We start from the raw sequence: 89,143 nt of genomic DNA on the forward strand, positions 1-89,143 counted from the left end.
TGTAAAATGAACAAAATGACTTTAACCTTTAGGAGGTTGCCAAATGAAAGCTCTGATTTCCATTGATTATACAAATGATTTTGTCGCCACAGACGGAAAACTAACCACTGGTGCCGCTGGACAAGCTATTGAAACGGCCCTTGTTCAACAAACAAAGCACTATTTTGACAATGGCGATTTTGTGGTTTTTGCCATTGATGGGCATGACCCCCTAGATCGCTATCATCCTGAAAATAAACTTTTCCCGCCCCACAATGTCTTAGGAACTGACGGGCGTAATCTGTTTGGCTCGCTAGCTGATTTTTATCAAGCTCACAAAAATGAGGCAACCGTTTATTGGATGGACAAACGGCACTATTCTGCTTTTAGTGGCACGGATTTGGACATTCGGTTACGAGAACGAGGAATTACAGAGCTTTGTTTAACTGGTGTTTGTACAGATATTTGCGTGTTGCATACGGCTGTTGATGCCTATAATTTAGGCTATCAATTAATGATTCCTGAACGCGCCGTTGCTAGTTTTGATGAACAAGGACACGAATGGGCGTTACGCCACTTTAAACAAACTTTAGGAGCAACCATTCTATAAAAAGACTGGTCAATCCTTCCATGCGCCCTATCTATACTCAAAAAATCCTGTAAACAACACAAAAGCCAACCTTACTATGGATAAGGTTGGCTTTTTTACACTCATTTTAACTCCGAGCCTGCGGATTAGTGATAACTAGCATTCACAGAATAAGCAGAGACTGCTAGCTGATAGAAATTAGCTACTCATAAAAAAGTGGGATTCCTCACTTTTTTATAGACCAATGACCGTTGCAAAGAAAGGAACTACTAAAACAGTAACTACGCCAACCACTACGACAGAAATACTAGCCATAGCAGCCTCTGTTTCACCCATTTCCATGCCAACTGCCACACCTAGGGCATGTCCGGCCGCACCTAAAGCTAAACCTTTGGCGATTGGATTGTTAATCTTAAACCATTTCAATGCAATTCGACCCAAGGCATAGGTTAGTACACCATTGAAGATTACGGTAAACGCCGTAATAGAAGCAATGCCGCCAACAGTTTGAGAAATAGGTACGGCAATCGCTGTTGTAGCAGCTTGTGGTAAGATTGAGGCCACTAAATGATTATCCATGCCAATCACTTTTCCTGCAAAATAAACAGCCACTAACGAACCAAAAGAACCAATTGTTAACGCCGTTAAAATTTCTAACCAATATTTTTTCAACACGTCTCTCTTTTTATATAAAGGAATCGCAAACGCTACTGTCGCAGGTTCTAGAAAGAAGCTGATATATTTGCCACCTTCATTGTATTGCTCGTAACTAATTCCTGTTACTTTTAAAACGACAACGCCTAAAATCATCGCAACGAATAATGGCGTAAATAAGAAGAAACCTTTGCTTTTTTTAAACAACCAAGTACCTATGCCAAATACAGCTAATGAAATAATAATGCCAACATACGGATTCATGCGCGAACCTCTCCTTTCGCTTTCTTCGTTGCTGCGGGTTCTTTTTCTTTTCGAGCATCTTTCATATGCAATAAAAAGGCGCCCGTCCAACCAGTCGTTGCTAGTAATGCTAATGTTGCTACTAAAATAACAAAAACAATTTGAACGCCAAATTGTTGCATAATCCCTAAAGAATTAACTAAGGAAATCCCTGAAGGAACAAATAAAAATGTAATAACCGTTGATAAGCTATTACCTAGCCCTTCCACTTGCTCCAATTTAACAACTTTTGTACATAAACCAATGAACAATAACACCATGCCAATTACTGAAGCAGGCATTGGTATTGGGGAAATGAACGCCAAGCCGTTGGCGATTAACATAATAATGGCAAAAACTGCTGCTTGTTGTAAAAATGAATATACTTTCTTTTCCATTCTTCTTCGCTCCCTTTTGTCTGTTTTCTATGGGTTAAGTATATAAAGAAAACGTTTTTTTAAGGGCTTTTTTTCATGAAATGCCAGAATTTCTTCACCAAATGCAAAAATCACCACTTGAAATGCATTCGACATTTCAAGTGGTGATTTTTTAACTTAAGCCAAGTTTTTCTTTAAATTCTTTGACGTATGAACGGCTAACAGGTACTTTTGAGCCGTTGGTTAAAATTACTTGCAACGTGTTATTAAACCACGGCTGGATTTCTTGAATTTTTGTTCGATTCAAGATGAAACTGCGGTGCGTTTTAATAAAGAGCGCGGCAGGTAATTTCTGTTCGATACTGTTGAGGGTCCCTGTCATCTTGTAGACCTGTTGATCTACAAAAATGCTCAGTTGCCGTTCTTCGACAGAAACGAGGTAAATATCTTCTGGCGCCACAAGATAAATGCGGTCTTCCCCTTGAATAGGTATTGCTTCAGATTTTGGTCCTTTTTCGGCAGTGTTTTCTGGGACAGCTTGGCCCATTTCTTTCGATGCTTTTTCAATGACTTGTGTTATTTTTTCTTCTTCAAAAGGTTTCAAAATATAATCTTTTGCATTCACTTGAAAGGCCTTTAACGCATATTGATCATAGGCGGTTGCAAAGACCAAGTAGGGCGCTTTTTTAAGATGGGTTAATTTTTCCGCTAAATCAAACCCGCTTTCATCGGTCAAATGAATATCTAAAAATAACAAATCTGGCTTTTGATCCATCATCTCTTCCATTGCCTCCGCCACAGAATCCGCTTCTGCAACGCTCGTCACTTGCGGATGTTGGGAAACAAGATAGCTCAATTCTTCTCGTGCTAAGGGCTCATCATCAACGATTAATACGTGCATCTAATTCCTCCTGTTCCATCGGGATTTCTAAATGAACATGGCTCCCGCCTGTCTCTAAATTTTCAATTAAAAAACAACCTTCTGATCCATAAAGGTTCGCCATTCTGCGGGACAAGTTTTCCAGTGCCGTGCCGGTGCCTTTTTCCGAAGTCACTGTTGTCTTTCCTAATAGCAAGCGGCGTTCTTCAGGAATCCCTTGCCCATTGTCATACACATCCACATGTAATTTGTGTTGTTTTGCTTTGACCACTACCCGAACTTGATTGTTCTCCTTCCGGCTGCCAAATGCATGCTTGATGGTATTTTCCACTAACACCTGAATCGCATACGGCGGTACTTTTTCTGAAGCAACCGCTTCTTCCACGTCAAATGTTACTTGATAACGATTCGGAAACCGTGCTTGTTCTAATGACAAATAGGCTTTTACTTGTTCTAGTTCTTGTGAAACTGGGATCGTAGTTTGCACGGCTCCCTGCAAGTTACCTCGAAAGTATTTGCTTAATTGGAGCAATAGTTTCCGCGCTTTTTCACTGTCTTTCCGCATTAATGCGGAAATAGTATTGATGGCATTAAAGAAGAAATGCGGGTTCACTTGCGCTTGCAAGGATTTAATTTCAGCTTCTTTAAGTAATTTTGATTGTACTTCCGCTTCCCCTAATTCAATTTGTGAAGAAAAAATTGTCCCAAGACCTTCTGCTAACTGTTCCTCGACATGTGTTAATTGCGCTGGATCCGTAAAGTACATTTTTAAGGTGCCAACAATTTGCTGATGGGAAAATAATGGAATCACAATCGCCGCTTGCAACGGACAATTAGGGTCCGAGCAACCAACTTCTTCTTTGGCATGTGCGATGGTCATTTGGCCCGTCCGTAACACTTCCCGAGAAAGCTCCGTGATGACTTCTAGCTCTGGAATATGATGGTCGCTTCCTGCGCCAACATGAGCTAAAATTTGATGACTGTTTGTCATGCTAATCGCACTGACTTTTGTATAATGCTTAATAATCTCCGCAACTTTTTTGCTGGAATTTTTATTGAGTCCTTCTCGAAAATATGGTAGTGTTTCCGCTGCTAATTCCAAAACATCGTGCGTCTGAACCGCTTTGGCCTGCTCTTCTTGTTTCAATGTCGTCGTTAGAATCGACATAAAAATGAACGTTCCTACGCTATTTAACAAAATCATCGGCAGCGCAATAAAACGAACCAACGTGGCCCCATCCGATAGATCACCGCTGAAAAAGAAAATAAAAATCATCTGAATCATTTCCATGCACGCTCCGACAATGGCAGAAAAGCCGGCAGACGGAAAAACGGTTTGCTTTGCCATGCGGCTCCCTAAAAAACCGGCAATTAAGCCAACAATTAAAGAAGCAGGCACATAAAAGAAACTATGCCCCCCGCCTTGAATAACCCGATGAAAGCCAGCAATTAAACCAACCGTACTGCCGACAATCGGACCACCCACTAATCCAGAAACGCCAATTACTAACGTACGCGTATTCGCAATGGAAGCATTGCTGCTTAAATAGGTTAGTAAATTATTGGGAACAATCTGATTCTTAGCGATTTCGATACCTGTAAAATTAGAAATAATAGCAAATAAACCAAAAATCAAAATCAATTGAACTTTTGAAGACATTTTTTCACGACTTAATAAAACACGCTTAAAATAAGGCACATTCACTAAAAGAAAGGCCAGTAAAATAATTAAGCCTACCCGTTCCATCATTAAAATAAATAATTCGACCACACCGGCACCTCCTTCCTATTAACTATACTATAAATCAAGGAAAAGAAAAAAATGAAGCTTCTCAAAAAAGAAGCTTCATTTTTTCTATTCATTAAAACGCAGGAATATTGGCACCTTTAGAATTTTTCTTGATGTATTCAGCAACTTCTTTTGTTGTCATCGCTTCTTTTAAAACCTTGATCTTTTCGCTATCTTTTTCGCCTTTACGTGTCACAACTTGCAATGCGTAATGTTTACTTGCTTCTTCATCTTCTAACAAAATCGCATCTTTCGTTGTTAAACCAGCAGGTTCTAAGTAGGCTGGGTAGCAGAACACCATAGCGATGTCTTTTTCATCATAGGCTTTAGCTAAATTCAGTAAATCAATGCTTTCAAAAGTAATGTTTTTAGGATTTTCCACGACATCTGCCACCGTGCCGTTAAAGCCGACACCTTCTTTTAATTTAATCACGCCGTTTGCATTTAAAATTGCTAAAGCACGACCTTCATTGGTTGGATCGCTAGGAATCCCCACTTTGGCATTTTCAGGTAAATCTTTCGCATCTTGGTATTCTTTTGAATAGAAACCACCAGCAAAATAATAAATCGGTTGAACAGCCACTAAATCAGCTTTTTTCTCTTTGTTAAACATTTCCATGAAGGGTTGATGTTGCGCAAAATTAGCATCCGCTTCGTCATGTTGCACGGCATCGTTGTAGGCAACATTGTCGCTCACTTCCATAATGTTAATTTTGTACCCTTTTTTCTCAGCTTCTTTCTTGGCAATCTCCAAGATATCTTTTGAAGATTCCAATTGCACGGCAACGGTAATCTCCTTGTCTTCTTTCTGGTCTGCTTGTTTATTTCCCCCACAGGCAGCTAAAATAACTGTTGCAATAACAGCGAATGTTGCTAAATAAAACTTCTTCATTCTTTTGTCCTCCTACTTTCTTTTGTCTAGTTTTTGGGCAATGAAGTTCCCAAGCATTTGTAAAATGAAGACCAGTGCAATCATAATCACAATGGCAACATACATAATACCGTATTCATACCGTTGATACCCGACACGAACTGCAAAATCGCCAATCCCGCCGCCACCAACAACACCCATCACCGTGGAATATGAAACCATACTCACTGTCGTGGTTGTGTAAGCAAGGACCAATCCGCTACGTGCTTCCACCAATAAAAAGTGCCAAATGTATTGGACTTTCGAGGTACCTAACGAATTAGCTAAAAAATAAATTTCTTCTGGAACATCCAACAGCACTTGTTCAACCAAGCGAGCAAAAATCGCGATTGCAACAATACTCAATGGCACAGATGAAGGAATTGGGCCAAACGCCTTTCCTAAAACAGAACGAGTAACTGGAATCAACGCAATCACAAATAATAAATAAGGAAACGAGCGAATAACAGTTACAATGAAATTTAAAACCCAGTACAGCCAAGGTTGATGCCCTTTGACTTTCGGATTAGCCAAAAATAGTCCTAAGCCTAAAGGCAAGCCAACAAGCAAACAGATAGCCATCGAAATCGACATCATAATCCCTGTTTCTTTTAAACCAATCAGCATAGATGGCCAATATTCGGCAAAGGTTTCTGAAAAAGTCATGGGCGCAAACTCCTTTCCACTTTTTCTAAATAGGAAAGCGGTTCTTCCTCATATTGCTGAGGATTATTCAGAAATTCGCCAATTAACTGACCTTTTTCCATCACTAAGATACGATTACATAAGCGCTTCACGGTTTCTAATTCGTGACTAACAAAGAAAATAGTCGGTCGGAATTCCTGATGCGTCTTATGTAATAGTCGAACGACACTTTCTGTATTTTCTTCATCTAATGAACTCGTTGCCTCGTCACATAATAACCATTTTGGATTACGGCTCAACGCTCGAGCAATAGAGACACGCTGTTTTTCCCCACCAGAAAGCTGAGCAGGATACGCTTCTGCCTTATGGGCCATATCAACAAACGTTAATAAACGCTCAATTTTTTCAGGCTGTTTCTCTTTTAAAAGTTTCAAAGGCAACGCAACATTATCATAAATTTTCAAATTTTCTAACAAATTGTAATGCTGAAACACCATCCCCATTTGTTGTTGCTGCTGGCGAACTTCTTTTTTAGAGAAGGTTTGAACATTTTTGCCATCAATACGAATCTCCCCTTCACTCGGTTGTTCCATTAAATTCAACAAACGTAACAACGTGGACTTGCCAGAGCCACTTTTCCCAACAATCCCAACGATTTCTCCTGGTTGGACAGAAAAGTGAATATTTTTTAACGCGTGTGTCTCTTGATAGACTTTCGACACATTCACTAACTCAATCATGATTACCTCCTAAAGGCCGACAAACAAACTATAACAACTAAAAAAACTGTATAACAATTAAAGTAATTCTGTGAAACGATTTAAAAAAACTATTACGAATTAAAAAATAACACACGTTTCGAAAAACAGCGTTATACCAGAGATGTAACTACTTACATCATCTACTAAAACAGAAAAAAAAGCAACCTTTTTATTTGTGAAAAAAACACTATCTGTTTTTTGTCTGTATTATTTTGTACAAATGAATTAAAAATTTCCTGTTTCTACAGCTATTTCCCCACGCTCCTACTAAAAAAAGACATTCTCAGAAACGAGGCATCCAAAAAGGGAAAAGCGCTCGTAACGATAATGTCTCTAATAGTTTACTTTTTAAATACAACTGTTTCTTCGACAGTAATTCTTTCAGCCAATGATTGAATCACTGGACAGTTTGGGGAGACAAGCTTCAAACACCGTGTCGCCCGTGCTTGAAAGGCTTCTGGAACAGTCACATAAAAGAGAATCGTTACCTGTTTTAATGGTTGTGCGCGTCTCTCTACTTCTCTTGAATACGTGACTTCTATTTTTTCAAACTCAAAGGGAATGTGCGAATTTTCCAAAACGGATTGATACACGTACCCCCCACAAGCGCCAATTGCCGAAACGAGCATTTGAACTGGCGAATATCCCTCTTCTTTTGCTAACACCCAGCGCGCTGTTTTCGTTTGTAATTCAAATTTTTCCACACCACGAATAATCGTCAAACGTTCTACCATTGCCATCTTCACTCCTTTTTACTCTTTCTTAAAAGATACTACAAAACAGCGCTAAAACAAACATTTCTAACTTCTCAACTTAGCAAGTCCTAAAAAAAACAAAATTCTCACTTGACAAACAACGCAACACCTGATAATATACTTCCGTTCAAATCGTAACCATTACGATTTAGATTTTATAAATCCAAAAAGAAAGGAAGTGCCTTATGGCTAAAAAATCAAAAATTGCTAAAGCAAAAAAACAACAAGCAATGATTGCAAAATATGCGCCTATTCGCCAAGCCTTAAAAGAAGCTGGCGATTATGAAGGTCTTAGCAAATTGCCAAAAGATGCTCATCCAAGTCGCTTAAAACTCCGCGATCAAACAGATGGGCGCCCACGTGGCTACATGCGTAAATTTGGCATGTCTCGGATTCGTTTCCGTGAATTGGCTCACCAAGGCTTGATTCCTGGCGTCAAAAAAGCAAGCTGGTAACTCATTATTTCGATAAAGACAACTAGCGAGGACAGTCGCATTTGGGCTGACCTCGCAGCCCCCTTTATCTTTTATACGCAATTAAAAAAATCAAATTGGAGGACGGTACTATGCGCCAAACCATTACGTTAGCTTGCGCTGAAACTGGCGAGCGCCTTTACTTAACAAGTAAAAACAAACGAAATACACCAGAAAAATTACAGCTGAAAAAATATTCACCAAAATTACGGCGCCGCGCACTTTTCACTGAAGTCAAATAACAGGAGGAAAACTTGATGGGCATTCCAATCACCATTGTTTCTGGCTTTTTAGGCGCAGGAAAAACAACCTTAATTAACCATGCGCTTGCGCAGTCACCGTTTCCTAAAGAAGAAATTATTATTATTGAAAATGAATTTGGTCAAACAGGCGTTGACCACGCATTACTTTTACAAACCACGGAACGAATTATTCAATTAAATAACGGTTGCATGTGCTGCAGCTTACGAGGAGATCTTCTTGCCTCTTTATCAGCAATCTTAGAAGTGTATCAAGAAGAACAACAACCCATTGCCCAAGTCATTTTAGAAACAACGGGCATTGCTGATCCGCAACCAATCATTCAAACAATTTTAACGACCCCGCACATCAAAAATCATTTCTATATAGACAGTCTCTTAACGGTCGTTGATGGGCATCATTGGCAACAACAGCTTCAAGAAGCCGAAGCCATCAAACAACTGGCCTTAGCAGATCGCCTCTTTTTTTCTGTCAAGGAACCAGCAGACAGCACTCAGCTACCAACGTTCCAAGAAACCCTTCGTACCATTAATCCTTTTGCTGATATTTTATCCTTTCAAGCCAACGAGCCTCTTTTGGCTAGTGACTTTTTTCAATTAAATAAGTTTACAGCAACACTTACAGAACACGAAATGACTCATTCCCCGCATGAGCACGCCCACGAGCATCATCACCATACCTTTCACTCCCTCACGCTAACGGCGTCCTCAGCCCTCAACGAACCTCTTTTCACTCGTTGGCTTGATTGGTTAATGTATACGCATCAGGAAAAGTTATACCGTTTCAAAGGGATTCTCGCCTTACAGGAGCATGACTTGGCCATTGCCATGCAAGGCGTCAACCAGCAAGTGGCCTTTCAAATGACGAATCAACCCCCTCAAGAAACGACAATTGTTCTGATTGGCAAAGAATTAGAGACAAAAAAAATTCAAGAAACCTTTCAAACCCTCAACAAAATAGCTACTCCGTAAATTAATTTTTTACGAAATGGAGGTCCTATATATAATGGAAAAAACTGACTTATCTAGCGCTTATCGTCGACTGAAAAGTCCCAACATCAAAACACGAAAACGCGCACTTAAAATCATTAAAGAACATAAGCGCAATAAACAAAAGAAAATTGCGTAATTCACTAAAGGAGCACACCTATGAAAAAATTTACTCTTCCCCTGTTAGCCGCATTATCGCTAATCCTTTTCGGGGCTTGCGGCAAAACAAACACCTCTGATAAAACCGCTGACGGTAAAGAAAAACTATCCATTGTCACGACTTTTTATCCTATGTACGATTTCACTAAAAATATTGTAGGCGATGAAGGAGACGTCAAATTGTTAATCCCTGCTGGTTCTGAACCACACGATTATGAACCATCCGCCAAAGATATGGCTACCATCCATGATGCGGATGTTTTCGTTTATCACAATGAAAATATGGAATCTTGGGTACCAAAAGCTGCTAAAGGCTGGAAAAAAGGAGCCCCGAACGTCATTAAAGGTACCGAAAACATGGTCTTACTTCCTGGCAGTGACGAAGACGGACACGACCATGACCACGAACATGGCGAAGAAGGCCACCACCATGAATTAGACCCGCATACTTGGGTTTCACCCCATCGTGCCATCCAAGAAGTTACAAACATCAAAGAACAATTAGTCAAACTTTACCCTAAAAAAGCCAAAACATTTGAAACAAACGCAGAAAAATACTTAACAAAATTAACAGCCTTAGACAAAGAGTTCCAAACAGCTTTGAAAGACGCTAAGCAAAAAAGTTTTGTTACCCAACATGCTGCATTTGGTTATCTTGCCTTAGATTACGGCTTAAAACAAGTGCCAATAGCTGGTTTAACACCTGAACAAGAGCCCACTGCAGGGCGTTTGGCAGAGTTGAAAAAATATGTCACAGACAATCAAATTCGCTATATTTATTTTGAAAAAAATGCCAACGATAAAATTGCTAAAACGTTAGCTGACGAAGCAAATGTTCAATTGGAGGTCCTAAACCCGCTAGAAAGTTTGACACAAAAACAAATGGACAATGGCGAAGATTATCTTTCTGTAATGAAAGAAAACTTAACTGCTTTGAAAAAAACAACAGATACAGCTGGGAAAGAGGTTCAGCCAGAAACCTCTGAAAAAACAGAAAAAACCGTGGCTAACGGCTATTTCAAAGACAGTGAGGTGGCTGAGAGAACACTGACAGATTACGCTGGAAATTGGCAATCCGTCTATCCTTTATTAAAAGATGGCACATTAGACCAAGTCTTCGATTACAAAGCGAAACTGAAAAAAGATAAAACACCAGCCGAATACAAAACCTACTATGATGCCGGCTATCAAACCGATGTCGACCATATCAACATCACTGATTCCACCATTGAATTTCTGGTCGATGGCAAACCACAAAAATTCACCTATAAAGCAGCCGGTTATAAAATTTTAAACTATGCAAAAGGCAACCGTGGCGTCCGTTTCCTTTTTGAAACAGACGATGCCAATGCTGGGCGGTTTAAATACGTCCAATTTAGCGACCACAACATCGCACCAACGAAAGCCGCTCATTTCCACATCTTCTTCGGCGGCGATAGCCAAGAAAGTCTGTTCAATGAAATGGACAACTGGCCAACGTATTATCCAAACGACTTAAGCAAACAAGAAATTGCCCAAGAAATGATTGCGCATTAAGCATTCAAAAGAGAGGAGGTCGGGACAGAAGTGTTTAACTCCGAGAAATAAGAAGAAATTTCCGAAAATTGTTCTTTAATTTTTGGAGAATTTCGGCTTATTTCCGAAGGAGTTGCTTCTGTTCCCGCCGTTTATCAGTTTTTGAGCGTGGAGCAAAAATCCAAAGTGATTTTTGTCCCACGCTCCTCTCTTTTTTTATTTAGTCAAGCACACCATGTTCTGCTTCAAACGTCGCTAACAACTGGCGCACTTCATCCGTTGATTTTGTATTCATTAATTGTGCTCTTAAATCACTGGCACCTGGAAAGCCTTTGACATAAATTTTGAAGAAGCGATGCAGCCCAACGATGGAGCGAGGCACCAATTCTGCATACTTGTCTTGCAAATCCAATTGTAAACGTAACAAGCCCAGCAATTCTTGTGGCGTATGTGTTTTGGGTTCTTTTTCAAAGGCATAAGGATTTTTAAAAATCCCCCGGCCAATCATAATGCCATCTACACCATATTGTTCTGCTAATTCTAGGCCCTTTTGACGATCGGGAATATCCCCATTAATCGTAATTGTCGTTTGCGGTGCGACACGGTCCCGAATAGCCATAATTTGCGGAATGACCTCCCAATGGGCATCCACTTTACTCATCTCTTTTCGTGTTCGCAAATGAATGGATAGATTCGCAATGTCTTGCTCTAATAAATGCGTGATCCACGCATCCATTTCCGCCATTTCAGTAAACCCAATGCGTGTTTTGACACTAACAGGTAAGCCACCTGCTTTGGCGGCGTCAATCAATTCAGCCGCGACTTCTGGGCGCAAAATTAGCCCGCTGCCTTTTCCACGCTCAGCCACGTTGGGCACAGGACAGCCCATATTTATGTCTAATCCTTGAAAGCCCATCTCCGCTACGCCGATACTCATTTCACGGAAAAATTCCGGTTTATCCCCCCAAATATGTGCCACCATCGGCTGTTCATCTTCTGTAAAAACGAGGCGCCCGCGCACACTGTCTTTCCCTTCAGGATGACAATAACTATCTGAATTAGTAAACTCTGTAAAAAACACATCTGGTGCCCCAGCTTCTTTCACGACATGACGAAAGACCACATCAGTGACGTCTTCCATCGGTGCTAAAACAAAAAAGGGCTTTGGCAATGTTGCCCAAAAATTCTTGCTCATCTTCATATACTCCGTTTCTGATTTTTTCTTTATTTTCAACGACAACTTGTCGACATATTCTGGTGCGAAACATTGCTATTATACAGGGAAATGCACGAAGAATCAAAAAAGGCATACTTAGAAACAAGAAAACTGTCTGAATCTGCTCGCTAGAATGAGTGATTCAGACAGTTTAATCTTTTTACGGCTTAACTACGTAAACCACGCCCTGTTTCTACAAGGTACCAGCAAATGCCATATAAAACGACAATAAATAAGATTAAAATGGTCATAGAAATACCAATTGGCACATCTTGAACCCCTAGGAAACCGTAGCGGAACCCAGAAATCATGTAAACAATCGGATTAACTTTTGAGACAGCTTGCCAAAATGGCGGCAACATGGAAATGGCATAGAAAACCCCACCCAAATAGGTTAAAGGCTGTAACACAAAGGTCGGCACAATCGATACATCATCATAGGATTGCGCAAAAATACCATTTAACAAACCAGCTAAAGAAAAAAGAATCGCTGTCATCAATAAAGTCATGATGACCATCAGCCAAGAAACAACGTGCAATGGCACAAAAAATAGAGAAATGATGGTGACTAACGAACCGACCAAAATACTACGACCAACGCCACCAATCACAAATCCCCAAATAATCACATGAGTTGGAACTGGCGCCACGAGAATTTCTTCGATATTTTTCTGGAATTTTTGTGAGAAAAAGGAAGATGAAACATTGGCGTACGAGCTTGTAATGGCTGACATCATAATTAAACCTGGCACGATAAATTCCATATAAGAAAAACCGCCCATGTCGCCAATTCGCCCGCCAATCATTTTCCCAAAAATCACAAAATATAAGGACGTCGTAATCACTGGCGGTACCAGTGTTTGGACCCAAATCCGTAAATAACGGTTGGTTTCCTTTACAGCTAAACTTTTTAAAGCAGTAAAATACAGACTAAACATGTTGATCCTCCCTTTGGTACGTATCCTCGGTAATCTTCAAGAAGAGCTCTTCCAAACGGTTGGACTTATTCCGCATTGACAATACTTTGATTCCTTGTTGACTTAGCTGTTCAAACAAGTGATTGACACCTTGGTTTCGTTCCACTTCCACCGCTAACGTTAACTCGTCCTCAAATACGCTTTGATAGCCTTCAATAACAGGCGCCTGCGTATAAGGTGCTAAATCAAAAATAAACGTTTCAAATTGTAATTTTGCTAACAAGTGCTTCATGCTGGTGTTTTCAATCAATTCACCAGACTGAATAATCCCAATGTTGCGACACAACATCTCTGCTTCTTCTAAGTAATGGGTTGTCAAAATAATCGTGGTTCCCTGCGCATTTAACTCTTGTAAAAAGGCCCACATTTCACGGCGCAATTCAATATCGACACCTGCAGTTGGTTCATCTAAAATCAATAACTTCGGCTCATGCATCAGCGCGCGAGCAATCATCAAGCGACGTTTCATTCCGCCAGAAAGCATTCGCGCCCGTTCGTTCCGTTTTTCCCATAAATTGGATTGTTTTAAATACTTTTCACTCCGTTTCATGGCTTCTTTACGAGACACCCCATAATAGCCCGCTTGATTGACCACAATCTGCTGGACCGTTTCAAACGGATTGAAGTTAAACTCCTGCGGCACTAACCCAATCTGTTGCTTCGCCCGCACCATCTCCGTATCTAAATCATACCCAAAAATTTTGACTTTCCCCGAAGTCTTATTAACTAACGAGGTCACAATCCCAATCGTCGTTGATTTTCCTGCGCCATTCGGTCCCAAAAGAGCATAAAAATCGCCTTCTTCGACTGTTAAATCAATCCCCCGCAACGCTTCAACACCTGAAGCGTACACTTTGCGTAAATCTTGTATCACAAGAGCATCAGTCATTCGTAACTCTCCTTAATGTATAAATATTCATGAATATTATTGTAACACTTCTCGATAAAAACGGGGGTTATTTTGATTAAATTTCACAGTTTTGCTTAGCTATTTTTCAACAACAAACTAGCCAACGATTAACGTGTTTATTTTGATTCAAAACTGTTTAAACAGTTTCAAGAGCGTCAAAACCCTTTCAAATCAAGGATTTAGAGTTCTCTTTTTTTGGCACAGAACTTGCTTTATATAAAAGTGAGGTGAAAAGAATGAAAAGAAAATTTTTAATTGCTAGTCACGGAAACTTAGCGAAAGGCTTCCAAAGTTCCTTGGATATTCTCGCAGACAAAGGAAAAGAGCTGGCGGTCATCAATGCCTATGTGACTCCTGAGGACTACACGCCAATTATTCAAACGTTTCTTCAGTCCCTTGGCGCAGAAGAACAAGCTATTATTTTAACAGATTTATATGGTGGTAGTGTCAATCAAAAAATTGTTCAAGAAGTCATGACGACAAAACCAGACAATGTTTTTATCATTTCCAATGCCAACTTAGCCATTGCCTTGTCGCTGATTTTCTTAAAAGAAGGCGAAAAGCTAACCAAAGAAGATATTCAAGCAGCAATTGCTGAAGCACAAATTCAATTCGTTGAATTAAACCCATCAAATGAAGAAGAAAACTTTTTTTAGGAGGAAATTAAAATGATTACACAAGTACGAGTAGACGACAGATTAATTCACGGCCAAGTAGCCGTAGTTTGGACCAAAGAATTGAATGCCCCCTTATTAGTTGTAGCGAATGATGAAGCAGCCAAAAACGAAGTAATGCAAATGACGTTAAAAATGGCTGTCCCTAATGGCATGAAACTATTAATTCGCTCAGTCGATGATGCGATTGATGTCTTTAATGATCCTCGTGGCAAAGACAAACGAATTTTTGTAATTGTGAACAGTGTAGCGGATGCTACTAAAATTGCGAAAAACGTGACAGATATTGAAAGTGTGAATGTTGCCAATGCTGGCCGCTTTGATAAATCAGATCCAGCCACCAAAACAATGGTTTTCCCAAGTGTCCAATTAAACCCTGAAGAGTTAGAAGCTGCCAAAGAATTAGCCAGTTTGACTCACGTGGAAAGCTATAACCAAGTCCTGCCAACCAACTCAAAATTAAGTCTAAAACAAGCCGTCAATTAAAAGGAGGAAATGAACAATGCTTATGCATGCAACAATGGCAGCCTTAGCTGTATTTATCTGTTTTGCTGGGAATTATTTAACTGGTCAAAGTATGATGGAACGTCCCTTAGTCGTTGGATTAGTCACAGGAATTTTAATGGGCGACATGAAAACAGGGGTCTTAATGGGGGCCTCTTTAGAAGCAATTTTCTTAGGAAATGTTAATATCGGTGGTGTTATCGCAGCGGAACCTGTAACTGCGACTACTTTAGCCACAACGTTTGCAATTATTTCAAATGTCGAACAAAAAGCCGCCATGACGTTAGCCGTACCAATTGGGATGTTAGCCGCTTTCGTGGTGATGTTTTTAAAAAATGTCTTTATGAATATCTTTGCTCCTTCTCTTGACAAAGCAGCACGTGAAGGCAACCAAAAAATGGTTGTGACACTGCATTACGGAACGTGGATTATTTATTATTTAATCATCGCTTCGATTTCATTTATCGGAATTTTAGCAGGAAGTGGGCCAGTAAATCTGTTTGTTGAAAGTATTCCACAAAATTTGATGAACGGCTTAAGCGCAGCTGGCGGACTTTTACCTGCCGTTGGGTTTGCTATGTTAATGAAACTGTTATGGGATAATAAATTAGCCGTCTTTTACATTTTAGGCTTTGTTTTAACCGCGTACCTACAATTACCAGCCGTTGCGGTAGCGGTTATCGGGACAGTAATTTGTGTCGTGAGTGCCCAACGGGATGTAGAATTTCGCGACATTCTAAAAAGAAAACCTGCGGCGTCTTCTGCGGTTGAAGGCAGCGCGAAAGAAATCGAAGAGGAGGACTTTTTCGCATGAAGTTAAAAGAGAATTTATCTAAAGAAGAGAAAAAAATGATGCGCTCTGTTTTCTGGCGTTCTTGGACGATGAACGCTAGCCGGACAGGAGCTACACAATACCACGCAGTGGGTGTCATGTACACTTTACTCCCAGTTATCAATCGTTTTTATAAAACCAAGGAAGAACGGGCCGAGGCATTGGTGCGTCACACCACTTGGTTCAATGCAACCATGCATATCAATAACTTCATCATGGGGCTCGTTGCTTCGATGGAAAAACAAAACAGTGAAGACGAAAATTTTGATGCTAGCTCTATTACAGCAGTTAAAGCCTCACTAATGGGGCCACTTTCAGGCATCGGTGATTCCTTCTTCTGGGGCATCTTACGTGTTATTGCTGCTGGGATTGGGATTTCATTAGCCAGCACTGGTTCGCCATTAGGGGCGATTGTCTTCTTACTTTTATACAACGTTCCTGCGTTCCTGATTCACTATTATGCGTTGTATAGCGGCTATTCAATCGGTGAAAGTTTTATCCAAAAAATGTACGAATCAGGCGGAATGAAGATACTCACAAAAGTATCAAGTATGCTAGGCTTAATGATGATGGGCAGTATGACTGCTTCAAATGTAAAATTCAAAACGATTCTTGAAGTTTCCGTTAAAGGAAGCAAAGACGTAGTTAAAATCCAAGACTATTTGGATCAACTATTCGTCGGTATCGTACCATTAGCCGTGACGTTACTTGCTTTCTGGCTATTACGCAAAAAAGTCAATGTTAACGTAGTGATGTTTGGCATCATGTTCTTAGGCATCTTGCTAGGATTACTAGGCATCTGTTAAAATTGAAACAATAAACATTTAATTATTAAACACTTAGAGCCTGAGACAAAAATCCAAAGTGATTTTTATCTCAGGCTTAAAAGCTGATAAACGGCGGGAACAGAAGCAACCCCTTTCCCGACCTCTCTTTTGGAAGGACGATGAATCATGCGCTTGGAGACCTACCAACACTTAGTTGATATTTTAGAAACCAGCAACACCCCGATGAGCACACAAGAAATTGCCACAAAAATTCAATTAAGCCGCTCGGTAACCAGCTTATACTTAAATAAATTATTGGAAAAAGGTGAAGTCCAACAAACGGGAAAAAAACCCGTTTATTGGCAATTAACCCGTGCAACAACCCCCACGACCGATGTGTTTCGACAATACATCGGTAGCCAAGGCAGCGCCAAAAAAGCCATCGAACAATGCAAAGCCGCTATGTTGTATCCCCCATTGGGTATGCCTTTATTAATCCATGGAGCCAGTGGCGTCGGCAAAAGCTTTTTGGCAAAACTGATTTATGAGTATCTGAAAAATGAACAAATCATTGGCCTGGAAAAATTCTACACCTTTAACTGTGCCGATTATGCCAACAATCCCGAATTGCTATCATCCATTCTCTTCGGCCATACCAAAGGCGCATTTACTGGAGCTGAATCAGAAAAGCAAGGACTCTTGGCCCAAGCTAATAATTCCGTACTCTTTTTAGATGAAGTACATCGATTATCCAACGAAAACCAAGAAAAACTCTTTCAGTTTATGGATACAGGGACCTTCCGCCCTATTGGTGAAGAAGGAAAAATGGTCCATTCCAAGGTCCGGCTACTATTTGCGACCACCGAAAACCCGAAAAAAGTCTTATTACCAACCTTTTATCGCCGAATTTCCGTAATCGTCTCACTTCCGAACTTCAAAGAGCGCCCCATTCGAGAACGGATTGCGATTTTAAAAAACTTATTCCACCGAGAAGCGAAACGAATGACCAAAGACATCAACGTGGACGAAGAAATCTTTACGGCATTATTAGAAAATGACGAACCTGGCAACGTGGGAAGTTTATCCAACAAAGTGCAGCTCCTTTGCGCGTCGCAATTACGAAAAACTTTGCCCAATCAACCCGTCGTCATTGGCGATGCGACTCAACCAATGATTACGATTCCTTTAGACAAAGAAGTGTTAGAAGAAGACACACTTTCTTCCGATATTTTCGCAACATTTGAAGCCTTATTTACAAAAGAAAAAACACTGGCCCACTTAAAAACTGAACTGACACAATTCATTAAATATTGTTTAGACGATGAAATAACCTTAGAAAATGATTATTTTTTACAAAACCTAGTCACGGAAGTCCAAACCAAAAACAAACTAATTATTAACCAACCTGAACAAACTGAAAAACCGATGAAAGATGTTGCCAAATTGCTGAAAATTTTACCGCCAACATTTAACGAAACAATGCTCCTTCCAGTCCAAGCACAGTTAAAAGAACACTATCCGCGAACGGTTTCCCTCGTGAAAAACTTAGTCAGTCCGCTGCCAGAAGAATACCGTTTCTTGACAGAGGTACTCTTATCTGTATTACTTAGCGGAGAAATTTCTGAAACGATTCCTTACCAAGCGCTCCTCGTGGCGCATGGTGAATCGACTGCCACAAGTATTCAAGCCGTTGCCAACAAATTATGTGGTACCTATATTTTTGATGCGATTAACATGCCCTTAACCTCTTCGGTCAGAGATATCGTCGCCGAAGTTAAAGAGTGGCTTTCTCAGCGGGACACATCACAAGGCGTCATTATGCTCGTCGATATGGGTTCCCTGACACAACTTTATAAAAGTTTGAAACCGCAAATTCTTGGAGAACTTTTGGTGATCAACAACCTGACCACTGCCTATGCGTTGGAAATTGGTCATCAATTAATGAACGAACAACTTTTCTATGGTATTGCTAAAACCGCTGAAAAAAAATTTAAAACCGATGTACAGTACTTTGAAGGCTTTTCAGTAGAAAAAAATATCATTGTCTCTAGTATTTCAGGTCTGGATATTGCCAAGCAAATCAAACAAATCTGTCAAAAATACTTGTATACTGATATTAAAGTCATTACCCTAAAATACAAAGATTTGGTGAACACGTTAGACATTGCCAACGCCGAAGAAAATTATTTAAAAGAAACCTCGCTCATTTTGACGACGTCCTACTTAGACAATCATACGAATGTTGCTAGCGTGAACCTCTTAGACATGTTAGACGAAGATGCAGGAACCCAGTTGATGGAACCTTTCCAAAACTTGATGCATCCCAATAACATTGATAGCATGATTAACGAATTTGTTCACTTCTTCTCGAAAGAAGGCTTGTCAGAAAAACTAGAATTTCTAAATCCTGACGTCATTATTAAACAAGTCGAAAACGTTACAAAAAACATTGAAAAACGCTTCGACCTCACACTCAGCGGCAAAATGAAATTTAACTTAATGATGCACAACGCGCTCATGGTAGAGCGGACAATGCTCGGCGTTGAAGACTATGAAATCCCTGCTAACCTCGAGGAACTAACCATTAACCAAAAACCATTTTTCCAAAATGCTAAAAACATTTTCTATACTCTAGAACAGTTTTATCGAATAGAAATTTCCAACTGGGAACTCTATGTGATTTATGAAATTTTGTCTTCTCGGTGAGGGTTATAGGGAGAGTCTCTTTTGTTCAGATGATTATCTTAAAATATAGCTAGTGGGCCATAAGTCATTTCGACTTATGGCCCACTTTTTTTATTTTGTGTTAAAACACTTTCTATCAACAGAAAGTGTTTCAATAAATATTTCGTTTAGGCAGCGCCATTTCCTGTAGTGTAAACAAACAGGACAGTGAACAGGATGGATACGCCAACCATTATTAATTTTTTCGTTTTGTTGGGATCCTCTTGAAGTAGCCATTTAATCAACAGACTGCCTCTAATCCGTTGACTTGCCTTCTCTTTTTCAGTCGCTGACTTTGTATAACGCCAACCATAAAAGTGCCAACGAAGTAAATTGGCGTACCAAGCTCGATAGTTTTTAGAAAGAAAACCACCACAGATAAACAATGCTCCTAATAAAATATCCAAATACAACCAAACAATAAATGTTAACGGAATATCGATTAATGAATAATTCTTCACTTCAATCACTTGATCTTTCAAGCCAAATTGATGAATAATCCGTTCTTGGTATTCAGAATCCGTCTCCGCTTCTTCTTTTCCCCCAACAACTTTTATGGCTGACTCGACGCCCATACCTTTTATAAAAGCTTGCTTGGAATGACAATACTTACATTCCACCACTTGATCAGCGGTATCGTACCATCTAAACGCATTCGCCCCACAACTTTGACAAACCACACTACTCATTTTCTGCCTCCGATATTCGTTATTTTTTATGGTTATGTTTCATTACTTAATGATACCATTTTTTGGAGAATTCGGCTTATTTCTGAAGAAGTTGCTTTTGTTCAGCTAATTATTTTAAGATATAGCTAGTAGGGCATAAGTCGAAACGACTTATGCCCTACTTTCTTTATATAACATTTTTATTGCCAATCAATTCACTTTTTTTCCGCCCAATCTGCTGAATATTGTTTTCCTGCGACTAGGTCATACTGAATCAATTCATAATCATGAAGCAACTCTTTTTGCTCCTTAGTAAGATCTTTTTCTTCTGTCGTTTTATTTTGATCACTAGCAAATACTTTTTTACCATTCTGAACGTTTTGACTACCAGAATTAGGGTCAATTGTTGTAGCTGGTAAATTATTTGTCACTGCTGTTAACAAGGCATAAAATGGTGTCACTTTAATATTAGCTTGCTCGAGCGCCAATGAAGAAAACATATACGGAGATACTAATGAATAATTTGGCAGTTTTCTTTGTTGTTGTGCATATTTATTGTTATATACGAAATAATCTGTTTCTCGATACAACAAAGGATACTTCGCTAAATCTTGTTCCTTATAGATACCTGGTAAATGATCTCCATACCAAACAATTGTAATTGGTTTTTCAATTTTATCAATTTCTTCAATAAATTTCTGCGTTGCTTGATCTGTATAATTTAAACCTTGAAGATAGGTCTTCATTTGATTTCTATTGCTTTCTGAGATACCAGCCCCCTCGAAATCAAATGTGTCTTCTTTGTAGTAATTGTTATATGGCATATGATTTTGCATTGTCGATAATTGGATAAACTGAGTCTTACCTTCCGTTGCATTTATCGCATCAACTGTTTCTTGATAGGCTGCTTCATCTGAAATATACGGATTCGCTTCAATCTTTTGTGTATAATTCAATCCATCTGGACTTCCAATATAATGAAACTTATCAAATCCAAACTTTTCAAATACATTTAAACGACTATAAGTATTTGCTGAAAATGGGTGAATTGCCACAGCTTCATCAAATAAATTTAAAAAAGTAGGCGTCTTTTTTTGCTTGTTCACTAACTGAGTGTAAGGCACAGGCAAGGTAGCCCCCAAGTTACTTAAATCCATCCCTGTCAACGATTGCCACTCCATGTTTGCTGTACCTCCACCATAACCTGAGGAAAGCATTAAACCCGATGTTGTTTCTTTAGATAACTGTGTAATAAACGGAAATGGATTATTGTTCAAAGTTATATCCTTCAATCGAGACGGATCACTGAAGCTTTCGCTAAGAGTAAAAATAACCGTTTGCTCTTTTTGCCAATCCTGACGCTCTGAATTTATTTTTTTAGCCTCTGCATCATACTTTGCCATAATTTTTTTAATGTTCTCTTGTGAGTATCCAGAGGGTTCCTCCATAATTTTCACATCAATATTACTTAAAAATTGGATGACTGGACCATTGATCTGTGTCCCACGTCTTTGATTATAAAATTGACTATCAATACGGAAAAGCTTAAACACCAAATTAGGCAGCGAGTTCTGATGGTTAATGAAAAAGACCCCTGAAAAAAACACTAAAATTGAGACAATTCCTAATACTCGTTTTTTTATGTTTATTTTTAGATGATAGGTTCTTTCCAAACGTTTTTGTAGAATCCAAGAATAAATTCCTACTAAAACTAAACCAATGACGCTAATAATAAGAATGACAGGATTTAGCATATCTAAAATTTCACTAATACTGTTTAAAAAAGCTAAATCCGCCGGTAAAATTGGTTCAAGCCTATATTTAATTTTCAAAACTGTCGCGATAGTTAAAACAAGATCTATCACTAAGGTAAACGCAAACGCATACCAAAATCTATTAATCAATAAAATAACTAACATTAAAAATGTCATGATTACGATTACGTTTAAGAAAACCGGCGCCTGTCTATTGATAACAACGGTAAAAATAGAACGAAGTGCTGCATCTTTTGATCCATAATCTGCAATTAATAACATTTGCATAATCGTGAATAAGTAGAAAAATAGCGCACTATAAAATAATCTGCGGTAAGCGCAGACCCAGTTCCATAGCTTACTTAATTTCAATTTTAGTTGTGAAAAATTTTCTACTCTTAAATTCTGCTCAATTTTACGATATAGCGGAATTTTTTGTAAAAGTAATACAACACAGCTAGAAAGAAGTGCTACTATCAAATAAGCAATAGTTAAATAGATAATTTGTTTTGCCCAAACAGTACCAGATTTCACCTCTGTTTGAACAAATTTCTCAGAAACTAGACGTGTAACAATTGGCCAGTTTAATAAGATTTGTACAACTAATAAACTTGTAGATAGCACATTAAAATTTAAACGCAATAAGGAAAATCGTTTATTTACATTTTCTAAAAATATAAATAAAGAAATCGAATAGTACACGGAAAAAAGAGACCAAGGAACATTGAATCGAGTAGCAGTACTTGTTCCTTTGTTTAAAAATAGAGAAATATGCGTCATTAGTAAGACTAAGCTTGCTAATATTACTATTCCAAAAGCCACCTGAATAAATTTCAAATGATAACGAGGAAGAAATTTAAACCGATAAATGGTGTAGCCAACTAAGTAAAAATAAATTAAAAGTAAAATGCTATTGCCGCTAGCCATTCCCCAAATATCTTTTCCAAAAAAAGTTGGTAAAGCGATTAAAAAGAATGTTAGTAGTGACATGGTCCATTTGATTTGTTCGTTCTTTAACCGATCTAAATACTCGTATAAATAAGGGCTTAATAAAAACAAAAGCAAGTAAGTCGTAGCAAATGGAAAAATATTTTGACTAATCGGAAAGAGTATCGTCCAATAATCACGTATATTTAATGAAAAAGAAGCCAAAGACAAATTTAAAACGAGTGTTCCAAAAACATATAATAAATAAAAATTTGCAAATTTAGCTAGCGGCTTGGTTCCTACTGCTTTTTTTCCGTGGTACCCCATATATAAAGCCAATAAATTCCCACCAACTGCAACTAATCCTAATGCTACTGAATAAAGATAAAAACGCGTACCATTTTGGTCATATTGTGGAATCGCTGTACCCGAAAATAATACATGTTGAACAATTATAAAAATACATGCCATAATTGGTGTAACTATTGGGTATTTTTTTGATTCTATCATATTTTCACCTATCTTTAATTTAAAAAAACCGTCCAAAATGGACGGTTTATAATTTTAGTTTCCTCATTTGGAAAGTGTCTTTCAAAATGATAATTGAGTGGCACTCGATTTCCAAGGAAATCTTCGTCCCAGATTGTTTGCGTAAGCGAACACGTTCGCAACGACTCCAAATAATTAACGTTTTGAGAACTGTGAAGCTTTACGAGCTTTTTTAAGACCTGGTTTTTTACGTTCAACCATACGTGCGTCACGAGTAAGTAACCCAGCGCGTTTTAAAGCAGAACGGAAGTCAGGATCTACTTGTAACAATGCACGAGCGATTCCGTGACGGATAGCTCCTGATTGTCCAGCATAGCCACCACCGTTTACGTTTACGATTACATCGTAAGCGCCTTTTGTTTCAGTTACGCCAAATGGTTGGTTGATAACTTCACGCAAGTCAGCATGTGGAATATATTCTTCTACGTCTTTTTTGTTTACAGTAATTTTACCAGTACCTGGTACTAAGCGTACGCGGGCAACTGCATTTTTACGACGGCCTGTGCCGCTATATTGTACTTGTGCCAATGAATTTCCCTCCTTAAATTAAGTTCGTGATATCTAATACTTCTGGTTGTTGTGCAGCATGTGGATGCTCAGCTCCACCGTATACGTTCAATTTAGTAAATTGTTTACGTCCTAAAGTGTTTTTAGGTAGCATACCTTTTACAGAAGTTTCGATAAGACGGCGAGAGTTTTTGTCGCGTAATTCACCAGCAGTCACTGATTTTAATCCTCCAGGATACATTGAGTGACGGTAGTAAATTTTGTCTGTAGCTTTTTTACCTGTTAATTTTACTTTATCAGCGTTAATTACGATTACGAAATCTCCAGTATCCACATGTGGTGTGAATGTTGGTTTATTTTTACCACGTAGTACAGAAGCAACAACTGCTGATAGACGTCCTAAAGGAACATCTGTTGCATCTACTACGTACCATTTACGTTCTACTTCGCCAGCTTTGGCCATATATGTTGTACGCACGTTTCTTTCCTCCAATTTTGTTTTCGATGTTTGACATACACTTGAGTTTCCGGGGCTCATTGTGGGGCAAACAATACCATTTAATATTTTACCTTCAATCACTGATAAAGTCAATGTTTTTCTGCGCTTTCAGAAAATAGATTTTCACTTATTTTTTTGTGCCTTTTAAACAGAAAAAAAGCCGCCAACGTCAACGTCAGCGGCTTTGGGAGTTGTTTTAAATTATGCGTCAATACCAGGCGCTTTGCCAAGTTTGGCTTGTAACATCCAAATATTTTTTTCGATGTCTGTTTTGTTTGCGATGAAAATGTCTTGTGTGCAGTCGTCGCCTTCTTCACCAGAAACTTCAATCCCTTTTGCGTAAAGGTCTGCTAAGTAACGGTAGCCTGCTACTAATTTTTCCATACGTTCTGGAATGGTGCGGTCCCAGTTACCAATTTCATCTTCAATTTTTGTATTTTCTGCGAATTCACGCAATGTTGAGAATGGAGAGCCGTCCAATGTGATTAAACGTTCTGAAACAACATCTAATTGCTCATTGATTTGATCCATGTATTCATCCATTTGTGGGTGAAGTGTTAAAAATTCAGGTCCACGCATATACCAATGTGTTTGATGAATTACCACGGAAAATTGGCTTAAATCTGCAACGAGTTGGTTCAAAATTTCTTTTGTTTTTTCAAATTTCATTCTTTGTCATCCTCCTAAATATTATTTCTACACTCTTAGTGTAATATGAATTGTGAAAAAAGTACACTGAAAACCTTTCTTTTTTAGAATTATTATCAAATTATAATAATTACAATTAAGAATCTAATTAATTTCCTGCAATCGCTGTTCTTTCATCCGCAGTGACGACTTTTTGTTCCGCTTGAGTGAGGATCGTGTCGAGCGCCTCTGTCAACTGGTCAGTATCTTCTTTTCCTGTGACGAAAGCTAAAAAAAACTGATTCAGTCTCAGTTGCTCCGCTGCCGGCAAGTACCATTGTCCTTCTACTTGCTTAACCGTTAATGGAAGTTCAACTGGCTCATGGCTGACATTGATTTGTTGGATTTCTTTTTTTAAAACGGCTAACGTGTGCTGCATGTCTAGCGCTTGTGTTGCCTGTTGCGTTTGCTGAAGAAGAGCAGTGGTTGTATCTTCAATCGCCGTCACAAAATCTAAGCCCTTAATCTGAAAAGTGATTGTCGCTTGCCCATTCAATTCTTTTGTGGCTACTAGTTGATATGACGCTTTTTTCTTCACTTGAGCCAGTAATTCTGTGCTAAGCTTCTGGGCTTCAGTCTCGGTGACTTCATCGTTCATTTCTTTTAAGCTATTGAAAAATTGCTTCTGGAACTGTTGACGGCTCGTCTGCAAATGCTCCGCCAAGACTTTCGGTTCACGAAAAGTTTGAGAGAATGTCGCTGTCTTTTCTTGATAAATAAAGTAATCTACCAACTGTTGCGCTGCTTTTTCGCCGGAACGAGACGGCGCACTGCAGCTTGCTAACGCCCCAATGAATAACAGAAATAGTGGTAATAGCTGCTTCTTCATTCCTCATCCTCATTTCCTCAAGTCTTCGTCTCTCTTCTAGTTAAGCAACTTCTCAGCCATTTGTCAAAGCTATTTACTATCAATTATTTTCGGAATTCTGCTAATTTTTGATAACTTTGTGCTAAAACTTGTTGGGTTTCTTGAAAAACAGGATACAGTTCTTGATAAACTAGCAATTGATCCGCTCGTGGCGTGACCGTTTCATGAATCAGCACCTGTTGCGCCGCTGCTTGTAAATTTGGTAACTGCCCTAAGCCTTGCCAACCTAGCAAAACAGCGCCTAATGCCGAAGCTTCGGTGCTATCAGTGAACGATAACGTTTCTCCCAGCACATCAGCCATGATTTGACGGAACACAGGGGAATCAGCAAAGCCGCCTGTCGCCCGAATCTCCTGAACGGGTCCACCGAGTTGTTTCAAATCCTCTAAAATAGTTTTTAAATTGAAACAGATGCCTTCCACCACCGCTCGAGCTAAATGTCCAGCATGGTGATTTTTGCGCAAGCCAATAAAACTTGCGCTCGCCTCTGCATTCCACAGCGGTGCTCGTTCACCAAGCAAATAAGGATGAAACAGTAAGCCATTTGCCCCAGCTGGCACGGTTGCAATTTGGGCCATAATTGGGTCATAGAGATTGGTCCCGTTTTGGATAGCTTGCTGACGTTCTTCTGCAAAAATCGTTTGGCTCGCCCAATCTAACGCAACTGCACCATTACTACTTGCGCCACCAATCACCCAGTGCTGTTCATCTAGAGCGAAACAAAACGTTTCACCTTGCGGATGCAAAAAAGGTTCTTCGACAATATACCGAAGTGCGCCGCTCGTACCAACGGTCAAAGTCGCTACACCCATTCCTAGCGCTCCCAAACCTAAATTAGACAACGGGCCATCCGCACCACCAAGAACTAAAACCGTTTCCTCCTCAACACCAAGCATCTCTTGCCAAGAAGGCGCTAACGCTGGAAAAATGAACGTTGACGGGGCAACTTTTGGCAACTGTTCCTCCTCAATAGATAAATACGCTAAAATCGACGTTTCCCATTGTCGCGTGTGAATATTAAATAAACCCATTCCTGAAGCACTACTATAATCTGTCCAGTATTCGCCAAAGAAACGGTAAAAAATGTAGTCCTTAATCCCAATAAACTTGGCCGCGCTCTGCGCAACGGCTGGCTGATTTTCCTGCAGCCAGCGAATCTTGTACAAAGGCGCCATTGGATGAACTGGCATGCCTGTCAATTGATAAAACAATTGGGCCGCTGGCGTTTCTTTTAACGCTTCCGCATAATCAGATGCTCGTGTGTCAGCCCAAGTAATCACTTGGGTCAATGGGCGTCCTTGCGCATCCATGGCAATTAAGCCATGCATCGCTGAAGCAAAAGAAATGAGCCCAATTGGTTGATTCTTCACTTGTTGTGTGACGGTTCGAATACAGTTCACCACAGCTTGGAACAGCGTTTCTGGGTCTTGCTCTGCCATTCCTTCAGTCTCTTGAATTAATGGATAACGCACATAGCTAGAAGCTACGACTGTGCCATTTGCTTGAAAAGCCACTGCTTTGGCTTGCGTAGTGCCAACGTCGACACCAATCGCTAATTTTTCCATTTGATTCCCTCATTTCTTGTTTCTTTTATTATTCCTAACAAAAAAAGATTTGTCTAGTCAAACGAAAAAGTTTAAAAAAAGCGTAGTTTATTTTTAAGGAGGTAACCTATGTTTTTCTTGAGTCTCTTTTTGATTGGTGCCTGTTTCGGTTCTTTTTTATGCTTAGTGGCGGAGCGCTTACCAGTAGGGCGTTCTTTGTGGTGGCCCCCTTCCCACTGTCAAGGTTGCCACCAGCCTCTACAACTCTATGAATTAATTCCAGTTGTTTCGATTTTGCTGCAGCGCTTTCGTTGTCGAAAGTGTCAACAGCCAGTAGCTAAGAGTTATCTTTTAGCAGAACTTGTCATGGGCAGCTTAACCGCAAGCTGTTTTTCAGCTGGCCTGACGATTGATACTTTGATTCTCTGGTGGTGGCTGACGAGCGCTTTCACATTATCCTTGATTGATTACTGGTATTTAGTGGTTGAACCGAAGATTCTTTATCCTAGTTTTTTTGTGCTTTGCTTGCTGAAAGTGGCGGGTCAGCATTCGTTTTACTTACTGACTGGTCTTTTTTGTTTTTGTTTTTTCCAAGCCGTCTTACATTATTTTCCGGAAGCCATGGGGCGAGGGGATCTTTTGTTACTGGGTTTGTGGGGCTGTTTTTTACAGGTACCTCAGTTGCTGATGCTACTATTTTTTGCCAGTAGTTATGGCCTAATCTATGGCTACAGCTGTAAATTTTTGGGGTATCCAGTTGAACAGAAACTTCCTTTTGTCCCCTTTTTAAGTTTGGGCTTACTCACAATCAGTTGCTTATAGCAAATAAAAAAAAGCCGCAAGGAGCATGCTCCTTACGGCTTTTTAGGGTTTATTTATTGATGTTTTTCATCGCATCTTCAGCAGCCATTTGTGCTTCAATGTCTGAAATACTATAAACGTTTTCGCTAGCTACGCCAACTTCTTTTGGTTCCATGTTACGGTAACGAGCCATACCAGTACCAGCTGGGATGATTTTACCAATGATAACATTTTCTTTCAATCCAAGTAATGGATCTTTTTTGCCACGGATAGCAGCATCTGTTAACACGCGTGTTGTTTCTTGGAAGGATGCAGCAGATAAGAAGCTGTTTGTTTCCAATGACGCTTTGGTAATACCAAGTAAGACTGGACGACTAGTAGCAGGGACGCCACCAGCAACTAATGTGTCGTAGTTACGGTCTTTAAATTCTGCGATGTCCATTAATGTTCCTGGAAGGATTTCAGTGTCACCTGGATCCATTACGCGGATTTTACGTAACATTTGACGAACCATTACTTCGATATGTTTGTCGCCGATTTCTACCCCTTGCATACGGTAAACACGTTGTACTTCACGTAATAGGTAGTTTTCAACAGATAAAACATCACGAACTTGTAATAATTGTTTTGGATCAATTGAACCTTCTGTCAACGGTGCACCACGGTGGATGATGTCGCCTTCAGCAACTTTCATACGTGCAGTGTAAGGGACAGTATAGGTACGTGTATCTGTTTTTCCTTTGATGGTTACTTCTTTTTGACGTGTGGCAGGATCTTCAGAAATATCGATAACTTCACCGGTTACTTCTGTAATCACTGCTTGCCCTTTCGGATTACGTGCTTCAAAGATTTCTTGGATACGAGGTAAACCTTGAGTGATATCGTCACCGGCAACCCCGCCGGTATGGAACGTACGCATGGTTAACTGTGTACCAGGTTCCCCGATAGATTGAGCGGCGATTGTACCAACTGCTTCTCCGACTTCAACGTCAGAACCAGTTGCCAAGTTACGTCCGTAACAGTGCTTACATACACCATGTTTTGTGTTACATGTAAAGACAGAACGGATGGTTACTTTTTCAATACCAGCGTCCACGATTTCTCTGGCAAGATCTTCAGTGATTAATTGATCCGCACCAATGATGATTGCACCAGTTTCTGGATGAACAACTGATTTACGTGTATAACGACCTAATAGACGTTCGTCTAATGGTTCGATAATTTCGTTACCTTCACGAATTGCTTCGATTTCAAGACCACGGTCAGTGCCACAGTCGTCTTCACGAATGATTACGTCTTGGGCAACGTCAACTAAACGACGTGTTAAGTAACCTGAATCGGCTGTCTTCAAGGCCGTATCGGTCATCCCTTTACGAGCCCCGTGAGTTGAGATAAACATTTCTAAGACAGAAAGTCCTTCACGGAAGTTTGAGATGATTGGTAATTCCATGATTCGTCCATTCGGAGCGGCCATCAAACCACGCATACCAGCTAACTGTGTAAAGTTGGAGATGTTACCACGGGCTCCAGAGTCAGACATCATGAAGATTGGGTTACGAGCTTCCATACTTTCGATCAGTTTTTGTTGGATTTCGTCTTTGGCACCGTTCCAAACGCCGATTACACGTTCATAACGTTCGTCATCAGTAATTAAACCACGACGGAATTGTTTAGTAATTGTTTCAACTTGTTTGTGGGCAGCATCAATGATTGCTTGTTTTTCATGAAGAACCATGATATCGGCAATCCCTACCGTCATCCCAGCATACGTTGAGTGTTTGTAACCTAAGTCTTTCATGCGGTCAAGCATTTTAGAGGTTTCCGTAATGTGGAATCTCTTGAAGACTTCAGCAATGATATTTCCAAGATTTTTCTTCTTGAATGGTAAAACTAATTCTTGCTCTTTAATGTGTGCAGGAATGTCTGTACCAGCTTCTACGAAGTATTTATCTGGTGTTTGAACAGTTAAGTTATAGTCTGTTGGTTCGTTCAAGTAAGGGAACTCAACAGGCATGATTTCGTTAAAGATGATCTTACCAACTGTGGTGATTAAGATTCGTTCTTTTTGCCAATCAGTAAATGGTTTGTCACCTAAAAGTGTTGTTTGAACCCCAATCCGTGAGTGTAAATGCACGTAGCCATTTTGCCATGCTAAAACAGCTTCGTTCATGTCGCGGAAGATCATGCCTTCCCCTTCACGGCCTTCTTCTTCCATTGTTAGGTAGTAGTTACCTAAGACCATATCTTGAGATGGTGTAACAACTGGTTTACCATCTTTCGGGTTCAAGATATTTTGGGCAGCAAGCATTAACATACGAGCTTCTGCTTGTGCTTCTTCATTTAGAGGCACGTGAACCGCCATTTGGTCTCCATCGAAATCGGCATTGTAGGCTTCACAAACTAATGGGTGAAGACGGATCGCACGACCTTCAACAAGAACAGGTTCGAAAGCTTGGATCCCTAATCTATGCAACGTAGGTGCCCGGTTAAGTAAAACTGGGTGTTCTTGGATAACTTCTTCTAAGATATCCCAAACTTCATCTTCGCCACGTTCGATTTTACGTTTCGCATTTTTAATGTTTGTCGCAATTTCACGTTGTACTAATTCACGCATTACGAATGGTTTGAATAATTCAATCGCCATTTCTTTTGGTAAACCACATTGGTACATTTTTAAGAACGGACCAACGACGATTACGGAACGACCAGAATAGTCAACACGTTTACCTAGTAAGTTTTGACGGAAACGACCTTGTTTCCCTTTCAACATGTGAGAAAGAGATTTCAATGGACGGTTACCTGGTCCAGTAACTGGACGGCCACGACGACCATTATCGATTAAAGCATCGACCGCTTCTTGTAACATCCGTTTTTCGTTTTGAACAATGATGCTTGGTGCATTTAAGTCTAATAAACGTTTTAGACGGTTGTTACGGTTGATAACACGGCGGTATAAGTCGTTTAAATCACTTGTTGCAAAACGACCACCTTCCAATTGAACCATCGGACGTAAATCTGGTGGAATAACTGGGATAACATCCATTACCATCCAGCTTGGTTGGTTACCTGAAGCACGGAAGGCTTCTAAGATGTCTAAACGACGGATGGCACGTGTCCGTTTTTGACCAGAAGCTGTTTTTAATTCTTCTTTTAATTGCGCAACTTCGCCATCTAAATCGACGTTATCTAATAATTGTTTCACGGCTTCGGCACCCATAGCAGCTTTGAAGGCTTGGCCATATTGTTCACGTTTTTCACGATATTCGCGTTCCGTTAACAATTGTTTTTTCTCTAATGTTGTGTCACCTGGTTCGATGACAACGTATGAAGCAAAATAAATGACTTCTTCCAATGCACGAGGGCTCATGTCTAAAACAAGACCCATCCGAGATGGAATTCCTTTAAAGTACCAGATATGTGAAACTGGTGCGGCTAATTCAATATGTCCCATACGTTCACGACGTACTTTTGAACGAGTGACTTCAACGCCACAACGGTCACAGACAATACCTTTATAACGGATACGTTTATATTTACCACAAGCACATTCCCAGTCTTTGGTTGGACCAAAAATGCGTTCACAGAATAACCCTTCACGTTCGGGTTTTAATGTACGGTAGTTAATTGTTTCGGGTTTTTTAACTTCCCCATAAGACCAGCTTCTGATCTTTTCTGGTGAAGCAAGCCCTATTTGCATACTTTCGAATTTATTTACATCGATCAAAAGGAATTCCCTCCATTTCCTTATTTAGAGAAGCTGAGTCAGCAACTTGTTAGCAAATGGCAAGCATCACTTGAAAGAAGGTCTGACGACACTTGGAACAAGTAATGGCTTGCGCAGTTGCAACAAAGTCGCAGTTGAATCAACTCATCAGAGTGGTAGCGACAAATTAGTCTCTGTCTTCGGCTGTTTCAATTTCTTGAACAACGTCTTGTGCTTCTTCTTTCACGACTGATTCTGCTTCTTTTTCCAGCTGTTTCGCTGATTGTTGTTCCGCAAATTTGGTTAGTGCGTCAACGGTGATTAAATCATCATCGTCATCGTCCATATCGCGTAACTCAATCTCAGCTTCCTCAATGTCCAAGACACGCATGTCTAAACCAAGTGATTGTAATTCTTTCACTAATACTCGGAATGATTCAGGCACACCTGGTTTTGGAATTGGTTCACCTTTAACGATGGCTTCGTATGTTTTCACACGTCCGACAACGTCATCAGATTTGTAAGTTAAGATTTCTTGTAATGTGTAAGCAGCACCGTAAGCTTCCAGTGCCCAAACTTCCATTTCCCCGAAACGTTGTCCACCGAATTGAGCTTTACCACCCAACGGTTGTTGCGTAACAAGAGAGTAAGGTCCGATTGAACGAGCATGCAATTTGTCATCAACCATGTGGGCTAATTTAATCATATACATGACACCAACGGAAATACGGTTATCAAATGGTTCACCTGTACGTCCATCGTAAAGAACTGTTTTAGCATCGCTAGCCATACCAGCTTCACGAACAGTTTCCCAAACGTCTTCATCGGTTGCCCCATCGAAAACAGGTGTTGCGACGTGAATACCTAATTGGCGAGCAGCCATACCTAAGTGTAATTCAAGTACTTGTCCGATATTCATACGAGAAGGTACCCCTAATGGGTTCAACATGATATCAACAGGTGTTCCGTCAGGTAAGAATGGCATATCTTCTTCCGGCATAATACGGGAAACAACCCCTTTATTTCCGTGACGTCCCGCCATTTTATCTCCTTCGTGAATTTTACGTTTTTGAACGATATAGACACGAACTAACATGTTGACACCTGGTGATAATTCATCGCCAGCTTCACGAGTAAAGATTTTCACATCATGAACGATACCGCCGCCACCGTGAGGTACACGGAGAGACGTATCACGAACTTCGCGGGCTTTCTCCCCGAAGATTGCGTGTAATAAACGTTCTTCTGCAGATAATTCTGTGACCCCTTTAGGTGTGACTTTCCCAACTAGTAAGTCGCCATCTTGAACTTCAGCACCAATGCGGATAATCCCCATTTCGTCTAAGTCTTTCAATGCGTCTTCCCCAACGTTTGGAATTTCACGGGTAATTTCTTCAGGTCCTAATTTTGTATCACGTGCTTCTGATTCATATTCTTCAATATGCACAGAAGTGTAGACATCGTCTTTAACTAAACGACGGCTCATGATAATGGCATCCTCGTAGTTGTAACCTTCCCATGTCATGAAGGCAACTAAGACGTTTTGCCCTAAAGCCATTTCGCCTTCTTCCATAGAAGGTCCATCCGCTAAAGTATCGCCTTTTTCGACTTTTTCACCTAAGTGAACAATTGGGCGTTGGTTGTAGCTTGTTCCTGAGTTAGAACGACGGAATTTTGTAACCATATATTTGTCTAATGCGCCATTGTCGCGACGAACGCGAATTTCTTTGGCATCGACGAATTCTACGACACCGTCATGTTTACATAGTAAAGCAGCACCTGAGTCATGGGCTGATTTATATTCCATACCTGTACCTACCCACGGAGAGCGTGGTTGAATTAACGGCACCGCTTGACGCTGCATGTTGGCACCCATCAAGGCACGGTTGGAGTCATCGTTTTCTAAGAAAGGAATACATGCTGTTGCGACTGCGACTACTTGTTTTGGTGAAACGTCCATGTAGTCAACTTTGTCTACGGCAACTTCTAAGTTTTCACTTTGTAGACGCGCCATAACAACATCATTGGCAAATGTGCCATCTTCATTTAAAAGTGAGTTCGCTTGCGCTACGATATAATGGTCTTCGATGTCTGCTGTTAAGTAATCTACTTGATCAGTAACACGGCCTGTCGCACGATCAACACGGCGATAAGGCGTTTCGATGAAACCAAATTTATTCACTTTCGCATAACTAGATAAGCTATTGATCAACCCGATATTTGGTCCCTCAGGCGTTTCAATTGGACACATACGACCATAGTGAGAGTAGTGAACGTCACGAACTTCATAACCGGCACGGTCACGAGTCAAACCACCAGGCCCTAAGGCTGATAGACGACGTTTATGGGTTAACTCACCTAATGGGTTTGTTTGGTCCATGAACTGTGATAACTGTGAAGAACCAAAGAATTCTTTGATACTTGCTACCACTGGACGGATGTTGATTAATTGTTGTGGTGTCAATGTTTCTGTGTCTTGAATAGACATTCTTTCACGAACCACACGTTCCATACGGGCTAAACCAATACGGAATTGGTTTTGTAATAATTCGCCTACTGAACGGATACGACGATTACCTAAGTGGTCGATGTCATCGACATTGCCGATATCTTCCATTAAGTTGAAGAAGTAGCTCATTGAAGCAACGATATCTGCTGGACGAACTGTTTTTACGCTGTCGTCTGGATAGCCGTTACCAATCACATTTACGATACGTTCAGGATCTTTTGGTGAAAGAACTTGAATCACTTGGATCGTCATTGGTTCAGTTACTACCGCATCTTCACTTGGATAGTAAGTTACGCTGTTTAAGCCGTTGTCAATGTATTCGCCTAATGTTTCCATGATTTGGTGTGTTAAAACTGTGCCTTTTTCGACAATGATTTCACCAGTTTCTGGATCAACTAGCGTTTCAGCTAAGGTTAAGTTTAATAGACGTGTTTTTAAGTCTAATTTTTTGTTAACTTTGTAGCGACCAACGTTTGCCAAATCATAACGTTTTGGATCAAAGAAACGTGCAGTTAACAAGCTACGTGAGCTATCTGCTGTTTTTGGTTCGCCTGGGCGAAGACGTTCATAAATGTCTTTCAAGCCTTCTTCTGTACGAGAATCACTTGCGTTTTTGTGTAAATCTTTTTCAATTGTGTTGCGTAAGCTTTCGCTGTCGCCGAAAATTTCGAAGATGGTATCATCTGAACCGAAACCTAAAGCACGAACTAACACAGTTAAAGGAATTTTACGTGTGCGGTCAATCCGAACATAAGAAATGTCTTTCGCATCTGTTTCCATTTCTAACCATGCACCACGGTTAGGAATGACTGTTGAGCCAAAACCTTCTTTGCCGTTTTTGTCCACTTTTCCATGGAAGTAAACACCTGGAGAACGAACTAATTGGGAAACGATAACACGTTCTGCCCCGTTGATGATGAAGGTACCCATTTCTGTCATTAATGGGAAATCGCCGAAGAATACTTCTTGGGATTTAATTTCACCTGTTTCACGGTTAGTTAAACGTAATGTTACATGTAATGGCGCAGAATAGTTGGCATCATGTGCGCGGGCTTCTTCTACTGTGTACTTTGGTTCTTTTAATTCATAGTCAACAAATTCTAAGGATAAGTTTCCTTGGAAATCATCAATTGGTAAAATGTCTTCAAACATTTCACGAAGTCCCTCATCTAAAAACCATTGATAAGAGTCTGTTTGGATTTCAATTAAATTTGGTAATTCCAATACTTCACTGATACGTGCGAAACTTCTACGTTCGCGATGCTTTCCGTATTTTACTACGTGTCCAGCCAAGCTCTTCACCCCTCTAGTTATAAGTCTATCAAAACACCGATCCGAAAAATTACATTTACGTTACATATATTAAATATATGTAACAAAAAGCATTTTTTGCAGTTTTTAAGCAAAAAAAAACCAAAAATAGAACATGCTTCCGAAAAATTTTCTGGCGTTTCTACTTTTGTTTTCCTATAAAAAACCGGAACGGACAATATTTCGCTCCTGCTTCGTCACTTTCAGATAGTTTTTGCTCTATAGATTCTACTACCTTTGTCTAGAAAAGTCAAGGGTTTCTTTAAGGTTTTCTTTTTCATAAAAAGGAGTTTTTTTGTAAAGGGTTTTAATGAAAAAATGCGTAATAAATAATTACGCATTTTGTCAACAACTAGAAAATATATTCAATTATTTGGTCAATTTTCGCCATATCTTTTAATGGCAAATGCTCAATTTGACTTAATTTTCTTTCAGTGAAGTCCAAAGATTTCAGTTGTGAGATCACTACTTGTCCTTGGGTTTCTATGTCATCGGGCAACGTATATCGAGTGGGAATATTTTTAATGGTGGAAGTAATCGGGCAAATCACAGCAAACATGGTTTTCCGATTAAATTCATATCTTGACACGACTAAACCAGGGCGTCTCTTCTGAATTTCTTTACCTGCAGCAGGATCAAAATCAATCCATACAATATCTCCTTTTTTGGGAATGTACTTCTTTTCAACGTTCATTAAAAAAGTTCTCTCCCCTCAGGTGCAAGATCATGCCACTCATCTTTTTCATAATACTCACCTTCTGGGCCTTCACTAAATGGATCCTGAATTTTAGGGACTAATGTAATTGTACCGTCGTCAGAATACATCACAATATATTCTTGGTCGACTTTTGGTTTTTTACCATTATCAGTGGGTAAAGTTAAAACGACCGAGCTTCCTTGTCTTCTTGATTTAGTTGTTAGCATGAAATCACTCCCTTCGCTTCATTATACTATGCCTTTGCAATGATGGAAAGAATTTTAAATCACACTTAATGTGACTGAGTTTACTATATAATGCGTGTGGGACAAAGATCACTTTGGATTTTTGCTCCACGCTCAAAAACTGATAAACGGCGGGAACAGAAGCAACACTAGGCGTTGCTCCGATCTCAACAACTTCTAAGGTGTTTTCTCGACATGCGTCTCGTCACAGTACAGCCTTCAAAAGAGCTACAGCTCTAAGAGTTGCGATGTTTCACTGTGAAGCATGAACAGATAAAATCATCGTACCTACTTGGTTCTCGGAGTTAAACGCTTCTGGCCCGACCTCCTTTTCCCCTATCTTCCTCTTCACACAAAAAAACGAATGCAAAGATGCATTCGTTTTTGACTAACCGCCACCTAATAAAAAGTCTAGGACATTCATGCCGCCGCTTGTTTGGCTGCGGTAAAGTTCGGTGTAGCCGCATTGGGTACAGCTAATTGTAATAAATTTTTTATTTTGAACATCAAAAATTTTCGCAAAGTTCCCACCTGTTGCTTGAAATTGGTCCGACACATAGTGCATGTTGCCACATTTCTCACAAACATATTGTTGCTTTTCCATTCCCCTCACTCCTTCTCAATAAAACAAGTATAGCAAACGCCTGCTTCATTTTCCTCCATCCTAAGATGGATTTTTTCACTAGTTGACCAAGCCTTTTCCTTTCCGCTACAATAAGCATAACGAATCGGAGGAAAAAATATGTCGACAAAAAGCCAAGTCCTAACTTTATTGATGAAACAAACGCCCGCATTCCTTTCGGGCGAAGAGATGGCACAACGTCTGTCCTTATCTCGCACAGCTATTTGGAAAGCAATTAATGAATTGAAAAAAGATGGCTATCAAATTACTAGCGTGCAAAATAAGGGGTATCGCCTTGAAAAATCAGATGTCCTTTCTGCAGAAGGCATTCAGTTGGCATTATGGCCACAAACACCGCCTTTAACAATTACCGTCCTAGAAACATCTGAATCTACCATGACCGATGCTAAGCGGGCGATTTTAGACCAGACGCCCGACAATACATTGATTGTTGCTGACATGCAAGAAATGCCGCGGGGCAGGTTCGGCCGACCATTTTTCGCTACGCCAGGTAAAGGGATTTACATGAGCATGGTGCTTCAACCGAACCAAAATTTTGAAGAAATCGCCCAATATACTGTGATTATGGCCGTAGCGGTCGCTCGAGCAATGGATGCTCTGGCAGGCGTTCACACAGAAATTAAATGGGTCAACGACCTTTATTTAAATGGCAAAAAAGTTTGCGGGATTTTGTCGGAAGCCATGAGCAATGTGGAAACAGGGCAGATTTCCAATGTCATCATCGGCATGGGGATTAATTTTTCAATTACAGAAACCGAATTTCCTGAGGACATTCGGCAGAAAGTGACTTCTCTTTTCCCAGATGGTGAACCGACGGCGACGCGAAATGAATTAGTCGCCAACATTTGGAATCATTTTTATCAAATTTTAGACGAACGTTCAACGAAAGACTTTTTAGAAGAATACCGACAACGCTCCTTTGTGATTGGCAAAGACGTCGCTTTTACCCAAAACGGGCAAGACTTCCGCGGCGTTGCGACAACCATTAATGGAAATGGAGAATTGATTGTCCAGTTGCCTGATGGCACGGCCAAAACGTTGTCTTCTGGGGAAATTAGTTTGGACCAGATTGGTGAATGGCGTCGAGGATAAGTGGGGAAGTTTAGAAAAAAGCAAGTGGGACATCAGTCGTTTTGACTGATGTCCCACTTTCTACTTCTGAAGATAATCAGCTGAACAAAAGCAGCCCCTTCGGAAATAAGTCGAAATTGACTTTCTCACACAAGTGTTCGGCATATCTTAATCCTTCCAAGTGTTAAGAATCACGAAGAACGTAGTGATTCGATGATGAACAGAACCTACTTGGTTCTTGGCGCTAAGCACTTTTGTCTCAGCCGCATTATCTTGATACCTGATTATTGAACATTAACATCTATCGCTTGATAAAATGAATTAATCGTGTCATTGATATCCCAAACGGCATAAATAACATGGTATCCTTTCCTATCAGCGGGAATCTTTATTCTGTGTGTTTCTGTATCATTGACCATAAATCCTTGACCAGGAGGTAAATCTTGACCGATTGGTTGCCCTACTATGCCAATCAATTCCATTTCGTCCATCGTTAATGGTGCATTAGGATTCCATCCAGGTTTCGTCATATAGTATCTAAAACGATTGGTCTTATGTTTTGCCGTCATCACCCATTTAAAATTATTCTCTCCTGTTGTTATATTACTTTTTACCCAACGAGTGGCTGTTTGTTCATCTAGTTTGGAATAGCTTGCTAAGCCAGCTGAAGGCAACCTTCCATTTAATTGACCCGTGTCTAATAATTTAGTTGGCGCTTCAATTCCTTGGGGTGTCGTGATAATTTCTGGCTGTGAGCTGTCTTGACCAGGTCCCCATCCAAATCCGTTTGCTTCCGCATTTTTGACTCGACTGACTGGGCTATCAACATAGCCGTGTGCATAACTCTGCTGTGCATCTCCTAAAGCAAAAACACTGATCATCGTTGCGCCTACTGCAATTATGAATAACATCATTTTTTTCATGTATATCGCTCCCTTATAAGCAAAACCCTTCAAAAAACATGTAATCTTAATCAACTGAAACATAAAATCTCCACAACATCATTTTTACTTTTTCGATAGCGACCATCAACTTTGTGCACAATTATTGTCGACATATTTATTTTAAATGAACTAGCAATTCAATAGCAACTGTCCGCCTTTTTTACTGAGAAAAACTTATAGCACTCTTATAAAAAATGTTTGTTTTTTAATTTATCATTATTGAACACCAACTATTTATAGCGGTTAACCGAGAACAGCCTTGTACACTTTTTTTTTAGAATGCTCAAGTACTGTTTTTTTAACTGCTTCACTTCCCCACACCTTTAAATTTATTTAAAAAACAATAAATTTTCTTAAACTTCATTGTGAGAACCGCTGCATAAATTCTATACTTCTAGCGTTAGATAAAATAACCTTGTTAGGTGAGGCTCCTATCCAAACATAGGCTATTGCGCAGAAATGTCGAAAGACACCAATGTGTAAAACAGGAATGGTCGAATTAAGGCTCTTCTAAAAATAGCTAAGAGAAATCTTTACGTTGGATAGTGCTAAAGCTCAGACGATGAGAACCGATTGGCTTGCTGTGTCCTGTTTAGTCGCAAGCGCTTATTTACGATCGATGCTGGCTTAGTCTACTCTTTCAAGGGAAAAAGAAAGGGATTCTCATGCAAACATCGAATAAAAAATTTCCACTTTATGCCCTAACAACGCTTGGTTTTACTTTCCTCACTTTGTTAGTGGCGGCTAGTCCAAATTGGTTTCAACAAATGGACGAAGCTATTTATCACATCAAATGGCAATTAAATGCCCCACTTTTAACAGCGGTCAATCTGTTAGCAAAAACAGCCACAATTGGACCAATGCTGCTATTCTTCTTATTATTGATGGTATACCTTTTACGCAAAAAAGAAAAAATCCTAGCCTTTTGGGCTGTCAGTAACCTATTAGCTGTCGGCTTTTTAGGGAGCGTTTTTAAACATGTGGTGGGTCGGGCTCGACCAAACCTAGGCGCTTTAGCTGACCGGAGCTCTGCTAGCTTTCCCAGCGGACATTCATTATTAGCAATGGCGCTAGTCTGTACGATTTTGATCATTTTGGCCTATCTTCATGTCGAAAAAACCAAAGGCATCAAAATTTTCTTACTCACTTATTTAGTTTTGATTGTGTTAGGTCGCTTAATCTTACGCGTTCATTATCCTAGTGATGTCATCGCTGGGATGCTCCTAAGTTATAGCTGGATCAACTTTTCATTTCAAATTGTTCAACGTTATTTGCCGGCACCTGAACCAGAGGAAGCAGAAGTACCGACACAACGCCGGCGCCGCCATTCTCGTAAAAGAAAAAGTTTATTCGTGGTCTTCAGTTTAACTCTTTTATTTTTAGGCACACTTTCTGTTTCGGCTTACGGCGTCAGCATGTATCGTAATTTGCAAAAAACGGCGAACACCATGTATAAACCAAGAAAATCTTCCACGAAGAGTCCCGATTTAGCCAAAGGTGAGCCGGTTAGTTTCTTAATTATGGGAATTGCGAATGACTCAAAACGCAAAACCGATTACCGCTCCAACGCCTTGATGGTGGTTACAGTGAATAATCAATTACAAAAAACTACCATCACTAGCATCCCGCGTGACTACTATGTGGAAATGGCTGGCACCAATGGCGAATACAATAAAATCAATGCGGCCCACGTTTTCGGTGGTGCCGATATGCAAATTAAAACGGTTGAAAATGTCTTACACATCCCAATCAATCATTACTTTTCAATTGATATGGATGCTATGAAGGACCTTGGCGATGCGGTGGGCGGCGTCACTGTTGACAATGCCTTTGCTTTTGACGCTGAAGGGATTCATTATCCGAAAGGCAAACAGCATTTAGGGGGCTGGGAAGCTTTACAATATGCGCGCATGCGTTACGAAGACCCCGAAGGCGACTATGGTCGTCAACGCCGCCAACGAGAAGTTTTAATCGAATTAACCAACAAGCTACTTTCTTTTAACAGCTTGCTAAAATATCAAGAAATTCTGGACGTAATCGGCGAGCATGGCGAAACCGACTTGTCCTTTGACCAAATGATGGCGATGCTAAAAAAATACACCCCCGCACTAAAAACGATTGAAACCGATCAATTAAAAGGCTACGATTACACTGGCGATGGCGTGACAGGGATTGAAGGTATTTCTTATCAACTTGTTGAAGAGAGTGAACGCCAACGTGTCGAAAATGCTATTAAAGAACAAATGAACCTCTCTACGAAAGACACTGAACAATCGCAATAACGACTAAAAAGCAGCGCCCCTTAATGAAAGGGGCGCTGCTTACTTTGGCTAGTTAGACGGTCATTTCAAAAATATTAATTTTTGTCACCGTTAGTAACGGCTCTACATCAGAGAGGTATGTTAGCGCATAGCTCTCTTTTCATTACCGTTATAGCACAATTACCTAAAAAAATATATTGGAAACTAATTATTTTTTTGTTTCACATGGTATAATCTAAGTGTAGAGAAGTTATGGCGGTGGCTATCCAATCTGAAAGAGAGGTGATGCGTATGCACGTATTTCCGAAATTTAGAGAAAGGAGAGGCCTTTTGTCAGCATATGAAACAATTCAGACAATTCTTGGGTTTGGTATGTTTACCATTGCTTTGATTGCGCTGATTGTGAAATTGCTTAAAAATGACAAGAAAAAATAACCGTCTACTTTGACTGAGTACGGTTATTTTTTGTAACTAAAAAGGTCACCGTCTTAAACGGCTCTACACTAGAGAGGTATGTTAGAGCATACCTCTCTTTTCGTCTCTATTGTAGCATATTTCTCTGAAAAATACGAATAAAAATATCGTTTACTGTACAACATATGAAACAATTCAGACGATCCTAGGGTTTGGTATGTTTACCATTGCTTTGATTGCGCTGATTGTGAAATTGCTTAAAAATGACAAGAAAAAATAACCGTCTACTTTGACCAGTACGGTTATTTTTAAATAATCAAAAAGGTCACCGTCTTAAACGGCTCTACATCAGAGAGGTATGTTGGCGCATATCTCTCTTTTCATTGCTGTTATAGCACAATTACCTAAAAAAACATGTTGGAAACTAATTATTTTTTAGCCCTACATGGTATAATAAAATTGTAGAGAAGTTATAGCGGCGGCTATCCAATCTGAAAGGTGGTGCTTATGAATGTAAGTACTAAAATCTATGAAAGGAGAGGCCTTTTGTCTATCGCAGAAGCTTTAGCTCTGATGATTAGTTTCGGTTCTTTTATCGCAACGTTAATCTTCGGAATCCTAGAGGCTGTTAAAGAAGACAATAAAAAATAACCGTCAACTTTAGCGAGCACGGTTATTTTTTATAAATCACTAAAAATCGCTACCGTCTGAAACGGCTCTACACTAGAGAGGTATGTTGTCGCATACCTCTCTTTTCATTACCATTATAGCACAACGACCCTCAAAAGACCATCAATAAAAATGCCCGAGCCTTAGAAAAATAAGAGGCTCGGGCATTTTTATTTTTATGGGCCAGTCACTAAATTCCAAGTGACGGCGGCTTGGTATTGTTGGCCAGACATGCCTTGATTGGCGGGCACTTCTAGTTTGATGTTAGCAAACGTGAAGTCCAACTGATAGACGTCACTACCTGTGAACTGTTGGTTCGCGACCACCGCTGTTGCGGTATTGTCGGCGGTTAAATTCACGGTGCCAGTCTTGCCAAGCGGCGTCTTGGTTTCTGTTGGTTGGTTGTAATCGGTAAAGCCGGCAGCAGCGGCCGCTCCTAGCAACAAGCGGGTCGTTGTCGGCAGGCTGTCTGTCGCTGATTTTGGTTGCGACAGTTGCGCCGTTAAGCTCCAGTTGTCTTGGCTAGTATTCAGGCGTAAATAGGGATTGCGTGTGCCGTTGTCGTAGTAATCAGCGGCTTTTTTCAAACCATATTGTTGCTTACTTCCTGAAATCGCTAATTTGCCAAAATCAAATGTTGGCGTACTAATGAAGCCGTCGCCGTCAGGATTAGTTATTTCTTGGTCTAGGTCTTTAATACGGACCGTATCTTTGGCGATTAAGCTGCCAAAGTTGCCCGTTACTTCAACTTCAGCGGTTAAAACTTGACCAGGATTTCCTGTAACGGCGGTTCCTAATAAGTTCATTTGTAACTGTCCGCCTGCTGGTAAGGGCGTATTTAATGGCAGAGAAAAACCTGCTGCCCACTGTTCTTTCGTAACTGGGTAGGCCTTAGCATTCTGCCCTGTACCTAACACAAAAATAGTATTGGGCGGGCTGATGCCAGCGGCCCATGTCGCCGTTGGTTTGATTTTAATGGTCGTCAACGGGGCTTCTCCCGTATTTTTTAACAGCACTTCCCAGTGATCCATTGTCGTGCCATTTTCGACTATGTCAGCGGAACCTTTTACCGTTAATTCTGCTGTAGGGACCGCTTCTTGATACACAGCGGTCATGTCGTCATTCTCATCAAATGTTGGAGTAAAGCTTGGTGTTGTTGTTGTTTTTAAAGGTGTTGTTGTTTCTTTCCCCTTGTACCAGCCTTTGAATACATAGGTTTTTTCTCCGACTTGGTAGGTTTTCGGCAACGCTTTTGCAGCGGTATATTTATACGTTTCACTGTTCATTACCAGCTGATTTCCTTGCGTAAATCCTGTCGGTGCTGTAATCTTCGTACCATTCTCATCTACAAAGTTTTCAGTGATGCGCCGATTTTCTAAATAGTAATTTACTGTCCCTGTTGCGTATATTTCTGTGTGGGCAGTCACCCCGCTCACTGTACTATTATAATCCATTTTATAAAGAGAAGAGAAGGTTGTTCGAGTGGTTTCCCCTTGCCACCCTACTTCAGGAAACCGGTAATCCGTTTGAGACCCCGCAATTGGTGTCACTTGTAAACGATTTTCAGTAAATTCTGCACTATTTTTCGTATTATGATACGCAATTATTCCCGTAACCCCAGAATAATTCGGACCATTATATTTACTCGACGGGGTTATAGTCGGCGTTTTATAATACTTAGGAATTGTCACGATGCTATTACGTGTTCCATAAAGCTCTTCATCCGACGTAAAACTTCCCACAATATTGACAGCTGGAATCTTTAACTGTAGAAAATCACCAGTTGGTAACGCGGTAATAGTTTGCAACTTGCTTTGTAAACCACCCACTACCTGAGACATATCTGTGCGGATATTGAAATTACTTGGTGCTACATAGTCACCCGTCTCATTGATAAAACCAAAATTAATCGTTTTGTCTTCCGTCTTAAATTCATCATATACTATAGTGATATCATCTTGGTCATCATAAGTCACTGGATAACTAATATTTCGATTTGTTCTGGTGATTTCATTTAGTTTGTCTGGTTTTTCTTTGCCTTTATACCAGCCTTTTAAGACATAAGGCCGATTATTGACTTTGTACATAAAAGGCAACGTACCTGCCTGAGTAAATGTAAAATTATCCTTATCAATGATTGTTTGTTTCCCTTGTGTGAACCCAGTTGGCGGCGTAATTTTCGTTCCAGATGCATCCACAAAATTTTCAGTTACACGGCGATTAACAAGATAGTAATATAACGTGCTTTCAGGAAACATTTCCACGCCAGCTAACGAATTATCATTTCTTATAAGTGTTGTTTTATATAAACTTGAGAAAAGGTTTTCAGGATTATCATCCCAGTATATTTCACGGAGTTTATAACGTTGGTTCTGACTCTTCGTTACTGTGAAATATACAGGATTTGCGCCTTCTGTATAAGGATTACCAGCAAAAGTCCTTTCTACTCGTCCTGCTAACGGATACTCTTGTCCTTGATACCCAGAAGGTTTTTGAAACGAAAGGTTCTTATAGTATTTAGGAATCTCAATAAACGAGTTCCTTGTACCATAAAAGTTCGAGCTATTCGTCAACGTGTACTGTTTTTGTGGAATTGTCATGGCTTTTAAGTTTCCTGTTTGATCCGTTGCCGAAATATTATCTAAAACCGTGCTAACGCCATCGATAATCTGAACTACCTCTGTGGTGACTTTAAAGTCAGCAGGATTGAGTAATTGCCCACTTTCTCCAACAAACCCAAACTGCACGGTATTGCCGCCATATTTAATTTCTTCATATATAATTGTTAAATCATCATTATCATCATAGGAGGCATCATATTCCGGCACTCGTGTGGTTTGTAAATTTTGAGGTTGTGTTTTCCCTTTATACCAGCCTTTAAAACGATAGGCTTTGTCATTCGCGTAGTAACTATAAGGTAATTCTTGCGCCAATTTAAAATGGTAGGTGTCGCTGTCAATGACTGTTTGCTTTCCCTGAGTAAATCCTGTCGGTGCTGTAATCTTCGTACCATTCTCATCTACAAAATTTTCAGTGATGCGCCGATTTTCTAAGAAATAATACATCGTATCATCGGTTGTATAGTAATTTGGCACACTTACTTCTGTATTTGTACTAGTCAAAATAGAATCAAATCTCGTTTTGGTCGTATCCTCTATCCAAGAAGTGTAGTACAGTCGATACTGATTGGCTGTCGTTGTAGGATATAAACTATAATATTTGCCATCTGTCTCCACCCGTATGTCAGCTATCGTACTGTCCACAAAACGCATTCTTTTTGTTGCAACAGGATAAGCCGTACTGGAGCCTGTATAATGAGGCCCAGATGTTACTGTTGGTGGCTTGTATTGTTTAGGGATTGTTAAGCGAAAATTAGTACTACCATAAAAGGCAGGATTTATCGTTTTCGTGTAGGTTAATTGTTGACTAGGAATGGTTAATTTTTTCAGATTCCCACTATTAACACCTGTTGCTGTTCCTACTTGTTTCGCTATTCCGTTCATGATCGATGTTAAATTAGTCTGCATCCCGAAATTCGCTGGCGCTATTAATGCGCCTTTTTCATCTACAAACCCAAAGCTATAAGTGATTTCCGGGATTGTCGTTGTCTTTTCTTCTAATTCCTCATAAAAAACATACACATTGTCTTTACCATCGTAAGTAACATCAAATTCTGGTGTCAATGTGGTTTCCAACTTAACGGCTTTAGGATCTGGTCGAGCGGATCCTTTATACCACCCTTTAAACTGGAAGTGACGATTCCCAGAAGAATAGGTTTTTGGAAATTCTTTTGGGGCTTTATAGTGAAAATTGTCTGACTCAACCACCGTTTTCGAAAGGGCTGCGTTATAGCCTGTCGGATAGGTTGGCAAAACTGTCGATGTCATGTCATTATAATAAATACTAACTCGTCTATTGGGTACATAATAATAAATCGTATCATCGGTTATTAAATAATTATTTTCACCTGCAGTCGTGGCCATATTGTAAGCAGCAGAAAATTGGACTTTTTGAGGATCAGGGACCCAAGAATATGTTCGCAAACTAAATTGCTTAGGCGTTGCCGTAGTAAACATATTAAAACGTTCCCCTGTTGTGTATGTACTATAATCCTTGCCAGTAGCTATAGTTACTTGACGGGAAACAGCCAAAGGAAAGGTTGTCGTGTCTGGTCCTTTATAAAAATTATTAGGCGTTGTCTTGGGGGCAGCATATTGCCCTGGCAACGTAATTTTGTGATTGGTTAGTCCCGAAAAACCGTAGTCCTCTGTGGCGTCATCATCAGGAAGTGTAACTTTCGGCACCGTCAACATCTTGAAATTCCCTAGATTACTAGTTGTAATGGTTCCCACCTTTGTCTGAGTACCTGATTTTCTTTCTACTTTCGTGACATCGGCTGTGAACGTCACTTTAGCAGGATCAATAAACAACCCATTTTCATCAATAAAGGCCATTTTATAAGTTTTCCCTGGAATATCAGCCGTTTTAACTGCACGATTTTCTCGCTTTGTCGGCTCCTCCTGAGTCGCTTCAACAGCCGCTGTCGTTGTATCGGCTGTTGCTTCAGTCTGGTCCTCTGCCGATGGTAGTTGCGGCTCTTCTATCATCTTTTGAGGTAATTCTGATGTCTCTGGTTCTGTGGTTGTTTCTGATGAAGCAACTGTGTTGGCTGTTTCATTTTCTTGACTAGCGTTTAACGATGAGTCGCTTGTAGCGGTATCCTCACTTGCCGTTGTTTCTCCCGTTTCAGTGGTTGTTTCATTTTCAACAACCATTGTTTCGGCGAGTACTGAGATGCCATTGAGTGAACTTATCAATAAGGAACAACACAAGGCGGTTGTAAGTAACTTTTGCCATTTTTGATTCATGCTATTCTCCTTTTTATGTATTGGTTTTATTGTTAATTGTTATATGTAAACCTTTTAATTTTCTCCATTATTCTATCAAAAAAAGGCGGCCTTGAAATTTTAAATTTTGCTACAGCTAAGTGACTTTTCCAATGATTCCTATTATACCAAGGCGGAAGAGCACTTTTTCACCGAAAAAGTGCTTGATAATCAAGAGAATCTGCCATTTTGCTACTGATTCTCAGCCAAATTCTTTAATTTTTATAAACAAAAGCTCAAAATATTAGTATCAAACACTAACATTTTGAGCTTTTCTCATGATATTTTTACTATTTATAAAAGGAGTCCGTCACATAATCCCGAAGGTTGTTAGGGACCAGTCACCAAATTCCACGTAACGGCGGCTTGGTATTGTTGGCCAACCATGCCTTGATTGGCGGGCACTTCTAGTTTGATGTTAGCAAACGTGAAGTCCAACTGATAAACGTCACTACCTGTGAACTGTTGGTTCGCGACCACCGCTGTTGCGGTATTGTCGGCGGTTAAATTCACGGTGCCAGTCTTGCCAAGCGGCGTCTTGGTTTCTGTTGGTTGGTTGTAATCGGTAAAGCTGGCAGCAGCGGCCGTTCCTAGCAACAAGCGGGTCGTTGTCGGCAAGCTGTCTGTCGCCGATTTCGGTTGCGACAGTTGCGCCGTTAAGCTCCAATTCGGTTGGGTTTTCTTGATCCGCAGATAGGGATTGCGTGTGCCGTTGCCATAATAATCAGCGGCTTTTTTCAAGCTGTGCTGTTGCGTGCTTCCCGCTACCCCAACTTGACCAAAATTGAAGGTTGGAACACTGATGAAGCCTTCCCCAGTCGGTTCTTTTGTTTCTTGATCTAAATCTTTAATCCGGACCGTATCTGAGGCAGTCAGTTTACTGAAGTTCCCTGTGACTTCCACAGCGGCTTTTAGCACTTGGTTTGGTTGTCCAGTAACTTTTGTTCCTAGGAGATTAATCGTTAGTTGGCCGCCAACAGGAAGACTACTATCTAAAGGAATCTCAAAACCTGCTTCCCACTGCTCTTTCGTGATTGGTCGAACTTTCGTATTTTGACCAGTACCTAAAATAAACAGTTCCGTGGGCGTACTAATTCCAGCCGCCCAGTCAGTGGTTGGTTTAATCTTAACTGAAGTTAAAGGTGCTTCTCCAGTATTTTTTAAGAGCACTTCCCAATATTCCATGGTTGCGCCATTGTCAATGACATCGACTGCACCACGCATCGTTAAGTTAGCGCTGATGTTTGCTTCTTTGTAGACTGCCGTCATATCGTCATTGCCATCAAAAGTTGTATTGTATGTTGGCGTAGTGCTTGTTGTTAAAGTATTAGGCTTCGTTTTACCTTTGTACCAGCCTTGGAAAATGTAAGTTTTACCACCTACTGAATAACTAGCTGGTAAAGCTCTTGTTGCTGTATACTTGAAAGTGTTGCTCGTCATGGGAATCTGGTTCCCTTGCGTAAAGCCTGTTGGCGGCGTGATTTTAGTGCCGTTGGTGTCCACGAAGTTTTCGGTGACTTGTTTACGGGTGACTGTGTAGACTAATTTGGATGCATTTACTGGATTTCCACTAAAAAGATTCATGGTAATTAGGGGCTTACCTCCGTCACTCGCATAACCCATCAATGTATTGAATACTCCACTACTTTCCTTGGAAAAATATCCCCCATCTGTATCAAAGCCTAATAAGGCGATATTTCCAGCACTCAGGTTATATTCTGTTGGCACTTGATTAGGATCTATAATTGTGGCGCTACCACTGGTATAGTTATATCCATACATTTTCATAACACTTTTCACCGTATCTAATTCAATACTATTGACATATTTTAATTGTTGATTGATCGCTAGTTTATCTAGAGAAAAATTAAGTCTGTTCGTACCATTAATTGGTTTGTCATTCCCATAAACTCGCAATAGCTCTGGTGATAATGGCATCGTACCATTGTTAAGACTTAGTGTGTATTGTCCGCTACCTTTGCTTTTGGATGTTAAATCGTACAAATCTATATAAAGCCTATCACTCGTTCTTTGCACACGATATTTGCCGCTAAAAGTTAACGCTGGCGTGAAGCCAACCCCTTTTTCGTCTACAAAGTTTACATCTAATGATGGATACAACGTTGTGACTGCCTCTTCCTCATACACCACCGTCAAATCGTCATTCCCATCATAGGTCACCGCATAGCTTGGCGCTTTGGTGGTGGTCAAGGTATTTGGCTTGGTTTTGCCTTTGTACCAACCTTTAAATTTGTAGGTTTTGCCGTTGCTTGCTTTGTAAGTGTCTGGTAAGGTGCCAGCTTGTTTGAAGGTGAAAGCATTGCTGGTCATTGGTGTTTTCTTGTTTTGGGTAAAACCTGTTGGCGGCGTGATAGCTACGCCGTTAGTATCTACGAACTTTTCGGTGACTTGTTTCCGAGTGACTACGTAATTAAGTGTTTCTCGGTACGTTGCAGTGCCATCAAATCCGTATAATACTGGTTCTACTGGAGTGCCAATGGGGGCGACACTCAGGATTCTTAAAAATTCATTACCATCCGTGTTTAGAGAGAAAACATTTTCACTGCTTTTAGAAAACACGCTATCTCTTGTGCGTAATACAAAAGGAGTCATATGATTTCCAAACTGCGGTAACTCAGTTGTTTGTTGTGCACTATATCTGGTCATCCTCAGTGTAGAATTGGGCACAGCAACAATACTGTCGACATACTTTAGCGTGTTATCAATCTTTAATTGTTCAACCGCGTATATATTCATCCTGTAATTTGCTGGTAAATTTGTGAAAAAATCGTATGGTAAAGGAACCGTTGCATTGACAGCTACTCGATATTGACCACTACCTGCATTAGAAGAAGTAATTGGATAATTAACCGCATATGGTCGCCATAAACTAGTTGCGTCTTCATATCCAAATTTAGTATACGTCCCTGATAACGTTAAGTTTTCATCAGCAAAGGCTTTTCCTGTTTCATCAGTAAAGCCAAAGATCATTCTCGGATAAATCACTTGATCATTCGGCACCCAACGTGGCGAAATACTCGTTTGTCGGTCATTTTCACTACTATTTTCTGGTACCGATTCTGTTGTTTCAGTTTTCACCTCTGGTATTTCTGCTTGTTTCGCTGTTTCCTGTGTTCCTTCTTCCCGACTCGTTTCAGTCGTTTCTTGACTGCTTTCCGTACTTTCTTGCATTGCGCTACTTGCTACTGTCGGACTACTTTCACTCGTGACTGTTTCCGCAACTGCGGTCACGCCAGAAAAGGCGTTAATCACTAAAGAACTACACAAGCCAATGGTTGCTAAGCGTTGCCAGTTAATTCTCTTCATGTCGTCCCTTCTTTCTATGTACCATTTTGATTCATGCTATTCTCTTTCTTTATGTATTGGTTTATGTACAGCTTTTAATTTTCTCCATTCTATCAAAAAAAGGTGACCTTGAAATTTCAAATTTTGCTACAGCTAAGTGACTTTTCCGACGATTCCTATTATACCAAGGTAGAAGAGTCCTTTTTCACTAGAAAAATGCGCGAAAAATCAAGAAAATCTGCCATTTTGCTACTGATTTTCAGCCAAATTCCTTAATTTACATAAACAAAAGCTCAAAATGTTAGTGTTTGATACTAACATTTTGAGCTTTCCTCATGATAACTTAACTATTTTAAGGACCTGTCACTAAGTTCCACGTAATTGCGGCTTGGTATTGTTGCCCCTTGACCCCTTGGTTGGCTGGCACTTCAAGTTTGACATTGTTGAAGGTGAAGTCCAACTGATAAATATTACTCCCAGTGAATTGCTGGTTGGCAATAATCCTAGTGGCCGTGTTGTTGGCATTCAAACTAATGGTACTCGTAGTACCGACCGCATTTTTCAACTCGGTAGGTTGGTTGTAATTTGAGAAACTCGAAACAGGAGCCGCCCCTAACAATAAGCGGGTCGCTGTAGGCAAGCTGTCTGTCGCTGATTTTGGTTGTGACAGCTGCGCCGTTAAACTCCAATTCGGTTGGGTTTTCTTGATCCGCAGATAGGGATTGCGTGTGCCGTTACCATAGTAATCAGCGGCTTTTTTCAAGCTGTGCTGTTGCGTGCTTCCCGCTACCCCAACCTGACCAAAATTGAAGGTTGGAACACTGATGAAGCCTTCCCCAGTCGGTTCCTTTGTTTCTTGATCTAAATCTTTAATCCGAACCGTATCTGAGGCAGTCAGTTTGTTGAAGTTCCCTGTGACTTCCACAGCGGCTTTTAGCACTTGGTTTGGTTGCCCAGTAACTTTTGTTCCTAGGAGATTAATCGTTAGTTGACCACCCACAGGAAGACTACTGTCTAAAGGAATCTCAAAACCTGCTTCCCACTGCTCTTTCGTGATTGGTCGAACTTTCGTATTTTGACCAGTACCTAAAATAAACAGTTCCGTGGGCGTACTAATTCCAGCCGCCCAGTCAGTGGTTGGTTTAATCTTAACTGAAGTTAAAGGTGCTTCTCCAGTATTTTTTAAGAGCACTTCCCAATATTCCATGGTTGCGCCATTGTCAATGACATCGACTGCACCACGCATCGTTAAGTTAGCGCTGATGTTTGCTTCTTTGTAGACTGCTGTCATATCATCATTGTCATCAAAGGTTGTGTTATACGCTGGCGTGGTGCTGGTTGTCAACGTATTCGGTTTTGTTTTGCCTTTGTACCAGCCTTGAAAGACGTAGGTTTTGCCACCTGCTGAATAACTAGCTGGTAAAGCTTTTGCGCTCGTATACTTGAAGGTGTTGCTAGTCATGGGAATCTGGTTCCCTTGCGTGAAGCCTGTTGGCGGCGTGATTTTAGCGCCACTTGTGTTCACAAAGTTTTCGGTGACTTTGCGGTTGGTTAAATGATAATAGACAGGTCCACTGATTGTTTGATATAGGGCAGTGATACTTCCAGAACTAGAATAAGAAACTGTTCTACGTAAGAAAGGTGGGTACCTAACACTAGAATCAATACCTGAATATATTTCTCTTGGTGTAAAACTCCCATCTGCTCGTTGTGTCAAGGTTAACTCAGCAATTACATTTGCTTCAGGTTGCACCGTATCATTGGATACCGAAGAAACAGTTGTCTTTACTGGTAGAGGATACTTAGGATCAATTTTTCCAGTTTTATCATAAAGATTCAACGATTTATAGTATTTAGGCAGCTTAATTGAGAAATTTGCGAATGCCTCACCATTCCAACCTACTACGGTAGGTTGTGCAATATTCTTTGCAGGTAACGTCACTTGCCGTAAATTACCAACTTTTACGCCACTCTGATTATTAGCAATTGTGCCAAATGATACCGTAGAGCCTGCTGCCCCAGTTCCTCTATACACAATACTCTTATAGTCATACGTAAGATTAATATCGTCAGGATTCACCAACTGTCCCGCTTCATTGACAAAACCGAATTGGTATGTTTCCTCTGGAAATTCTGTAGCTTCCTCATACACAACGTTCAAATCGTCATTATCATCATAGGTCACCGCATAGCTTGGCGCTTTGGTGGTGGTCAAGGTGTTTGGCTTGGTTTTGCCTTTGTACCAACCTTTGAACTTATAGGTTTTTGTGCCAGCTTTATAGGTGTCTGGCAAGGTGCCACTTTGTTTAAAGGTGTATGGATCACTGTTAATTACTGTTTGTTTCCCTTGCGTAAAGCCTGTTGGTGGCGTGATTTTGGTACCGTTGATGTCCACGAAGTTTTCGGTGACTTTGCGGTTGGTTAGATAGTAGTAAATTGGTTTATCTAACATATGATATAATCCTTTGTCAACTGAGTCAGCAGGATCATAAACGATTTCTCGTAAATTATAAGGCACCTGGACGTCTGCTGGTGCAGCTGCCGTTGTTTGGTTAAAGATAAAAGATTGATTATTACTTTTCTTTAATTGAAACAATTGAGGTCTGCTACTTAACGGAGTTGTAGAAGTATTAACTTTTATAGTCGGAAATGGATACGCTGTATCAAAGGTACCATTCTTATTATAAACACTTATATTTTCATAATACTTGGGTATTTTGAATGTTAAGTTAGCGGCACTATATTGTGAAATTCGTCCATTCATTATTTCTAAAGAATGGCTAGGATAAACAATCTCTTTCAAATTATTTTTTGTTAGTGCGACTTGCCCTTTTTCAATACTAGTTGTTTTCCAACCATCGACAGATGATAACAGTTCTCCATGCCAATTGTCATACGTCAAATCAATCGTTGAAGCATCTACTCGTTTGCCAGACTCGTCCACGAACCCGAATTGATAGGTCAGCGCTGGGAAATCAAAAGCTTCAATCTCCTCATACACCACATTCAAATCATCATTATCATCATAAGTCACCGCATAGCTTGGCGCTTTGGTGGTGGTCAAGGTGTTTGGCTTGGTTTTGCCTTTGTACCAACCTTTGAACTTATAGGTTTTGCCGTTGCTTGCTTTGTAAGTCTCTGGCAAGGTGCCAGCTTGTTTGAAGGTGAATGAATCACTATCAATCACAGTTTGTTTCCCTTGGGTAAAGCCTGTTGGTGCAGGAATGTCTGTACCTTCAGTGTTCTTAAAGGACTCAGTAACTCGGCGATTAGTTAAATAATAATAGATTGGACCATTAGTTCCTCTTCTTACATGGTTACTAGTTGATCCATAAATATCACCATACAAATAGCCTAATACATAACTTGCATTTGCACCATTTCCCCAATTAAAACCATTCACGGTCTTTGCTCTATATACTTGCGGATTAGCCGTATTTTGGTTGGTCAATTCCAAACCATTTTTTACATTTGACTCGCTTTGATTAGTCACAACTCCGCCTTTATTTATAAAACCTGTAGGAAGTGGATACTTTGTTGTACCACCTGTATAGATGGAACTAGGATCTATACTGATGTTCTCAAATCTTTTAGGAATAGTAATCATTACATCAGTAACTCCATATATTGTTCTAGGTTTTGAGTTAGTTGTTTCGTAACTATAAGTTGCTGAAGAAGGAACAGCTAGTACCTTACCCCCATTTTCATTTCTTACAGGTACTGCTTTTTTTAGAAGTCCTCCTGATATATTATCTGATAATGTTGATACATTAGCAGTAAGACTTATTGATTCAGGGTCAAACAATGATCCGTATTCATCTACAAAAAATATAGGTATATTTCTTCCAGATATAAATGTTTGTCCAACGGCTCTTTGTAAAATAGAAGACGATTCTGACTCTTTTTTTGCTCTCTCTGTTTCTTCTTTCACTACTTCTGGTTTCTCTGTTTCCTGTGTTACTTCTTCCCGACTCGTTTCAGTCGTTTCTTGACTGCTTTCCGTACTTTCTGGCGTTGCGCTACTTGCTGATGTTGCTTCCTTAGCGCTACTTGCTACTGTCGGACTACTTTCAATCGTGATTGTTTCCGCAACTGCGGTCACGCCAGAAAAGGCGTTAATCACTAAAGAACTACACAAGCCAATGGTTGCTAATCGTTGCCACTTAGTTTGCTTCATGTCGTCCCTTCTTTCTATGTACCATTCCCGCCAAGCCGATTAAGGCTAAGCCGAGAATGCTAAGATTTGCCTGACTCTTGCTCCCTGTACGAGGGAGCTGCGAGCCAGTTGTGGTGGTCTGTGTCGAACCACCACTTCGTTGATCTCCTTGCGGAGGACCAGCTGGTTCCTTGGGATCAGCAGCTGGCGCATCTGTTTTCGGTGGGGCATCTTTAGGAGCGGGTGTTCTCGGATTTTGGTAAAATTCAATCCCCACCGAACTAGAACCACCATCAGACGCTTCAACATTTATAAAAAAACTAGGAGAAGATAGTAGACACACAATCATTAAATAACGCTTTTTTTTCATTTAAAAACCTCCTTTAGATTCACTTGTATTCGTTGACCTTTTATACAAGGAATGTGTAACAACCTTTTTTCATACCTCTATAATAACAAAGAACCCCCCCTTAGGAATTGACGTTTTTTTCGCACCTCTTGCGAAAATTTTGAAAGTTCTTGTTATACTACGGTTTACAACGCCCGTTATTTAATAATCGTTACTAAAAAAAGGCGATTTTAGTCAATTTTTATCAAAAATCCCCGACAAAAGTTTAAGGTTTCTAGCCATTTAACGAGAAAAGCTCAAAAAGTTAGTAATTGATACTAACTTTTTGAGCTTTGTGTAACACTTTTGAAGAAGTCGCTTGAAAAAAAACAGTATTTTTTTCGTATTTTCTTCTACTTTTTTAAGAATCTAGCCAAGCAACGCACTAATTAATAGCCCTAAGGCATAGGTGCCATTGAAAACCATTAAGTTTTTAATGGAATGACGGAAACTTTTCGGCTGCGGCAATTCTTGTTTAAACGTTTGAATATTTTTCCAAATGACTGGCAGAGTGGCAAACGTGATTAACACAGGCCATTGATAAATACCACTAATGAAGCCGAATAAAATCACCAGATAACCAGCTAGCGCTAACACTTGAAACAGCACAATCCCTGCTGGGCGCCCGATATAATAGACTAATGTATAACGGTGGTTCTCAATATCCGTGTCTAAGTCCCGTAAATTGTTGGCGAGCATGATGTTAGCAATCGAACAGACCAAGGGCAAGGACGCCACGACAATCGCAAGCACCGCCCAGAGATTGCCGTCTAAGCGAAAGGCGCCGCTAGCAAAATCGACCGTTAAGTAAAACGGCGGATTGGTGACGACGTTCAAGTAAACGGTTAAGACGAAGATGCCTAAGCCCATCGTGAAGCCACTGAAAATTTCCCCCAAGGGCATGCGGGATAACGGAATCGGTCCATACGTGTAGAAAATACCGATGAAGCAGCAAATCCCGCCTAAAACAAGGAAGAGCCAGCCGGTTTGAACCGTTAAGTAAGCACCCACAACGGCAGTGAAGGCAATCATGGCGAAAATCATGTTGCGGACCAGTTGTGGTGAAACGCCTGATTGTCCGATAATATTTTCTTCATATTTATAGACGTCAGATTTGGCTTTTTTGAAGTCCATGTAATTATTAATGGCGGTGGTGGCCATATCAAAGACCACCATGCCAATGAAGAAAACCAGCGTGTTGCCCCACTGAACTTCCCCGAAATAGGTCATTGAAAACAAGACCCCGATAATGAAGGGAAAGAGACTGGCAAGCTTCGTCTGAATTTCCACTACTTTTAAAAACACATTTAAAGACATTTTTAGTCGCTCCTTATTTCAAATCGGCCCGATTCCCCATCGTATAGCCAGAGTCTTTGCCGATTTCAAAGTTGCCTTCGATATCTTTGCTGATGTAGACTTTGTCGTCTTTTGTGACGAAAATGGCATCGGTTCCTTTCAGACTTTCGACATATTCTAGTCCTTTTTTGACGCCCATTGAGAAGACGGCTGTTGAGAGACCATCACCATCGATGGATTTGTCGGTGATAATGGTGACACCCGCGATGTCGTTATCAAACGGATAGCCAGTTTCACGATCGAAGAGATGGTGGTATGTTTTGCCATCGACTTTTAAGTAGCGTTCATAAATTCCTGATGTGACTAAGGTTTTGTTGCTTTCTTTGACTTGACCTAAAACAGTGTTGCGGGCTTTATTCGGATCTTGAATCCCAACTGTCCAATCCATGTCTTTGCCACGTGGGCTGTGTCCTAAGACGTAAACATTCCCGCCTAAATCGACGATAGCGGTGGTGACACCGTTGTCTTTGAGGACTTTCACGACCTCGTCGGTGATGAAGCCTTTGGCAATTGCGCCTAAATCCAATTGCATGCCTTTTTCTTCAAGGTAAACGGTTTGCTCTTTGTCGTTGAATTTGACTTTCGTGTAATCAACGAGTTTCAAGGCTTGATCAATTTCGACTTGGCTTGGTTTGCGGGCATCATCGAAGCCAATGTGCCACATAGAAGTGATTGGGCCAATTGCCATGTCGAAGCCGCCGCGGGAGTCTTTGCTGTATTCATAGGCTTTTTTCAACAAAGGATACAGGTCATCTGAGACTTTGACTGGTTTTACGCCTGCTTCTTGGTTGATTTCATCAATTTCTGAACCTGGTTGGTTGACGGTGATTTTATCGCCTAGTTCTTTGACACGGGCAAAGGCTTTCGGTAAGACGTCTTCTTTGCCATCATCGTAGATGCGAATTTGAACGTAGGTACCAAGCATTGTTTGACGGTCAGAGTATGGTTCTGTATTAATTTTCGCTTCTGGTTTTGAGGAACAAGCAACTGCCACAAACAGCACTGCTAGAACACTCACCATGAGCAGAAGTTTCTTTTTCATAGGATTCCCTCTTCTTTCCTTCTTTAATTAAAAAATAAGTTCTCTTGCATAGTAGCCTTTTTTGGAAAAAATGAAAAGTCTTTCTCTTGGAAATTCACAAATTTCTGTGAAAAAATTTGTGAAATGATGGACAGAACTAGCGAAGAAAAAGGGGCGGGAAAGTCAGCCAACCGACTTTTTCCCAACCCCTCAATGGTGTCAAGTAATTGCTGAAAAGCGTTTCAGGAACTACTTCACGATTCATTTATTATTACTTATTTTGTTACGATGTTGTCAACAACGATTTCAGTTGTGTCGCCTTTTTCAGCAGCGTTCACTAATTGTTGTGCGTAGTTGATGAATGAATGTGTGCTGTGTGTTGCACCAGTTACCACTTCAACACCTGCAGGTGAGCCGTCTTCTTCGCCCATTGCTTTAACAAATTCTTTGTTTAATGTTTCGATATATTCTTTTGGTCCAACGCCAGCAACGTCTTTCATTTTGCTTTCGTATTCAGTGTCATCTTTTTTAGATTTGCCGTCAGCGTTCACGTTATCGTAGTTAGATTCAGTCACTTTACCATCTTTCACAGTCATTGAGAATGTTGTGTGGTAGCCGTTTGAGTCATTTTTTTCTTTCAATGAGTACGTACCATCTTTCAATGCTGCCCCATTGTCGATTTCGATTGTGTCTGTGTTACCAGCTTGTGCTGCTTGGATTAATTGTTGTGCGTAGTTTTGGAATGATTCAGATGAATGAGTCGCACCAGTTACTACTTCCACACCGCTTGCGCTTTGTGCTTTAACAAAAGAATCGTTTAATTGTTTGATGTATTCTTTTGGTCCAACACCAGATTTTGCTTTCATGCTTTCTTCATACTTAGTGTCTTCTGTTTTAGATTTGCCGTCAGCATTGATGTTGTCATATTTAGATTCAGTGATTTTGCCGTCTTTTACAGTCATTTCAAAGACTGCACGGTAACCATTTTTTTCATTTTTTTCTTCTAATTTATACGTACCATCTTTTAAATCGCCACCGGCAACTTTTTTCGCTGGTGCTGATGATTCAGTTGATTTTTTCGTTTCTGAAGATGCTGCGCTAGAAGAGTTCGTTGTGTTGTCTTTCTTGTCTGCACCACATGCTGCTAAGACTAAACTTGATAATGCAATTGCCGCAAAACCTTTAACAAATTTATTCACTTTCATTGATAGTCACCTTTTCTTTCATGATTTTCACAAACATAAAAAGTTTGTGATACATTACACATTATAATGGTTTTAAAAACGTTGTCAAGACCATCCCCTAAAAATATTTACATTTCGGTCTTTTTTTCATCAAAAACTCATCGTTGGAGTAAATTTGTTGACAATTAAAATTTATATTAGACAAATTCGTGAAATACTTATATAATGTTAGTCGATTGTGTACTTATTAATCATTATCACTATTTTACTACTTACAATATTAAGGAGCGGATTGTCAATGACAAAGCAAAATATTGTCGTTGTAGGTGCTGGGTATGCTGGCGTTTCAGCTACTAAATTTCTAGCAAAGAAATTTAAAAAAGATACGGACGTAACAATCACATTGATTGATCGCCATTCTTACCACACTATGATGACCGAATTGCATGAAGTAGCAGGCGGACGTGTTGAACCAGAAGCAATTCAATACGACTTACAACGTTTGTTCTCACGCAAGAAAAACGTAAAATTGGTAACAGATACTGTTACTGGGATCGACAAAGAAAACAAAGTTGTGAAAACTTTAGCAGGTTCTTATCCATTTGACCAGTTAATTCTGGGTATGGGTGGCGAACCAAACGACTTTGGAACACCAGGCGTGAAAGAAAATGGTTTCACCTTATGGTCATTTGATGATGCAGTGAAAATTCGTCATCACATTGAAGCAACCGTTGCTAAAGCAGCCATCGAACCAGATGCTGAAGTACGCAAAGCAATGTTAACATTCGTTGTCTGTGGTTCTGGTTTTACTGGGATCGAAATGGTCGGCGAATTAATCGATTGGAAAGATCGTTTAGCGAAAGATGCCAAAATTGATCCAGACGAAATTACATTAATGGTTGTTGAAGCAATGCCAACCATCTTAAACATGTTATCTCGTAACGATGCTGCCAAAGCAGAACGTTATCTAGAAAAGAAAAATGTTCAATTATTATTGAACTCACCAATCGTTGAAGTTGCAGCAGATCACATTAAATTAAAAGATGGTTCTGAAGTGCCAACGCATACGTTAATCTGGACAGCTGGTGTGAAAGCAACTTCTGATGCCGCTGACTTTGGTTTAGAAGCAGCACGTGGTAGTCGTTTAGTTGCGAATGAATACATGCAAGCTAAAGGCTACGAAGACAAAAACATTTATATCATTGGTGACTTGGTTTATTACGAAGAAACACCAAATACACCAACTCCTCAAATCGTTCAAGCGGCTGAACAAACAGGTCATACTGCGGCTGCCAACATCGTTGCAGATATTAAAGGTGGCGAAAAACACGCCTTTAAAGGAAACTACCAAGGATTCATGGTTTCCATCGGCGCGAAATGGGGCGTTGCCAACTTATTCGATAAAATTCATTTGAGTGGTTTCTTAGCCATCATTATGAAACATATCGTTAACTTGAAATACTTCTTTGATATTCGTTCTGGTTACTACATGTTCCAATACATTATGCACGAAATCTTCCATATTAAAGATGATCGTTCTGTTGCTCGCGGACATACGTCTCGTTACGGCAATGTCTTGTGGAGTGTTCCGCTACGTGTTTTCTATGGTATGGTTTGGTTAGTCGAATCAATGAAGAAAATTGTCGGCAACGGCGATTACTTGAAACCAAGCACTTGGTTTGGTGACGGTTCTTGGTTCACAGATAAAGTCGTTTTCCCATTCCCTTGGTTACAAGAACAAGTAACAACAGGTGCTTCTCAAGCAACTGAAACAGCAACAACTGCTGCAAGTGGTGCGGCGGATGCGGCGGCAAGCGGTGGTGCCGATGCGGCAACACAAGCAGCGCACTTTGGTTTAAGCTACGCTTACGGCGAAACACCAATGCAAGTGTTTGATCACATGCCTAAATGGTTCGAAAGCGTAATGAAATTTATGATGCCAAACCAAGAAGTTGCTTTGTTCATGCAAAAATTCATGACAATCGTTGAAGTATGTATTGCTTTAGCATTGATTGCTGGTTTATTCACTTGGTTATCAAGTGCTGCTACAATTGGTTTAACAATTGCCTTCTGTTTATCTGGCATGTTCTATTGGGTAAATATCTGGTTTATCTTTGTCGCTTTTGCTTTGATGAACGGTTCAGGCCGTGCTGTCGGTTTAGACCGCTGGGTAATTCCATGGATTCAACGCAAACTTGGTAAAGCGTGGTATGGTACCCCGAAAGCTAGATACGGCGGTAAGTAAGCAATCGATAATCGATTGACAACTACGAGCAAAAGCTGAGACACATGTCTCCAGCTGACTATCATAGGATTTAGTATGTGGGACAGCAGTCAAGCATGACTTTTGTCCCACATATTTTCTTTTATATAATATGGTGGCTCAACTGGAAAAGAATACTTCTTTTCCGTTCATTATGTTATGATAGACAAGAAAAAAACACCAAAGGAGAGAGAAGAAAATGACGATCAAAGAATTCATTAAGAAAAGTCGCTTGAAAACATGGGACGTTATTATTATTGCTATTTTAGTTCTTGGTTCTTTTCTGCCCCTTGTTGTTTTTGCCATGCAAAACCGTGGTCAAGAAGCGGCTACGTATCAAGCAGTCTTGAAAGTAGACAACAAAGTAATCAAAGTCTTTGACTTAAAAAAGGACGGCCCGCATTATACATATAAATACGAAGCAAAAGACGGTGATTACAACCTGATTGAAGTAGATGGTGATCGTATCCGCGTGAAGGAAGCCAACTGTGCTGACTTAGTGGATGTTCGACGAGGCTGGATTTCAAAACCTGGTGAAACCCCGATTGCCTGTCTACCCCACAATTTGTTTATCACCGTGGAAGCTTCTGATGGGAGTGAAGACGGTAGCTTAATTTATTAAGCACGACAACTATGAGCAAATTACACAAGAATATTTATATTGCTATGCTCGTTGCCCAAGGGGTCATTATTGGTTTAATCGAAAATATGATTCCTTACCCTTTCGCATTTGCTCCTGGGGCAAAGCTCGGTCTAGCAAATTTAATTACCATTATTGCGATTTTCACCATGCGTAAGCGTGATAGTTTTTTCCTAGTCTGTTTACGTTTGATTTTAACGACATTACTGGGCGGCACACTTTCGACCTTTTTCTATAGTGCCAGTGGTGCCTTATTAAGTTATTTCGGCATGTTGCTTGTCAAGCAGCTGGGGCCAAAACGGGTCAGCATTATCGGGATTAGTGCCGTTGGTGGTTTCTTACACAACGTTGGTCAGTTGCTAACGACCTCTTTCTTTGCTCATTCGTGGGCGCCGATGCTGTACTTACCATTTTTATCTCTGTTTGGGTTACTTTCGGGGATTGCCATTGGGATTGCCGCTAATTATTTACTACAACATGTCCAGACGTTACGAAAATTCCAACTGAATTATGAACAAACAACGAAACATAAGTGGAGTCAATTTTTCTAATTGAAAACCTGTCCGCCACAATTAAAGGAGTCATCTTATGAATATACATCCTATGTGGAATACCTATCCTACGTTATCAAAAGAATTAACAACTACTCTTCGCTTGATGGAACAAGCGGTTCAAATCGATAATCAAGAGATTCAAGCTGCTGTCCATGACATGATTCATTCTGGCGGCAAATTGCTACGTCCAGCCTACCAACTGTTGTTCTCTTATTTTGGTGAACAGCGGGACCCTAAAAAGGCGACAGCGTTAGCGGCTTCCATTGAATTACTGCATACCGCCACGTTAGTTCACGACGATATTGTCGACGAAGCCGATACGCGTCGTGGCTTGCCAACATTGCGTTCGCGCTTTGGAAATAGCACAGCCGTGTATACAGGCGATTATCTTTTTGTTTGCTGTTTCAAGCTCTTATCTGATTATTCTTCTTCATTAAAAAGCATTCAATTAAATTCGCGTAGTATGGAAAAAGTCCTGACTGGTGAGCTTGGTCAAATGGACAATCGCTATAATTTCGAGGTAACGATTGACCAATATTTAAAAAACATTTCTGGGAAAACAGCGGAATTGTTTGCGCTAAGTTGTTTTGTCGGTGCCTATGAAAGTGGCACCTCCCAACGTTTTGCCAAACGTTGTGGTGAAATCGGCGAAAATATCGGACTGGCTTTTCAAATTATTGATGATATTTTGGACTATACACAAACTGCCGATGCTATCGGCAAACCCGTCTTAGAAGACGTACGTCAAGGCGTGTATTCTTTGCCCTTGATTTATGCACTTGAAGCCAATCGTGAAGTCTTGTTGCCACTTTTAATGAAAAAAGAAGCCTTGACTGATGAAGAAACACAGGAAATTTATCGTCTTGTCCATGAACTAGGTGGCGTAGAAAAGGCCCAACAATTAGCCACTCATTACACAGAAAAAGCGCTGAAAGAAATCAGCAAACTTCCTGAAACAAAGGCCCAAGCGAAAGAACAATTGTATGAAATTACACAAACGATTTTGACAAGAGAAAATTAAAAAAGCCGCTGGATCCTATTGAGGATTTAGCGGCTAGCTTTTTAGGTGATATCTTGGTATAATAAACACGAAGAGAGCGTACTAGACATACGCTCTCGGGTAGACCGTTTAAGACGGTAGCTTTAATTGTGGATAAATAAACCCGTCAATCTTCGCTAAAGGTTATGACGGGTTTATTTTTTGTCGTTTTTATTACTGATTTTGACAATTAATGTTGTTACTTATACAACTTAACTACTTTTGATGCTTCATTCCATCTCTAATTTGTATTACCTAGTGAATACATGTTATACTAATTAAAAAATGGAGGTGTTAGATATGACATCAACAAAAACAAGAAAACAAGGAAACTCATTAGTTATAACAATTCCTGCTACTTTAGGAGTTAAAGAAGGAGAAGAATTTGTTATTCTTCGCAAAAATAATGGCTCCATCGCATTGATTCCAAAAGTAGAAGATTTTTTTGAAAATACTGCTGAAGGAGAGTTTTATCTTCCTGAATTAGCGATTGATTATTCACCTAGCGGAGGAGAAGTTGATGGGCTATAAACCAACTCAAAGAGATATTGTTATTATTGACTTTGCGCCTTCTAAAGGTTATGAAATCAGAAAACGACGACCTGCTCTCGTAATGAGCAAAGACAGTTACAATATTTCAACAAATTTAGTTATTGTCTGTCCAATAACCTCGTTGGATAAGGAACGTCCTTTTCTTGTCCCTATTTATAGCGAAAAACTTCATACCTCCGATAATGCAGTAAGTAAAGTGAATACGCTCCAAGTCTATTCACTCGACTATACAGAACAGGCACAACGCAGAATAAAATATGTAGATACGTTAGACGAAGAAACATTTTACGAAATTGCTCAAAAGTTTTTACAAAACTTTTCTTTTGCTGTTTAATTAGGCTTCAACTGAACACGCATATATGATTTACTATTCGACTTTTCCGTTTCAACTTGCTATAATAAACACGAAGAGAGCGTACTAGACATACGCTCTCGGGTAGACCGTTTAAGACGGTAGCTTTAATTTATTGGTTAATAAACCCGTCAATCTTCGCTAAAAGTTATGACGGGTTTATTTTTTGTCGTTTTTATTACTGATTTTGACAATTAATGTTGCGAAAGCAATCGCAAGCATCAATGCTTCAAAGACAGTCACTTCTATTCCTTTCTAGGGAAAGAGCAAACAAGCAAAAACATTGGCAGTCCCCCTTTTTTTGAGAAATTGCCACCGTCATAAACTTCCTACTTGTGTAGTATAACACATTTGTACCTTCCCAGAATACGCTTTCTTTTTTATTTACTATTCGACTTTTCCGTTTCAACTTGCTATAATAAACACGAAGAGAGCGTACTAGACATACGCTCTCGGGTAGACCGTTTAAGACGGTAGCTTTAATTTATTGGTTAATAAACCCGTCAATCTTCGCTAAAAGTTATGACGGGTTTATTTTTTGTCGTTTTTATTACTGATTTTGACAATTAATGTTGCGAAAGCAATCGCAAGCATCAATGCTTCAAAGACAGTCACTACTATTCCTTTCTAGGGAAAGAGCAAACAAGCAAAAACATTGGCAGTCCCCCTTTTTTTGAGAAATTGCCACCGTCATAAACTTCCTACTTGTGTAGTATAACACATTTGTACCTTCCCAGAATACGCTTACTTTCCTGATTATTCAACAGCCGCTTTCTTTTGTAATAAAAATCGCGCACCGTTTACTGGGATAAAACGATTCAGCCAACTAAAATTTTTTAGACTAACCAGACCGACCATCTTTTTTGATGGTCGGTCTGGTTAGTCTATTGCTCCGCCTTTACTCCTTCTCCGACAATGCTCGCCAGACATCAAATGTTTGTTTTAAGCCTTGGACATTATGAACACGTAAAATTTCTACGCCTTGTTGTGCTGCATACAAGGAAGCAGCGGCTGAGCCAAAATCACGGTTGGCTGGTTCTGGTTCGTTCGTTAAAGCGCCAATAGTTCGTTTGCGAGAAACGCCGTACAGTAACGGATAATCTTGGTAGCGAAAGGCGTTAGGATCTTTTAACAGTTGAAGGTTTTCTGCGACAGTTTTATGAAAGCCAATCCCTGGATCGAAACAAATTTTTTCTAAGGAAAGCCCATATTTTTGGCATTGTTCAATTTTTTCTGTATAAAATTGGTGCAACTCTTCTTTTAAAGAAAGCGATTGGCGTTTTCTAGAATGCATAATCACAACTTGGACTTCAGGATATTGTGCGAGGACTTCTGCCATCCCCGGAGTGTCTAATCCTTTGATGTCATTAATCATTGTGGCGCCAGCTTGGATCGCGGCTTCTGCTACTTCGGGATAGTAGGTATCCACAGAAATCGGCGCTAGAGAAGTCTCACGTATTTTTTTAATTAACGGTAATACTCGGTCTGCCTCAACTTGTGGAGAAACTTCTTCGTAGCCAGGACGTGTGGATTGGCCGCCAATGTCTAAAATATCGGCCCCCGCTTCTAGTAGATGAAGCGCATGTTGATAGGCCACGTCGACCGTTGTGTAGCTACCGCCATCAGAAAAAGAGTCGGGGGTCGTGTTGACAATCCCCATAATTTGGTAATTCTTTTTTAAATCAATCATTGTCACATTGCTCCTTTATCTGCTGAATCATCTTTCGTAAAGCCCGCATTCTAGGACTTATCTTCATTCGTTCACTCGTGGACAACTCCGCTAAGGTTTTGCCTCGGTCTGGTAAATAAATAATCGGATCAAAGCCATAACCGCCTGTACCGCGCGGTTCAACTAATTCACCAGTCAAAGTGGCTTCCGTTTGCAACAGTTTGTCGTCGTCGAGTACATAGACCAACGTGGCTGATAAGGTTAACTCTCGGGTCGACTGTTGCCCTTCAAATAAGTGCAACAGTTCGCGGTTCTGTTCTTCCGGATTGGCTGAATGGAAAAAGCGGCTTGTATGAATACCTAATAAATCAGGAAAAGCAGTTAACGTTAAGCCGCCATCATCACCTAACACTGGGCGGCCAATTAATTGTTGGAAAAAGCGAGCTTTTAGATAAGCATTTTCAGCATACGTAGTGCCAGTTTCTGCAGGTTGTTCTTGACTGGTTGTATACTTTCGATAAGAGACAAGTTGAATAGCGGGGTCCTTAAGTCCTGATTGCATTTCTTTTAACTTACCTTGGTTATTCGTGCCAACAATGATTTCCATTTTCTAACGTATCTCCATTAAAAATTGATTTTTCCACTCTTGTTCTTTAAATAGTCCGGTAAATTGAAATGTTTTGGTGCTACTTTGTGGTGTTTTCACGCCGCGCATCGTCATACACATATGTTCCGCTTCAATGGCTACTGCAATGCCTTTGACGGGAATATTTTCTTGGAGTTTGCGGGCAATTGTCACCGTTAAATCTTCTTGAACTGTGGGACGTTTGGCACAATGTTCTACTAATCTTGGTAACTTGCTTAGTCCCAATACTTTGCCACCTTCTGGCAGATAAGCGACATGTACTTTTCCATAAAATGGCAATAAATGGTGTTCACACATTGAATAAAAGGCAATATCTTTTACTAGAACCATTTCGCCTTCATTTAAGCTATCAAATAATTTATAATCGTCAAATTCAGGTTCGGTTAATCCACTAAAAACTTCTGCATACATTTTAGCTACACGTTTGGGTGTATCAATGAGTCCTGACCGTTGAGTATCTTCCCCCACTGCTTCTAAGATTGTGATAACTGCCTGCTCAATTTGCGCTTGTTTTTCCTGCTCCATCTCTACCATTCCTTTTCGCTTACTCGCACTTCTTCTTGATTGCCACTGCGCTGAATCCACGTAGCTATTGGCGTACCCAATAATTGTTCCTCTGCGTAAACATCACTTAAGGGAATCAAAACAAATGACCGTTTTGTTAATTCTTGATGAGGAACTTGTAAGTGGGGCAACGCGACTGACTGTTCCCCTAATAATAAAATATCAATATCAATAATCCGCGGACCCCAGTGAATTAATTTTTTACGTTTCATTACTTGCTCAATCCCTTGGGTAACAGCCAATAACTCTTCAGCGGTATAGCTAGTATCAATTTTCAATACGGCGTTCAAAAAATCATCTTGGTCTGTATAGCCGTAAGGATCCGTTTCATAAAGTTTTGAAGAAGCCACGACCTGAATCTGCGGGTCTTCGTTTAAATAATTGCGGGCTTTCACTAAATTTGCGTACGGATCGCCGACGTTACTACCTAATGCTACATAGCCAATCATCTATACTTCTCGCTCCATTTCAATTTCAATATTGTCAAAAAGGCCGGGCATCGGCACACTATATTTTCTAATTTTAATGATAATTTTGTTCAATTGTTCTTGATAATCTGCGGAAATATCATCTAAAATAGCACTCGCTAAACCTTCGATTAAATCGTACGAGTGATTGTTTACTCGTTGGGCAATCAATTCATTCACTTCGGCATAATTGACAGTTTGAGTGACATCATCTGTTCGCCCTGCCTCAGCTAACGACAACTGCATTTCAAGGTCGATTTCTACTTGCTGTCCTAGACGTTTTTCTTCTGCCAAAACACCATTTTTTGTGAAAAATTTCAAGTTGTTGATTCTAATTTTATCCATCCTCTAACTCCCTACCCTCTGTTTTGCTGATTTTTTTAATCATAGCATATTTCTTGGAAAAGTCAGTAGTTAAAAGATGTTATTGTTTATTTAATAGCAATTATTTGCTTATCAACCACTAATTGATTGAAACATATAGCGGAATAGACTACTCTAAAATCAAGGAGGTAACGAATAATGTTAATCCAAACTATTTTAAAAACACGGAGAATAAATAATCACTATACGCAAGAACAAATTGCCCAAAAATTACATGTCACTACACAAGCTGTTTCCAAATGGGAAACTGGACAATCCATCCCTTCAATTGATAATTTACTGATGCTTTCTGATTTATACAATGTTTCTATTGATGAGCTAATCCAAGGTAGTCCTTATTTTAAAAAGCCCCAAGTTGTTGGAAAAATTTATAATCTAAAAAAAGGAATTTTATTTTGTATTGTTTGGACTTGTTTCTCTTTGCTACTTACTGGTTTTGGTTATCAACCTTTTTGGTTGTTTAGTGCAATCATATTTATCGGTCTACTTTTAGTTTTTCCAATCATCTTTTCAGATTATTGGATAATTAACCAACAAGATATTATGGTCCATCAATTCTCCAGAAACCCGATTCTGAAAATCATTGAATGCATAAAAAACAGTTCTACACAAATAAAAATTCCTTATTCTGAAATTGAATCCATAGAAATCATTTATACCAAAAAGATAAGAGCGTCCGCTTTTGATAGTAGTCCCGACTATTTTTACTTACTAGTCACCTATAATAATCAAACCACAAAGTTATATTTAGATATCTATGCCAAAAGATTTTTACCACAATTTATTGCGTTTTTATCTCGACAAAGAATTACTATTATAGATAAATCTGAAATCATTGAATTACTCGTTTCTGATACTTCCTTATATCAACATTTTAATGAAAAAAATGTTGCAACTGATAATAGAAAATAGCTAATTTCATCACGTTTGTCAGCACCCAATTGGTTATAAATTGAATGAAATAACTCGTGTATTCAAAAAAGAGCGTTGCTGATGCAACGCTCTTTTTCGGGGTTTATTCGCCTTTTATCGCATTGTTACAAATTCTTCTGAGCCTGTTGGATGAATCGCAACAGTATTATCAAAATCAGCTTTGGTCGCGCCCATTTTAATAGCGACTGCAAAGCCTTGTAGCATTTCGTCAACACCGATGCCGATGCCATGCAAACCGACAATTTTTTCTTCTTTGCCGACACAAATTAATTTCATGTCGCATTTTTGACGGTATTCTCCTAAAGCAAAATACATTGGTGTAAAGCTAGAGCGATAGATTTTCACTTGGTCTTCACCATATTCTTCAAGCGCTGCTTTTTCCGTCAAGCCAATTGTCGCAACTGGTGGATGGGTAAAGACCACCGTTGGCACCAAGTTATAATCCAGATATAAATCGGTTTGTCCGTTAAATAAGCGTTCAGACAGGCGCCGACCAGCGGCAATCGCGACTGGCGTTAAGTCGATTTTCCCAATGACATCGCCGACTGCGTAGATGCCATTTTGCGTGGTATTTTGGAATTTATCTACTTTGACGTAGCCTTTTTCATCAAGGGCTACTTTCGTATTTTCTAAGCCTAATTGATCCGTGTTCGGCTGACGGCCTGTCCCGAAAATCACGGCATCTGTCGTGATTGATTCACCATTTTCAAATGTAATAACGTACTCATTCTGCGCCGTTTTTTCAATTTTAGCTGGTGTTGCATTCGGATGAATTTGCATGCCCATTTCTTGATAGCGTTCTACGACTTTTTCAGAAAGCATGTCATCAAAGCTTCGTAATGGTCGTTCATGACGGAAGGCCCAATGTGTTTCTGCGCCTAAGCCATGTAAAGTTCCTGCTAATTCGGCTGCGATGTAACCCGCACCGACAAAGACCACACGTTTTGGCATTTCTTCTAACGCAAAGAAGCCGTTTGAATCTAAGGCATATTCTTCTCCTGGAATACCTAGTTTTTTCGGACGACCACCTGTCGCAATTAGAATGTGCGGCGCCGTATATTCTGTCCCATTGACTTCAATTGTTTGCTCCCCAGTAAACGTAGCATAACCATGGATACGTTCAATGTTGTTACTGTCTAAACCACGATTATACGCACCATGTAAGAAGTCGATATATTTTTCACGATTTTCAACTAATTGTTTAAAGCTAAAATTTTTGATTTCAACATCAAACCCGTAGCCTGCTGTGTCTCTTTCCATCATTTCCATCATGCTGCTGGCTTGCCACATGACTTTTTTAGGCACACAACCAACGTTGACACAGGTCCCACCAATTTCGTTGCCCTCAATTAAAAGGACGTTGGCTCCGTGCATTCCTGCGCGGTTAGCAGAAGCAATCCCGCCACTACCGCCACCAATAACAATATAATCATAGGTTTTCATTTATTCTGGCTCCCTTTCAATTTGAACTTTCTCCTTTATTATCGCAAAAAATAGCAAAAAAAGACAGTCGTATTACTTACTTTTGTTTAGTTTTCTGCTGCTTCTGTTTCATGGATTCGTTCCGTAAAAGCACTGGGGGAAAGGAATTCAATCGTAGCATTGTCGAAGGAAATTCCTAAATCTTCTTTCGTTACGTTTGGATTCATTGTAATGACGTAAAGTGTTTTGCCTAAGGAAAGTGCAATCCCAATTTCTAAATAACTTAGTCGGTCAAAGTCACCATTAATAAAAACGTAGGTTGCTTCGTGAAGATACCGTTTTATCACTTCAATATCTGTAAACATTCCGGTTTGAACACAATCTGCTAACCCGAAGTCCACACCCCCCGCACAGCCATGCTCATCTTCAAACAGCTGAGGATCTACCAAAAGGTCCGTTTGAATACGAGGGTTTTGACCAATTTGGTAGGCGAATAATTTAGCCATAGTTATTCCTTCTTCTTTTTGATTACTTGTTAGAACGTAATAATTCAAGAACAATTTCTGTTTTGTCCTGCTCCGTTTGAATAGCTGTTCCTAATATCTTTTCTATTTCTTCTTTAGGTAATTTAAAAGCTTGATTTAGTTGACTTGCAGGAATGACTTGGTGCTCTAAAATCATGTGGTAAACTTTTTGGAAAACTTCTGGCTGTTCGATAGTCAGTTGTTCATCGTAAGGCTCTTTCGTTTTCCATTTATTTTTAGCAATTCTTTTATTTAAATAGAGACGTTGATCATCATTAATTAACGCTAATGTGTATGTTTTTTGAATCATTGATTGAAGAGAAACTTTCCAATACTTTTTCAAATCAATATAGTATTCTAACGAAATAGACAAGAGCGAATCAGAAAAAGCCGCTGAAGGAAGGAGAAAATGCGCAGCAAATAGATTTGCTTGATACTCAATAATGTTCTTTAATTCTGTTTGCGAATACTCATGAATACTTTCAACACCGTTGTGTAATAAAATATGTCCTAGTTCATGCGCCACGTTAAAACGACGACGGACAGCAGATTCATGATTATCTGTGAGCATAATAAACGGCCGACCAATCATCCAACGCGAGACCGCATCTAGTGTTGGATTGGACATGTTGGCTTCTGAAATAATCACACCATTTTGTTCAGCCAACTGAATGAGATTAGGGACTGGCGAAATCAAGTCTAAGCCCCAAATTTTCCGTAATTCCTCAGCCTTTTTCACAATTTCTTCTTCTGTGATTTCATAAATACTCTTTTCAATTAATTCTGGTAAACAAACTTTGGGAAAGTTCACATATGTTGCTAATACTTTATACACTTCTTGCACATATTTTAACCGCTCTTTTTGCATATCTCTTACTTTCTTCGTTGCCGCACTTCGGCTTCTAAAAAAAGTTGCGCCTGAATACAATTCAAATGTATCTGCTGAAAAGAAACTACGGGGAAATTGTAAAACAGAAATTAGTTTTAATATGCTATCTGCTTTAGGAATTGTTTTTCCCGATTCGTAATTCGAAATCATTTGCCTAGATAGCTCTGCTTTCTCGGCTAATTCTTTCATTGTTAATCCTCGTGCAATGCGAGCCGAAGTTAATTGCTTTGGATTAAAAATCAACCTCTCGTTCATTTTCTAGTCCTCTCCTTATCAGTTCGTCAGCGGTTGACGTAAAAGTCAAATGTAGGTCCTTACGAACTTCCTCTGGATTTTTTAAAAGAACTGGTGCCTGCGTAATATCAATTTGGTCAATCCAACGACCAACTCCAATATCTGGTAACCCTAATCGAACAAAACGTAATTGATGATTCGATCCGCCATAAGTTAGTAATAAGAATGGCGGTTGATTGGCATCATAATACTCATTTAAATCTTCTGGTTTGTCAAATAAATTATACTGCTTATTTAATAAGCTCCCACGATTTCTAAATAATGCCTTTTTAGGAACTGAAGCTTCTGATAAAACTTTCGCTGGCGTTAAAATTGCGCCTTTGGTTTCAATCATTAAGTACGTATGGCCATTGACATATCGACTACTAGCTTTGTCAGCTATTTCATGTGGGATTGCTGATGAAGTTAACACTTGTTTTAAACCAACATCAACCAATCCATGCCGAACGTGTCCCCAAACTTTTTTCATTTCTGCTCGTTGAAAAATAGATTCTCTTTCTGTTAGCTCCATTAAGTAGCGATATGCTTCTCTTATGCTTAACGATAAAACACCAACCATTCGTGCATCACAATTTCTTTTTAAATGTTCTTTTAAAATACTCATTATTTTCTCTCCTTTTTTCATAACACCCCAACAACATACCATGTTAACATTTTGCCTTTTCTAAAAAAATATGTCAACACAAAAAAAATGAACTTAGGAAGGTAAGTCATTTCGACTTACCTTCCTAACTCTGAATTTTAAAATAAACGGCGAGACAGATATAGCTTCTTCTGTACTCTTCAGGATAAAACTTCAATCGACAGCCCTAGCCCGACCTCATATTTCAAATAACTCTTCTTATAACTTTTGCTTTGCACTGGTCCTCAATACATGTTCCCAACCACTTTTACTCGTAAGCGGGTTGCATTTTCTGGGTGATAGGCGAGTGGTGTTTCTTCCACCTCGACTAACTCGATTGTGCCAGGGACTGCACCCGCAAGTTCGGCTTGTTGGACGGCTTTTTCTTGGGCATCGGCCAACGCCGCGTCCCGTTGGATTTTTGAATAGACATAAATTTGTTCGTATTGTCCGCTAATCTGAGCGATAGAGGCACCGATGGCATTCGCCACTGCTCCGTTTTCGTTGCGAATTAGCGCTTTAACGCCTGTCAATTCTTCGGGGATGATAATACTCCCACCACCAACTAAAACGACCGTCACGTCTGCGGAACTGGTTTTCATGCGATCAATCGCTTCACTGACCAATTCGCCAATTTTTTGGTACACTTTTTCCGCAAACGTTTGGTCTAAATGAGCCACTTTGCTAGGATCACCGACTTGGGCATGACCTAAGCGAACCGCAATATCAGTGGTCGTTAATTGTGTGCCGCCAAAAACAAGGGCCTCTTGTGTAATACGGTAGCCGACACTGTCGGGGCCAACTGTCACAGAACCATCTGGTTGTTCACGCACTAGACTGCCGCCGCCGACACCGATTGACACGATATCTGGCATTCTAAAATTGGTCCGTACTCCGCCAACATCAACGGCCAGTGAAGATTCTCTTGGAAAGCCATCCACTAACACGCCAATGTCTGACGTTGTGCCACCAACATCTAAAACAACCGCATCTTTCAAACCAGCTAAGTAAGAAGCGCCACGAATACTATTTGTTGGTCCACAAGCAATGGTTAAAATAGGAAACTGTTTGGCATACGTTAACGACATTAACGTACCATCATTTTGACATAAGTACACTTGGGCGTGATGAATTTTTTCTTGTTCTAAGGCTTGTTCAAAGCCTTCGCTGGTCACTTTAATTACTTTGTGCAACGCAGCATTCAAAATTGTCGCATTTTCCCGTTCAATTAAACCGACAGACCCAATCATTGAGGAGCAAGATACAGGAACATCTGCCCCTAACACTTCCTTCGCAAGTGCTTGGACAAACAATTCTTGGTCATTTTTTAAAGAAGAAAAAACGCCAATTACTGCGATTGCCTCTACTTCTCCTCGCCAAGAGGCCAAAATCCCACGTAATTCTTCTTCGTCCAGTGCAGTCAATGGTTGTCCATCATATTCGTAGCCGCCATGTGCTAAAGCATACGTTTCTGAAAGAGTGGCCACTAAATCCTTGGGCCAAGCTGTGTAAGGCAAGACCGAAGCGGTTGCTGGATAGCCCAAACGAAGGACCCCAACTTTTGCTAATTTTTTTCGCTCAACAATGGCATTTGTACATTGGGTCGTGCCCAACATTGCATGTGTGACTTTGGTTGGGTCCACTGCTGATTCTGCCAAGACTTTATTTAAGGCACCGGCAATCCCTGTTTGAATATCATCGGTTGTTGGAACTTTCACTGAATGAATCAAGTTTAATTGATGATCTAAAATAACAGCATCTGTATTTGTGCCGCCGACATCGATACCGATTTTATACATTTATTTGTCCTCCTTCGCTACTAAGTTTTCTAGTGGTTGATAATCCATTTCGTAGCCGAAATACCGAGGACCCACTGTTTCGATACCTTTTTTCGTTCGCCAAGCGGCATTCGCTTTCAAGCCCATTACTTGGACACGTTTGCCGTATTTCAAGCTTTCTGTTGTCACAGGCGTTAAAGTTTCTAAATCTACCATACAAATCAAATCAGGCGTCATCGCAATCACCTGACCATCTTTCTCGGCAATTAAATTTTCATTTTGAAAATGGACGACTGCTTCTGAACCAGCATCACTGTTTAAGCCACTCAATTTGACACGTCCAAAATTGAAGCCACCTTTTACTTCTCGTTCTACATCTAGAATTTTTCCTTGGAACAATTCAAAGCCATCCGTAACTTCTACTAATGCTTGGCGTTTTTCTTGTTCATCTGCATAGGTACCTCGAATCACTTTGCCAATTTCTTCTGATAATGTCATGATGTTGTGAATACCATAGTCTTGTAATTGTTTGCCTGTCGCGGGATAAATGCTCACTAAAGCACTGGCGCCCATTTCAACCGTTTGAACACGAGCAAGACGTTCTGTCCAAGTATTATCAATCGTTTCCATAATGCCAATATTTCCTTTTTCATCAGTAATTGCCATAGGGGTCGCTGACATCCCATTCAAATGGAACGTTACCATAGGCAATTCTGGAAAGGCCCGACCCATACCATCACAATCCACCAAGGGAATGCCTAGCTTCGCTGCAACAACAATTGGAATCATTGAATTGACGCCCCCAGCTTCCATTGGAAAGGTCCCCGCAATCGTTTCTTGGTCTAAATATTTTCCTAACTTCTCAAAGACACGGACGAATTCGTCGCCTTTGGGAAATTTTTCAATTGCGACAGATGGGGCACCCATCATTGCGGCGGGTAGGAAAAAATCCTCCGCGGCAATTTCTTCTGGAGAAACCAGTTTGACAGGTCCGTTTTCTTCGATGGCGGACAAAGCCATCATTTTACCAATGTAGGGATCACCGCCACCTCCTGTCCCTAAAAAAGCTGCTCCTGTGGCTATATTCTCAATTGCTTCTGCATCTAAATAACGCATTCTCCGACACTCCTCTTCTTCATTCCATTTCTAATGATTCGGTGTTCGTCTGTTGACGTTTTGCACCGAAATAATAAATAACAAACGATAAAACAATGCCAATTAGCGGTTGGTTAGGCAATTGAGGGGCATTGGGAAAGAAACTCATAATCACCGGAATGCCCCCCACTGCAGCACCAATTAGCCATGAAAAAACACCAAATTTATTCACGCCAGGCGTTGGCTGCCATTTGGTTCGATCGCCTTTGTTAATCAACCAATAGGCAGCAATCATTACACCAGCCACTGGTGGAACCATCGCAGAAAGGACAGACATAATCGGCGTAAAGTAATTTAAGATCCCCACAACTGCTAATAAGGTCCCAATGGCGCCGGCCGCACCGACAGCGACTTTTTCTTTTTCTTTTGGAATATCAAAGACATTAATCAAGGCCAGTCCGCCAGAAAAAGCATTCACGGCATTCGTGGTCCAAGTTGCTAAAATTAGCGCAATAATTCCTAAAACTGGAAAACCGAGATTCATAAAAACTTCCGTGATATCTGCGGTGTTCGAAGCAATGGTCAAGACCGCACCAACGCCAATCATCAACAAGCCTGTCGGTAAAATCCCTAATGTGGCCGCTTTAACCACATCTTTACGAGAAGAAACATATTGAGAGTAATCTCCAGCAATTACTGCGCCTAATGCAAAAGAACCGACAGTCATTGAAAGACCTGACATAAAGCTTCCTGCTGTTTGAGGTGTATATTGACTAACAGCTTCCCAACCGTTGTTTCTTAACGAAGCCACCAAGCCATAAAGACAAACCAGAACTAACACAGGAACCGCAAAATAATTCAGAATTTTCAATATTTTTATGCCATAAAGAGCCGAAATAAGCATGATAATTCCCCAGATTAAGGAAGAAAGCGACACAGGTAAATCAATGCCGTAAATTTTTAAAAAGTTCGTGAAGGCGCCGCCGCTGACATTGGCTTGCAAACCAAACCAACCTAAGCAAGCAATCGCTAGAATAATGGAAATAATCTTTTGCGAACCTTGAATGCCAAACACTTGAGAAGCGACTTTGACAGAAGGTTCTTGTAAGTCGGAACTTTGAATTCCTTGTAAAATCATTAAAATAACAATAATACCGTAACCAATAAATCCTGTTAACAAAGCTTCCCATAAAGGCATGCCTGCAACTAACGTTCCTCCAATAATTAATCCTGGCACGCTAATCATTGCGCCCGCCCAAACAAATGCTAAGCTAAGCCACGATTGTTGTTGCTCGTTTTTTAATTTCATTCTCATTCCTCCTTAATTATTTTTTCAATTATAACGAAAAATCAGTCATAGGTCTTTTTCAAATTAAAAAAAATATCAAGGAAGTTTTGGCTTAAAATAAAAAAGCAGACAAGAGCCTGGAACAAAAATCCAAAGTGATTTTTGTCCCAGGCTCTCGTCTGCTTTTTTCATTCATTCGTGACCAAGCGATATAAGATCATCGCCAAATAGACTTCATAGGCTTCGGCGGCGTTGGTCATATCATAGCCGAGCGCTTCATTAATTTTACTGATACGATATTTGACCGTATTTTTATGAACAAATAGGCGTTCGCCGCATTCTTTAAAATCACTACTTGCATCTAGTAAAAACGTTCCTAATGTCATTAACTGCTCTGATTCTTTTAAGAGAGGTTGGATAACTGCTAAGCGTTGTTGGATTGCTTCTTCTCCTGCTTGGAGACACGTCATCATTTGTTGAACTGTACGAATTTCCGCGATTGATAACACTTTTCTTTGTGGATAGACGCGCTTTAAAAACGGCGCGACTTGATTAGCGGTTTGGTAGCTGACACGCACTTCAGTCGTGTTACGAACTTTCGGACAAAGGATGATTTCACCTAAATAGTCCTGATAGTCTGTGGCTTGCAAGTATTCTTTACTAATCGTGGCTTCAGGTTGTTTGTGTAAATAATTACCTAAGAGAACAATCAGGTAATTTTCTGTTTGCTGGACAATCGTTGTTTGGTAATAGTAACGTAGGAAATCTTTCAAATCTTGCTGAATAGCGTGGATTTCTTGTCCTTGTTGCCAAATAGGCAAAAGCCACATCGTTTCGACAGAAGAAATATCAATCATTAATTTTTTGGCTAATTGGTACATCTTATCACTTTCATCGTTAATGATTGCTTGGACTAAGGCATACTCACTGACTTCGTCATAGTTTTTCCCCCATAAATTCAGAGCCATCTGAACGACTTCCACCGCTTGATTCATCTCAAAAGAGGTTAACTGCTCTTCTTCTCGAATGAAGTAAAGCTTCAATGTTTGTCCATCTTTCTGAGGAAGTTTTTGCGAGGTAATGAAGTAGGTCGTTTCTCCCAGCGCTACTTTCTCTTGTGATTGATAAAGTAACTTGGTTAAGGGCAATTTCGTGCTTCGCGGCCAATTGATGGTGCTGATGATTTCATTGGTATATGTGGTTAACGCAATGTTGACTTTTAAAAAATCGGATAGGATTTTCAAGGTCATTTCCACACTGCGGTTTTGTTCAGGCAAAAGTGAAACTTTTTCCAAGAGATCCGTTGCAAAAGAAGCCATTTTATTTTTATTGACTAACAATTTCATGACTTCATAAATGACTTCGTTGTAGCGTAATGTGGGATCATTTTTAGGCATTTGGATTAAAATAAAACCTAAAGAATCCGCTAATTGAATCACTTCCTCTGCAACTTTCGGTACGATAATCCCAACGTAGTACAAGATTAGGCCTACTTCGCCTAATTCATGGAGATGCCGAATCGTTTCGCATTGCTTCACCACATCATGACGAATGGCACAAAATGAACCAATCAAAATTTCGCCAGCATGGTATTCATTTGTTTTGTGAAGTTTTTCCGAAAACAAAGACATATCAGAGACTTCTAAAAAAGAAAGAGAAGCAACAGATGTGTCCAATTGGTTTTTACCAGAAAGTACCGTTGCTTCTCGCAAAGACGGTAATTTTAATAAATCATTCACGCGGACACTCATAATTACTCCTCCTTTTGGCTGGTTTATTTTTTCTTACGAATCATATCGCCGACTGCAACAGGTTGCGTCACTTCCATTGTTAATAACATCATGGGATTAGGTGCCCGATCGATCGCTTCACCGTCTTCATTATACATCTCTTTGACGGTTTGGTGGAAATGGGTAAACCCGGGACCATAAAATTCAATTTCATCGCCGACACTGAAAAGGTTCCGTTGACGAATTGTCGCGACTTGCGTCTTTTCGTTGTACGCAATCACTTCGCCAACAAATTTATATTGTGGAATTTTACGACGTTCGCCGAATAATTGTTCATTTTCACTTGGTGTATTGTAATAAAAACCAGTTGCTAATTCACGTTGTGCTACTTTCCATAATTCATCAATCCACTCTTGTTGGCAGACATAGTTTTCAGGATCTTCCATGTAAGAATCGACGGCTTTTTTATACACATTAGCGACTGTCGAAACATAGTGAATGGATTTCATGCGACCTTCAATTTTAAAACTATCGACACCATTTTCAATTAATTCTGGAATATGTTCAATCATAGACATATCTACGGCGCTCATTGAAAACTCTTCTTCAACTTCCCCTTCACTGGTTTTGCTCCGACGTTCTGTCCCAAAAGGCATATCAAATAACTCATATTTCCAGCGACAAGATTGAGAACAACCGCCACGATTGGCATCCCGCATCGACATATGATTGGACAAAGTACAACGTCCTGAATATGAAATACACATTGCTCCATGAATAAAGGCTTCAATCTCAATGTCCGTATTTTCACGAATCGCTGCAACTTCCTCCATTGAAACTTCGCGCGCTAATACCACACGTTCTAAGCCTTCATTTTTCCAAAATTCTAATGTTTCATAGTTGGTTGCTGAAGCTTGTGTCGATAAATGGATAGGTAAACCTGGTGCTTCTGTCGCACAAATTTCGATTAAAGCTGGATCGGAAACAATCACAGCTGAAATTCCGATGTCTCGCAATTCTCTGAAAAACGCTCCTGCCCCTTCCTGGTTTCCTTCATGAGTGACCATATTGGCAGCGACATAAACTTTCGCATTATGTTCGCGGGCAAAGGCTACGCCTTCCGCCATTTCTTCTGGCGTGAAATTTCCTGCGCGGCTACGCAGACCGTAGGCATTCCCTCCGATATAAACGGCATCGGCACCGTAACGAATTGCGACTTTTAGTTTTTCTAGCGTCCCGGCTGGAGCCAACACCTCGGGACGCTTCAATGTTCGTTCTGTCATTACTTTCATGTTCTTCTTCCCCTTAAATGAATCAATTTATTTTATTGCATCGGCACTTAAATCAAAGAAACCATTGTCTAAGCCACGACCTGTTGGATGTAATTTTTCAATTTCAGCTGTTGCATGAGCTGCTTGATCTTCTGACCAAGTTCCCGCTTCAAGTGCTGCTTTCGCTTCAGCAAATAAGCGAGCAATCGCGACAAAATTTTCACCTGGTGTGTAAAGGCCATCGAGCTTCCATGTACGATAGTGATGGTCATACAAGTTTGTTAACTCATTCATCAAGTTCACATCGTTATTGGCAAAAATATGCGTACCATGACTATCTTCATAAATGGAATAGTGGGTTTCTGGTTTTTTGGGTTCAGAAATAAACAGCCCTTCGTCTTTCGTAACCCCTTTGTCGTTCTTTGTGTAATTGTAGTAATTTTGAATTAATGGGCGTTTCGATTGATGAATACAGGTCGCCCCATAGACAAGAATTTCAGCTGGAACTGCTAAGTTTTCTTCCATTGCGACCATTTCTTCAAAAGGTACTTCCCGAGCTAGGACAGCTCCGATGGCTCCTCGTTTACTCCAAAAATTGATTTGACGTGAGCTCGTTACTAAGGTTTCACCATCATAAACGTAAGGAATTTCTAATCCATCTCGTTGCATAATAAACACAATACCTGGATCACCCAAAGTAATTTTATCGACGTTGATTTCTTTTAAAAATGTCAGATACTCTGGGACTAATTTCATTTTTTCAGGGTGCATAATGCCATTTACTGCAACTAGCACTTGTTTGCCCATTTCATGTGCACGTTTCACAATCTCGCGTTGTTCATCTCGTGTAAAAGATACGGGCAAACGCAACCCGAATGTTTCTTCTCCAATATATAATGTATCCACACCTGTTGCGAGTAATTCTACAGCCTGCTCAACAGATTCTGCAGTTGCAATCAGTTCAATCATAAATATAGCCTCCTTCTTTATGACCGTTTAATAGTATCATACGTTCACAAACTTTAAAAGAGCCTATCTGTATTAAACGTACATTTTTCACAATGTTTCCGAAAAAATTTTGGTAGAAAAGCGCCAACCGCTTACCTACCAAATGTTCTTTTTTTTAATTACTGGTCATCTGTTCTTTGGTCACTCGTTCAAGTGATATTTTCGTTCATAAAACGTTACTACAACGGTGAATAGCCACGCTGCCGCTAAGCCTAACAAGCTGCCTAAAACAATCCCCAAAAAGCGGAATTGAATCAACGTTATCACGTACTGCTGACGAACGAGCAATGAAAGCATCAGAGCCATAGGCGTTGTGAAAAATTGCGCCAATCCATAATTACGACGAATAAAATACTCAACGGTCACAAATAAGATTGTAATCACGACAATCGATTCAAAAGTTGTCAAAGCTAAATTAAGCAGAAAAGCGGAAATAACCAAACCAATCGTTGTGCCAAAAATTCGCTGAATATTTCGCTGCTTAATCGCACGTAAATTGTCTCCTTGTAAAATGGATGCACAGGAAACGACTAACCAATACGGATTCTGTAAATGTAAACTTTCGCTGATATATACAGCAAAAAATAAGACAAAGCTATAATATATGCTATCTAATGGCGCTTCTGGATGCCGATAAATTCGTTCCCGTAATGATCGCTTAGCTAGCGGGGCACTGATTTCCTTCTCTGTAAAATGCAACACTAGTGCAAACAAAATAGAAAAGCCAATGCCTAATAACATACAGCCACTCATGAACGGAATTTTTGCTAACGGAATACTCGTACTGGCACCCATCGCTGTCACCATCACACCAAAGAAGGCCCCTGGTTTTGAAATATCGTAGACTTCAAAGAAAAAGCGGCCACCAAAACCGACCAGTGCAACAACAATGGGAATAAGCCATGCAATATGGGTCGATAACATGCCTAACAAATTTCCTAAAAAAAGGTAACTACCGACCACAGATAAACGAGTCATTAACTGTTTTAATGGTAGCGGCTGATAATATAAAAAAGTAAAAATACCTAACGAGCCAAAGCTTGAAATCAATAATTGATGATTGATATAGCCCAAAAAAAGAATGCTGAACATAACCAAGCCAGCAAACACTAGTCGAAAAGGATTATCCTTTGGACGCTGATAATGTAGTAATTCTCGAAAAAAAGATTGTTCCATTCCATCACCCCTCCTTATTAACGTAGCACAGAAAAATCAATCTGGCAATTCTCAAAAAGAAATCGCCACTGGAAAATAGAAAAAGGAGCGTGGGACAAAAATCACTTTGGATTTTTGTCCCACGCTCAAAAACTGATAAACGGCGGGAACAGAAGCAACCCCTTCGGAAATAAGCCGAAATTCTCCAAAAATTAAAGAACAATTTTCGGAAATTCCTTCTTATTTCTCGGAGTTAAACACTTCTGTCCCGACCTCCTTTGCATCTCATCTATACAGTTTGTAATTCTTTCGCTTCTGTCTTTGGTGCTTTTGGTGCCCGCACATTTAACGTAATTTTGCCTTTGCTAGCGCCTAAAGTTACTTTATCCCCTAACTGAATTTGACCAGAAAGAAGGGCTTCACTTAAACGATCTTCCACTTCTTTTTGCAAGGCCCGACGAATTGGACGTGCGCCATATTCTGGATCAAACCCGACTTTACCAATAACTTCAATTGCAGCTGGTGTGATTTTCACTTTAACCTCTTGTTCGGCCATCCGTTTCACGACAGATTGACTCATAATTTTTACGATTTCATGAATTTCCTCTTGTTTCAAGGAATGGAATACAACCGTTTCATCAATTCGGTTTAAGAATTCTGGACGGAAGGCTTTTTTCAATTCTTCCATGATTCGTTTTTGCATTAATTCATGATTTTTAGAAATGTCTTTCACATTGAAGCCGACATGTTTTTCTTCACGAATCGCTGTTGCTCCTAAGTTGGAGGTCATGATTAAAATCGTGTTACGAAAATCGACTTTTCGTCCTTTGGCATCCGTTAAATGGCCATCATCTAAGACTTGTAATAAAATATTAAAGACATCTGGATGGGCTTTTTCTACTTCATCTAGCAAAATAACGGAATAAGGACGTTGACGAATTTTTTCAGTTAGTTGGCCGCCTTCTTCGTAGCCGACATAACCTGGAGGAGAACCGATTAAACGGCTAGTACTGTATTTTTCCATAAACTCAGACATGTCCACGCGAATCAACGCTTCTTCGCTGCCAAACATCGCTTCGGCTAAGGCTTTGGCAAGTTCCGTTTTCCCAACCCCTGTTGGCCCTAAGAACATGAAGGAACCAATCGGTCTTGCTGGGTCTTTCAAGCCACTACGCGCACGACGGATAGCGCGTGAAACAGCTTCAACTGCTTCATTTTGGCCAACGACCCGTTGATGTAAAATGGTTTCTAATTCCATCAATCGTTCGCTTTCTTTCTTCTCTAGCTGCTGCAAAGGAACGCCTGTCCATTGTGAAACGACCCCAGCCACGTCTTCTTCTGTTACTTGTGTACTGTAACCAGACAGACTTTTTTCTTTCACTGCAATCAATTCTTCTAGTTTTTCCATCACTTGTTTTTCTTTTTGACGAATCCGAGCGGCACTTTCAAATGATTGGTTTTGAATGGCCTCTTCTTTTTCCGTAATTAATTGAGAAATTTCGGTACGCAATTCATTAATTTCTGAAGGTTGATCTGCCTTGTCTAAACGAACTTTTGCTGCAGATTCGTCCATTAAATCAATTGCTTTATCTGGTAATTGGCGGTCATTTAAATAGCGAATCGATAATTGAACCGCCGCATGTAGAGCTTCATCTGTAATTTCTACGCCATGATGGTTTTCATAGCGGGAACGCAAGCCTTTTAGAATTTCTTCTGCTTCTTCTGGGGTTGGTTCTGCTACTTGAATACGGGCAAAACGACGTTCCAAAGCGGCATCTTTTTCAATATATTTTTGGTATTCATCCAGAGTTGTCGCACCAATTGTTTGCAACTCGCCACGTGCTAAAGCAGGTTTTAAAATATTTGAAGCATCAATCGCCCCTTCTGCACCGCCAGCACCGATCAAGGTATGCAATTCGTCGATAAATAAAATGACTTGTCCATCTTGATAGATTTCATCGACAACTTTTTTCAAGCGATCTTCGAACTCACCTCGATATTTGGTTCCAGCAACCAAGGCACCCATGTCTAGCATCATTAAACGTTTGCCTTGCATATCTTCAGGGACTTCCCGGTTGACAATTTTCTGGGCTAAGCCTTCTGCTATCGCTGTTTTCCCAACACCTGGTTCACCGACTAAGACAGGATTGTTTTTGGTACGGCGACTCAAAATTTGGATCAAACGACGGACTTCGGTACCGCGACCAACTACTGGATCCAAGCTTTGTTCTCGTGCTAACTTGGTTAAATCTCTTGCTAAAGAATCCAATGTTGGCGTCCCTTGTGGCGCATTTTTACTTTGACCATTCCGACGACGTTGTGCGCCATTGGGTTCGGAAACGCCCATTTTTTTCAATAATAATTGACGCATTTTGGATAAGCTTAATCCTAAATTCACTAAAATTCTAGACGCTAAAATTTCTTCGTCTCTTAACAAGCCTAATAATAAATGCTCGGTACCAATCTTTTGAGCCCCTAAGCGCTTCGCTTCATCTCCAGCATAGGCAAAGATTTGTTTGGCTCTTGGTGAATAAGGTAAGTATAAGTTGTTATTTCCCATTGGACTTTGCATGGTGCCATAGCCACTTAAATGCTCAATTTCTTCACGGATGTCTTCTGTGTCAGTATTCAATTGTCGTAATGTTTTTCCGGCAATCCCATTCGGTTCTAAAACGAGTGCTAATAATAAATGCTCAGAACCGACGGATTGATGACGAAAATACTTCGCTTCTTCTTGGGCAATCGCCAGTACGGCTTTCGCACTTTCTGTAAATAGTTCATCCATAGTTATTCCTCCTCATAGCTCAAGCGCTCTAAAAATGAACGCATTATTTGAGCTCTTAGAAAATCTTCGTGATTCCCCAGACCATTCAATGTGCTTTTACTTAAAGCAGCTAGCATTAAATTGCCTTCCTTTTTCGTAATCACTTCTTCTTCATACAATGTTTGAATAAATGTTAGCGCATCTTTTTCTGTTAAGGTTGCGCCAATCAATTGATCCATTTGTTTTAGTAATTGATCGTTATCTGAAATTTGTACTTTGACAATGCGAATATAGCCGCCTCCACCACGTTTACTTTCAACTGCGTAGCCTCGTTGGATGGTAAAACGTGTATTAATTACATAGTTAATTTGTGAAGGAACGCAATTAAATAAATTAGCCATTTCCGCCCGACGGATTTCAATTTTATTACTTTCTTCTAAAATCTTTTTTAAATAAGCCTCGATTAAATCTGACGTATTTTGATTACTCATAGTCTTCCATCCTTCTTCTCTCTTGACTAATATTGACCATTATTATATCGAACTTTGCCTATTAAATAAAGAGGAACGCTTTGACTTTAATAAAAAAATGCAAAACAGGAGGAGCAACCTCAGTCAAACTGACTTAAGTTCCCCTCCTAAAATTGAAAATATGTTATTGAATCACAGAGGCTGAGATAAAAGTGTTTAGCTCCAAGAATTTCGGCTTATTGTTTTCTCGCCAAAGGCTCGTCACAGTTTTATCCTTGCGAATTCCGAAGGAGTTGCTTTTGTTCAGCTGATTATCTTAATGTCTCACAAAAGCGATTCTTCGCCATAGGCTTGATCCAAGGCTTGTTGAATATCTTCGATAATAGATGTTGGCTCTTCCAAACCAACGTACATGCGAATGTGCGCTGGCGACAAGCCTCTTTTCTGAACAGCCGTCAAGTTATTGCCTTTGAATACAGGCAAGGCCAAACTTTCAAAGCCACCCCAACTGACCCCGATTGTGACCAGCGTCAATGCGTTCACAAATGTTTTCAAACGTTCAAAATCGGTATCTTTTAAATCAATCGCAAACAATGAGCCATAACCTGTTAAATATTTTTCTGCTAACGCTTGTTGTTGTTGATTTCCTACAAAAGGATGATATAAGCGGCTGATTCGCGGATCCTTTTGCAAAGCCGACAGCACCGTTTGGATGGCTTGAGACTGATGCGCCAACCGAACGGGCATGGTACGAATACCACGTAACGCTAACCAAGAATTGAAGGGACTATTGACTGCTCCTAAAGCTTGATGACCATGTTCAAAAATTTGATCCACAAGCGCTGCTTTGCCAATGACAGCCCCTGCTACAATATCCGAATGACCACCAATATATTTGGAACAAGAATGAATCACCAGGTCCACATTATGGCATAAAGGATGCTGAAATAACGGTGACGCCCACGTGTTATCAATGACAGTGTATGCGCCGATTTTTTGTGCTAACGCAGTTATTTTTTCTAAATCTAGCAGTTCAAACTTTTGTGAGGACGGACTTTCAAAGTAAATGACTTTGGTGTTTTCCTGAACAAATTGAAAAAGTTCTTCTGTTTCTGCAACGTCTACTTTGGTCAAGGATACGCCAAATTTCTCTAAATATTGCACAAACGAAACAGATTCTCCATAAATTGTGTTGACCATTAAAACATGATCACCTTGTTGGAGCAACGTAAACAGCGTTGCCGAAATAGCGCCCATTCCTGAGGCAAAAACTTTACATTTTTCTCCACGTTCCAAACGAGCAATTTTTTTCTCTAAAATTTCTGTTGTGGGGTTGGTGCCACGTGTGTAAACATAATTATTTTTTTCATCTATACTCGCTGCCATAAATTCTTCGTAAGTTGGAAAATAAAAGGAAGAGGTTTGAACCAACTCGGGCACCATCGGATGATACATTTTTTCCATTCCTTTTTCCACTTCACAGCAAATATTTTCATCATTCTCAACATGCATTTCCTTCACTCCTCTTTCTCTACAATGTTTCTGGTACTTCATGGGCTTCTTCTTTTTGATATTGTCGATCTAAGGCTTTTACAAATGGATAATAAATAACGACACTAGCCGCAACAGCTAAAACTTGCGTCACTGCACCTTGCCATTTTCCCACTAAAAAGCCCGAAAACAGAAAGGGGGTAGCCCATGGTGCTTGAATGTTTGTAAACATTGGCATGAACCCAATTTTCATTGACAGAAAGGCAATCAAGACCGATACAATCGGCGCGACCGCAATCGGAATCAATAATAAAGGGTTAAAAATAACTGGGAGTCCAAAAATCAAGGGTTCATTAATGTTGAAAAATGCTGGAACAAACGAAATTTTCGACATGGCTTTCATTCTAGACGAATGTCCGACGATGGCCATTGCAATAGCCAAGCCAATCGTGCAACCAGCGCCTCCAATTGTAGCAAATTGATCGAGCATTTGGACCGTGCCAAAGTTGCCATTTTGAGCAGTTAATTGTCCTAATTCCGCTAAGCTTTGGTTTTTGTCTGCATTCGCATATAAAATAGGATATAGCATGGAATTGATGACAGTTGGATGAATCCCAAACCACCAGAACAGTCCATTTAAGCCAGCCACAATAATAATTGCAAAAGGGGTTCCGATTAAACCTTGCAGTGGCGCTTGAATCACCGCATAAATTAATTGTGGGAAGGAATCCGCAAACGAAAGCCCAATCCCATTAATCAATAAAGCCACCGCTACCACAAAAATCCCAGGAATCAATGCACTAAAAGCTTGGCTCACCATAGAAGGCACGCTTTCAGGCATTTTGATGACTAATTTTTTCTTAATACAGAAACGAGTCAACTCAACCGAAAGAATTGACATAATAATGGCCGTAATCACCCCTTGCGTTCCTAACCAATCAAACGATAAAACTTTCGTCACAACTTCGCCTGATTCAGTGGTCACCGTTTTCGGTAAAACGACTACGTAAGCGACAATTCCTAAAATTAATGAAGTTAAACGATCCATTTCGTAACTTTCCGCCAATTTATAGGACATCGTCCCGGCAAAAATAATTCCCATCATGTTGAAAGTCGCTCGATAAGCTGGTGAAATCATATCCGCCCAACCTGCACCGAAAATTCCAGCCATAAAATCGCCATACCCTGCTACTGGAAAATCTGTAATCAACATAAAAATCGATCCAATAATTGTTAACGGCATAATCGCAAAAAAACCATTTCTTAAGGCTTGAAAATAACGTAAACTTGTAATCCTTGAAACTTTAGGCACTACGGCTTGCTCCACCCAGTTTGTTAACTTATCCATTTCACTTCTCTCCTTAATCCTTTGTGATATCCTCATCATAAAGAAACCGCTTTCTGATGTAAATACGACTAACTGATTCTGTAACTATGTTTCATAATTCATACGCTTAAGGTATACTGAAAGCGAAACAAAGTACCACAGAGAGGTGAACCCATTGAATCTAATCGAATGTTTAGAACAAAAAAAACGCTATACATATAACGAAGGGCTAATTATTGATTTTATTTTATCTCATACTGAACGAGTCCTGCATATGTCGATTTATGAACTAGCAGAAGCCACCAACTCTTCAACTTCCACGATTGTTCGTTTGTGTAAAAAAACAGAAACTAGCGGTTTCAAAGAATTTAAAATCCGCTTGTCCCGCGACTTAGAAATTCACTACCAAGCAATCCGGAATGTTGATGCGAATATGCCTTTTTTAGCGCAAGATTCTGATTTACTAATTGCCAAGAAAATTGCGCAGTTAACGACTGAAACTGTTCAATCCACCCAACAGTTATTAACCGAGGCCATGTTAAATAAAAGCATTGATTTACTTTTAACCGCTGAAAATATTTTAGCAGTGGGTGTCAGTAACTCCTACATTCGCTTAACGGATTTTCAAACAAAGTTATTACGCATTCAGCTATTTATCCATTTAATCCCTTATCAAGCTGAACAATTTTATTTAGCCATCAATGCCACCAAAAATGACGTAGCCATCCTCGTCTCTTACAGTGGTAACACTGCAGAAATCGT

General features: G+C 40.0%; 76 protein-coding genes and 1 riboswitch (1 of these 77 running past the window's edge). Of the genes, 25 read left to right on the forward strand and 51 right to left on the reverse strand.

Annotated elements, in window-relative coordinates; all coding sequences use genetic code 11:
* Positions 1 to 43: 43 nt before the first annotated feature.
* Positions 44 to 589: a cysteine hydrolase family protein gene (locus IGJ46_RS12205; protein WP_002389413.1), complete on the forward strand. Its 546-nt coding sequence runs from the start codon at positions 44 to 46 to the stop codon at positions 587 to 589.
* Between the two features lie 213 nt (positions 590 to 802).
* On the opposite strand, the gene lrgB is transcribed toward IGJ46_RS12205, so the two are convergent.
* From lrgB to IGJ46_RS12245, 8 genes are all read right to left on the reverse strand, one after another.
* Positions 803 to 1,486: an antiholin-like protein LrgB gene (gene lrgB, locus IGJ46_RS12210; RefSeq protein ID WP_002354830.1), complete on the reverse strand. Its 684-nt coding sequence runs from the start codon at positions 1,484 to 1,486 to the stop codon at positions 803 to 805.
* Entirely contained in the window at positions 1,483 to 1,902 is a 420-nt protein-coding gene (gene lrgA, locus IGJ46_RS12215) for an antiholin-like murein hydrolase modulator LrgA (RefSeq protein ID WP_002354829.1), read from the reverse strand. The genes lrgB and lrgA overlap by 4 nt, the downstream gene beginning before the upstream one ends.
* 151 nt (positions 1,903 to 2,053) lie before the next feature.
* The gene (locus IGJ46_RS12220) at positions 2,054 to 2,782 is read right to left on the reverse strand and encodes a LytR/AlgR family response regulator transcription factor (RefSeq protein ID WP_002365412.1); all 729 of its coding nucleotides are present in this window, start codon (positions 2,780 to 2,782) and stop codon (positions 2,054 to 2,056) included.
* Positions 2,763 to 4,532 carry a sensor histidine kinase gene (locus tag IGJ46_RS12225; protein ID WP_002380990.1) on the reverse strand — a complete coding sequence of 590 codons (1,770 nt, stop codon included), beginning with the start codon at positions 4,530 to 4,532 and terminating at the stop codon, positions 2,763 to 2,765. The genes IGJ46_RS12220 and IGJ46_RS12225 overlap by 20 nt, the downstream gene beginning before the upstream one ends.
* A 91-nt stretch (positions 4,533 to 4,623) precedes the next feature.
* Positions 4,624 to 5,442 carry a MetQ/NlpA family ABC transporter substrate-binding protein gene (locus IGJ46_RS12230; protein ID WP_002354826.1) on the reverse strand — a complete coding sequence of 273 codons (819 nt, stop codon included), beginning with the start codon at positions 5,440 to 5,442 and terminating at the stop codon, positions 4,624 to 4,626.
* A gap of 12 nt (positions 5,443 to 5,454) precedes the next feature.
* Positions 5,455 to 6,126, reverse strand: coding sequence for a methionine ABC transporter permease (locus IGJ46_RS12235; RefSeq protein WP_002354825.1), 672 nt, complete (start codon positions 6,124 to 6,126; stop codon positions 5,455 to 5,457).
* On the reverse strand, positions 6,123 to 6,845 hold the full coding sequence (locus IGJ46_RS12240) for a methionine ABC transporter ATP-binding protein (protein WP_002372719.1): 723 nt from the start codon (positions 6,843 to 6,845) through the stop codon (positions 6,123 to 6,125). The genes IGJ46_RS12235 and IGJ46_RS12240 overlap by 4 nt, the downstream gene beginning before the upstream one ends.
* 362 nt (positions 6,846 to 7,207) lie before the next feature.
* Entirely contained in the window at positions 7,208 to 7,606 is a 399-nt protein-coding gene (locus IGJ46_RS12245) for an OsmC family protein (protein ID WP_010823297.1), read from the reverse strand.
* 200 nt (positions 7,607 to 7,806) lie between these two features.
* Here IGJ46_RS12245 and rpsN point away from each other — a divergent pair, with 200 nt between their 5' ends.
* From rpsN to IGJ46_RS12270, 5 genes are all read left to right on the forward strand, one after another.
* Positions 7,807 to 8,076: a 30S ribosomal protein S14 gene (rpsN, locus tag IGJ46_RS12250; protein WP_002354822.1), complete on the forward strand. Its 270-nt coding sequence runs from the start codon at positions 7,807 to 7,809 to the stop codon at positions 8,074 to 8,076.
* Between the two features lie 110 nt (positions 8,077 to 8,186).
* On the forward strand, positions 8,187 to 8,336 hold the full coding sequence (gene rpmG / locus IGJ46_RS12255) for a 50S ribosomal protein L33 (RefSeq protein WP_002354818.1): 150 nt from the start codon (positions 8,187 to 8,189) through the stop codon (positions 8,334 to 8,336).
* A gap of 15 nt (positions 8,337 to 8,351) precedes the next feature.
* Positions 8,352 to 9,326, forward strand: coding sequence for a CobW family GTP-binding protein (locus IGJ46_RS12260; protein ID WP_002367488.1), 975 nt, complete (start codon positions 8,352 to 8,354; stop codon positions 9,324 to 9,326).
* 34 nt (positions 9,327 to 9,360) lie between these two features.
* A complete protein-coding gene (locus IGJ46_RS12265) occupies positions 9,361 to 9,483 on the forward strand; it encodes a putative metal homeostasis protein (protein WP_002383181.1) in 123 nt (40 codons plus the stop codon).
* A gap of 20 nt (positions 9,484 to 9,503) precedes the next feature.
* Positions 9,504 to 11,039 (forward strand): zinc ABC transporter substrate-binding protein AdcA, encoded by a 1,536-nt coding sequence (locus tag IGJ46_RS12270; RefSeq protein ID WP_002401146.1) that lies wholly within the window; start codon positions 9,504 to 9,506, stop codon positions 11,037 to 11,039.
* 199 nt (positions 11,040 to 11,238) lie between these two features.
* Here IGJ46_RS12270 and IGJ46_RS12275 read toward each other — a convergent pair whose 3' ends face one another.
* The 3 genes from IGJ46_RS12275 to IGJ46_RS12285 all read right to left on the reverse strand — a co-directional run bounded on the left by IGJ46_RS12275 (position 11,239) and on the right by IGJ46_RS12285 (position 14,100).
* On the reverse strand, positions 11,239 to 12,213 hold the full coding sequence (locus IGJ46_RS12275; protein ID WP_010710860.1) for a tRNA dihydrouridine synthase: 975 nt from the start codon (positions 12,211 to 12,213) through the stop codon (positions 11,239 to 11,241).
* 188 nt (positions 12,214 to 12,401) lie between these two features.
* On the reverse strand, positions 12,402 to 13,172 hold the full coding sequence (locus IGJ46_RS12280; protein ID WP_218391318.1) for an ABC transporter permease: 771 nt from the start codon (positions 13,170 to 13,172) through the stop codon (positions 12,402 to 12,404).
* The gene (locus IGJ46_RS12285; protein ID WP_002354809.1) at positions 13,165 to 14,100 is read right to left on the reverse strand and encodes an ABC transporter ATP-binding protein; all 936 of its coding nucleotides are present in this window, start codon (positions 14,098 to 14,100) and stop codon (positions 13,165 to 13,167) included. The genes IGJ46_RS12280 and IGJ46_RS12285 overlap by 8 nt, the downstream gene beginning before the upstream one ends.
* A 257-nt stretch (positions 14,101 to 14,357) precedes the next feature.
* Between IGJ46_RS12285 and IGJ46_RS12290 the strand changes: the two genes are divergently transcribed.
* The 5 genes from IGJ46_RS12290 (at position 14,358) to IGJ46_RS12310 (ending at position 19,604) form a co-directional block, all read left to right on the forward strand.
* Positions 14,358 to 14,777: a PTS sugar transporter subunit IIA gene (locus IGJ46_RS12290; RefSeq protein ID WP_002354802.1), complete on the forward strand. Its 420-nt coding sequence runs from the start codon at positions 14,358 to 14,360 to the stop codon at positions 14,775 to 14,777.
* A gap of 12 nt (positions 14,778 to 14,789) precedes the next feature.
* Positions 14,790 to 15,281 (forward strand): PTS system mannose/fructose/N-acetylgalactosamine-transporter subunit IIB, encoded by a 492-nt coding sequence (locus IGJ46_RS12295; RefSeq protein ID WP_002354800.1) that lies wholly within the window; start codon positions 14,790 to 14,792, stop codon positions 15,279 to 15,281.
* A 16-nt stretch (positions 15,282 to 15,297) separates the two neighbouring features.
* Positions 15,298 to 16,113 carry a PTS mannose/fructose/sorbose/N-acetylgalactosamine transporter subunit IIC gene (locus tag IGJ46_RS12300; RefSeq protein WP_002365419.1) on the forward strand — a complete coding sequence of 272 codons (816 nt, stop codon included), beginning with the start codon at positions 15,298 to 15,300 and terminating at the stop codon, positions 16,111 to 16,113.
* Entirely contained in the window at positions 16,110 to 16,937 is an 828-nt protein-coding gene (locus IGJ46_RS12305) for a PTS system mannose/fructose/sorbose family transporter subunit IID (protein WP_002354796.1), read from the forward strand. Before IGJ46_RS12300 ends, IGJ46_RS12305 begins: the two co-directional genes overlap by 4 nt.
* 147 nt (positions 16,938 to 17,084) lie before the next feature.
* Positions 17,085 to 19,604: a sigma 54-interacting transcriptional regulator gene (locus IGJ46_RS12310; RefSeq protein WP_002354793.1), complete on the forward strand. Its 2,520-nt coding sequence runs from the start codon at positions 17,085 to 17,087 to the stop codon at positions 19,602 to 19,604.
* Positions 19,605 to 19,750: 146 nt separating this feature from the next.
* On the opposite strand, the gene IGJ46_RS12315 is transcribed toward IGJ46_RS12310, so the two are convergent.
* The 7 genes from IGJ46_RS12315 to IGJ46_RS12345 all read right to left on the reverse strand — a co-directional run bounded on the left by IGJ46_RS12315 (position 19,751) and on the right by IGJ46_RS12345 (position 27,646).
* Positions 19,751 to 20,311 carry a hypothetical protein gene (locus tag IGJ46_RS12315; RefSeq protein WP_002372704.1) on the reverse strand — a complete coding sequence of 187 codons (561 nt, stop codon included), beginning with the start codon at positions 20,309 to 20,311 and terminating at the stop codon, positions 19,751 to 19,753.
* Positions 20,312 to 20,505: 194 nt separating this feature from the next.
* Positions 20,506 to 23,517 (reverse strand): sulfatase-like hydrolase/transferase, encoded by a 3,012-nt coding sequence (locus tag IGJ46_RS12320; RefSeq protein WP_305733584.1) that lies wholly within the window; start codon positions 23,515 to 23,517, stop codon positions 20,506 to 20,508.
* Between the two features lie 138 nt (positions 23,518 to 23,655).
* Positions 23,656 to 24,048, reverse strand: a complete 393-nt coding sequence (gene rpsI, locus IGJ46_RS12325) for a 30S ribosomal protein S9 (RefSeq protein ID WP_002354786.1) — start codon at positions 24,046 to 24,048, stop codon at positions 23,656 to 23,658.
* A gap of 13 nt (positions 24,049 to 24,061) precedes the next feature.
* The gene (rplM, locus tag IGJ46_RS12330; protein WP_048670019.1) at positions 24,062 to 24,490 is read right to left on the reverse strand and encodes a 50S ribosomal protein L13; all 429 of its coding nucleotides are present in this window, start codon (positions 24,488 to 24,490) and stop codon (positions 24,062 to 24,064) included.
* A 237-nt stretch (positions 24,491 to 24,727) separates the two neighbouring features.
* Positions 24,728 to 25,195, reverse strand: a complete 468-nt coding sequence (locus tag IGJ46_RS12335) for a Dps family protein (protein ID WP_002354782.1) — start codon at positions 25,193 to 25,195, stop codon at positions 24,728 to 24,730.
* A gap of 127 nt (positions 25,196 to 25,322) precedes the next feature.
* A complete protein-coding gene (locus IGJ46_RS12340) occupies positions 25,323 to 26,042 on the reverse strand; it encodes a DUF5105 domain-containing protein (RefSeq protein WP_218391322.1) in 720 nt (239 codons plus the stop codon).
* A gap of 83 nt (positions 26,043 to 26,125) precedes the next feature.
* Positions 26,126 to 27,646: a gluconokinase gene (locus tag IGJ46_RS12345; RefSeq protein WP_218391323.1), complete on the reverse strand. Its 1,521-nt coding sequence runs from the start codon at positions 27,644 to 27,646 to the stop codon at positions 26,126 to 26,128.
* Positions 27,647 to 27,754: 108 nt separating this feature from the next.
* Here IGJ46_RS12345 and IGJ46_RS12350 point away from each other — a divergent pair, with 108 nt between their 5' ends.
* The gene (locus IGJ46_RS12350) at positions 27,755 to 28,447 is read left to right on the forward strand and encodes a prepilin peptidase (RefSeq protein WP_231432884.1); all 693 of its coding nucleotides are present in this window, start codon (positions 27,755 to 27,757) and stop codon (positions 28,445 to 28,447) included.
* Between the two features lie 49 nt (positions 28,448 to 28,496).
* Here IGJ46_RS12350 and rpoC read toward each other — a convergent pair whose 3' ends face one another.
* The 5 genes from rpoC to IGJ46_RS12375 form a co-directional block, all read right to left on the reverse strand.
* On the reverse strand, positions 28,497 to 32,150 hold the full coding sequence (gene rpoC, locus IGJ46_RS12355) for a DNA-directed RNA polymerase subunit beta' (RefSeq protein WP_002354777.1): 3,654 nt from the start codon (positions 32,148 to 32,150) through the stop codon (positions 28,497 to 28,499).
* Positions 32,151 to 32,316: 166 nt separating this feature from the next.
* Positions 32,317 to 35,931: a DNA-directed RNA polymerase subunit beta gene (gene rpoB / locus IGJ46_RS12360; RefSeq protein ID WP_002389470.1), complete on the reverse strand. Its 3,615-nt coding sequence runs from the start codon at positions 35,929 to 35,931 to the stop codon at positions 32,317 to 32,319.
* Between the two features lie 370 nt (positions 35,932 to 36,301).
* Positions 36,302 to 36,643, reverse strand: a complete 342-nt coding sequence (locus IGJ46_RS12365) for a type II toxin-antitoxin system PemK/MazF family toxin (RefSeq protein ID WP_002354774.1) — start codon at positions 36,641 to 36,643, stop codon at positions 36,302 to 36,304.
* A complete protein-coding gene (gene mazE, locus IGJ46_RS12370; protein WP_002354773.1) occupies positions 36,643 to 36,873 on the reverse strand; it encodes a type II toxin-antitoxin system PemI/MazE family antitoxin in 231 nt (76 codons plus the stop codon). Before mazE (IGJ46_RS12370) ends, IGJ46_RS12365 begins: the two co-directional genes overlap by 1 nt.
* Positions 36,874 to 37,279: 406 nt before the next feature.
* A complete protein-coding gene (locus tag IGJ46_RS12375; protein ID WP_002354768.1) occupies positions 37,280 to 37,495 on the reverse strand; it encodes a zinc ribbon domain-containing protein in 216 nt (71 codons plus the stop codon).
* A 138-nt stretch (positions 37,496 to 37,633) separates the two neighbouring features.
* On the opposite strand from IGJ46_RS12375, the gene IGJ46_RS12380 reads away from it, so the two are divergent.
* Entirely contained in the window at positions 37,634 to 38,626 is a 993-nt protein-coding gene (locus IGJ46_RS12380) for a biotin--[acetyl-CoA-carboxylase] ligase (RefSeq protein WP_002358973.1), read from the forward strand.
* A gap of 263 nt (positions 38,627 to 38,889) precedes the next feature.
* Here the strand turns inward: IGJ46_RS12380 and IGJ46_RS12385 are convergent, their stop codons facing one another.
* Positions 38,890 to 39,528 (reverse strand): lytic polysaccharide monooxygenase, encoded by a 639-nt coding sequence (locus tag IGJ46_RS12385; protein WP_002378863.1) that lies wholly within the window; start codon positions 39,526 to 39,528, stop codon positions 38,890 to 38,892.
* Between the two features lie 428 nt (positions 39,529 to 39,956).
* A riboswitch (M-box (ykoK) riboswitch) is annotated at positions 39,957 to 40,123 on the forward strand.
* 91 nt (positions 40,124 to 40,214) lie between these two features.
* Between IGJ46_RS12385 and IGJ46_RS12390 the strand changes: the two genes are divergently transcribed.
* The 4 genes from IGJ46_RS12390 (at position 40,215) to IGJ46_RS12405 (ending at position 42,875) form a co-directional block, all read left to right on the forward strand.
* Positions 40,215 to 41,831 carry a phosphatase PAP2/LCP family protein gene (locus IGJ46_RS12390; protein WP_002372620.1) on the forward strand — a complete coding sequence of 539 codons (1,617 nt, stop codon included), beginning with the start codon at positions 40,215 to 40,217 and terminating at the stop codon, positions 41,829 to 41,831.
* Between the two features lie 270 nt (positions 41,832 to 42,101).
* Entirely contained in the window at positions 42,102 to 42,245 is a 144-nt protein-coding gene (gene pepG1 / locus IGJ46_RS12395; protein ID WP_002389461.1) for a type I toxin-antitoxin system toxin PepG1, read from the forward strand.
* A 124-nt stretch (positions 42,246 to 42,369) separates the two neighbouring features.
* Positions 42,370 to 42,504, forward strand: coding sequence for a putative holin-like toxin (locus IGJ46_RS12400; RefSeq protein WP_153829595.1), 135 nt, complete (start codon positions 42,370 to 42,372; stop codon positions 42,502 to 42,504).
* A gap of 227 nt (positions 42,505 to 42,731) precedes the next feature.
* The gene (locus IGJ46_RS12405; RefSeq protein WP_002396786.1) at positions 42,732 to 42,875 is read left to right on the forward strand and encodes a putative holin-like toxin; all 144 of its coding nucleotides are present in this window, start codon (positions 42,732 to 42,734) and stop codon (positions 42,873 to 42,875) included.
* A 194-nt stretch (positions 42,876 to 43,069) separates the two neighbouring features.
* On the opposite strand, the gene IGJ46_RS12410 is transcribed toward IGJ46_RS12405, so the two are convergent.
* The 7 genes from IGJ46_RS12410 to pplA form a co-directional block, all read right to left on the reverse strand.
* Complete coding sequence (locus IGJ46_RS12410; RefSeq protein WP_218391326.1) at positions 43,070 to 47,761, reverse strand: WxL domain-containing protein; 4,692 nt, start codon at positions 47,759 to 47,761, stop codon at positions 43,070 to 43,072.
* Between the two features lie 348 nt (positions 47,762 to 48,109).
* Positions 48,110 to 51,106 (reverse strand): WxL domain-containing protein, encoded by a 2,997-nt coding sequence (locus IGJ46_RS12415; protein ID WP_218391328.1) that lies wholly within the window; start codon positions 51,104 to 51,106, stop codon positions 48,110 to 48,112.
* A gap of 331 nt (positions 51,107 to 51,437) precedes the next feature.
* Positions 51,438 to 55,262: a WxL domain-containing protein gene (locus IGJ46_RS12420; protein WP_218391329.1), complete on the reverse strand. Its 3,825-nt coding sequence runs from the start codon at positions 55,260 to 55,262 to the stop codon at positions 51,438 to 51,440.
* A complete protein-coding gene (locus IGJ46_RS12425) occupies positions 55,249 to 55,611 on the reverse strand; it encodes an LPXTG cell wall anchor domain-containing protein (RefSeq protein WP_002370158.1) in 363 nt (120 codons plus the stop codon). Before IGJ46_RS12425 ends, IGJ46_RS12420 begins: the two co-directional genes overlap by 14 nt.
* 387 nt (positions 55,612 to 55,998) lie before the next feature.
* On the reverse strand, positions 55,999 to 56,946 hold the full coding sequence (gene menA, locus IGJ46_RS12430) for a 1,4-dihydroxy-2-naphthoate polyprenyltransferase (protein ID WP_002358958.1): 948 nt from the start codon (positions 56,944 to 56,946) through the stop codon (positions 55,999 to 56,001).
* 13 nt (positions 56,947 to 56,959) lie between these two features.
* Positions 56,960 to 58,027 (reverse strand): FAD:protein FMN transferase, encoded by a 1,068-nt coding sequence (locus IGJ46_RS12435; RefSeq protein ID WP_218391330.1) that lies wholly within the window; start codon positions 58,025 to 58,027, stop codon positions 56,960 to 56,962.
* Between the two features lie 254 nt (positions 58,028 to 58,281).
* Positions 58,282 to 59,211 (reverse strand): extracellular electron transfer flavoprotein PplA, encoded by a 930-nt coding sequence (gene pplA, locus IGJ46_RS12440; RefSeq protein WP_002394620.1) that lies wholly within the window; start codon positions 59,209 to 59,211, stop codon positions 58,282 to 58,284.
* Positions 59,212 to 59,488: 277 nt separating this feature from the next.
* On the opposite strand from pplA, the gene IGJ46_RS12445 reads away from it, so the two are divergent.
* The 6 genes from IGJ46_RS12445 (at position 59,489) to IGJ46_RS12470 (ending at position 64,572) form a co-directional block, all read left to right on the forward strand.
* On the forward strand, positions 59,489 to 61,435 hold the full coding sequence (locus IGJ46_RS12445; RefSeq protein WP_002354747.1) for an NAD(P)/FAD-dependent oxidoreductase: 1,947 nt from the start codon (positions 59,489 to 59,491) through the stop codon (positions 61,433 to 61,435).
* Between the two features lie 217 nt (positions 61,436 to 61,652).
* Positions 61,653 to 62,075 (forward strand): NusG domain II-containing protein, encoded by a 423-nt coding sequence (locus tag IGJ46_RS12450; RefSeq protein ID WP_002354745.1) that lies wholly within the window; start codon positions 61,653 to 61,655, stop codon positions 62,073 to 62,075.
* 11 nt (positions 62,076 to 62,086) lie between these two features.
* Complete coding sequence (locus IGJ46_RS12455) at positions 62,087 to 62,644, forward strand: Gx transporter family protein (protein ID WP_002354743.1); 558 nt, start codon at positions 62,087 to 62,089, stop codon at positions 62,642 to 62,644.
* A gap of 37 nt (positions 62,645 to 62,681) precedes the next feature.
* Positions 62,682 to 63,668: a polyprenyl synthetase family protein gene (locus IGJ46_RS12460; RefSeq protein ID WP_002358954.1), complete on the forward strand. Its 987-nt coding sequence runs from the start codon at positions 62,682 to 62,684 to the stop codon at positions 63,666 to 63,668.
* Positions 63,669 to 63,971: 303 nt separating this feature from the next.
* Complete coding sequence (gene mazE / locus IGJ46_RS12465) at positions 63,972 to 64,217, forward strand: type II toxin-antitoxin system PemI/MazE family antitoxin (protein ID WP_002393680.1); 246 nt, start codon at positions 63,972 to 63,974, stop codon at positions 64,215 to 64,217.
* Positions 64,207 to 64,572, forward strand: coding sequence for a type II toxin-antitoxin system PemK/MazF family toxin (locus tag IGJ46_RS12470; protein WP_002370162.1), 366 nt, complete (start codon positions 64,207 to 64,209; stop codon positions 64,570 to 64,572). The genes mazE (IGJ46_RS12465) and IGJ46_RS12470 overlap by 11 nt, the downstream gene beginning before the upstream one ends.
* 916 nt (positions 64,573 to 65,488) lie before the next feature.
* Here IGJ46_RS12470 and folP read toward each other — a convergent pair.
* Genes folP through folB form a run of 5 tightly spaced genes read right to left on the reverse strand, consistent with a single transcriptional unit; the run spans position 65,489 to position 68,281 of the window.
* Entirely contained in the window at positions 65,489 to 66,280 is a 792-nt protein-coding gene (gene folP / locus IGJ46_RS12475; RefSeq protein WP_002387594.1) for a dihydropteroate synthase, read from the reverse strand.
* The gene (locus tag IGJ46_RS12480; RefSeq protein WP_002354736.1) at positions 66,273 to 66,866 is read right to left on the reverse strand and encodes a non-canonical purine NTP pyrophosphatase; all 594 of its coding nucleotides are present in this window, start codon (positions 66,864 to 66,866) and stop codon (positions 66,273 to 66,275) included. Before IGJ46_RS12480 ends, folP begins: the two co-directional genes overlap by 8 nt.
* A 3-nt stretch (positions 66,867 to 66,869) precedes the next feature.
* Positions 66,870 to 67,439 carry a GTP cyclohydrolase I FolE gene (gene folE / locus IGJ46_RS12485; RefSeq protein WP_202565263.1) on the reverse strand — a complete coding sequence of 190 codons (570 nt, stop codon included), beginning with the start codon at positions 67,437 to 67,439 and terminating at the stop codon, positions 66,870 to 66,872.
* A complete protein-coding gene (gene folK / locus IGJ46_RS12490; protein ID WP_002410681.1) occupies positions 67,433 to 67,918 on the reverse strand; it encodes a 2-amino-4-hydroxy-6-hydroxymethyldihydropteridine diphosphokinase in 486 nt (161 codons plus the stop codon). Before folK ends, folE begins: the two co-directional genes overlap by 7 nt.
* The gene (gene folB / locus IGJ46_RS12495) at positions 67,919 to 68,281 is read right to left on the reverse strand and encodes a dihydroneopterin aldolase (protein WP_002354733.1); all 363 of its coding nucleotides are present in this window, start codon (positions 68,279 to 68,281) and stop codon (positions 67,919 to 67,921) included.
* Between the two features lie 177 nt (positions 68,282 to 68,458).
* Here folB and IGJ46_RS12500 point away from each other — a divergent pair, with 177 nt between their 5' ends.
* On the forward strand, positions 68,459 to 69,232 hold the full coding sequence (locus tag IGJ46_RS12500; RefSeq protein WP_002381008.1) for a helix-turn-helix domain-containing protein: 774 nt from the start codon (positions 68,459 to 68,461) through the stop codon (positions 69,230 to 69,232).
* A 114-nt stretch (positions 69,233 to 69,346) separates the two neighbouring features.
* Here the strand turns inward: IGJ46_RS12500 and gor are convergent, their stop codons facing one another.
* The 15 genes from gor to IGJ46_RS12575 all read right to left on the reverse strand — a co-directional run bounded on the left by gor (position 69,347) and on the right by IGJ46_RS12575 (position 88,402).
* A complete protein-coding gene (gene gor / locus IGJ46_RS12505; RefSeq protein WP_002354732.1) occupies positions 69,347 to 70,696 on the reverse strand; it encodes a glutathione-disulfide reductase in 1,350 nt (449 codons plus the stop codon).
* A gap of 86 nt (positions 70,697 to 70,782) precedes the next feature.
* Positions 70,783 to 71,181: a hypothetical protein gene (locus IGJ46_RS12510; RefSeq protein WP_002378872.1), complete on the reverse strand. Its 399-nt coding sequence runs from the start codon at positions 71,179 to 71,181 to the stop codon at positions 70,783 to 70,785.
* A gap of 22 nt (positions 71,182 to 71,203) precedes the next feature.
* A complete protein-coding gene (locus IGJ46_RS12515) occupies positions 71,204 to 72,343 on the reverse strand; it encodes a helix-turn-helix domain-containing protein (protein WP_002365444.1) in 1,140 nt (379 codons plus the stop codon).
* Positions 72,321 to 72,986, reverse strand: coding sequence for a hypothetical protein (locus IGJ46_RS12520; protein WP_002354729.1), 666 nt, complete (start codon positions 72,984 to 72,986; stop codon positions 72,321 to 72,323). Before IGJ46_RS12520 ends, IGJ46_RS12515 begins: the two co-directional genes overlap by 23 nt.
* Positions 72,987 to 73,249: 263 nt before the next feature.
* Entirely contained in the window at positions 73,250 to 74,803 is a 1,554-nt protein-coding gene (locus tag IGJ46_RS12525) for a hydantoinase/oxoprolinase N-terminal domain-containing protein (RefSeq protein ID WP_002358944.1), read from the reverse strand.
* Positions 74,804 to 75,898 carry a DUF917 domain-containing protein gene (locus IGJ46_RS12530; RefSeq protein ID WP_218391331.1) on the reverse strand — a complete coding sequence of 365 codons (1,095 nt, stop codon included), beginning with the start codon at positions 75,896 to 75,898 and terminating at the stop codon, positions 74,804 to 74,806.
* A 19-nt stretch (positions 75,899 to 75,917) separates the two neighbouring features.
* Entirely contained in the window at positions 75,918 to 77,192 is a 1,275-nt protein-coding gene (locus IGJ46_RS12535) for a cytosine permease (protein WP_002370167.1), read from the reverse strand.
* Between the two features lie 161 nt (positions 77,193 to 77,353).
* Positions 77,354 to 78,916 carry a PucR family transcriptional regulator gene (locus tag IGJ46_RS12540; protein ID WP_002354724.1) on the reverse strand — a complete coding sequence of 521 codons (1,563 nt, stop codon included), beginning with the start codon at positions 78,914 to 78,916 and terminating at the stop codon, positions 77,354 to 77,356.
* Between the two features lie 23 nt (positions 78,917 to 78,939).
* Positions 78,940 to 80,187, reverse strand: coding sequence for a peptidase U32 family protein (locus IGJ46_RS12545; protein ID WP_002368523.1), 1,248 nt, complete (start codon positions 80,185 to 80,187; stop codon positions 78,940 to 78,942).
* A 27-nt stretch (positions 80,188 to 80,214) separates the two neighbouring features.
* Positions 80,215 to 81,135: a peptidase U32 family protein gene (locus IGJ46_RS12550; protein WP_002354722.1), complete on the reverse strand. Its 921-nt coding sequence runs from the start codon at positions 81,133 to 81,135 to the stop codon at positions 80,215 to 80,217.
* Between the two features lie 180 nt (positions 81,136 to 81,315).
* Positions 81,316 to 82,350, reverse strand: a complete 1,035-nt coding sequence (locus IGJ46_RS12555) for an FUSC family protein (RefSeq protein ID WP_002354721.1) — start codon at positions 82,348 to 82,350, stop codon at positions 81,316 to 81,318.
* Between the two features lie 268 nt (positions 82,351 to 82,618).
* Positions 82,619 to 85,114, reverse strand: coding sequence for an ATP-dependent Clp protease ATP-binding subunit (locus IGJ46_RS12560; RefSeq protein WP_002389412.1), 2,496 nt, complete (start codon positions 85,112 to 85,114; stop codon positions 82,619 to 82,621).
* Positions 85,115 to 85,116: 2 nt separating this feature from the next.
* A complete protein-coding gene (locus tag IGJ46_RS12565) occupies positions 85,117 to 85,584 on the reverse strand; it encodes a CtsR family transcriptional regulator (protein ID WP_002354715.1) in 468 nt (155 codons plus the stop codon).
* A gap of 303 nt (positions 85,585 to 85,887) precedes the next feature.
* Positions 85,888 to 87,117, reverse strand: a complete 1,230-nt coding sequence (locus tag IGJ46_RS12570; RefSeq protein WP_174106617.1) for an aminotransferase class I/II-fold pyridoxal phosphate-dependent enzyme — start codon at positions 87,115 to 87,117, stop codon at positions 85,888 to 85,890.
* Positions 87,095 to 88,402, reverse strand: coding sequence for a PTS sugar transporter subunit IIC (locus tag IGJ46_RS12575; protein ID WP_010783903.1), 1,308 nt, complete (start codon positions 88,400 to 88,402; stop codon positions 87,095 to 87,097). The genes IGJ46_RS12570 and IGJ46_RS12575 overlap by 23 nt, the downstream gene beginning before the upstream one ends.
* A 145-nt stretch (positions 88,403 to 88,547) precedes the next feature.
* On the opposite strand from IGJ46_RS12575, the gene IGJ46_RS12580 reads away from it, so the two are divergent.
* On the forward strand, positions 88,548 to 89,143 hold the 5' portion of the coding sequence (locus IGJ46_RS12580) for a MurR/RpiR family transcriptional regulator (RefSeq protein ID WP_050444241.1). Its footprint extends 262 nt past the window's final position; the window shows 596 of its 858 coding nt (coding positions 1-596); the start codon lies at positions 88,548 to 88,550; its stop codon lies off the right edge, out of view.

Source organism: Enterococcus sp. AZ120 (genome assembly GCF_050546165.1).
Lineage (GTDB): Bacteria > Bacillota > Bacilli > Lactobacillales > Enterococcaceae > Enterococcus > Enterococcus faecalis.

Coding starts and splice junctions, on each gene's coding strand:
- IGJ46_RS12315 (WP_002372704.1), bottom strand. CDS start 20,311: ATGAGTAGTGTGGTTTGTCAAAGTTGTGGGGCGAATGCGTTTAGATGG.
- IGJ46_RS12540 (WP_002354724.1), bottom strand. CDS start 78,916: ATGAGTGTCCGCGTGAATGATTTATTAAAATTACCGTCTTTGCGAGAA.
- IGJ46_RS12545 (WP_002368523.1), bottom strand. CDS start 80,187: ATGAAAGTAATGACAGAACGAACATTGAAGCGTCCCGAGGTGTTGGCT.
- IGJ46_RS12435 (WP_218391330.1), bottom strand. CDS start 58,027: ATGAAAAAGAAACTTCTGCTCATGGTGAGTGTTCTAGCAGTGCTGTTT.
- IGJ46_RS12575 (WP_010783903.1), bottom strand. CDS start 88,402: ATGGATAAGTTAACAAACTGGGTGGAGCAAGCCGTAGTGCCTAAAGTT.
- IGJ46_RS12220 (WP_002365412.1), bottom strand. CDS start 2,782: ATGCACGTATTAATCGTTGATGATGAGCCCTTAGCACGAGAAGAATTG.
- IGJ46_RS12550 (WP_002354722.1), bottom strand. CDS start 81,135: ATGATTGAACTGATTGCAACTGCAGAATCTGTTGAGCAGGCTGTAGAA.
- rpmG (WP_002354818.1), top strand. CDS start 8,187: ATGCGCCAAACCATTACGTTAGCTTGCGCTGAAACTGGCGAGCGCCTT.
- IGJ46_RS12515 (WP_002365444.1), bottom strand. CDS start 72,343: ATGAACGAGAGGTTGATTTTTAATCCAAAGCAATTAACTTCGGCTCGC.
- IGJ46_RS12310 (WP_002354793.1), top strand. CDS start 17,085: ATGCGCTTGGAGACCTACCAACACTTAGTTGATATTTTAGAAACCAGC.
- IGJ46_RS12230 (WP_002354826.1), bottom strand. CDS start 5,442: ATGAAGAAGTTTTATTTAGCAACATTCGCTGTTATTGCAACAGTTATT.
- IGJ46_RS12380 (WP_002358973.1), top strand. CDS start 37,634: ATGTCGACAAAAAGCCAAGTCCTAACTTTATTGATGAAACAAACGCCC.
- IGJ46_RS12570 (WP_174106617.1), bottom strand. CDS start 87,117: ATGAAGTACCAGAAACATTGTAGAGAAAGAGGAGTGAAGGAAATGCAT.
- IGJ46_RS12345 (WP_218391323.1), bottom strand. CDS start 27,646: ATGGAAAAATTAGCGATTGGTGTCGACGTTGGCACTACGCAAGCCAAA.
- mazE (WP_002393680.1), top strand. CDS start 63,972: ATGGAGGTGTTAGATATGACATCAACAAAAACAAGAAAACAAGGAAAC.
- IGJ46_RS12245 (WP_010823297.1), bottom strand. CDS start 7,606: ATGGCAATGGTAGAACGTTTGACGATTATTCGTGGTGTGGAAAAATTT.
- IGJ46_RS12420 (WP_218391329.1), bottom strand. CDS start 55,262: ATGAAGCAAACTAAGTGGCAACGATTAGCAACCATTGGCTTGTGTAGT.
- IGJ46_RS12385 (WP_002378863.1), bottom strand. CDS start 39,528: ATGAAAAAAATGATGTTATTCATAATTGCAGTAGGCGCAACGATGATC.
- folE (WP_202565263.1), bottom strand. CDS start 67,439: ATGGTAGAGATGGAGCAGGAAAAACAAGCGCAAATTGAGCAGGCAGTT.
- lrgB (WP_002354830.1), bottom strand. CDS start 1,486: ATGAATCCGTATGTTGGCATTATTATTTCATTAGCTGTATTTGGCATA.
- IGJ46_RS12235 (WP_002354825.1), bottom strand. CDS start 6,126: ATGACTTTTTCAGAAACCTTTGCCGAATATTGGCCATCTATGCTGATT.
- IGJ46_RS12455 (WP_002354743.1), top strand. CDS start 62,087: ATGAGCAAATTACACAAGAATATTTATATTGCTATGCTCGTTGCCCAA.
- IGJ46_RS12520 (WP_002354729.1), bottom strand. CDS start 72,986: ATGAGTATTTTAAAAGAACATTTAAAAAGAAATTGTGATGCACGAATG.
- IGJ46_RS12290 (WP_002354802.1), top strand. CDS start 14,358: ATGAAAAGAAAATTTTTAATTGCTAGTCACGGAAACTTAGCGAAAGGC.
- IGJ46_RS12365 (WP_002354774.1), bottom strand. CDS start 36,643: ATGAACGTTGAAAAGAAGTACATTCCCAAAAAAGGAGATATTGTATGG.
- IGJ46_RS12300 (WP_002365419.1), top strand. CDS start 15,298: ATGCTTATGCATGCAACAATGGCAGCCTTAGCTGTATTTATCTGTTTT.
- IGJ46_RS12280 (WP_218391318.1), bottom strand. CDS start 13,172: ATGTTTAGTCTGTATTTTACTGCTTTAAAAAGTTTAGCTGTAAAGGAA.
- mazE (WP_002354773.1), bottom strand. CDS start 36,873: ATGCTAACAACTAAATCAAGAAGACAAGGAAGCTCGGTCGTTTTAACT.
- IGJ46_RS12460 (WP_002358954.1), top strand. CDS start 62,682: ATGAATATACATCCTATGTGGAATACCTATCCTACGTTATCAAAAGAA.
- IGJ46_RS12565 (WP_002354715.1), bottom strand. CDS start 85,584: ATGAGTAATCAAAATACGTCAGATTTAATCGAGGCTTATTTAAAAAAG.
- menA (WP_002358958.1), bottom strand. CDS start 56,946: ATGTCTTTAAATGTGTTTTTAAAAGTAGTGGAAATTCAGACGAAGCTT.
- gor (WP_002354732.1), bottom strand. CDS start 70,696: ATGAAAACCTATGATTATATTGTTATTGGTGGCGGTAGTGGCGGGATT.
- IGJ46_RS12410 (WP_218391326.1), bottom strand. CDS start 47,761: ATGAATCAAAAATGGCAAAAGTTACTTACAACCGCCTTGTGTTGTTCC.
- IGJ46_RS12450 (WP_002354745.1), top strand. CDS start 61,653: ATGACGATCAAAGAATTCATTAAGAAAAGTCGCTTGAAAACATGGGAC.
- IGJ46_RS12285 (WP_002354809.1), bottom strand. CDS start 14,100: ATGACTGATGCTCTTGTGATACAAGATTTACGCAAAGTGTACGCTTCA.
- IGJ46_RS12340 (WP_218391322.1), bottom strand. CDS start 26,042: ATGAAGAAGCAGCTATTACCACTATTTCTGTTATTCATTGGGGCGTTA.
- IGJ46_RS12500 (WP_002381008.1), top strand. CDS start 68,459: ATGTTAATCCAAACTATTTTAAAAACACGGAGAATAAATAATCACTAT.
- IGJ46_RS12305 (WP_002354796.1), top strand. CDS start 16,110: ATGAAGTTAAAAGAGAATTTATCTAAAGAAGAGAAAAAAATGATGCGC.
- lrgA (WP_002354829.1), bottom strand. CDS start 1,902: ATGGAAAAGAAAGTATATTCATTTTTACAACAAGCAGCAGTTTTTGCC.
- IGJ46_RS12260 (WP_002367488.1), top strand. CDS start 8,352: ATGGGCATTCCAATCACCATTGTTTCTGGCTTTTTAGGCGCAGGAAAA.
- IGJ46_RS12240 (WP_002372719.1), bottom strand. CDS start 6,845: ATGATTGAGTTAGTGAATGTGTCGAAAGTCTATCAAGAGACACACGCG.
- IGJ46_RS12390 (WP_002372620.1), top strand. CDS start 40,215: ATGCAAACATCGAATAAAAAATTTCCACTTTATGCCCTAACAACGCTT.
- IGJ46_RS12525 (WP_002358944.1), bottom strand. CDS start 74,803: ATGTATAAAATCGGTATCGATGTCGGCGGCACAAATACAGATGCTGTT.
- IGJ46_RS12265 (WP_002383181.1), top strand. CDS start 9,361: ATGGAAAAAACTGACTTATCTAGCGCTTATCGTCGACTGAAAAGTCCC.
- IGJ46_RS12415 (WP_218391328.1), bottom strand. CDS start 51,106: ATGAAGAGAATTAACTGGCAACGCTTAGCAACCATTGGCTTGTGTAGT.
- IGJ46_RS12530 (WP_218391331.1), bottom strand. CDS start 75,898: ATGCGTTATTTAGATGCAGAAGCAATTGAGAATATAGCCACAGGAGCA.
- folB (WP_002354733.1), bottom strand. CDS start 68,281: ATGGATAAAATTAGAATCAACAACTTGAAATTTTTCACAAAAAATGGT.
- IGJ46_RS12560 (WP_002389412.1), bottom strand. CDS start 85,114: ATGGATGAACTATTTACAGAAAGTGCGAAAGCCGTACTGGCGATTGCC.
- IGJ46_RS12425 (WP_002370158.1), bottom strand. CDS start 55,611: ATGAAAAAAAAGCGTTATTTAATGATTGTGTGTCTACTATCTTCTCCT.
- folP (WP_002387594.1), bottom strand. CDS start 66,280: ATGATTGATTTAAAAAAGAATTACCAAATTATGGGGATTGTCAACACG.
- rplM (WP_048670019.1), bottom strand. CDS start 24,490: ATGGCCAAAGCTGGCGAAGTAGAACGTAAATGGTACGTAGTAGATGCA.
- IGJ46_RS12270 (WP_002401146.1), top strand. CDS start 9,504: ATGAAAAAATTTACTCTTCCCCTGTTAGCCGCATTATCGCTAATCCTT.
- pepG1 (WP_002389461.1), top strand. CDS start 42,102: ATGCACGTATTTCCGAAATTTAGAGAAAGGAGAGGCCTTTTGTCAGCA.
- IGJ46_RS12350 (WP_231432884.1), top strand. CDS start 27,755: ATGTTTTTCTTGAGTCTCTTTTTGATTGGTGCCTGTTTCGGTTCTTTT.
- pplA (WP_002394620.1), bottom strand. CDS start 59,211: ATGAAAGTGAATAAATTTGTTAAAGGTTTTGCGGCAATTGCATTATCA.
- IGJ46_RS12470 (WP_002370162.1), top strand. CDS start 64,207: ATGGGCTATAAACCAACTCAAAGAGATATTGTTATTATTGACTTTGCG.
- IGJ46_RS12375 (WP_002354768.1), bottom strand. CDS start 37,495: ATGGAAAAGCAACAATATGTTTGTGAGAAATGTGGCAACATGCACTAT.
- IGJ46_RS12555 (WP_002354721.1), bottom strand. CDS start 82,350: ATGGAACAATCTTTTTTTCGAGAATTACTACATTATCAGCGTCCAAAG.
- IGJ46_RS12480 (WP_002354736.1), bottom strand. CDS start 66,866: ATGGAAATCATTGTTGGCACGAATAACCAAGGTAAGTTAAAAGAAATG.
- IGJ46_RS12205 (WP_002389413.1), top strand. CDS start 44: ATGAAAGCTCTGATTTCCATTGATTATACAAATGATTTTGTCGCCACA.
- IGJ46_RS12510 (WP_002378872.1), bottom strand. CDS start 71,181: ATGGCTAAATTATTCGCCTACCAAATTGGTCAAAACCCTCGTATTCAA.
- IGJ46_RS12275 (WP_010710860.1), bottom strand. CDS start 12,213: ATGAGCAAGAATTTTTGGGCAACATTGCCAAAGCCCTTTTTTGTTTTA.
- IGJ46_RS12335 (WP_002354782.1), bottom strand. CDS start 25,195: ATGAAATTTGAAAAAACAAAAGAAATTTTGAACCAACTCGTTGCAGAT.
- IGJ46_RS12405 (WP_002396786.1), top strand. CDS start 42,732: ATGAATGTAAGTACTAAAATCTATGAAAGGAGAGGCCTTTTGTCTATC.
- rpsN (WP_002354822.1), top strand. CDS start 7,807: ATGGCTAAAAAATCAAAAATTGCTAAAGCAAAAAAACAACAAGCAATG.
- folK (WP_002410681.1), bottom strand. CDS start 67,918: ATGATTGGCTATGTAGCATTAGGTAGTAACGTCGGCGATCCGTACGCA.
- IGJ46_RS12445 (WP_002354747.1), top strand. CDS start 59,489: ATGACAAAGCAAAATATTGTCGTTGTAGGTGCTGGGTATGCTGGCGTT.
- IGJ46_RS12535 (WP_002370167.1), bottom strand. CDS start 77,192: ATGAGAATGAAATTAAAAAACGAGCAACAACAATCGTGGCTTAGCTTA.
- IGJ46_RS12295 (WP_002354800.1), top strand. CDS start 14,790: ATGATTACACAAGTACGAGTAGACGACAGATTAATTCACGGCCAAGTA.